Source organism: Streptomyces iconiensis (assembly GCF_028657195.3).
GTDB classification, from domain to species: domain Bacteria; phylum Actinomycetota; class Actinomycetes; order Streptomycetales; family Streptomycetaceae; genus Streptomyces; species Streptomyces iconiensis.
Map to the genome: position 1 here is coordinate 1 of NZ_JANCPR020000032.1, position 110,170 is coordinate 110,170.

The following is a 110,170-nucleotide window of genomic DNA, read 5'->3' on the forward strand; positions in this document are numbered from 1 at the left end:
GCTCCGGCAACAGCGGCTCGATCACCGCCCACAGCTCATCGCTGACCTCCCACGGCTTCGCGCGAGCCATCCTCACCCCCAACGAGCGCGATCACCTACCCCTCCACCGTGCCACACAAGATCACTCCGAAAGGACCTCTAAGGCCAGCGGCAAGGCTTCGGTGATCGAGCCGTACCTACAGCGGGTGACCTGCCAGCAGTTGTTCTTCGCGAACCCTCCAGCGGCCCAAGAACGGCGGGCCGCGAGTCGGCAAGGCCGGACGGCGGGTGCTGAAGCCCCCGCCGCTTCCCGAACCGCATCGCGGGACCGCGGCATCGACGCAGCTGACGCTGTTCACTGCCACTCGGGACTTCCGCCGGTTCGACCGGGAACTCCACGCCGACCTGGCCAATCCCTGGCTGATCCGGGCCCAGCAGGCCGCTCGGGTGTTGGGAGAAGCCCGCGGCTGGAGCCGCTGGATCACCAGCGACGTGAACCGAGCCCTGGTCATCGTGCTGTCCGGCTTCCGCGCAGGTGAGTCGATCCGATACTCCGAGCTCTTCCCGGCCCTGCGCGTCCGTGGGCTTCCCGTCGTGCGGACCGCCGAAGTCCTCGACCGTCTCGGTCTGTTCGTCGACGACCGGGCTCCCGCCGTCGACCGGTGGCTGGAGCGAAAACTCGACGGGATGCCTCCGGGCATTCATCGCGCCGTCGAAGCCTGGGTTCGCACTCTCCTCGACGGCGGTCCGCGGTCCGAGCCTCGCTCCCGGCATACGACATGGGCTTACCTGAGTGAGATCCATCCGGTGTTGCTGGAGTGGTCCAGCCGCTACGACCACCTGCGAGAGGTCACCCGGGAGGAGATCATCGCAGCCCGGGACGCTGTCACCGGCAAACAGCGCGAGCCGGATCGTCACCCTGCGGTCGCTGTTCCGGCACGCGAAGAAGGACGGCCAGGTCTTCCACAACCCCACGATCCGCATACGTGTCCCCCGGCAGAGCGGCAGTGTCCTCCAGGCCCTTGTCCAGGCGGACATCGGCGAGGCCATCGCCACCGCCGCCACCCCGGACATCCGGCTCATCGTCGCTCTGGCCGCCGTCCACGCGGCACGGCCGAAGATGATCCACACCATGCAGCTGAACGACGTCGACGTGGGCAACCGGCGCATCACCGTCGGCGGCCACGTCCGCCCGCTCGACGGCCTCACCCGCCACGCTGTTCTGGACTGGCTCGACCACCGCCGCAGCCGCTGGCCGAACACGGCCAACCCCCACCTGCTGATCACCCAGAAGACCGCCGTCGAACTCGGACCGGCCGGCAAGCTCTGGACCACCCGGGCCAACCGCAACCTCACCGCCACTCTCGAACGCCTCCGCGTCGACCGGCAGCTCGAAGAGGCCCTCACCCACGGCGCCGACCCGCTCCACCTCGCGCTCGTCTTCGGCATCGACGAGAAGACCTCCATCCGCTACGCGGACTCCGCCCGCCAGCTTCTCCAGGCCGACCTCGAAGCCGACCCCGCGAGTTCGCCAGGAACCCACGGGCCCACCCCCGACAATGGCAGCCCCGAGCCCTCGGGTTCCCGCTGAAGAACCTTCAGTTTCCACGAACTCGCGGGGATCCCGGCCCCGGTGTCCTATCTCTGACCCACGGTGCAAAGTAGCCGTCGCCCCTCTGCCCCTCCCCGTTGCTTCGCGCCCGGCCTCTTCGCTAGGCCGCACCAGTAGCCGACGAAGGGGTGGGAACGTTCATGCGCCGGGAGCGGCCCGCCCGAGGATGTGCTGGACGCCGGTGGGCGGCGACTGGGACCTGGTACCGGTGAAACAGTTCACCTTCGTCCGGCCAAGTACCGGGTGTAAGGGATCACCAACCACCTTGGAGGCACGGGTGCCCCTGATACCCGAACGGGCCGCAGCGGTCCGACCACCGGCGAGCCGGGCCGCCCCGCCACGGCCGGACGCCGCCGGCTTCGCGCTCTTCTACGAGGAGAACTTCGACGCCGTCCTCGGCTTCGTCACCCGGCGCACGGCCTGCCCGCAGGTGGCCGCCGACCTCACCGCCGACATCTTCGTCGCCGCGCTGGAGGCCGCTGGTCAGTACGACGCCAAGCGCGGGGCTCCCGCCGCCTGGCTGTACGGCATCGCCCGCAACGTCCTCTCCGCTCATTACCGCGGCAGCGTCCGTGAACAGCACGCGGTCGCCCGGCTCAACGGGCGGCGGCTGCTGGACGAGGAGGACATCGCCGCCCTCGACGAACGCATCGACGCCGAACGCGCCGCCCGCGAACTGACCGAGCGGCACGCGGAGCTGATCGAACCGCTGCGCGCGGTCCTCGATCTGGTGGCCGTCGACGGCCTCAGCCCGCGCGAGGCCGCACAGGCACTCGGCCTCAACACCACGACCGTACGGGTGCGTCTGCACCGTGCCAGGCGCGCACTGCGCACCGCACACCCACCCGTCGCCGACCGTACCGACCCGACCGCGCCCACGACGAGCGCGGTCCGCGCAGAACGCACCCTGGAGGTTGTCTCATGACCACGCCGACCGGATTCAAGAAGCAGCTCGCGGCGGAACTGTCGGCCATGGCCACCACCCTCTCCCCTGCCCCTGCCGCGCCCGTCCCTGCCCGCCGTCGGCGTACCCCGTTCGCCCTGGCCGCGGTGGCAGCCGCAGCCGCGGCGGTCGTCGTGCCGGCCATGAGCGGCTCCGGCGGCTCGCCCGCGTACGCCGTGGACAAGCAGGACGACGGCTCCCTGATCCTCGACCTGAACCGCGCCGAGGGTCTGCCCGGACTCCAGGAGCAGCTGAAGAAGCTGGGCGTCCCCGCAGTCGCCCTGAAGGCGGACAAGGGCTGCACCGAGGTTTCGCCCGCGGAGTACTGGGCCACCAAGTTCGAGTCCCTGTCCTCCGACCCCGGCAAGGCCCGCATCCGGACCGACATGATCCCGGACAACGCGACCCTGCTCGTCGTCGCGGAGTTCAAGGACGACGACTCGGTCAAGGCGATGTCCTACCGGCTGGTCAAGAAGGACAAGGCCCCCACATGCGCCGTCCCGGGCATCGGGAAGGGCGCCTTGGACCCGTCCGTCCGCGTCGGCTGACGCGCGCGCGGCGCCGCACGACGCTTCTCCTCCCGTACGGTGCTGAGCAGCGTGGGCGTCGCTCGCGGGGTACGAGGTGGTTGGTGCGGCGGTCCTGATGCTGCGGCGGCGCGGGCGGCGAAGGAGTACCCCTCGGCCCTGCGGGCGGCAGCCGGGCCGGTGCGGTACACGCTGTTGTCGACGCTGTGCCATGTGCGCCAGACGGAGATCACCGACTCGCTGGTGGAGCTGTTCATCCAGCTCGTGCAGAAAATCAACACGCGAGCGGATAAGAGCTCGCACAGATTGGCGGCGTGGGGAGCACCGGTCGTAACGCGGGCACAGGTTCCGGTGATCACGGAGGTGTGACGCTCAGTGATCACCGGGACCTGTGCTGCCATCATGGCGGCTGTACATGCATGACCTCGGATGGGTGCTGCCGGATGTGAGTGCTGGTCCGTCAGTCCTGTGACCGGTCGACGACGGGCACGGCGGTGACGGGGTTGTGGCCCGCGGCGACCAGCCGCATGACGAAACCTGCCACGTCTTCAAGCTGCCGGGCGTGCTCCAGTCCGCCTATCACGGCGGGCACGCCACCGAGGTCGCGGATCAGCTCGGCGGCGATGTCGAGCGCCGCGTCGTCGTCGCCGCACATTGCCACGGTCCGCTTCGGTTGCCCCGTCGGCGTCGGCGCCAGCCAGCTCGTCCCCGCGAACAGGTGCAGCGCCTTGACCACGCGGCTGCCTACGGCTCGCTCGGCGATGTGCTGTACCGCCGACCCGGTGGGCGGCTTGAGCAGGCCGGAGGCGTAGTCGACTGCGTTGGTGCAGTCGATCACGGCCTTGCCCGCCAATGACCCCTCGTCGGCCTCGGCGAGAGCGAGCACCTGGTCGAGCCCCTCCCACGCCACTGCCACGACCACGGCATCGCTCGCCCTGGCCACCTGCACGGGGCCGACCGCCTCGACCGCGTCGCCGAGCCGCTCGGCGATCGCCCGAGCCTTGTCCTGTGAACGGCCTCCGACGAGGACGTGGTGTCCACGTTGCGTCCACGCCTCCGCCAGTGCCGAGGCCATCACGCCGGTGCCCAGAATTCCAATACGCACGTCGCTCTCCCATTCCTCGAAGGCCTGATGCCTCGCTACGGTAGGAACCTCGGACCTACCAATCGGTAGGCCCGCATCCGGTAGGAAGAGACGCGTGAACGACCACTGCTCGCCCTTCGCCGCCGACTGTGCGGTGCGCCTGGCCGCCGACTTGATCGCTCACACCTGGGACCCAGTGGTGCTGATGGCGCTGCGAGCGGGCAGACGCCGCCGGATCGACCTTCTGAGTGGCATCGCGGGCGTCAGCGACAAGGTCCTGACCCAGACGCTTCGACGTCTGCACGCCAACGGCTTGATCATACGAATCACCACGCCGGCCGACCGCTCCGTGGCGTATGAGCTGTCCGAGTTGGGCGGCAGCCTCGCTGACGGACCGCTGGCTGCCCTCGGCCAGTGGGCGATCGATCACGCCGATCAGGTCCTTGCCGCTCAAGAGCACCACAGCACTGGCATCGGCAACCGAGTAGCGGTCAGATAAGAGGTCGTGCGGATGAGCGTGCGGTCATGGCCGGCGGTTCGGGCGTTCGTCCCAGCGGTGAGTCGTCCATGCCCGCCGGATCAGACTGCGCACGGTGATGATCGTGTCGGCGAGGTCGAAGAAGGCGTCGATGACGGTGGTGCGCCGCTCGTAGCAGCGGGCGAGCCGGTAGAAGGCGTTCTGCCAGGCGTGGGTGCGTTCGACATGCCAACGCTGACTGGCCCGGATGGGCGCCTTCTCGCCCTTGTGCGCGATGTGTCCGTGCGGGCCGCGTTCGTTGAGCAGAGTGCGGGTCTTGCCGGAGTCGTAGCCGGCGTCCAGATGCACGGTGATGTCGTCGGGCAACGGACCCAGGACGTCCAGGCGGTCCAGGGTCGGGGCAGGCAATGGGGAGTCGTGGCCGTTGGCGCCGGCCAGGACACGACCCAGTGGAATGCCGTACCCGTCCGTCATGCCCGAGCGTTTCAGACCCTGTTTGCCGCGGTCGACCGGTGAGCGACCGGCGACCTCGCCGCCTCCAGGCGCCTTGGTGATGGAGCCGTCCACGGCGATCTGATCGAGGACGAGGCCGACGATCCGGTCGTAGGAGTCCAGCGCGATCTGCTTGAGCCGGGCGAACACGCCGAGTTGTATCCACTCGTCGCGGCGGCTGCGGATCGTGGTGGCCGAGCAGGCCGTGTCGGCGATCGCTTCGTAAGAACAACGGAAGCGCAGCAGTTGCAGCATCTTGTCGAAGATGATCCGGTCGCTGATGCGCCGGCGATGGCAGCCGAGTGGATGGTCCGGGTGGAATTCCGACCGCTCGGGCAGCAGGGCCACGAATTGGTCCCAGAGCGGTTCTGTCAGCCATGACGGAAGCGCGGGCACAGTTCTCCCCAGTGATCACAGAGCATCGCCCGGGACCTGTGTCCGTTCTGCTGCCGGGGTCCCCAACCGCGCTTATCCGCGCGACCTCTTAGCCGCCTTGCAGAAGCTTGGCGAGTTCGTCGTCGCCGTCGACCTTCCCGGTGTCCACGGCCGTCTCGATCCAGTCGAGGGTCACCCTCACACGTGCGACGTTCTCGTGGACGATGACGCGCTCGTCCTCACCGAGCTGGCGGTCACGCAGGCCGGGGACGATCCGCCCGGACGACACGACGAACACGTGGAAGGCCGTGACGAGGTCGAGGAACTCCATCGAACGGTCGATCGCGCGGATCGCGGGGGTGACGGGGTGGTTCTCCCCGAAGTCCTCGCGGGCCTGCTGGCCGCGCTCGACCTGGTCCCGGTTGACCTGGTGGCGGGCGATGTCGTCGCTCATCGCCTTGAACGCGACGCCCGTCCTGCGAAGCAGCCCCGTGGACACTTCGGCGGCGACCGTCTCGTCCCGCGTCAGCTCCTCCACGACCCTTCACCTTGTCGGCCGGCGCGACCTTCTCCACGACGTCCGGACGGCGCAGGAACTCCGGGGCGACCGCCGCGGCCACGTGGTCCTCGCGGGACAGCTCGGTGACCGCCCGGATCTTGTCCTCGGGCTTGACCTGCGCGATCACGTCCGGGCGGCTTGTGCACGCCGTGTTTTCTGAGCGCTGGGCGCGCGTCCCCAGGGCGTGAGGGCCCCCGATCCATCCCTTGCACGGGTGAAACCAGTCCGTCGCTCTGGTCGCTCTTAGCCACGCATGCCTAACTGTGTGTGAGTGGCGGGAGTTCCGCTTCTCAAGTACCCGGAGGTGATCGCTGTGAAGGAATCACTGGCGAGTGTCGAGATCGTCGACGTCTACGAGCCGCCGCTCTTGGTCGAGGTCGGCGACTATGCCGAGGCCACGCAGGGTCCTGGCCACTACTACACCGAAGGCCCTATGGATCATTACGCAATGTAACTGAAACATGACCGACTGTCGGCCCATGGCTAAGTTGCCTGGGTCGGCGGTCCCAGCCTTCTTCGCCAGCCTCCAGAGTGGAGGCCCGTCATCCTGGAGAGGTTCATGGGCTCCGTCCCTGCCTGCTGGTTCGTCGTCTTGCCCGATCGGGACTTCTCCCCGGGCACTCTGACACGTCTGCGGGCGGAGGCTCGCCCAGCCGTGCTCCAGGTGGTGGCACACGCTTCGGGTCGGCCGTGGCTGGTCGGCTGCTGGTCTGACGAGGAGGTGAGCGTCTACGCCGCCGGTGCGGTACGGCTGGCTGTTGTCGGGACGTGTTCGGTGAGCGCCGCCCAGTTGGCTGGATGCACTCGGCGGGTGCGGGAGGTGGCTCAGGTCGAGGCGGCCCTGGCAGGAGCCCACGGCTGCTTTTACGTCATCGCCTCCGTCGCCGGACGCACCTACACTCGCGGCAGCCACTCCGGACAGCGCCAGATGTACCGGGCCGCCGTGGACGGCAGCACCGTGTGCGCCGACCGCTCCAGCGTGCTCGCCCGGCTGACCGGTGCCGGACTGGCCCCACGGAGCTGGGCCTGCGCCTGGCCGGTAGAACGGTGCCCCACCCTCTCGCGAGCGGCGCGCTCTGGCGCGACGTGCACGCGGTGCCGCCGGGCCACGCCGTGGAGATCAGCCCGGACGGGCGCGTGCTCACGAGGCGGTGGTGGCAGCCGCCCGCCCGCGAGCTGCCGTTGCGCGAGGCCGCCGCCGGCCTCAGGGATGCGCTGCGGCGAGCAGTCTCGTTGCGGGTGCGGCCGGGTGAGGTGGTGGGCGCGGATCTGTCCGGTGGCATGGACTCCACCTCCCTGTGCTTCCTTGCCGCCGAAGCCGGAGCACGGCTGGCCGCCGTGACCCTGGACTGGCGGGCCCCCACCAACCAGGACCGGACCTACGCGACCGACGCTGCCCGGCATCTGACCGGCGTCGAGCACATACTGTTCGCCTCGGCCGAAGTGCCCGCCCACTTCAGCGGGCTCGACGAACACCAAGATCTGACCGACGAACCGACGGTGGCCCTACGCGACTGGAAACAACAGCAGTACCTGGCCGATGCCATGCTGGCGCGCGGGGCCCGCTGGCGGATGTCGGGTCACGGCGGGGACCACGTCGTCCAACCACCGCCGGCGTACCTGCACCGTCTGCTGCGCCACGCTCCAGGATCCGGGATGCGGCACGCCGCCGCACTGCGTGCGCAGCACCGCTGGCCGCGAGGGGTGAGCGTGCGCACCCTGCTCGATACACGCTCCTACGCGTCCTGGCTCACCGACACCGCCACACAGCTGCCAAAGCCCTCTCCCCCCACAGGCCCCGGCTGGGGCATGCGCCCGCAACTTCCGCCATGGGCGAGCGAACAGACCATTCAACTGTGCCGCGATCGGCTGCACGCGGCGGCCCAGGACGCAGAGCCACTGCACCACGAGCGCGGCCGACACGCCTGGATTCACACCATTCAGCAGGCCGGGCAGGTCGCCGGGCACCTCAGCCACCACGCGGCGCTCGCTGGTCTGCCCGTGCATACCCCGTTCTGTGACGACGCCGTCATTGATGCCGCCCTCGCCGCCCGCCCGTACGAGGCTGCCACCCCCTGGTCCTACAAGCCCTTGCTCGCCACGGCCCTGCACGGCCTGGTGCCGGCCCCCGTCCTTGAGCGCACGACCAAGGACCACTGCGGCATCGAATGGCACGAGGGCCTGCGACTGCACCGGCCTGTCCTCGCCGCATGGGCCGGCGACTCCCGGCTGGTAGCAGCGGGCCTGGCCGACGAGGAGCAACTGCACCGGGCGCTGCTCTCACCCGAACTGCTCACCGGTGGCGCCGTCGAACTGGAAGCCACCCTGGGCGCAGAGGCCTGGCTGCGCGACCTGGAACACACGCACCAGCCGAAGGAGAAGGACGTTGCACCGACTACGCCGTGACGTCACCGCCTGCGCCACTGACGACGGCATGGTCCTGCTGGACGAACGCGGGGGCACCGGGTGAACCGCAAGCGCATCGCCTGCGTCATGCGTGAGCGCGGCATCCGCGGTGTCACCCGCCGCAAGCACCGCTCGCTGACCCGGCCGGATGCGAAGGCGAAGCCGGCCCCGGATCTGATCGGCCGCGACTTCCACGCCGAGCGTCCCGGGCACCCGGCTGGTCGGCGACATCACCTGTCTCCCGACGGCCGAGGGCCGACTCTGTCCCGCCTGCTGGCTGGACCTGGCCACCCGTGAGGTCATCGGTTACGCGATGGCCGGCCACCGCCGCGCCGAGCCCGTCGTGGATGCCCTGGTGGCCTGCGGCCGAGGCGGTCCGGAGCCCGGATGCGTGGTCCGCAGCGATCGCGGCAGCGAGTACGCCCCGGCGCAATTCCGGGACGGAATACGGGAGTTGGGGCTGCGGGCAGAGCTGCGGACGCACCGGATCGTGTTTCGACAACGCCGCGGCGGACAGTTTCTGGTCCCTGCTCAAAGAAGGGATCGGAACCCGGACCTGGCCCGGCCGGGCCACCGCCCGCCCCGAGGTCTTCAACTTCATCGAGACCTTCTACAACCGCCGCCGCCCGCGCAAGCGCAAGATCCTCGGCTACCTCACCCCGGCCGGGACCAGGCAGCGGCATCAACACGCCCTCACGGCACAACAAACGAGTGTCCGGGATCACGGGGAAACTTCACCGGCCATGTTGCGCCCGATTCGGCACTTACAGCGCCTGGCGCATACGCGCGAGAGCAGCGCGCAGTCGTGCTGCCGCGGACTGTTCTAGATTTACGTGCTTCGCCGGGCCATTCCGGTCCGTTGCGCCCCCAACGTTGTCTGCCGGCGACGAATCAACGCGTTCAGGCGTCACGTTCCACCCCACGGCAGGGAGTGCCGTGGCAGAGCTGCTCCGTTCCTCCTCGACGGCACGGAGCTGCCTGCGTTCGTCCCGGCTCCACCGCCAAGCGCAGTCTCACTGACGGTAGCCGCCGGTGTCATGGGGCGTTCCGGCTGGCAGCGGTGTTCCGGCCAGCGGACCGGACTCTGGCGGTCCGGATGTCTCGCGTGCACAGTGCGGAGCATGACCGACCAAGCAACGATCGACGCGCTCGTACGGCGTGTCGAAGTCCTTGAAGCGGAGGCGGACATCCGCCGCGTTCAGGCCCGTTACATGTTCCTCTGCGACACTCCTTGCCCCGAGTTCGGCGTGAAGAACGACAAGCAGCGCATCGAGCTGATCCTGGACCTCTACGCCGAGGACGCCATCTGGGAGGGTGTCGGGGAGTACTACGGCGACCAGTTCGGTCGGTGTGTGGGCAAGGACCAGCTCCGCGCCCACTTCCGTAACTTCTGGCCGGAGCAGCAGGATCCGAAGCTGATCATGAACGCTCACTGGCTGACGTCGGAGCAGATCCACGTGCACGGTGACGAGGCCGACGGGCAGTGGATCCACTTCCAGCCTTGGCTCTTCTCCGACGGTAAGTCCCTCGTCCGGGCCAGCCGGTTGAACAACGCCTTCCGCAGAATCGGCGGCCAGTGGAAGATCACTCGTACGCGTACGGAGAACGTGGCGATCGTCGACCTGCCCGACTTCTTCACCAGCAGCTACCCGTCGGAGTCGGTTCTCCTCAAGGCTCCGGGCACCAATCACACCAACGAGCACGTGCGGGACGCCTGACATCCGACGCGGGCGGCCGACCGGGAACCTCCGGATGCCGAGGGTGCCGGGAGCTGTCCGCTGTCACACTCGGCAGCCGAATCCGCTGGGCAACTGGGGCAGCGGTTCGTACCCCAGGCCGGGCGGCCTCCGCGTTCAGCGGGACGTCGAGCGTGGGATCGCGGTCGAAGAAGCCGAAGGGCCTGAGCTTGAAGCCTGTGTAGTCCACCGGCATGATCGGCCGGTCCTCCGGGTGCGGGGCGTGGGTGAGGCCGAAGGTGTGCCGGACGACGAGGGGCCGCCCGTCGATGGGACGGTCGGTCCGAGACCATCTGCGCGTAGGTCAGGGACACCACGGCGTCCCGGGCCGGTGCCCCGTGGGTGTCCTGGAGTTGCACCCGCACCCGGCCTTCGACTCGGTCCGCGTTCTCCGGCGTGTACAGGTTGTCCTTGGCCGGTTCGTCCAGGCCGAGACAGGCGAACCGAGTCGTGCCGGCGCCCAGGCCGAAGGAGCTGAGGAGGTCCCGCGTCGCCCGGATCCCTCATTGGTGACGGGGCCAGCGGGTCGTGTCGGCCGGTCATGGCGGCTCCAGCAGTCTTGGTTCTACGTCCCGTCCGTAGAACAGCAGCCGCGGGTGACGGCACGGCCCCGCGCGCGTCGCCGAGTGACTGAAGGGTGGCACTCGGCGCGGCAGTCGGCTCGTCGGGGTGGAACGCAGAGCGGCTTCGTCGGCCGTAGCCGGCCACAGGTGCACGGGCTGACTGCCATTGCGTGCATGCCGGCGTCCCAAGTCCGTGTCACGGGTGCCGTGTGCATGCCGTGGTGACTGACCGTGCGTCCAACGGCGGACCGGAAGGCCATGACTGCGCCAGGGTCTGACTCAATCCCGTCCCGACCGTGTCGATACGGGCCGCCTCATCGAATCGTCACCCCCCCCCAGCACCGAGGAGCGCCTGGAGCCTGTACCGGAGGCGGCGGAGGCAGACACGTGGACGCCGCGATCCGCGCAGCCCGCGAGGCGTTCGACGCGCCTGGCGGGAACGGGCCCCGGGAATCCGGACGGATACCTGCGGACCCAGTCCCTGTACCTGTGAGCGCCTCACAACGGGCGAAGGGCCCCTGGAATCCGCCAACGGCCAGGGCCCCTTCTCCGGGTCCTCCGGGGGTCGGGGGCGCATACACCCCGCAGGGACCGCACGCATCTCCCCGTCGCCTGGCGGTCAGCGCATGAAGAGGCCCCCGTTGGCGTCCCAGCACGCGCCGGTGACGACGTCGGCGTGCTCGGCCACCAGCAGGACGACCATGTCCGCGATGAACTCGGGCCGGCCGAGCCGGCCGACCGGGATCATCGCCTCTGTCTGGGCCAGCTTCTGCGGATCGACGGTCCGCCGCACCACCGGCAGGTCCTGCGGCCCCGGGGAGACGGCGTTCACCGTCACGCCGCGCGGGCCGAGATCGCGGGCGAAAACCTTGGTCAGGGTGGCGACACCGCCCTTGGCCGCCGCGTAGTGGGCTCCCGTCGCCGTGCCGCCGTTCTGTCCGGCGAGCGAGGCGATGTTGACGATGCGTCCGTCGCCGCGCTCCGCGAAGTACGCCCCGAAGACCTGGCATCCGTAGAACGTACCGTTGAGGTTGGTGTCGACCACCGCCGTGAAGCTCTCCGGGGTGATGTCCATCAGCGACTCGATCTTCGAGTGGCCCGCGTTGTTCACCAGGGCGTGAACGGCTCCCCACCGCGTCACCACATCATCGAGCGCTCGGCTGAAGGCGTCCTTGTCCCGCACGTCCAGGGCCAGGCCGACAGCGCTCTCGCCCGTCGGGTCGAGTTCGGCGGCGGCCTCGGCGGCGGCCTCGGCGTCCAGGTCGGTCAGGGCGACACGGTAGCCCTGGGCATGCAATCGGGCGGCGACGCAGCGGCCGAGGCCGCCGGCCGCGCCGGTCACCAGGGCGGCCCGGCGGGCACCATCAGAGGTGTGCGGGCTCATCGGGTCACGTCCGGCAGCGGACGGCCGACGCGGGCCTCGATCTTCATGTAGCGCCACAGGCCGCACTCGCCGACCTGGACGGTGCGGACCAGGTTGCAGGCCGCGGCGACGGTCGCCTGGTCGGTGACGTCGGCGAGCACGTAACAGGTCCAGGGCCAGCCGTCCGACGGGCCGACCATGTGCTGGTCGTCGTCGATGGTGCCGAGGACGTCGACGCCGGGCAGCTCGTGCATCTGCTTGAGCATGTCCACGGTGCCGGCCCAGACGTCCTTGTGCTGCCCGGTCGGCAGATCGAAGAAGTTCTGGTTGACGCCGATGCAGAACAGGACGCGCAGCGGGGTGTCGGAGGAGGTCACAGGTGGTGCCTTTCGTCGGGGTGCGGGCGGGGGTCAGAGGTAGCCGGGGAACGGCTGGGTGCCCATCAGGACGGCGCCTGCACCGTCGTACATGCCCTCCTGGAGGAAGGCGTGCTGCGGAACCACGGAGGCGTCCCGCAGGTAGCGCTGCATGGGGCTGCCGTCGACGATGGCGCGGATACCGGCCAGTTGGTAGGCGGACCGCACCACCTCGAAGGAGGTTTTGGCGAGGTGAGCTGAGGCCAGCCGCAGCAGGCTCGCCTGGTGCGGGGTGGCCGCGTCACCCCGTTCCACGGTCGCCCACACCTGCTCGGTGATGTCGTAGAAGAAGGCGCGCACCGACCGCAGGTCGGCCTCGGCGCGGCCCACGGTGATGCGGTAGGAGGCGCGGTCGGCGGCGACGGGCCCACCGGTGTGGCTGGCGCGCCCGCCCTCGGCGATGACCTGGTCCAGGGCCGCGCGGGCCACTCCGGCGCCGACGACGGCGAGGACCTGGGCGGCGTAGGGAATGACGGGGTAGCGGTACAGCGGTTCGTCGACGGTGGGTTCCCCGCCGCGGACGAAGGTCCACTTCTCCGGGACGACCTGACCGTCGACGATCAGGTCATGGCTGCCGGTGCCGCGCATGCCGATGACGTCCCAGTTGTCGGCGATGTCGATCTGGTCGGGGCGGAGCAGGGCCGTCCGGGGGCGGCCGGTCCGGTCCCCTTCCACCTTGACGCCGACGCCGAGGATGTCGGCGCCCTTGGAGCCACTGGCGAACTTCCAGCGACCTGCGATCCGGAGTCCGCCATCGACTCGCTCCGCGGGCTGGACGGGGAACAGGCCGCCCGCGAAGGCGATGTCGGGGCCGTCCGCGTACAACTCGGCCTGGGTCTCCAGGGGGAGCGCCGCGAGGTAGATGAGGGACGAGCCGAAGCTCGCGACCCAACCCGCCGAGCCGTCGACAGCGGAGATCCGCTCGATCAGCCGCAGGAAGTGGGCCGGCGGCAGCGGCTCGCCGCCGAAACGCCGGGGTGCACTGGCCCGGTAGATACCGGCCTTCTTGAACTCGGCGATGACGTCCCCGGGTACGTGCCGCTTCTCTTCGAATTCCTGCCGCCGTTCCGCGACCAGATCGAGGACGTGCTCGAAATGCTGCGAAGGTGAGTGCTCTTCGAACGTGCCGAGCGGCGAAGATGTATCCAGCGTATGTGTCATGCAATTATCCTCTGGCAACGGCCGGGAGATGTCCGATATCGCTTCGTCATCGAAACTAGGCCGACGCGCTGCTCACCGGCAATTGGGGATCGGACGGCGCGTGTAGGGGTTTTCCCTTACGGCGCAGCGGTAGCCGGAATCGGAAGACGGCGCCGCGCGGCTCGTTGGCGCCGGCCTCGATCTCGCCGCCGTGCCGGGTGATGATGCGGTGGCTGAGGGCCAGGCCGATGCCGTGGCCGTCGCCCTTGGAGCTGAATGCGCCGTCGAAGATCCGTCCGGCCCGCTGCGCGGGCAGCCCTTGCCCGGTGTCCCGCACCTCGACCTCGGCGTGGCCGCCGCGCCGACGGGTCGTCACCACCACGGTCCGCTGTCCCCCGGCCGACCGGGCCATCTCCTCGATGGCGTTGAACGCCAGGTTCATCACGACCTGGCCGATGAGCACCTTCTCGCACCGCACGGGGAGTTCCTCGGCTGCGTGCTCCCAGCGCACGGTCACCGACTGCTGCCGGGCACGGACGTCCACGAAGTAGCCGCAGTCGGTGACGATGTCGTCGAGGTCGGCCCACTGCTGGGACTCCTCAAGACGTACGACGTACTCGCGCAGGCTGCGCAGGATCAGGGCGGCGCGGTCCAGTTGCCGGGTAGCGTTCTCCAGCCCCCAGCGCAGGTGCCCGGGGTCGGGGTCGTCGGTGAGACGGCCACCGACCCCGGCAACGAAGTTGTGCGCGGCGGAGATCGGCTGGCTGACCTCGTGCGCGATGGCCATGGCCATGTCGCCCATGGCGTTGTAGCGGGCGAGGTGGTTGAGGTACTGGGCGTCGCGGCGGTGCTCCTCCTCGGTACGCACCAGGGCGGTGATGTCGTGGAAGAGCAGCAGGGTGCCGCACAGGTCGTTCTCGATGTGGATGTACTGGCAGCGGGTGGCGAACCAGCGATCCGGGCCGCCGTCGCCGTCCGGTACGGCCAGTCGGTAACGGGTGTCGGTGACCCCGCCGCCGGCGGCCGAGGTCAGCGCCACCCGCAGCAGGCGGGCGGAGTCCGGGGCCAGGAAGCCGGTGAAGTCGGCGCCGACGACGGTGTCGAGGCCGCGGCCGAGGAGGGTCCCGGCGGCGGCTCCGGCGAACAGGACCCGCCCGTCACCGTCCAGGACGACGATGCCGGCGTCGAGGCTGCGCAGAAACGCCTGGAGCCGCCCCTCGGTACGGAACAGGTCCCTCCGGGTGGCCTTCTCCTCGGCGATGTCCCGGAACTGCACCATGACGACCGGGCCCCGGGCGAGGTCCACGCGGACGGCTCTGGCCTCGCTGAGTATGTCCGTGCCGCCCTTGGCGCGGTAGCACCACTCGATGGTGCAGCTCCCCTCGTCGACGGCCCGTTGCAGCCAGGCACGGCCTTTCGCGCGGCCGTAGGGCCGGGCGTGGGAACTCATGTGGGGGGCCTTCAGCGGGCGCAGTTCCTCAAGCGTGAAGCCGAGGGCGGCGCAGGCGGCCGGGTTGGCCCACAGGATGTCCTTGGTACGCGCGTCGTGCACCAGAACGCAGTGCTCCAGCGCGGCGAACAGCGCGGCCAGGTCCGAGTCGGTGAAGCCGGACGGCGTGCGGGGAGGTGCGGACACGCGGCATCACACCCGGGACTGGTCGAGCCCGCAGCGCATCATGTCGCCGATGAGCGCGCCCAGGGTGTCGGCGCCGGTCTTCTCCCGGATACGGGCCCGGTGGGCGTCGACCGTCTTCAGACTGATCCCGAGCCGCTTGGCGATGGTTCTGCTGGGCACGCCGCCGATCACCTGGCGCAGGGTCTCGCGCTCGCGGGAGCTGAGCGCGACGAGCCGGTCCTCGACCGCCCGGCGGGCCGCGCGCCGCGCGTACCGTTCGCCGGCCGTCCGCAGTCCGGCCTGCACCACGTCGAGCATGCGTTGCGGGTCGTAGGGCTTCTCCAGGAAGTCGACGGCTCCCTGCCGCAACGCCCGTACGGACATGGGGATGTCGCCGTGGGCCGAGACGAAGACCACGGGCAGCACCGCGTCCTCGGCGTTGAGCAGTTCCTGCACGCGGAAGCCGCCGGTGCCCGGCATACGGACGTCCAGGACCAGGCAGGCGGGGCGGTCCGGGTCGAAGGCCGCGAGGAACGCGCCGGCGTCCGTGAAGCACTGGGTGCGGATGTGCACCGACTCCAGGAGCCAGGCCAGGGACAGGCACAGTTCGTGATCGTCGTCGAGGACGTAGACGAGGTCGGCCGCGCCGACGGGCGAAGTTCCCGAGCGGTGGGGCGGGGAGAGCGGAGTGACGTTCATCGTTCCTCGTTTCCGAACGGACCGTGTCCGGTCGCCACCGCACCCTCCAGGGCGGCGGCGCGACGCGGTGGTTCCGAAGACGTTAGGGGGGCTCGCCCGTGCGGCGTTCGCCGACGGGTGCACGGAAAACCGCCAACCTGTGCACCGTGTCGCCGCCTTCAGGCGGACGCGGACACGTTCGCCGCTGCCGTGGTCCGCTCAGCGGGCCAGGTCTTTACGTGCCGTGTCCCGGAATGAAACGTTGCCGAACAGGCCGGTGACACGAGGCGGATTACCGTCCTCGGAAGACATCCCGCAGGTGGAGCGCGCTATGACGTCCTTGGTGAGCACCGAAACCGTCACCCGCGCGAAGCGGTTCGAGCACGGGGTGCACGGGATGTCCCGGGTCTTCGGCGGCCTCGACAGCCGCCCGGTGGACCGGTCTTCCTTCCACGGCGTGGCCGTCAGCGGCTCGGTGGGCTCGCTCTGGCTCACCTCGATCGATGCGGGGCCGCTCTCCGTGCGGCCCTCGGAGCGCCGGACGGCTCCGGAGGAGCGGGACTGCTACAAGGTGGCGCTCCAGGTTTCGGGGACGTGCGTGGTGGAGCAGGACGGCGCCGTGGACACGCTGGCCCCGGGCGACATCGCCATCTGCGACACCTCCCGTCCTTACGCGTTCACCTACGGCTCCGATTTCCGCACCGTCCTGATGCTGCTGCCCCGTCCCCTGCTTCCGGTGCGTCCGGAGGTGATGCGCGGTATCACGGGGCGACGGCTCACCTCGGAGGGCGGCGTCGGCGCGGTGGTGAGATCCTTCCTGCGGTCGCTCGGCACGCAGAGCCGGGCGTGCTCCGGGCCGGCCGCGCTGAGCCTCATGGACGGCGCCGTGTCCCTGGTGACGGCGCTGGTGTCGGAGAGACTGGCCGAGACGGCCCCGCCTGCTCCGCAGGAGGCGATGATGACGCGCCTGCGCGGCTACATCGAGACCCGGCTGCCGAACCCCGACCTGACGCCGGACGCGATCGCGGAGGCCCACGGCATCTCGCGGCGGTACCTGTTCAAACTCTTCGCCGCCGAGGGCCTCACCGTCGCCGGATGGATCAGGACCCGCCGACTGGAGCGCTGCGCCCGGGACCTGGCCAGTCCCCTGTCGGCCGGGCACCCGATCAGCATGGTCGCCGCCCGCTGGGGCCTGCTCGACGGGCGGCACTTCAGCCGGGCGTTCAAGTCGGTCTACGGCGAGACGCCCCGGGACTTCCGGCGGCGCGCACTGGACGAGCACGCCATGGAGCGTTGACCTCGGGCAGGAGGTGCGACGCCCGTCCGGGGCCGGACGGCCGGTTCAGATGTCGATGCGGTGCAGGAGAACGTCCCTGACCAGGGTGCCCATGTTCCCGGCCCCCGTCTTGGCCTTGATCCGCGCCCGGTGGACGTCGATGGTCTTCACGCTGGTCCCCAGACGCTGCGCGATCGCCTGGCTCGGGTGACCGTCCACGACCAGCCGGAGCACCTCGCGTTCCCGGTGCGTCAGGTGTTCCAGCCGCTCCCGCACCTGCCGGTGACCGGCGTGCCGGGTGAATGCCTCCTCCGCGGCCCGCAGTTGGTTCTGGACGACCTCCAGCATGCGCTGCGGCTCGTAGGGCTTCTCCAGGAAGTCCACGGCGCCGCCCCGCATCGCGCGGACCGACATGGGGATGTCGCCGTGGGCGGAGCAGAAGATGACGGGGGCGGGGTAGTCGCGCCGGACCAGTTCCTCCTGCAACTGGAAGCCGCTCAGGCCCGGCATGCGGACATCCACGATGACGACGGCCAGCTCCCCCGGGTCGAACTCCTCCAGGAAGCTGGCCGCCGTCGGGTAGGTGAGCGCGACGATCTTCACGCTCCGCAGCAGGAAGACCAGCGACTGCCGTACGTCCTCGTCGTCGTCGATGACGTGGACCACGGGAGTGGTATCGGATTCCGTCATGGTGTGTCCCCTCGTGGCGTGAGGCACCAGGGCGGAGTCAGCCGGCCGCCTTCACCCGGTACCCGGAACGGCCCCGGGGCACGGCGGCTCCCCGGTACAGGCCCCGGCCGATGTCGGCGGCGGTGGCCCACAGGACGTGGATCAGGCGTTGCTCGTCCCGCCGTGCCATGGGAACGGTCGCGGAGACGGCCGCGATCACGCGGTCGCCGCCGGGGTGCATGACCGGGACGGCGAAGGTCTTGAAGCCCGGGACGCACCGCTCGCGTTCCTCCGCCCAGTGTCGGTTGCGGATCTGGTCGAACTCCGAGCGCAGCGCGGCGACGTCGGTCGGTCCGGGGGCCGCTCCGCACGCGTCCAGGACGGCCCCCTCGCCTTCACCGTGGGCGAGGAACAGCCGCCCCGAGGCCGTCAGCAGGCCGGGCATCCGGCTCCCCACCGACGAGAGGAGGGCCGCCTCCCTGCGGCCGGCGAGGCGCTCCAGGTAGACGCAGTCGGTGCCCTGCGGGACGGCGAGGTGGATCACCGCACGGGCGACCGCGCGCAGATCCAGGAGGGCCGGCTGCGCCACGGTGCGCAGACGGGCGGGGCCGGGCACGAGCTGGCCCAGTTCGAAGATGCGCCAGCCGAGTTGGTACCCCTCGGCGGTCCGTGCCAAGAAGCCGAGCCGGACGAGTTCGCTGCCGAGCCGGTGCACGGTGGTCTTGGGGACTCCCGACCGGCGGCTCAGCTCGGTAAGCCCCAGACAGGTCGAACCGGACGAGAAAGCCCCCAGCAGGAGATGGGCTTTGCCGAGAACGGAATCGGCGTGCAGCTCGGGAGTTGAGGTCTCGAATGCCGGAGTGGCCGTCTCCTGGCATTCAAGGTCCGCCTGCGCCCTCACGTGCATACCGCGTCCATACCGCGTCCCTTTGCTGTTTTCCCTTTGGCCAGCGGCAATTGTTGAACCCTCTTGTTTCTGTTGGCACTCCTCGAACCAGGACAACGCAAACCGCGCACCGTGCTACTCCTGTCATCTTCCGGAGGCCGAGGCGCATTCATCAAGGGAAACGGTCCGCTGGACGGACCCGCGCGCTGCCGTCCGTCGCGCGGCCTTCTCGACGGGAATCCCTGGCCCCGAGGACCGAGACGACGGCCCGGAAGCTGTGGCACCCCTCGGTACGGGCACGGCGGGCGTCCTCAGCCCAGCCTCTCCTCGATCCAGGCGCTCAGGGCCAGCAGTTCGCCCTCCCCGCGGGCCGGGCCGATCGCCTGGAGACCGAGCGGCAGTCCCGCCCCGTCCCGCAGGCCGGGGATCGTCACCACGGGAAGGCCGAGGGCTTGCCATGCCCTGCTGAGCAAGGGGTCACCGGTCGCCTCCGTACCCGCCGGCGCCGCACCCGGCGCGGCGGGTCCCACGACGGCGTCGTACGACGTGACCGACGTGAACAGAGCCCCGACGCGGGCGCGCGCTTCGGACACGGTACGGCGTGCGGCGAGACAGTCGGCGTCGGACGTGGCGGCGCCGGTGCGCAGCAGCCGGGCAAGCGGCTCGCTCAGCCGGTCGGCGAGGGCCAGTTCTCCGGCGCGCTCACGGGCGGCCTCGTACGCCATCACCACGGGGTGCGCCGAGGTGACGTCGGCGATGAGGCGCTCCTCGGGGAAGTCGTCCACGACTGCCCCGGCGGCGGTCAGCCGCTGCCGCAGCATGCCGAGGGCCTGGCCCATGCCGTCCTCGACCGCCCGGAGGGGTGCCGCGGTCCACCACAGGACGCGCGGCGGCCGGGCGTACGGCGCCGCGGGTCCGTCGCCGGTCAGGGCCGCCCAGGCGACGGCGAGGTCACCGGCGCCGGCGGCGTACACCCCGTGGCTGTCCAGGCTGGGGCTGAGGCCGACGACACCGTCGGTGGGGAAGCGCCCGTGCGTCATGACCAGGGAGGCGACGCCGCAGTAGGCCGCGGGGCGGGTGACCGATCCGGCGGTCTGGGAGCCGATGGCCAGCGGTACCTGGCCGGAGGCCACAGCGGCGGCCGAACCGCTCGACGACCCGCCCGGGGTGTGCCCCGGGGCTGCGGGGTTCCTCGTGGGGCCCGGTGCGAAGAAGGCGAACTCCGTGGTGACGGTCTTGCCGACCGGTATCGCGCCAGCGGTCCGCCAGGCCCGTACGATCGGCGCGTCGGTCCGCGCGGCCGGCGCGTCGGCCCGCAGCGCCGAGCCGCACCGGGTGGGGAGTCCCGCCACGTCGATGATGTCCTTGACCCCCAGCGGTACTCCGCCCAGCACGCCGAGCGCCGCTCTCACGTCCGGCGACGGGTTCCGCTCGACCCACGCGGCCAGCTCAGGTTCGGTCTCCGCGATGCGAGAGCGCGCCTGGTCAAGGGCCGCGGCCGGGGACATGACACCGGTGGCGAGATCCCTGACCAGCTCCCGCAGGGACCAGGGTGCGTACAGACCGCTCATGACTCCGCCCACGCCGCGTCGGCCTCCCAGTAGTCCATGCCGGCGGGACTGACCGCGTGGCGCCACTGCGAGGTGCGGCGCAGGGTGGGCTCCACCTTGCGCGTGACCTCGTCGGCCGCCCGGGGCCCGTCGGCCTCCACCGCCCAGTGCACCCAGTTCAGTTCGCGCCCTTCGGCGTCGCGGGTGAAGAGGTCCACGTGCCGCCAGCCGTAGCCGAAGGTGTCGTTGTAACAGGTCAGGGTCATCCGGGGCATGCCACTCACGTCAGGTGCTCCGCTTCTCACGCCGTCAGCGACGTCGGGATGGGATGGAACCCGCGGCGGAAGTACACCAACCCGCCGTCGCAGCCCTCGCCGACGATCACCCGATCCACCTCGACGAACATGACGGTGTGTGAGCCGCGCTCCGCCGCGCCGGTGATGCGGCCGAGGACCGAAGCCGCCGACCCGCGCAGCACCGGAGCGCTGTGGGAGTGGTCCCAGACGCTCTCGGTGGCGGTGAACCTCTCGCCGGAGGGCACCCGGCCGGCGAACGCCATCGCCACGTCCGCGTGTTCGGGACCGAGCACGTTGATGCAGACGTCCCGGTTCTCCCGGAAGATGTCATGACTGCGGCTGGAGCGGTTGACGCACACCAGCATGGTGGGTGGCGCGTCCGTGACGGAGCAGACGGCGCTCACGGTGATACCCGCTCGGCCGCCTGGGCCATCGGTGGTGACGATGTTGACGCCTGCGGAGAGATTCGACATCGCCTCGCGGAACATCCGCTGTGTCGGCGTCAGTTGGGTGAGGTTCTCAGCCACTGTTCCTCCTGCCGGGACCTGGGCACCCGGGCGAACCCCGAGCAGGTCGACCGTAGGGCGCAGTGCGAGGTCAGCGGTATCGAGAGTTCTTCCGCCCGCACTGAGGATTTCCCCTACACGGCCGGGGCGGTGGGGAACGCGAAGCCGCGTAACGGACCGCCGTCGGGCCCCGGTTCGGCCCGCGCCCCCGGTCGGACACCTCGACGGTACTGAAGAACAGGTTGAGCACCACCTGCCTGGTCAGGACGCGTTCGCACCGCACCAGGACCGCGAACGCGTCGGTGAGGACGCTCCGGCCAGGTCCCGGCATCGGGCGCCACTCGACGCGGTCGTACCGCTGAGCCGCGCCGCTGATGTGGTTGGCGCGTCATGGGCGCCATGAGCAGGCCGACAGCGTGCGCCTCCGCATCGGCGGCTTCCCGCTTCCCGCTTCCCGCTTCCCGCTGAAGAAATCCCCTACGCCCAGCGAGGCCATTCCCAATTGGCCGGGTTCCGCGGCTTGCCTAGCGTCTTGTGCACCGACCGACGAAGGAGCGACGTGAGGATGCCACAGACGCCTGCCCCGGTGACGTGGGAGCCGGCCCCTCGACGAGCTGACGCGGCGACGCGGCGACGACAGCGGCCTGCCCCGGGCCGCCGTGCCGCGCCGGGCTCAGGTGCGGGACGCCGACTGCCCGCACCGGCATCACCGGCGCTCCCCCTCCCCGCTCCCCCGACCCTCCCGGGCTTCCTGTGAGCCGCACGGACCTCTCCCCCGAACCTGGAGGACCTTTCCATGACTGTTGAGTTCACCGCGGACACCGTCCACGGTCTCGCACCGAGTGATCTGGTGCGGGAAGACCGGGTGGCCGGTCGGATGTACACCGATCCCCAGCTCTTCGAGCTGGAGATGACGAGGATCTACGAGCGGACCTGGGTGTGGGTCGCGCACGAGAGCGAACTGCCGAAGGCGGGCAGCTTCAAGTCGACCTATGTCGGCCGGCAGCCGGTCATCGTGGTCAAGGACCGCAAGGGCACCGTCAACACGCTGCTCAACCGCTGCCGCCACCGCGGCGCCAGCCTGTGCGAGCAGCGCACCGGGCACGCCAACGGCTTCACCTGCCCTTACCACGCGTGGTCCTACGGCCTGGACGGCAAGCTGCGCGGCATCCCCTACCCGGACGGGTACGAGGGTGTCCTGGAGAAGAGCGAGCTGTCCTTGCGCAAGCTGCGCACCGAGTCGTACGGCGGCATGGTCTTCGCCACCTTCGCCGACGGCATCGAGCCGCTGGCGGACTTCCTCGGTGACGTCAAGCTGTGGATCGACCGCTTCATGAAGCAGGGCGGCGGCTACCCGGTCAAGGTGCTGGGAACCCACCAGTTCAGGTTCCACGGCAACTGGAAGATCCAGTTGGAGAACACCACGGACGGGTACCACTTCCCGATCGTGCACCGCTCCTGGATGGCCTCCGTCGACGCGGAGACCGCCGACATGATGTCCTTCATGACCGACCCGGCGGCGATCACCCACGACCTCGGCAACGGCCACAGTGTCATGCAGATGGTGCCCGAGCACTCCGACCTGGACGTCGACGACGGCACCGAGCCGCTCCAGGCCCGCTTCGCCACCCTCGTCACCGAGCTGAAGTCGGCCGGACTGGACGACGCGGCCGTCCGCAAGCTGGTCCGCGCCGTGCACGGCACCGGCTTCAACCTGAACCTCTTCCCGAACGTGTCGATGTCGAACTCTTTCCTGCGCGTCCTGCGGCCGATCTCGGCCAACGAGACCCTCATCGAACACATCGCCGTCGGCCCCGAAGGACCGGCGGAGATCGTGGACCCCGTCAACCGCGAACGGCTGCGCATCCACGAGCACTTCCAGGGCCCCTTCGGCTTCGGCACCCCCGACGACGCCGAGGGCTGGGACCGCGTCCAGCGCGGCGCCCAGGCAGCCCCTGAGATGCCGGTCCTGGTCAACCGCGGCCTGGCCCGCGAGTCCGCCGGCCCCGAGGGGTGGCCGACCTCCCACGTCACCGACGAGACCGGCATGCGCGCGGCGTACAACCAGTGGAAGCAGATGATGAGCGATGGCTGAGACCCTCATGAACACCGCGGGCACCGAGCTGACCGACTCCCGGGTGATCCGAGCGGTCCAACTGGTCTGGCACGAGGCCGATTTGCTGGACCACAAGCGGTACGAGCCGTGGCAGGACCTCTACTCCGAGGACGCGTACTACGTCGTCCCGATCGACCCGGAGACCGAGGACTTCCCCAACACGCTCAACATGGTCTACGACGACGCCCGGATGCGGCAGATGCGGGTCGCCCGCATGACGGAGGGCTACGCGATCGCCGCCGTCGACTCGGCCCGCACGGTCCGTACCGTCTCCCGATTCGTGGTCGAGAACGTCACCGACGACGAGGTCACCCTGCGCTCGGCACAGGTACTGGTCGCCTACAAGCGCGGCCGGCACGACCTGTGGGCGGGCGAGGTCACCCACCGGATCAGGCTGTCGGACGACGGCGACCGGATCGCGCTGAAGGTCGTACGGCTGGTGGACAGCGAGGACGCGGTCCCGGCGGCGGGGTTCCTGCTGTGAGCGTGCCCGTCCGGGTCGCCGAAGTGATCGCGGAAGCCCCGCGGATCCGTGCCCTGCGGCTGGTCCGGGAGGACGGTGCGCCGTTCACCCCCTACCGGGCCGGCGCCCACGTGGACGTCACGGGACCGACCGGGGTGCTGCGGCCGTACTCGCTGTGCAGCCCGCCTGAGGACGCTTCGTCGCTGCTCATCGCGGTGAAGCGGGAGCCGGAGTCGCGCGGCGGTTCCGCCGCCCTGCACGAGGTGGGCGAGGGCGACCGGCTGAAGGTGGGTGAACCCCGCAACCTGCTGGCGGTCGCCGACGACGCCGACCGGCACCTCCTGGTGGCCGGCGGCATCGGCATCACGCCGCTGCTGAGCATGGCGTACGAACTGCACCGGCGCGGCGCGGAGTTCACGCTGTGGTACTTCGCCCGCTCCCGGGAGGAGGCGGCCTTCGCCGACCTGCTGGAACACCGTGTGGAGTTCGGTGACCGGGTGCGCCTGCGCTTCGGTGTGCCCCGCGCGGAGCAGCTCGCGGTGCTGGTGCGGGAGGCCGCCGGGCTCACTGCCGCCTCCCATGTGTACACGTGCGGCCCGCAGGGCTTCATGGCCCAGGTGACGGCGGCGTTCGAACCGGTGGTCGGCAGCGAGCACGTGCACGCCGAGAACTTCACAGCGACCGAGGTCGACACCAGCGGCGACCAGCCGTTCACCGTCGAACTCGACACCGGTGAGGTCTTCGAGATCCCCGCCGACCGGTCGATCCTGTCGGTCCTGGAGGAGCACGGCATCGACGTCTTCAAATCCTGCGAGGAAGGCATCTGCGGTTCCTGTGTCTCCGGCGTGTTGGAGGGGACTCCGGAGCACCGCGACAACTGCCTGTCAGCGGCCGACAAGGCGTCCGGCACTCAGATGGCCCTGTGCGTCTCACGGACCAGCAGCAGCAAGCTCGTCATCGAACTGTACTGAGCCGCACCGCTCTCCCCTGTTCCAGGAGACCCGTGGTCGCCTCTCGACGTTCCTCGGCCTGGCCACACCATCGGCCTTCTGACGGCGCCCCTCGGTGCGGGCCTGTTCGGTTCGGGCGGTGACCGGCGGGGCCGCGAGGTCGCCCTGCCCGCCGCGTTCGTCCTGATGGGGACGGCCACGCCGGGCATGCGCGGCCTGCTCGCCTGCCGGGGTTCGTAGCTGGGAACGGGTGACCGGCACGGTGCCGGTGGAGGCGATGACCGCCGTGCCCGCGAGTTTCGCCGTGCACTCTCCGTTGTGACATGGACCACCTGTTCCGTTGAGCAGACCACAGGTCCGCTTACGGGAACACACCTGCGTGATAGCAAGAGGCCATCGGTCAACACGCCGTCCCCGCGCGCCCGTGACCAGCACGGCGGCGGGAGCCTGGGCATGTCAGCCCCGAGATCTTCCGGTTCCTCGCGATCCATGAAGTACGGCCCGCTCTCGGCGGCAGTCCACGAGAACGGGCAGTGAACACGCAGAGGGGACGGACGAGGATGAGCGGCCGGACGGCTGGAGCGGGACGGCACCGCGGCGCGTCACACCTCGGACAGGTCTGGCGGGAACTGGTGACCGTGCACCCGCACGCCACAGCCCACTGGGGAGCGCTGCGGGCCGCGGTCGGTATCGCCGTCCCGTCCGCTTACGTGCTGGCGGTCGGCCGCCCCGAATGGCTCGGCTACGCGAGCTTCGGCTGCTTCGTCGCCGTCTACGGCCGGCACGCCACCTGGCGGGCTTCGGCCACCCGTCGTGGGCGGGAGTGGCGGCAACGATCCCCCTGGCCGGTGCCACCGCCGTCGTACAGGCCGCGCGGGCCACACTGCGTTTCGTGGGCACGCTGGCCGGCATCGCCGTGACCTATCTGCTGCTCGCGCCCGGCCCGCCGACGTGGGTGCTGTGGATCGCCGTCGTGGCCTCCATGCTGCTGGCCGAGCTGTTCATCGCCCGCCACTACGGCATCGCCGTCGTCGGCATCACCCCGACCGCCCTGCTGACCAGCCATCTCGCCTCCCCGGCCGCGCTGCGGTTCCTGCTCGTGGACCGCGTGGTGGAGACCGCGGTGGGCGTGCTCGTCTCGGTCGTGCTCCTGCGCGCGGTGCGCGCTGTCCGGCGGGGCGCGTCCCGACGTGCACGGGGTGCCGGGGGTGTGACGGGTGGCGTGGCGACGGCGGACGCCCAGGCCGACAGAGCACGTCAGACATGTGAGGAGTGAGGAGACCGGGTGGGACACGAAGTGAGCCCTCAGTCGGCGCGGAACAGTGTGCTGGGCAAGGTCCAACTGATCCTGGAGTGCTTCTCCCACGAAGACCAGCGCCTCAGCCTCTCGGAGATCGCCCGCCGCTCGGGCGTCGCCAAGGCGTCCGTCCACCGGCTGGCCCAGGAGCTGCTGGACTGGGGCGTCCTGGAACGCCATGGGCATGACTACCAACTCGGACTGCCCCTGTTCGAGCTGGGGCAGCGCGTCCCCCGCCAACACATCCTGCGCGACACCACCCGCCCGTACATGGAGGACCTGCACCAGGCGACCAGGGAGACGGTCCACCTCTCGATCCCCGACGGCCTCGACGTCCTCTACCTGGAGAAGGTGTACGGGCACGGGCAGGTGGCCTGGCCGTCACGGGTGGCCGGCCGGATGCCCCTGCACGGCCCGGCGACAGGGAAGGCGTTCCTCGCTTTCGGTCCCGCGTCCCTGCTGGAGGACGTCCTGGCCGCGCCCCTGAAGAGGATCACGCCGCGTACGGTGAGCACCCCCGGGGCCCTGTCGGCGGAGCTCAAGCGGGCGCGGAGCCTCGGTTATGTCGTGGAGAGCGAGCAGGCCCGCCTCGGGCACGTCAGCGTGGCGATCCCCTTGTACGGCACCACCGGCCTCGTCATCGCCGCCATGTCGGTGACCGCACCGCTGCACCGCACCGCTCCGGCGAGATACGCGGCGCTGCTGCGGGAGGTGAGCCACCGGTTCACCCGGTCGATCGGGGCGACGGACTTCACCTGAGCAGGACGGCGGTTCAACCGACCGCCGCGTGCATGGCATCCAGTACACCCCGGACCACAGCCGGGTCCTCCAGGGCCAGGTGAGCGCAGTCAGCGGTCCTCAGGATGGCGCCGGGGATGCCATCGGCGAGTTCACGAGCGTGCTCGACCGGTGTGGCCACGTCCCGTTCACCGCCGACGATCCAGGTGGGCGCCTGGACACGCCGCAATTCAGCACGCACGTCGAACGCCGCGAGGGCGTCGCAGCAGGCCGCGTAGCCGACCGGGTCCACCGTCGCGAGTCCACGCAGGAGCGCGCGCCCGGACTCGGACCCGGCCGTCCCGGCGTCCCCGAACCACCGGGCGGGGCTGCTCTGCACGAGGGGCCCCATCCCCTCGCGGCGCACCAGCTCGGCCCGGTCGAGCCATGGCTCCGGTCCACCGAAGTGGGCCGAGGTGCAGATCAGGGCCAGTGCGCTGATCCGGTCCTGATGCCTGGCAGCGAGCCAGGTGCCGATCGCTCCCCCCAGGGAGACGCCCGCGTAGCAGAAGGTCTCCCGGCCCTCCTCGTCCGCCAACGCGAGGACAAGGTCGGCGAGGGCCGCCACGGTCATGTGTCCGGGGCGCGGGTCCACCGTGTCCCGAGCCGGTGAACCGCCGTGCCCGGGCAGGTCGAAACGGAGTACGCGATACCGGCCGGCGAGGTCGCCGACGTACGGCTCCCACAGGGTTCGTGAGGTGCCCAGTGACGGGCCGAGCACCAGCAGGGGTGCGTCCTGCGGTCCGCAGACGTCGTGGTCGAGCCGGGGTCGGTCCATGGTCAAGCCAGCTCCTGATGTCGGGGGCGATCAGCGTTCGAGGACGAGGGCGAGGCCCTGGCCGACCCCGATGCAGAGGGTGGCGATTCCGGTGCCGCCGCCCTTGCGGGCGAGCTGGTGGGCGGCGGTCCCGGTGAGGCGGGCTCCGGAGGCGCCCAGGGGGTGGCCCAGGGCGATGGCCCCGCCCTGCGGGTTGAGGATCGTGAGGTCGAACTCGGGCCATTCGGCGACGCAGCCGAGGACCTGCGCGGCGAACGCCTCGTTCAGCTCCAGCACGTCCAGGTCGGCGAAGGTCCTACCGGCCTTGGCCAGCGCCCGGTTGGCCGCCTCGACGGGGGCCAGCCCGAAGTAGTGCGGGTCCAGGGCGTTGACGCCGGTGGCGGAGATCCGGGCCAGCGGCTCGCGGCCGGTGGCCTTCAACCCCTCCTCGTCGACGAGCAGCAGCGCGGCGGCGCCGTCGTTGAGCGGGGAGGCGTTCCCGGCGGTGACGGTGCCGTTCTCCTCGCGGAAGGACGGCTTGAGGCCGGCCATCGCCGCCAGGGAGGCGTCCGGGCGCACGCACTCGTCGGCGGTGTACTCGACGGGCTCGCCCTTGCGCCGCGGCACCGCGACGGCCGCGATCTCCGCGTCGAACAGGCCCTGTTCCTGGGCGCGGGCGGCCTTCTGGTGGGAGGCGAGGGCGAACTCGTCCTGCCGCTCCCGGCTGATCCCGTGCTTGTCGGCGACGAGTTCGGCGGACTCGCCCAGCGGGACGGTCCACCGCGGTTCCATCTTCGGGTTGACCATGCGCCAGCCCAGGGTGGTGGAGTACCACTCGACGTGTCCGGCGGGGAACGGCCTGTCGTTCTTGGGCAGCACATAGGGCGCGCGGGTCATCGACTCCACGCCGCCGGCCACGGCGATGGAGGCGTCCCCGGCGGCGATCGCGCGGGCCGCCTGGATGACGGCCTCCATGCCCGAGGCGCACAGCCGGTTCACGGTCACGCCGGGCACGGAGGTGGGCAGGCCCGCGAGGAGGGCGGCCATCCGCCCGACGTTGCGGTTCTCCTCGCCGGCGCCGTTGGCGTTGCCGAAGTAGACGTCCTCGATCCGGGCGGGGTCCAGGCCGGGGGTGCGGCCGAGGAGTTCCCTGATGGCGTGCGCGGCCAGGTCGTCGGGGCGGACGGAGGCCAGGGAGCCTTTGTAGCGGCCGATCGGGGTGCGGACGGCGTCGACGAGATAGACGGGCTTCACTTCAGGTCCTCCGCGAAGGTCAGTTCGGCGTCGGTCTTGGCGACGATCCCCTCGACGCCCACGCCCGGCGCGCACTCGACCAGGACGAGTCCGTCGTCGGTGACGTCCAGGACGGCGAGGTCGGTGATGATCCGGTCCACACTCGCCTTGCCGGTCAGCGGCAGCGCGCACTCCTCCAGGATCTTCGGCGAGCCGTCCTTGGCGGTGTGGGTCATGACGACGATGACGGTGCGGGCGCCGTGGATGAGGTCCATCGCCCCGCCGATCCCGGTGATCATCTTGCCCGGGACCGCCCAGTTCGCCAGATCCCCGCCGGCCGAGACCTGCATCGCGCCCAGAACGGCGACATCGATGTGCCCGCCGCGGATCATCCCGAAGGAGAGCGCCGAGTCGAAAAAGGAGGCACCGGGCAGGACCGTGACCGTCTCCTTGCCCGCGTTGATCAGGTCGGGGTCGACGGCGTCCTCGGTCGGGTAGGGGCCCGTCCCGAGGATGCCGTTCTCGGATTCGAGGGTGACCTCGACGCCGGGCGGGAGGTAGTTGGGGATCAGGGTCGGCAGGCCGATGCCCAGATTGACGTACTGCCCGTCCCGCAGCTCCCGTGCCGCGCGGGCGGCCATCTCCTCACGGGTCCAGGTCATCAGGAAGTCACCGTCCGCTTCTCGATCTTCTTGTCGGTGGCCTGCTCCGGGGTCAGGGCGAGGACCCGCCGTACGAAGATGCCGGGCAGGTGCACCGCGTCCGCCTCGATCTCGCCGGGTTCGACGAGTTCCTCGACCTCGGCGACGGTGACCTTGCCGGCCATCGCCGCGAGGGGGTTGAAGTTCCGCGAGGACTTGTTGAACACCAGATTCCCGTGCCGGTCGCCCTTCCAGGCCCGCACCAGCGCGAAGTCGGTACGGATGCCCCGCTCCAGCACGTACTCGGTGCCGTCGAACTCGCGGACCTCCTTGGGTGGCGAGGCCAGCGCGACGCCACCGGAGCCGTCGTAACGCCGGGGCAGACCGCCCTCGGCGACCTGCGTGCCCACACCCGCCGGGGTGTAGAACGCGGGGATGCCCGCCCCGCCGGCCCGCAGCCGTTCGGCGAGGGTGCCCTGCGGGGTCAGCTCGACCTCCAGCTCACCGCCCAGGTACTGCCGGGCGAACTCCTTGTTCGCCCCGATGTAGGAGCCCGTCACGCGGTCGATGCGGCCCGCGGCCAGCAGCACCGCGAGACCGGTGTCCATCGCCCCGCAGTTGTTGGAGACCACCGACAGCCCCGAAACCCCGCGCGCGTACAGCGCCTGGATCAGCACGTTCGGCACACCGCTCAGGCCGAAACCACCCACGGCCAACGACGCGCCCTCCGGCACATCAGCCACCGCCTCACCGGCCGTGGCCATCACCTTGTCCATCAGCCGGCCGCCAGATCCGAAGGGTGCTGCGCCAGCGGCGTCACCTCGACCGTCATGTACGGAAAGAGGGGCAGGCTCCAGAGGATGCGGTGCATCGCCTCGTTGCCGGCGACGTCGAAGACACTGATGTTGGCGTACTGGCCGACACAGCGCCAGATGTGCACCCACTCCCCGGACCTCTGGAGTTCCTGACAGTAAGCCTTCTCACGGGCCACCAGATCCGCGCGGACCTCCGGGTCGAAGTCACGCGGGATGTCAACGTTCATGCGTACGGCGAAGAGCATGGGCGATCACGCCCTGTCGAGAACGAAGTCGTAGGTGACCTCGTGGTGTTCGCCGTCGCCGGTCGGAGTCGGGTCCAGCATCAGCTCGGGCTTGACCGCGGAGGCGATGTCGTCGTCCACGTACGCGCCACCAGTGAAGTAGAGCTGTGTGGTGACCAGTTGGTACCCGGGCGCGGAAACCTTCAGGTGCAGGTGAGCGGGGCGCCACGGGTGCCAGCCCGCCGCCGAGACCAGACTGCCGCAGGCACCGTCGGTCGGGATCTGGTACGGCGCGGGCTGGATCGTGTATATCTTGAAGTGGCCCGTCCCGTCGGCGATCACGGTCCCCCGAAGGTTCCACTCGGGCAGATCCGGCGCGAACTGGGAGTAGAAACCGTCGTCGTCGGCCTGCCACATCTCCACCTTCGCGGCGGGCAGAGGGCCGTCGTCCACGCTCCTGACCTGGCCCTGGAAGAGCAGGGGTATGCCGGCCTCGTTCTCCCGCATGGGCAGCGTCGCCTCGGCGGGCAGGGCGGGCGCGTCCGGCACGTAATACGGGCCCTCGATGGTGCCCTTGCTGCCCTCGCGGCTCTCGCCGGCGACCTCCTCGACGACGTGCTCGACCCAGACGTCCAGGAAGAGCGGCCATTCGCCGTCTTCACCGACCTGGATCAGCCATGCCTTGAGGGCGTTGTACTCCTCGTAGGTCACCTTGTGGCGACGGATGATGTCGTGCGTCGCGGTGAGCAGTGCGGTGACGAGGGTGTCGACGCGCTCGGCGTCGGACCCGGCGGCTGCCGAAGCGATCCGGCTGCGGAACCGCTCGGTGGCGGCTGCTCCCGAAGCGGCGGCGCCGGCCTGCTCGGTGGTGGTATCGGTCATGGTGTCCGTCCCTCTTCTTCGTGGTGCGGCTCGTGCTTCTTCGTGGTGCGGCGCGTGCCGGGTCAGATGTCCTGGCGGTAGCGGGCCAGCTTGTCGGGGTCGATGTCGATGCCGAGTCCAGCGCCTTCGCGAACCCGCAGCGTGCCGTTCTCGATGGTCAGCGGCTCGGTGAGGAGGTCATCGGTCATGTCGAGGAAGTTCGACAGTTCCCCCGCGTAGCGGGCGCTGTGGCGGTGCGCTGATCCGAACGCGACCGAGCACAGGGTGCCCACCTGGCCGTCGATCTGGTTGCCCATGACCACCTCCACTCCGAGTCCCTCGCACTCGTGCAGCACCCGCTGGGAGGCGGTGAAGCCGGTGCGGGCCGTCTTGACGCTGATGGCGGTGGCGGAGCCGCCCAGCAGTTCCCGGGTCACCTCACCGGCGCGGGTCGCGCTCTCGTCGGCGATGAACGGCACCGGGCACCGCTCGACCAGCCACCGTCGGCCGAGCACGTCGTCGGCGGGGCACAGCTCCTCGGCGAACATCAGGTTGAGGTCGGCGAGTTCGCGCAGCACGCGCGCTGACTCCGGGGCGGTCCAGCCCCGGTTGCCGTCGATGTACAGCTCCACGTCGTCGCCCAGGGCCTCGCGCAGCGCACGGCAGGCGGCCACGTCCTCGGTGTACGGGCGGCGACCGACCTTCACCTTGAAGGTGGTGACGCCGTACGTGCCCCGAACACGCTCCGCCTCCGCGACCATCTTCTCCGCGGAGGCGAAACCGACCATGTGGCTCACCCGCATCCGGTCGGTGTATCCGCCGAGCAGCCCGGACACCGGCATACCAGCGGCCTGCCCGAGGGTGTCCCACAGCGCCATGTCGATCGCGGCCTTCGCGGTCGGATTGCCGACCGTGCGGTCCAGGCGCTCGTGGACCGACTCCCGTTCCAGGAGCGTCAGCCCCAGGATCTGCGGGGCGAAGATCTTGTCGACGACCGCGACGATCGACTCCTGTGTCTCGCCGTAGGTGTAGGGCCGGGGCGGGGCCTCGGCGGTGCCGACGAGGCCCTCGTCGGTGTGCACCCGGACCAGGACGTGGTCGGCGGTGTGCACCTCGCCGCTGGCGAACCGCAGCGGCTTGACGTACGGGATGGCGAACGGAATCGCCTCCACCTTGACGATCTTCATTCCACTCCTTCGACGAAGACGGCGTTTCGCTCCAGCACCTCAAGGAGGTTGCGCAGCACCGCTGAGTCGTCGTCCCTCCTCCAGGCCAGGTCCAGCCGCACGGAGTGGGCGTCCACCAGTTCCTTGCACACGACGCCTTCGCGAGGAGCGGAGCGGATGGAGTCCGGCAGGACGGCGATCCCCAGGCCGGCGCCGACCAGCGCCAGGGCCGCGGATGTCTCGGTGACCTCGTACGCGAGGTGCGGGTAGTAGCCCGCGCCCAGGCACGTACGGACAACGGCGTCGTTGAGAACCGACCCGAGCGAGGCGCCGTACATGATGAAGCTCTCGTGCTTGAGCTGATCCGCCCGTACTGATTCCACTTCTGCCAGCTCATGCTGCTCGGACATGGCAACGACCAACGGCTCGTCGGCGAGGGGACGGTGGAGGATTCCGTCCTGGCGTACCGGGGGACGCAGCATGCCTACATCGATACGACGCTCGATGAGCGCCTTCTCCTGGGCGGGAGTCAACATCTCGGTGTGCACCTCCAGCATCACGTGAGGCATCTCGCGCTTCAGCAGCCGTGCGAGTGCGGGTAGTTGTCGATACGAAGCGGAACCTGTCAAGCCGACCCTCAGTACCCCTTCCACGCCGGCCGCGAAGCGCGCCACCCGGGAGACCGCCTCGTCAACGGCCTTGAGAATGTGCTCCGCATCCGTGCGGAAGACGTCGCCCGCCCGGGTCAGTGCCACCTGCCGAGTCGTACGGCTGAACAGCTCCACACCCAGTTCGGCCTCCAGGCGCCGGATCGCCTGGGAAAGTGGCGGCTGGGCCATGTGCAGTTGCTCGGCGGCCCTGCCGAAGTGACGTGTCTCGGCGACGGTCACGAAGTATCGAAGGTTCCTCAGCTCCACCGAATGCCCTTTCGTCGATTGAGGCCCTCGATGTCGCCCCAGCGTAGAAAGCCCCGCCGATACAACACAAATACTTGATAACGACGGATTAAGACTTTTCAGATACTGATGCGGGCCCGACCTGTTCCGCATTACGCCAGTCCGCTGAGTGGACCGCGCTTGTGCGCGACAGGGACGCGATGCCGCATCCTGACAACAGCTTTCGAGGGCCCGCACCACGATGACGCCCGGCGGCAGAGCGGCCGGCCCGGGGTCGGTGACGTGCTTCTCCCGCCCAGGCGGTCGGGTCCACCGCGTAGGCGTAACGGAAGTGCTCCCACTCGCCGACGGCCCACATCACCATCTCGGGCCCCGTGACAGCTGAGGTCCTCCGGGCCGATGGACAGACAACTCTGCCGTACCGGCGATCCGCCACCGGCCGTTCACACTGGCCACCCCTGCACCTGGTGCCGGCCGACTTCGTGCACCCCGTTGTCCGCGAGGGCGCCCGTGGTGTCCGTCCAGCCCGGTGTCAGCGGCCAGGAAAGGCGCTTCGTCTTGCGGCCGGCGTCGGGCCTCCCCCGAAAGTCCCTGTTGTGGCGGATGGTTCCGTCCTCGGCCTGCGGCCCGGATACCGGAAGCTGCGCTCACGCTGCGGCAGCAACGGCTCAACACGAGCCCACAACTCATCCGACACAATCCACGGTGATCTCCCCACACCGAACCGAATGCCCAACTCCCGCCCTGGACACGGCACCACGGCCAGTGAAATCGGGCCGACGCATTACCGTTCATCAACCAGAAAAGGACAGTCATCATGACCAAAATGGTGACCGCCACGCTGCCACTCTCCCTGCCAGTGCCGACGGGTGAGTTCGGCGAGCCGTGGAACGGTGCGGTTGGGGTTGCGCGCCCCGATGTGGTTGAACACAGCAGCACGGGCGGGTGCGGCACGTCCCCGTACCGGCCCTCCGGGGCCGTCCAGCGGGTGCGCCACATCGGCCGCTCCATGCCGTCGGTGTCCTTCATCTTCCGCCGGAAGAACCGTGCGTACTTCTCCAGCTTGTCGGCGATCTCCTCTGCCGTCTCGTGGCAGTTGTCGATCTAGCTGTGACCGCATAGGTTCGCCGGGTTGGTGGTTGTGGCGGTTGGATGGGCGGTGACGTCCGTACCGATCGCTGGAGGCGCGGTGGCTGAGCCGGTCCGTGTGCGCAGACTGACCGACCAGGAGGGGCAGAAGCTGCAGCAGATCGTGCGCCGGGGCAGCACGAGTTCGGTGCGCTACCGGCGCGCGATGATGCTGCTGGCCTCGGCCGGCGGGAACCGGGTTCCGGTGATCGCCCAGCTGGTCCAGGCCGACGAGGACACCGTCCGGGACGTGATCCACCGGTTCAACGAGATCGGCCTGGCCTGCCTGGACCCTCGGTGGGCGGGAGGCCGTCCCCGCCGACTCAGCCCTGACGAGGAAGACTTCGTCATCCGGACGGCCACCACCCGCCCCACCAAGCTCGGCCAGCCCTTCACCCGCTGGTCTCTGCGTAAACTCGTCGCCTACCTGCGGAAAGTCCCCGGCCTCATGATCCTCATCGGCCGTGAGGCGTTACGCGGCCTGCTCGCCCGCCACGGCATCACCTTCCAGCGCACCAAGACCTGGAAGGAGTCCCCCGACCCCGAACGTGACGCGAAGCTGGACCGCATAGAGGAGGTCCTGGACCGCTTCCCCGACCGGGTCTTCGCCTTCGACGAGTTCGGACCGCTGGGGATCAGGCCCACCTCCGGCTCCGGCTGGGCCGCGCGCAGGCGCCCCGACCGACTGCCGACCACCTACCACCGCACCCATGGGGTGCGCTATTCCCACGGCTGCTACCCGGTCGGCGACGACCGCCTGTGGGGCGTCAACCGCCGCAGGAAAGGCGCCGTGAACAGCCTGGCCGCGCTCAAGTCGATCCGCGCCGCCCGGCCCGACGCCGCACCGGTCTACGTCATCCTGGACAACCTGTCCGCCCACAAGGGCACCGACATCCGCCGCTGGGCGAAGAAACACAAGGTCGAGCTGTGCTTCACCCCGACCTACGCCTCCTGGGCCAATCCGATCGAGGCGCACTTCGGACCGCTTCGGCAGTTCACCATCGCCAACTCCCACCACCCCAACCACACCGTCCAGACCCGGGCCCTGCACGCCTACCTGCGGTGGCGCAACGCCAACGCCCGCCACCGCGACGTCCTGACCGCAGAACGCAAAGAACGCGCCCGAATCCGGCACGAAAAGGGCATCCGCTGGGGCGGACGCCCCCTCCCCACCGCTGCCTGAACAACCCGGCAAACCTATGCGGTCAGAGCACTAGATGAACAGCAGCGGCACATCGTCCTGCGGCGCGGTCACCACGATGTCGGCCTGCGCGCCGCCCTTGCCGGGCGCCTTCCACGTGCCGGTGGCCGGCAGTGGCACCTCGGTCCAGTACGAGGCGATGGTGCCGATGCCCTCCGGTGCGTCGACGGCGGACCGGGCGGCGGACTGAGCTTCCGCCGGCTGCTCGGTGAGCTGGGCCAGGTCCGGCTTCGGCCGCAGCTTCGCGATGACGGTCTCGTTGACGGCCATGGGGTCGGAGGCGCCGCTGGAGCCCGCGCCGCGGGCGGTGGAGCCCAATTCCTTCACGTCCGGAGTGGTGTGCGCGGAGAGGTTGTCCAGAAGGACATGGATCGCCCCACACTTCACCGGTCGTGACGTTCAGCGCGGCGAACAGGTTCGTGGTGCCGTGCCGCACATGGCCGTGGGTGCGTTTCCCTGTGGCCGCGAAGGCCCACCGGCAGCACAGACTGGGTCCGGCCCAGGGCTTGCACCTGCGTCTTCTCGTCGACCGAAAGCACCACGGCGCCCCCGGGCGGGGCCAGGTACAACCCGACGATGTCGGCGACCATCTCCGCGAACGCCGGGTCTTTCGAGATGTTGAAGTGCCGCCGCGGTGCGGCTTCAAATTCTCCTCGCGCCAGATACGGGCAACATAGTGCCAGGACACCGAGATGCCCTCGCGCCGCTTCAAGTGGTCGGCCAGCGTCCGCGTCGACCAGTGCAAAAGGCCCGATTGCGCCGGCGGGGACATCCTCGTCAAAGCGATCACCCGAACCCGCACCCGCGGCGGCACCTGGGCCCGCGGCCGTCCGGTCACCTACCGCCCGCGACGTGAATCACCAGACAGGCCAGCGAAGCGACCAGGCACATATCACCCACAAATTCCCTGGAGAAGCGGACTGTTCCCGGTTCCGTGTCACTGGAGCCGCGTCGGCGTCGGACCTCATGTTCCGCGGTGTCGGTCGCCGTGTTCGTCGATCCGGCGAAGGCGTCAATGACGGAACCGCCGAAGCCGGTGGACGGAATCTCCATCCTTCCACTCGTCACGACGAGCAAGGTCCCTCCACTGGTAGCGGTCACCCGAACCACGTCCTGGTACGGAACCCGGTACACCCGCACCGGATTCACCACCATCAACGCCCCGGAGTCCAGAACGATCCTGGAGCACCATATGTGCCGGGCGAAAGGCACAAACGCCAGGCTGACCGCCATGACGAGAAAATTACCATGGTAAAAGTCGTTACCCAGCTCCAGTTGCGGCGATCACCGCGAATCCGAACCCAAGAATGGAGCCGAGCCAGGCGAGCACCACGAACGATTTCCGGCGCAGCATGATTTTCTGGGCCACCTCAACAACCTCCCCCATATGAGCCGAGGCTCGCATCACCGGCTGAACAGAAAGCCGCGTTGAACCCAGCGTTTCCCCATGTTGCCGTACGTGGTTCCCCAATCAATTGCCCCGTTGGGATTGCCTGTTACCGCCCAGGATCTTCTGCCGCCCCCGACCCCGCGTACGTCAGGAACCTTCATACGGTAGCTCCTGGGCACTCGCGAAATTGCATTCGTTCCATATGCGGCCCGCCAACTGGCAGCTCCTCCGAACCCCCTACTGAAGGCCCCACCAGCGCCGGTTGCCGTCCACGCCAGGTCTTTCGCGAACCCCGGCACGTCAGCGTGACCCGTCCTCTTCCAATCCACAAGGAATTTGGTCAGCGCGATACCAGCTCCTACACCAGCACAAGTACCCACGGACACTACAAGACAGGTTCCAAAAGCTACTCCCGGGAGGACTCGGTTCTTCCAGCCGTCCCAGGTGCCGAAGGTGGAGTGGAGGCCGCCGAGGATCTTGCTCTTGATGCTTTGCTGCTTCTGGCGTTGTTGGGCGGCTTTGCGTGCGGCGCGGCGTTTGGCGGCTGCCTTCGCGGCGTTGCGTTTGGCGGTTGCCGCGTAGCTGGCGCCGCGGGAGAGTTGGCGGGCGGTGGGGCGGGTGGTGCCGTGGCCGTAGCGGTAGACGTGGCGGTAGTTCTTGTTGGCGCGTTGGGCCCAGTACGGCCTCGGTACTGGTGAGCTCGCGTATTCAACTGTCGCCAATGCTCCCGCTGCACAAGGACGAATTTCACTCTCTGTGCCCCTCCCTGTAGCGGATCTCCCCACCCGAGCGTGCGAGGCCGCTGCGGCCAACAGTGAATCCGGGGAACCGGCTATGTCGGACGGTCACCTGCTCCAGTCACGGAGCGCAGCCCGATGGGCTTGGCTGGTCAACGTCAGCTCCGGTTCAAGGATGATTCGGAAGACTGCGGCTTTGTCGCGGCCACGACTTGTATGGTCCTGCTATGCAGGAAGCTCTGATCGGAGGACTGGGGACCATCGTTGGTGCGCTGATCGGCGCGTGGGCGGTAGCCAAGGCTCGAACGCCGACCAAGGCGCATGTCGCCCTCGTTGATGTCTCCTTGATCCTGCCGGAGATGCTTGAGCCGACCGAGCAAGCCAGCCTGAGCGGGCCGACCCCAGAAGTAGTCATTGATGTCAAGCTACTGAACAGTGGCGGACAGACCGCATATGTTCACGCACTTAGTCTGGAACTTTCAGAAATAGTCTACAATACAGGCACGGAGATGCCTCGAATCTGGGACCCAGAGGAGGACATCCTCAACCGGATGAACCTCCAAGTATGGTCAGCAAGATACGGGGTCTATACGCGTACTGAGCAAGTCCTGCAAGGGTTACCCAGAAAGGCTACGGTTGCGATTCCACTGTCCCAGGAGCTGAAATCTGGCAGTGTAGACAGGGTGTGTCTAGACTGGTCGCCACCTACAGTCAATGCTGAGAACTGGCCGCACGTCCAAGCATTCAAGGCGCGCGTGAGCGTCACCTATAACGCTACACAGGTGGCCAAGTTTGATGAGACGCTTCAATCTCCCGTATTGCATCACCCGCGTAGATCCACCCTTAGCCATGTACGATCTACACTTGAGGGCTTACTGGCTCAATGTCAGGAAGAGTGGACGCCGCGAGAGTTGCAGATTCTCAGCAGCAGGCAATTGCCCTCAGATACTCCGCGGCTCCTAAGGTGGCGCGGGTATGACATGGATCATCTTGAGGCGATTCGCAGGTGTCTCGATGCCCATGAGCAGCGCCTACGTGAGCTGATAGATGCCTATGCCGCTGCCGGCGGCAGTTATCCCGAGCAACTTGAACAGCTTCAGGAGGAAATCTCGGCACTTCCGAGCCTGCGTCGTGAACTTGGTGTGGCCGTTATCTGAGTCGACTCAAGCTTCAGGCCGGCTGTCGCAAACCTTCAGCGGGTAATCGGGAGTCGCGTGTTCCGGGCGTTACTGGTGGGCTCGCCTATTCAACTGTCGCCAGTTCCCCGCGGAACCCACCCCGCTGGTGACCGCGAGTGTAAGGGGTGTGACCAGGCTCTGTGCGTGCGCCGTCAGCGGGAGCGTACGGACAGCCAGACCGGCTCTTTGCTGCGGAAGGTGCTCTCCCCCACTGCCGGATGTGCGGGCAAAGACGCTCGCGAAGATGACCGTCACCTTCGCCCGCAAGCGGAACACCGGTGCCAACGCCAAGCGGCCGATGCACCTGTACCTGCATGACCACGCCTCGCTCTCGGGCGGGCAACTGAACCTCGCAGGCCCCCAAGAGCTGCTGTCGCTGTCGGCCGGCGCGACGGGCACGGCGACGCTCCCCCGCGTCGTGGCGCGACGCACTCGCATCCGGCGCGGCCCGGTCAGTCGGAACGCCCTGCCGAGGCTGATCGCTTCCTTCCGGATCCCGCTGCCACAGCACCCCGCGTGGTCGGCGTGGACGAGTACGCCCAGCGCAAGGGCCGTATCTACGGAACCGTGCTCGTCGACGTCGAAACACGTCGCCCGGTCGACCTCCTTCCCGACCGGGAGGCGGACACGCTCGCGGCCTGGCTCGCCGAGCAGCCCAGGCATCGAGATCATCTGCCGGACCGGGCCCGTTCTTCGCCGAGGGCGCCACTCGCAGCGCCCCGCAGGCTCTCCCGGTCGCCTACCGGTGGCACCCCTCTGGCACAACCTGGGCGAAGCCGCTGAGAGTGCGCCTACCGGCACCGCAGCTGCTTACGCTCCACGCCGGAACAGCCGGAGGAACCTCAGGAGGGCCGGAGCCGGCCGCGTCGTCGCCCTGGCCGACAGGGCACCGGTTCGCCGAACGCACCCGCGCCAAGCACGCCACCATCCACGCTCCCCTCGCCACCGGTCACAGCAAGCGGTCCGTCGCCCGGCAACTCGGGATGACCCTCAATCTGCAGCGGGACGATCCTGCGCTTCTCCCGCGCCACCACTGCGGAGGAGATGTTCACCGGTCAGTGACAAGGCCGTGCGACCAGGCTCGACGCCTATAGCCCTACCCCGATCAGCCTCGGCCGGAAGGCTGCACCAATGCCTGGAAACCATGGGAGGAGATCAAGGAACAGGGCGGTCCCCGCGGCTACGCCGGCGTCCGCGACTACATCAGCAGGAATCTTCGCGGCAAGCCCCAACCGGTCGGCCCCCGGCCGCCATCGGTCCGCGCCGTCACGCGCTGGCTCCTCACCCACCCCGACGCTCCACCCGAAGGCGATCGACTCCACCTCAAAGCCGCCCTGGCCAACTGCCCCGAACCGAGAGCACTCGCCGAGCACGTGCGCTCCTTCGCCCACATACTCACTCACCTGCAAGGCGACCGACTCCCCAAATGGACCGAAGCAGTCGGCGCCACCGCCGAACTGCCCAGCCCCCGCCACTTCGCTCAGCACCTCTGGCGCGACCTCGACGCCGTCACCGCCGGTCTCACCCGCCAGTGGAACTCCGACGTCGTGGAAGACCATGTCAACCGGATCAAGATGCTGGAGCGCCAGATGTTCGGCCGTGCGGGATTCGACCCCCTACGCAAACCAGCCCTATTGGCGTGACCGAGCGTGTGGCGCTTGAGAAACGGACGTTGGGCGCCTATACGAGGCCACCGTTGCTCATCAACAACTGACCGTTGATCCACTCGCCCTCCCTGGAGCACAGGAAGTCCACGAGGTGCGCGGTGTCCTGCGGAGTGCCCAGCCGGCCGAGCGGGGCACTGCGGATGCACCGCTCCCGGACTCCCTCCGGCATCCAACCGGTGTCGACCGGCCCGGGATTGATCGCGTTGGCGGTCACACCGAGGTGGGCGAGTTCGTGGGCGGCGGCCAAGGTGATGCGGTCCAGGGCTCCCTTGCTAGCCCCGTAGGGCAGGTTGCCGACGGTGTGATCACTGGTGAGGCTGACGATCCGTCCGGTTCCCCGTTCTGCTGCGAAGCGGCGTCCGAACTCGCGGATGAGCAGCCAGGTGGCGCGCGCATTGACAGCGAAGTGCCGGTCGAAACTCTCGACGGTGGTGTCAAGCAGCCCAGAGTCGACAGACTCGCAGTGACTCATCACCAGCGCGGTGACACTGCCCATCTGCTGTTCGACCATGTCGAAGACGCGTGCCGGGGTATCCGGGTCGGCGAGATCCGCCTCGATCGCGGTGGTGGACGCACCGTGTTCGGCCAGAGATTGGCTGATCACTTCGGTCGCGCCGGGCTCGCTGCCCCAGCTCATACGGTCGTCGTAGGGGGTCCAGCAGGTGAAGGCGATGTCCCAGCCCGATGCGGCTAGCCGACGGGCGATGCCCGCGCCGATACCGACGGTGCGGCCCACCCCGGTAATCAGGGCGAGCGGGCGGTCGGCCGAAGAGCCTTGCCCGTAGGCAGGCCGGTCATGATCGGTGTTCGTCGTCACGGGCCGGAATGGTTCACGAACGGCACCGCAGCGTCAATCGGTTTCCGCGAAACCGTGGCAAACAAGCAGGAGTTGGCGGCACACGTGCCTCGCCCTAAGGAACAGCGTCACGCTCCGTACGCAACCACGAGCAGTGGACCAGAGCCTCAGAATCGACAGCGTCAACGCACCCCGTCGCCACATAGCCGCCATTGGGGAAGTGGCGATGACATCCCAAGCAGCTGTGCGCGGGCTCTCCGTGGCATCCGGCCACGGAGACCCCGCAAAACCGTTTGGCGGACGAGGGCGATCACCACTACATTTCCGGAGGCCGTGCGAGAGATCGAGGAGGTGGTACCCGTGAACGCAGTATCGACATGGGTGCTCCCCTCCGGGGTCACGGTCGGGCGATAGGCAGGTCGTCCGGGAGCGCCGTTCCAGTGCACTCCCGAAAGGCATGACCATGCGTCTCACTTCCGAGCAGCGCCTCGACGAGGGCGTCCTCGAACGCGAATTCAGCCTCGGTGAGGTCCCCGGCATTCTGTGGACACCCGCATCCGCATCCGTACCGGCGCCGCTGATCCTGCTCGGCCATCCTCCCCTCGGGCTGCGCAAGATGTACCCCCGACTCGTGGACCGGGCCCGGCACTCCGCGGCAGCGGGCTTCGCCACGGCCACCATCGAGCTCCCCGGAAGCGGCGACCGGCCCCGTTGGCCCGCCGCCGAGCAGGCCCGCGCTGCCCTGCGCCGGGCGATGGAGGCCGGCGAGCCGGTCAGCGCCGAGATCATCGACGCCCTCATCCTTCCCCTGGTCGACAAGACGGTTCCGGAATGGCAGGCCGCTCTGGACACCCTCCTGTCGCTGCCGGAGATCGGCGGCCCGGTCGGGTACTCGGGTGGAGTGATCTCCATCGGAACCCGGCTGGCGGCGGTCGAGCCGCGCATCTCGGCCGCCGTTCTGTTCGCCGGGAGTTTCGTGCCTCGCGCCATGTTCGAGGAGGCCCGCCAGGTCACCATTCCGCTGCACGTCCTGCTGCAGTGGGACGACGAGGGGAACGACCGGCAGGCGGCCCTGGACCTGTTCGACGCCTTCGGCTCCAGGGAGAAGACTCTGCACGCCAATATGGGCGGTCACACCGGCGTCCCGCAGTTCGCGGGGGACGCTGCGGGCCAGTTCTTCACCCGACATCTGAAGTGAGCCGGTCCGTCAGACCGGCAGCAGACGGCAGCTGGTGCCGACCGGCCTGACACTCATCGCGGACGGGTCCCGGCCCGGCCCTCCACAGCCCTCTACACCCTGCGCCCCCGCTGAACTCTCGGCAGCGGCCCCGTGCTGCCCGAAGTCATGGGCTGTTCGATCTCTGCAGAGCTTCGAGTACTGGCCAACCTCGTGTACAGGTGGTGCTGTCGGCTCTCGTGAACCAAGCCAGACGGTGGACTGGCAGCGCCGCTACTCCGCGCTGCACGCCCTGGTCGAAGCCGGAGGGACGCTGGCCGAAGTGCTGCCCGGGGTCACGGTGCACGGCGAGGGCACCGGGCGCTGACTTCAGCAGCAGCGTGTCTGGGGCGAGCTGGCTGACGGGCAGCGAGAGCGTCCCGCCGCGCTCGGTGTGGGTCCGACCCGCCCGTCGAAGCGAACCAGGTGTATCCACGAAGCCGTCCGGGGGCCGCGCTGCGGGCTTCGAGCAGGGCCCGCAGGCTGCCGGCTCGCGGGCTGCCGAGCGATACGAGGCGCGCGAGGGGCATCTGACGGTGTCTCGTGGGCACATGGAGACCGTCGTGCACGAACGGCAGGAGTACGCGGTCAGGCTCGGGGGGGGGTGGCTGACCAACCAGCGCACCCGCCGTCCCAAACTCCGCGCCGACCGCGCCACCGCGCCCGAAGCACTCGACGCCTGGTGACTCCGTGCAGTTACAGACAGGTGCAGTCTCGCCCTCTACAGCGCCAACTTATGCAATGCGTACGGCAGTTGCTGCATTCTGGTGAAATGGTTGCTCTGCTGAACCACCCTCAGGACGACGTGTTCGAGGACGTGATTCCGCACGAACTGATACAGCGCCTCGAGGCCCTTCGGGACGAACCGGTCAGCTCCCAGGGCGTGGAGGCCGCGGTGGAGGCGCTGCGGGCCGCGCGGTCCGGCGCCCCCGTGAAGCCTGGCGCTCCGCGTGACGGCCCCGGCTGTCGCCCTCCTGCGGGCCGGGCCCCCTTCCGTACCGGGCTCGCGCTCGCGCTGACCGGTGCAGCCCTCGGCGGAGTCGCCGCCGCTGCGGGCACCGGAGTGCTCCCTGCCTACTCCCCGGCAGAAGGACCGGCGACGTGCCGTGTCCACGAGCAGAAGGAGGACTGCGCTCCGCCGCCGGCGCCGCCGGCCGATGACTCGTCGTTAGTGAAGGACAGTACCGATCTGATGCAGGGAGTGGGCGCCCTCTTCGCCGGGGTCGGCACGCTGCTGGGTGGAGCCGCGGCTGTGTACGTGGCCCGGAGGGAACGCCGCCCGGCTTCCGGTCCCCCGTCCAGCTCTCCTCCGCCCGCTCCCGGCCAGGAGTAGACCCACCATCTCCACGCCCGGCTCCCGACCTGCCGGCCGAGAGCAGCAGCGGCTGCCGGTGTACGGGCCGGACGTTGACGGCGCTGTCGGCGGGTATCCGTACGGCGTGCGGGCTACGGTGAGCGATCCCAGTCAGCCCCAGCTCAGCTGAGGGTCACGCGTGGTCGTGTCGGCACGGCGATGGCCCACCTTCCGGGATCCGGCGCAGAAGCCGGACCCGCGGCGGCAGGGCACGTGCCCCAAGTGCCGCGCCATACAGATTGACCACGAGCGTTGTTGACACGGGTGGGCGAGGTGTCGGAGTGAAGGCGGCCCCGTGCTCCGTGGTTCGTGCCGCTGGGCCTGTTCAGTGTGGACGGGTTTCGTCGGGGCGGTGGCTGGCTTTGATGTGGACGCGTTCACCTTGCGGGCCGAGGATGCTGAGGAACTCCACGGGATGTTCGTCTGTGTTGCCGAACCAGTGCGGGAGGTGGGTGTCGAATTCGGCAACCTCGCCCTCGGTGAGGACGAAGTCGTTGTCGCCGAGAACGACGCGTAGGCGGCCCCGCAGGACATAAAGCCAGTGGTAGCCCTCGTGGGAGCGGGGGTCGGGTTCGCGACCGTCGGTCAGGCCGGCGGGCAGGATGTGCTTGAACGCCTGCAGCCCGCCGGGGGTACGGGAGAGCGGGACGACGGTCATTCCGTTCCGTGTGAAGGGCTGCGGATACACCCGGGGATCCAGATCGGTGGGGGCTCCGATCAGCTCCTCGACCGGGATCTGGTAGGCCCGGGCCAGCGGCAGCAAGAGTTCCAGGCCCGGTTTGCGCTGCCCGGATTCGAGTCGGGACAGGATGCTGATCGGGATGCCGGTGGTCTCCGACAGGGCGGTCAGGGTGGCACCGCGGCGGCGGCGCATCTCGCGCAGCCGAGGGCCGACGGCAGCCAGCACCACCTCGAAGTCGTCGCTCATACGGTCCACCTTGCCCGCACTTTTCACTTTCCGCAAAGAGCTTTGCCCGATCGTCGAAGCGGGTGCACCGTGACGGTCGGAGGTGGTCACGATGACCGGAAACACCCAGGTCAGCAGCGCGAGCCAGTATGACGTCGTGGTGGTCGGCGCAGGCCCGGCAGGATTGAGCGCGGCGCTCATGCTCGGGCGTGCCCGAAGGTCGGTGCTGGTGATCGACGAAGGCCGGCCCCGCAATGCGCCCGCGGCGCACATGCACGGCTTTCTGTCCCGTGACGGAGTGACGCCCGGTGACCTGCTGCAGGCGGGGCGGCGCGAGGCGGAGGGCTACGGCGGCGCCGTGCAGGCGGGGCGGGCGGTGAGCGTAGTGCGTGACGGCGACGGGTTCGCGATCGAGCTCGACACCGGCCGCACGGTGCGGGCGCGGCGGCTGCTGGCCACCGCCGGCGTCGTCGACGAGCCGCCTGACGTGCCGGGGCTCGCCCCGCGGTGGGGGCGCGATGTGGTGCACTGCCCGTACTGCCACGGCTGGGAGTTCCGCGACCAGCCGATCGGGGTTTTGGCCACCGGCCCGCTCGGGGTGAAGCAGGCCCTGCAGTTCCGGCAGTGGACCGACCGGCTGACTCTGCTGCTGCACACCGCTCCCCGTCCTGCGGACGAGGAGGCGGAGCAGCTGGCTGCCCGCCGGATCACGGTGGTGGACGGCGAGGTCACCGGTGTGGAGGTCGCCGAGGACCGACTGACCGGGGTCCGCCTGGCGTCCGGCAAGCAGATCCCTCTCCGGGCCCTGGCCGTCGCACCGCAGCCATACCCGCGCGCGTACTTCCTGACCGGGCTCGGGCTCGTCCCGACGGCGCACCCGAGCGGGCTCGGCGCCTACATCGCTGCTGACGCGACCGGCCTCACCGCGGTTCCCGGTGTGTGGGTCGCGGGCAACCTCGCCGACCCGAACGCCAACGTTCTCGCCTCGGCCGCATCCGGCTCCACGGCCGCCGGAGCGATCAACGGAGACCTCGTCGCCGAGGACACCCGCTACGCGGTCCGGGCTCACCGCGATCCCTTCTCGCCCGCCATGGAGGCCCGCGTCTGCGAACAGGTCCTGGGTGACCGGCGCCACGGCCTGTGACCCGCGGCCCATTCCGGCATCGATGACCATTTTTCAGGCAGGACTGTCATGAGCGAACCAACCGCCACCGGCCCTCTCGTGAGTGCCGAAAGCGCACTTCCCTCCGGATCCCGTCACTGGTGGATCCTCGCCGTACTGAGCCTGGCCCAGCTGCTGCTGGTGCTCGACTCCACCGTCATGAACGTCGCCCTCCCGTCCGTACAGGCGGACCTGGGCTTCAGCAGCGCGGACCGGCAGTGGATCGTCACCGCCTACGCCCTCGTCTTCGGCGGCACGCTGCTGGCCGGAGGCCGGCTGAGCGACATGCTCGGCCGCAAGCGCATGCTGCTGACGGCCACGTCCGGGTTCATCCTCGCCTCCGTACTGGGCGGCCTCGCGAACGGCTTTGGCATGCTGGTCACCGCGCGCGGCCTGCAGGGCTTCTTCGGGGCCCTGCTGGCACCGGCGACCCTGTCGCTCATGGCCACCACCTTCACCGACCGGTCCCGCCGCGGAAAGGCATTCGGCGTCTTCGGTGCGGTTTCCAGCAGCGGCGCCGCGATCGGCCTGCTCCTGGGCGGGGCACTGACCCAGTACCTGGACTGGCGCTGGTGCCTGCTGGTCAACGTCGTGGCCGGCGCGGTGATCCTCGCGGCGGCAGCGGCCCTGATTCCCGCGCAGGCCCCGGTCTCGTCGCGCCCGCGCCTGGACCTGCCCGGCGTGATCACATCCGTGCTCGGTGTCCTCGCCCTGGTCTACGGCTGCTCGACGGCGGAGCGCGAGGGGTGGACCAGCCCGGTGACGCTGAGCTCCCTCGCCGCGGGCGTACTGCTCCTGGGACTGTTCGTCCTCATCCAGACCCGGGTCTCCCAGCCCTTGCTGCCGATGCGGGTCGTACGTGACCGCAACCGCGGGGCCGCCTACCTCATGGTCGCGATCGCGGGAATCGGCATGTTCGGCGTCTTCCTCTTCCTCGCCTACCACCTGCAGGAGGTGCTCGGCTTCTCCGCGCTGATGACTGGTATCGCGTTCCTGCCCATGGTCATCTCCATGGTGGTGATGGCCATCGTGACCGGAGGCGTCCTGCTGCCCCGTACCGGCCCGCGTCCCGTCGTCATCGGCGGCTTTGTGCTCACCGGGGTGGGCACCGCCCTGTTCACCGGGCTGAGCGTGCACAGCGGCTACGCCGCGGGCATCCTGCCGGGCCTGCTGATCACCGGCTCCGGCTTCGGCCTGATCTTCGGGCCGGCGATGAACCTCGCCACCGACCGGGTCGATGCCGCCGACGCAGGGGCCGCCTCCGCCCTGGTCAACGCCGGACAGCAGATCGGAGCGGCCATCGGCACCGCCCTGCTCAACACCATCGCGGTCAGCGCCACCACCAGCTACCTCACCACCCACCCCAAGGCCCCCGACGCTGCCGCGCAAGCATCCGTGCACGGCAACACCGTCGCCTTCTGGGTGACCGTGGCGGTGTTCGTCCTCGGCGCTCTCGCATGCGGCCTCCTTGTCCGCCCCGGACGACAGACCGGGGCAAAGGACGGGAACGCCACGGTGACGGCAGCGATCTGAAGCACCCCCAACAGCCGACCACCAACGAGAAACCAAGGAGAGGACGTAAGCGCCATGGACGCCCAGCACTGGGACGAGATGTACCGCAGTCGCGACCAGATATTCAGCGGCAACCCGAACCCCGTACTCGTCACCGAGATCACCGACCTGCCACCGGGCCAGGCGCTCGACGTCGGATGCGGCGAAGGAGCCGACGCACTCTGGCTGGCCCGGCGCGGCTGGCAGGTCACGGCGGTCGACATCTCCGAAATCGCCCTGCACCGTGCCGCCACCGCAACCACCAGCATCAACGGCCGCGTGGCGTGGGCACGGGCCGACCTCACCACCACGCCGCCCCCAGCAGACGCCTTCGACCTGGTGTCCATCCACTACTTCCCACTCCACCGCCAGCCCGGCCACACGGCGCTGAACGGCCTTCTCAACGCTGTCGGCCCCGGCGGCACGCTGCTCTTCGCCACCCACGCCCGCGCAGACCTCACATCGCGCAAGGACATCGACGCCGCCGACTACTACCAGCCCGACGACATCGCCCAACTCCTCGACCCCACCGCCTGGAACGTACTGACCAACGAGACCCGTCCCCGTGCCACCCCGACCCCCGCCGACACGCGCCACACCCAAGACGCCATCCTGCGAGCAGTACGCCTGTCCTAGGCCCGCCGGGCTCCGCCTCGCCCCGCCGAGGTGTTCACTTCCACACCATCGCAGAGGTCCTCGTGCCCCACCCCAATGCCCGGCGGCAGGCGGCTCCTCGTCCACCGGGTCAGAGCCGGCAGGGCCGTCGACCACGTGGCCGACGAGATGGGCATCTCCCGCACCACGGCCCACAAGTGGGGCCGCCGCGAGCCCAAGGCGATGCGGGCCTGTACGACCGCTCCAGCCGACCACGGACAACTCCGCACCGCACCCCCGCCGATGTCGAGTCCCGCATCCGCGACCTGCGCCGTGAGCGGAAACTCGGCCCGGCCAGGATCGGCCCGATTCTGGGACTGCCCGCCTCGACCGTCCACCGTGTCCTGACGCGCCACCAGTTGAACCGTCTGCGCTGGATGGACCGGCCCACCGGCCAGGTCATCCGCCGCTACGAACACGAGCGTCCCGGCGAACTCGTCCACGTCAACGTCAAGACACCCGGCCACCTCCCCTACGGCGGCGGGCATCGGATCATGCCCCGGCAACAGGCCGGCACCAACCGGCAAGCCAGACCAGCGCACGAAAAGGCGGCAGCCCTGTGATCGGCTACAGCTTCATCCACACTGCCATCGACGATCACTCCCGCATCGCCTACAGCGAGGTCCTCACCGATGAACGCAAGGAGACCGCTGCGGAGTTCTGGCAGCGAGCCAACACCTTCTTCGCCGGGCACGGCATCACCGTCGAGCGGGTCCTCACCGACATCGGCTCCTGCTACAGGTCCGGGCTGTTCGCGCAGACTCTGAGAGACGCCGACATCGTCCACAAGTGCACCCGGACCTACCGCCCGCAAACGAACGGCAAGGCGGAGCGCCTGAACCGCACCCTGCTCGATGAATGGGCCTACGTGCGCCCGTACTCCAGCAAAGCCGAACGCACCGATGCCTTGGCGGAATTCATCCACACCTACAACCATCACCGTGGCCACACCGCGCTCGGTGGTGAGCCACCCATCAGTCGAGTCAACAACCCTGCGGGTCAATACACGGCACCGCGCCCCATGACGTTCTGGTCCGGCAGGGTCAGCAGCCCCGCGAAGCCGAAGTCCCAGTCCCCGGCGGCGGGATCGGACGCGGGACCGGACGCGGGACCGGACGCGGCCAGCATCAGCACGCCGATGAACACCGCCGTGACGCCATCGGACAGGTCCAGGTCGTAGCTACCGCCGGAGAAGATGTTGCTCACCGACCTATGATGCGATCCCGCCCTCCACCTGCTTGGAGAAGACGCATGACGGATGCGAGCACCGGCAAAGTGGTCGTGAACAGGGTGATGTCCCTCGATGGGTTCATCGCCGGTCCCGGCCACACGATGGACTGGATCTTCGAGCACATGACGTCGGCGACGTTCCCGGAGGTCGCGGCGGCCACGGGCGCCATGCTCATCGGCCGGGGCACGTACGAGGTCGGCAAGCGCATGTCCGACGAGAACACCGACTACGACGGCGGGGCGCAGTTCGTCCTCACCCACCGCCCGCCCGACGAGCCGGACCCCAACGTCACCTTCCTCACCTGCGACATCGAGAAAGCCGTCGCCACGGCACGCCACGCCGCCGACGGCAAGAACCTGGAGATCCTCGGCGCCGACGTGGCCGCCCAGTGCCTGCAGCGCGGCCTGGTCGACGAGATCCTGGTTTACGTGCTGCCGGTGCTGCTCGGCGACGGCGTCCGCTTCGCGCCGCCGGGCCTCGACCGGATCGACCTGGAACCGTTCAGCAACCTCCAGTCGGGCGGGGTCACCATGCTGCGCTTCCACGTGCGCAAGTAGGCACGGTCGCAACTACCGGCCTGCTGTCATGACCCCCACCCCTGGGGCCAGTTCCCTACTCTCGTTGGACATCAACTGGCCCGACGGTGGCTGCAGTTCATGACGAACATCGGTCGGGCTTCCCACACGATCAACGCGTACGTACGGGCGGGTGGTCGGTCGATCGGTCGAGGACCACCTGCGGTTCTGTGCAGTCGAAGGCACAGAACCCGTACTGGCCGGTGCGGACACGGTTGCCGCCTGGACCGGGGACGCGCTCGACCGTCCCCGCCAGCGACCCGCGAAGGCACCGCGCTTCTTATGACCTGTGCTCCCATGAACGACCACGGAGGATCCAGGCGCGCCCGGCGACCGCGTCGGCCCTGCTGATGACAGCAGCCCTTTCCCTCACAGCCTCCACCGCACTACAGAGGACAAGGAAGTCACCGAAGACGCCACCGCGTCAACGCTCCCTGACGATGTTCATATCCGAGGTCAAGCTCTCGGTGCCACTCAGCGGCGGTGCGCCGACGCCGCCCCCTCCTCGGCCACCCCAGCCGCCAGCAGCAGAACGGCTGATACAGGAAGTGTGCCGTGCCGGGAGACCGCCGCGGAGAGCGTGGGGCCCTGTACGAAAGCGGTGGCGAGCCACAGCGGGGTGGTGTCGATCTCGCTGTCGATCACGGGCGCGGTGTGCAGGCCGTGCACCCGCCGCGCCGCTTCCACCTCCCGGCGGCAGCGGCGCCGGAAGCCCGCGTCGCCCGCCAGCTCCGGACGGATCGCCTTGATGGCCACCGGCCGCCCCGCCAGGGTGTGGGAGAGATAGACCGTGCCCATACCGCCCACACCGAGCCGCGCGGCCAGCGTGTAGCCGCCCAACTGCGGCCGATCATCGGCCTCCAGCGCCTGGAAGACCGAGACCTGCGCACCAGTACCCCGGTCCGCTCCCTCTCCGGCCATACCGATGGGTCCCCCCACGTCGTCAACTCCGTTGCGCTGCCCTGCGCGTGATCCTGACGGCCGACCTTGATGGCCCCGGCCGCGCGCCCTGCAAAGTGGTGCCCCCGGGAACGGTGAGGGGGGCGCACCCCGCACCCCGTCGAGCCCCGGCGGCATCCGTCATCACGGGCCCGGGTGCGGCGGTTCCGGCAGCGGGATGGCGCGGAAGACCGCGTCAGGGTCGTACCGGCGCTTGACACCGAGCAAGCGAGCACCGTTGGCGCCGTAGGCGTGTGTGATCTGGTCGGTTGCGTCGGGCGGGAGGAGGTTGGCGTAGCCGCCCGGGAGGGCGTGGGGTGCCAGTGCTCGGGATGTTTCGTGGGCCCAGGTGCGGTGTGTGGCGGGGGTGGGGTCGTCCGGTTCCCAGGTGGCGATGATCTCGGTCATGAGGTGTGGGGTGCGGTTGCCGAATGCTGTGTCGGCGGCGGGGACGCGGGTGGCGGCGCCGTGCAGGCTGTGCAGGCTGAGCGCTGATAGCGGTGAGGTCAGCGTGTTCCCGCCGGCGGTGAGTGCGCCCCGGACTGCGGGTGTCAGGCCGGTGAGGGTACGGGTGGTGATCTCCACGTGCCGTCCGGAGGGGAACGCGGCGTCGATCCCGGCCAGCATGCCGGCGAGCGTAACGGGTCCGGTCTGTGTGGCCAGCGGGTCGCCGAGGCGGGTGAGCGGTGCTATGGCGCGTTCACCCGCCTCGGCCTCGCCGCACCATGTCGGCGCGGCGAAGAGCACCGGCGTTCCGTCCGGCCCCGCGGTGAATCCGGTCTGTACGGTCAGCTCGTCCGGGCCGCCGGCCGGTAGGTGGTCGGCGAGCGCGGCCAGTACCGGATCGGCCTGCGCGGCCGGGTAGATGACCATGCCGGACAGCAGGGCCGGGATCTGGTGGAGCCGCAGGCGCATGCCGGTAACCGCGCCGAAGTTGCCGCCCGCGCCGCGTACCGCCCAGAACAGGTCGCTTTCGTGCCCGGCGTCGGCGGTGACCAGCGAGCCGTCGGCCAGCACGATATCGACGGACAGCACGCTGTCCACCGCGAGCCCGAACCGGCCCGAGAGCGGGCCGTAGCCACCGCCGAGTGCCAGTCCCGCCATCCCGACGGCGCCGGCGGTGCCGGTCACCGCGACCAGTCCGTACGCCTGCGCGGCGCCGGCGACGTCGGCGGCGCTCGCCCCGCCGGCCACCCGCGCTGTGCGCGTTCGCGGGTCCACCTCCACCTGGCGCATGCCGGTCAGGTCCAGGGTCAGACCCCCCTCGGCCAGGGCGTTCCCGCTCCAGCCGTGACCGCCGCCGCGCACCGACAGCGGGACACCGGCCTCGCGTGCGGCGCGTACCCCGGCCTGTACGTCGGCCGGGCTGGAGCAGCACGCGATCACGCTGGGCCGGGCCGTCACCGCCCCGTTCCACAGCGCGCGGGCGGATTCGTAACCGGGCCCGGTCGTCCGGATCCGTTCGTCGGGGAAGGTGCGCCGCAGGGCTGCGGTCAGTGCGGTGGTCGGGCCGGCGGTCGATGCGGTCAACGGGCACCTCGATGCGGATCTCGGCCGCCAGGGAGGCGGCATCATGGCGGGCAGAGCAGTCACCCGTTCACCAGAGCCTACCTCTGATGAACGGGTGGAGGCTCGGCCGACCGTCGAGCGGCTACGATGAAGGGATATGAGCGAACCTCCCAGGACCCGCAGGGCCGAGTACGCCGAGGCGACCCGGAACGCGATCGTCACCGCCGCCCGCGAGCTGTACGCACGGCAGGGCTACTTCGCGACCACGGTCGAGGACATCGCCAGGCAGGCGCGGGTGGCACCCGCGACCGTCTACGCCGTCGGCGGCGGCAAACAGGGACTGCTGCGCACGCTGACGGACCTGTGGAGCCAGGCGCCCATCGTCGCCGAGGCGATGGAGCGGCAATCCCAGCTGACCGACCCCGGTGAGATCCTGCGGTACACCGCCGGGGTGGTCCGCTCGATGCGGCAGGACTACGGCGACATCATGCGCGTCGTCCTGGCCACCGCCCCCAACAGCCCCGAAGCCGGCGAGGCACTGCGCCTCGCCACGGACCGCTACCGGGCCGCGGTCGCCACCGTCGCCGCACACCTGCACGAGACCGGCGGCCTGCACCCGGACATGACCACCCGCCAGGCCACCGACATCCTGTGGTTCTTCTTCGGCTACACCGGCCTCGCCACACTCACCGACGACAACGCCTGGACCTACGAACAAGCCGAACACTGGCTCGTCCAACAAGCCACCACCGCACTCCGCACACCCCCCTGACGCGAGCGCCACACCGTAAGGGCTCCTCCGCCCCTCGGCCGGCCTGGTCCAAAAGGCGGCCGGCGCGGGTGAACTCCCTGTACGTATCCTGGCGTTGGCAGGATGCAGGGTTGCGGTCCGCTCAACGGGGCGGCGGAAATGCCCGAGTCCCCGCTTGTCGCTCAGAAGTGCACCCGCTCCCGGTAAACGCCCAGGTCAACAAGACGGCTCCCCGCCCACGCGGGGATGGACCCTTCTGCCAGAGGAGCTTGAGGACGGCTACGAACTGCTCCCCGCGCACGCGGGGACGGACCCATCTCGCGGTCTCTGGAACCGAACCGGGAACCGCACTTGACGAACACCGAGCGAGGGTCGTGCGACAGCCTCGGCAGGTTCGGGCGGAGGTGTCCGAAACCCCCGGCGAACCCGGGCGGGGGTGAGCCGGTCGGGCTCGGCGGGACGTTCCCAGGGACGCCGGAGATCAGCGGCCAACGGCCGGGTCAGGCGGAGTTGGGTGTGGGCGGCGATGACCCGCCAGATCCGCCGGTCCGCCGCCTGCGGGGTTCGCAGCTTTGGGCGGGTCCAGCCGAGGGTCTGCTTGATCATTCTGAAGGAGGCGCATCAACGTGCCCTCGGTGACGCGGAGTTCGTTGGCGTGGTCGATCCAGGCCGAGCGGGTGGTCAGCCTCGGGTGGATGCGGTCCCATGCCATGACGCGAGCGGTGCCATAGCGGTCAGTGACCTGCACCGTCGCCGCGCCGGGCTCGCCCCAGGTGTCGGGCTTGGCGAAACGGAACTCCTCGCCGTGCTCCGGCGGTCGCCCGCCCTGGGGACAGGACAGGGCGTACTCCTTGAGCGAGGGCGCCGGCCGTCGCATGACCCTCTCCGTACGCATCCGTCCCAGGACTCAACGGGCAGGCCGTCGAGGAGACAGGCCATGCGCGGGGCGTCGTATCCGGCGTCGAAGGCGATCAGGATGTCCCGGTCACCGGCGTTCGAACGCCCCATGTCGATGAAGTCCTCGACCATGCGGCGGACCTGGGCGGCGGTGACCTCGGCGACGTCGTCGGCCGGCCCAGCCGGAGCACGTCCAGGATCTGGCACCACGAGGTCCGGCCCGCTTCCAGCGCGGCGACGAACGAAGGCGCAGGACGCAGCGGCTAGGTTCCGGAGGCGCGGTCGCCCGCGGGGGTGGGTGCTGTGCGGTGTGCCGACACTGCCTGCGGAAGAGAGACAGCGGATGAAGATCGACCGGGAGACCTGGACCGATACCGAGGTGATCTCCCAACTGCTCGGGGAGATCGCGGCGTACTACGGCAGTGAACCCACACCCGGTGATCCGGAGCAGGTGCGGAGGGCGCTGTTCAGTAACCAGCCTGCGGCGACGGTTCTCCTCGCCCGCGATGACGATGGCGCCGCCCTCGGCATGGCCTCGCACACGAGGCTGTGGCGCCGGCTGCCGGGGCGGACACGCGCCTGCGCCTGAAGGTGCTGTACGTCCGCGAGGGGCGCGTCGGCAGGGTGTGGCGGCTGCGTTCATGGAGCGGCTGATGGAAGAGGCTGCTGCCAACCGGTGCTCGTGGGTGGAGTGGACCGCTGACGACGACAACCCGGCGGCGCTGCGCTTCTACGAATCACTCGGTGTGCAGCCGCGTGAGGGGAAGGTTTTCTACCGGACGAGCGTGTAACAGCGCCTGGTGCTCCTGGCGAATAGGCGGTGTTCCCTATCTGCCCTGTTCCTCCGCTGGGGCACACGGTGCGACAGGGCCGTGTCGTCGTCGTTCGTCGGGCTGCTGGCGACGCGGTTCCTGGCCGCCGGCGCGCGGGTGACCGCCGCGACGCGGGCCCGGCGCTGTGGTCCGCGCTGTGCGAAGCGGCGTGCAGCCGCCTCGTCCTCGCCCGCGCCCGGGGATTCGGCCGCCCCGCACGGCCGAATCCCCGGGCGTGGGCGAGGGACCGCAAGCGCTGGTCTCCGACGTGCGCCGCCCACCCGCCTCACTCCCGGACGGTGGCCACAGGTGCACCACCGTGCACGTGCGGCGCCAAGTGCCCCGACACGGCTCGTTCTGGCACCACCTGGACGCCGTACTCACCCTGGGCGCGGACATCGCCGACGCGGTCGACCCGGAGTGCGGCCCGGAAGCGGCACGCAGCACCGCAGCCCTCGCACCCGGCGAAATCGCCCTGTTCCGGGGCACGTTCACTCACGTCCTCCGCCCGGACACCGCCCCGGCGGAGAGGTCCCTGCTGACCCACCCCTGATGTGACGACCGCTGCTGCGCCGGGGATCGGCCCGATCGCCACCCCAGGGATCGTCGCCGACCTCATCGCCCTCGTCGGTACCCGACCGGAATCACCGCACCGGAGGCCACTGCTGGTTACGGGCCTCGATCGCTTCCCAGGTGGGCGGGTTGACCCGGTCCCGCGCCTCCGGAACGCCTTTCTGAGCGCGGTGCACCCGCGGTCGCATCGCCTCCTCGTAGCGTGCGAACGCCAGGTCGAGGTCTCCGTCGCAGGTGGCCCATTCAGTGGCCAGGACGTCGGCGCCGATCATGGCCAGCGGCGTTCCCTGGCCGGAGTAGAAGGACGGCGCGAACGCGGCGTCGCCGAGCAGCACCACGCGTCCGCGCGACCATCGGTCCATGTGCACCTGGCTGGTCGAGTCGAGGTAGAAGTCCTCGGACTGCTTGAGCGCGTCCAGCATCTCGGCGACCTTCCAGCCCCGCACGGAGGAGTACGCGTCGAACACGAGCTGCCGCTGTTGCTCAATGTCGTGGTAGTCGTACGTGATTTCCGGGGACAGGAAGGTGAAGCCCCCGTTTGTCCGCTCCCCGTAGCCGCTGAGGATGACCGACCGGCCGGGCACGCTGTAGAGGTAGGCCTCCCCGTCGACGTCGAGTTCGGCCGGAAGGGAGAGGATGCCGTAGTACACGCCGAGGTGTCGCCGGTACCGCTCCTCCGGCCCGAAGACGAGGCGCCGGGTGTGGGAGTGGATCCCGTCCGCTCCCACCACCAGCTCATAGCGGCCGGCCCGACCACTGGTGAATCCGACCTCCACCGCTTCACCGGTGTCGGTCAGCTCCTGGATGGAGTCTCCGTACACGAAGGTGACATCCGGGCCGACCGACCCGTGCAGGATGTCGATGAGGTCGTTGCGGAAGATTTCCAGGTCGTCCGCGCTGTCCTGGGGAAGCTCGGTGGGCAGTGCGCCGACCTTCTCGCCGTTCTCGTCCACGATGTGCGTGAAAGCGCTCCGCTGAGCGGCGCCGGTCTCGTGGGCGGCGAGCGTGTCCCGGATGCCCATGTCGGCTGCCACGTCGAGTGCCTCGCCGCGTACGTCGATCGGTGCTCCGTTGCGCCGCAGCCCTGGCGCCCGTTCCACCACGGTGACCTCCGCGCCTCGTGCGCTGAGCCGCTGCGCCGCGGCCAGTCCCGCGATGCTGGCCCCGCTGATCAGGATGGACATAAGGACAACTCCCTCTCTAGATTGCATGCAATTACATCTACAGTGCATGAAAATCGCCGGTGTGGTCAACTGTCGAGGCTGTGGCGGGGCCCGGACACCGCCGATACTCAAGTGGCGACCGATGGGAGGACGAGGGTGGCGGACACCGGCCGCACGCGGCAGAGCGGACAGGTCGTCGAAGACCTGACGACGTCACTGGCCGAGCGGATCGCGAACGGAGAGTTCCCGCTCGGCACCTGGATGCGCCAGGCGAAGGTGGCGGAGGACTACGGCGTGAGCCGGACACCGGCGAGCCTGGCGCTGAGCAGGCTTGAGGCGATGGGCGTCCTGGAACGGGTGCCCAACCGCGGGTTCCGGGTCCGCTACCCGTCGCCCCGGGAGATCATGGAGGTCTTCGAGGTACGCGCGGTGCTGGAGGGACACGCCGCCTACCTCGCGGCCGGCCGGATCACCGAGGTGCAGCTCCAGCAGCTCTGGGAGCAGGTCGCCGGTTTCCGCAGGGTCGTGGAGATGATCCGGGAGGGCGCGGACTCCGAGGCCGTCGGCGCGCCGTGGCGGCACTCGTACAGCACCTTCCACCAGACACTCTTCGAGGCGGCGGGCAACAGCCAGCTGCACGAAGCGGCAGAAGCCTTGTACCGCAAGCTACCGCGCAAGATCTCTTGGCGGGTGCTGCGGGGCGATCCGAGGTCGCTCACGCAACACGCCGATGAGCACGAGGACATCACCACGGCCATCGAAATGCGCGACGGGGCGAAGGCCCGGCAGTCGACCATCGCGCACATCGAGGCGGCACGCGAGCTCATCATCGCCCACCTGCCGACTCCGGAGCCTGGCCGGACGCGGGGCTGAAGGGGATCGACTGCTCAGGGCACACAGGCGGTCCCACGATGCGGGACGTGTCCTGAAGACGATTGCACGGTTCGGCGGGAACGGTCGGTGACCTCACGCCGGGTGCGCGAATTGGCCGCTTGCGGGGAATCGAAGCGGCCACGGTGGGAAGCTGAAGCGGCCACGAGCGGGAGAATCCAACTGGCCGCTGACATCCGACCGGCTACCCGCGGCCTGCTTTGCGGCCGGTGTCCGGGCCAGGGCTTCGGGGCCTCGTAGCGCCTGAAGTCCCGAACGGCCCCGCAGCCGCTCCAGCTCGGCTCTCCGCTCGTCCTCCTGCGTTCCCCTGCCCACGCCGTACCCACTGAGCTTCTTCCAACCTCAGGTTGAGGCGTGATGAAGGGCGGGGGACGGTCTTCATGCTGACGGTGACCCGGTTGGTGCTACAGCGGAGTTTCCGCGAGAGGGGCCAGTCCTTCAGGGCGACCATGGCTTACTCGCCGAGGCAACGGATCCTGGTGCGGGTGTTGTTGTGCCGACGTTGCCGCGGCTTGAGACGCAGGCCGCGGAAGGGCATCGGGATGATGCCGTCGGCACCGTGATACGCCTTGTCCGCCCAGCACTTCACCTCCGCGCGTCGCGGGGGTGTAAGGGCTGTCCCCGTGTCGTGGCGAGTGCCCGGAACGGTGGGTGAGGCCGACAGCAGCCGGCCTGCCGCATCGGCGATGACCTACCACACCGAGCCGGGCTCGTCGGACATGGCGGCGCCGACCCGGCTGAGGGCTACCGCGGAGCTGCGCACCGACCGGTGACCGGTCGGTGCGGACCCGGTCTACCGGTTCACGGTTTCGCGAGAGGTGATCCGGTTCGTGCGACCGACCGCGCGGCCCACCGCGTTGCGCACCGCGAGGCCCGGCCGGGTGCGGGGCACCATGAGCCTGGAGAGCAGACCGACGCGTCGCTGCCGCGGACCTACCTCACCGCGGAGCCGCGACTCGTAGGCTGCGAAGGCGCGGGTGTGGTCACCGGGATGGGCGGCGAGTTCTTCTGCGAGGGCGTACGCGCCCGCCATCGCCATGCTGGACCCGTCGCCCAGCAGGGCTGTCGCCGCCGCCGCGTCCCCGAGCAGTACGACCCGTCCGCGGGACCACGAGGGCACCCGGACGGTGGTCAGGGGGTCGAAGAACGGAGCCGGGTGGTCGAGGAACGCCGCCACGAGTTCCGGTGCCCGCCATCGCACGTCGGCGTAGGCGTCGGCCACGGTCTGCTTGTGAAGGGCGGTGTTCTTGCGGTCGTGGGGCGCCAGCGGTGCGGCCCGGAAGGTGAAGATCGCGAGCGGGGTGGTCCGCGAGGGGTGGACGACCAGCATCCGGTTCGGCACGGTCAGCATCGTCATCTCGCTCGGGTCCTCGATGGCGTCGGGTTCCAACGGGACGGTCGCGCCGTACAGGCCCAGGTCGCCCGCGAACTGCCGCTCGGGGCCGAACACCATGCGCCGTACGGTGGAGTGCATCCCGTCGGCACCGACTACCAAGTCGAAGCGCCGTGGCGCGGACCGCCGGAAGGTGACGTCCACCCCGCCTTCATCCTGGTCGAGAGCGGTGACCGTGTCGTCGAACAAGAACTCGGCCTCGGTCTGCGCCGACCGGTGGAGCACCTCGGACAGGTCGGCTCGGGTCACCTCGACCGTCGGCGCCTTGTCCGAGGTGAGCGGGAGCTGCAGGATTCGCCTGCCGCCGGGGTCGAGCAGGGTCAGTGACCGATTGCGGGTGGCGAGCTCGCGGAGCTGCGGGAGGATGCCCATGCGCTCGGCGACCGGGATCGCGGGCCCCTTCACGACGATCGCGCTACCACCGGAGCGCAGCTGCCGGGCGTGTTCGACGACCGTCGGCCGGTAGCCATTCCGGGACAGCCAGTACGCGAGTGCGGGCCCTGCGATTCCAGCACCGACTATCAGCACCTCGGGCTTCTTCATGACGATGACCTCTCGGAGTGTCGATGACCAGGTCCCCGGCGAGTGCCGGGCCGGGTCCCAGGGAGCGGCGGCACGGGGCAGCGCAACCGGACCAAGGTACGAATGATTTCGTACCTCAGTGGAGCACACCCTTCAGGTACGATGCAAGCCATACCTAAAGGGGGTGCCGCGTGACCGGGAAGAACCTGGACGGCCCGGAGGCCGATGCGCTCGATCTGGGTGCGGTGTTCCGCGCCCTCGCCGACGAGCACCGTCGTTCGGTGATGACGGAGTTGGCCGCCGACCACAGCGACAACGAGCGGGGCTGCAACTCGTTCGATCTGCCGATCTCGAAGCAGACCCAGACCCACCACTTCCGCGTCCTGCGCGAGGCAGGTCTCGTTGACGAGTTCGACTACGGCAACCGCAAGGGCATCCGACTACGACGCGCGGACATCGAGAAGAGATTCCCCGGGCTGCTCGCGCTCCTGGGAGCAGGGCCCCCGGGCGGTACCGCACCTCGCTGAGCACAGCTGAGCACGCCGGAGGGGAGTCCGGGTCGGCCCTGAGCCGCGAGCTCGACCGAATCCAGCTCGCGCCCGGCTCGCAGGTAGCCGAGCACGACGCGGGCACGAAGGGGATCGGTGTCGCTTCGACCACCGTCCCGCGCTCGTGACCGGCGCCGAGCACTTCCGCGCGCGCTCCCTCACGCCCAACACCCACTGAGGTGTCCCCAACCTGCGTGCGGAACGGGGCCACTGGGGTGAGGACGGGGTCCGGGCGTAGAGAAGCTCCTGGTGGACGGGTGCGTGCCGAGTCCAAGCCGTCCGGCCAGGAGCTTCCGCATGCTCGTCCACCCAGCCTGGGCCGATCCGTCCACCTGCGCTCTGCGCCTCCTCGCCCGTGAGCTGACCGCACGTCGTCTTCGGACATCGTCGCCAGCGCACATGCCGTGGAGAAGATCCTCGACCGGGTCCTGCCCGGCTGGCGAGGAAGCGTCCCCTCCGAGCGCGACAAGAGCGTCAACCGGTGGTACCAGCACCGGGAGGCCGCCCAGCGCGCGGACGCCGCCCTACAGCGGGACGCCGAGATCCGCGAGCGGCTCGGCGACGACGCTCCGGTGCTCAGCGCGGGCACGATGCACCCGTGGGCATGGGAGGGCGCGCGGGGCCCGTGGCAAAGCGGCCACTACCGGGAAGCCGTCACCGCAGCCGCCCGGAAAGTCAACGCCAAGACCCAGGACAAGGCAGGCCGCCGGGAAGTGAGCGAGACCGCCCTGTTCCAGAGCCTCTTCTCCAAAGACGCGCCCAAACCCGGACAGCCCCGGCTGCGCCTGATGTCCGACGACGACGGCGATACATGCCGCAGCGTCCACCGAGACGCCGCAGCCTCCGCCGAGGGCTGCTACGCCGGTATCCGCAACCCCAACAGCCACGAAGAGGGCCTCTCCGAACTGCCCGAGCACGAAGCCCTGGAGCAGCTGGCCGCCTTCAGCGTCCTGGCCCGCTGGGTGGACCCAGCACAGGTCGACCGCTGAAACCCACGCTTTCTTCCATCGTCCGCGAGCCCGGTTCAGCCGCCGCTGAGAGGTCGTTTTCTCCCGCATCTTCACAGCCCCTTGACAGAGGTTCTTGCGCACAGCGCGGCCGGGGCCGGTGTTGCCGCAGTGGTTCACCGGGCTCGTGGTCGGCACTTTGCCGCTGCTCCCGGCGAAGGTTCGAGTCAGCGTGCACTGTCTGGCCGACGGCTGCGGCACTCGACAGCGCCCGGCAGGTGTTGGCCGCCCTGCGGCCGGCCGTGGAAGGGCGGACTCAGCTCCCTCTGGCGGCGGCCTTCCAGAATGGGCCGCCGAGAGGGACGGCGGCGAGGACGCGGGCAGGTCTGTAACCGGGCGCGGCGAGCGGACGGTGGTCGTCGTGAAGCGGCGGCCCGCCACCGTCGCGCGGTATCCCAGCGACTGAAGCGACGGGAGCACGTATGGAGCTGCAGGGGCTTGAGCGCCCCGCAGCGCGGGCGTTTCGGCGGACAGCGACCGGAGCGACTCAAGCCGAGGACGGGCGGAGGGCGGCGTCCCTGTTCGGTCCTAGACCCGCGGGAGCTCTGTGCCCATCTCGCGCATGGCGTCGGAGGCGGGGCCGCCCTCGCAGCGTTCGGTCTTGTAGCCCTTGACGGTCGGTTCCAGGGTGCGGGGGTCGACGGCTTCGGAGGGGGCCGCCGGTGGCGTACAGGCCCTCGGGGGCCTGGTCGCGGTCGTGGGGGGGCGAGCCGGAAGACGCGGCGTAGCCAGGTGCCGGAGGCGCGGGAGGGTTTGGCGTCCTTGGTGAGGGTGGCGTAGCCGACGAGGCGGGCGTCGCGGTGGTAGGGGGGCCGGCGGCGGCGGGGGGAGACGCGGTCGAGGGGCTGGCGGACGTAGTCGAGGCCGTCGGTGTCTGCGAGCCGGACGAGTGCCTCCTCGTGGGCGAGGTCTTCGGGGCCGATGAGCGCGCCCACGGGGTCTCCTCGCCGGGGGTGTCGGCGATCAGGCCGATGCCGGGTAGAACTTCTCCTGCTTCGAGGCGGCCATCTCCTTGGGGGAACGCATACCCAGCGTGTCGCGAACGCGTGCGGCGCACGCGCGGCTGGATACGGGAGTTGCTCCCCCACTCTCGCACCAGCGGCGCCGGCAGGTCCCGCGGTACTCGCCGTTGCCGTCCGCGATCAGCGCGGCGGCTCCCGGGTACTTGGCCGCGGCCGTGGCGCACTCCTCGGCCCTGTTCCCGTATAGCTACGGCCGACGGACATGCGCTGTGTGACGAAGTGCCGGTAAGAACCGCGTCACCAGTCGCAAACGGCGGTGATCGGTCCTTGGACGGTGATTTTCCTGGGCTGGGCGGCTCGTACACTGACGAAAATGGAGGACCATACGGCCACCGGGATCGGTGCACGACCGGCGCCCGTCTTGCGGCAGTACGTCGACTCGTATGTCGGCTTCGACCTCCGCGGGCTCCCGACGGGGGTGCACTGCGGCCCGCCGAGCCGCGCGCTCACTGCGGTGATCAGCCTGTCAGATCCTTTGGAGGTGGCGGCGGGCGTTGACGACGGGTCACCGGTCACCCGATTCGGCAGCGTGGCCGGCGGTCTGATGTGCCGGTCCGTCGCGATTCACCACGACGGACGCCAGCAAGGTGTTCAGGTATCGCTGACACCGCTCGGGGCCCGGGCCATCTACGGCATGCCGGCCGCCGAGCTCGCCCACCGACTGGTCCCACTTGACGAGCTTCTCGGAACGCTTGCCGTCGAGCTGGTCGACCGGCTCCGATCGGCGACAACATGGGCGGCGCGGTTCGCCGCGCTGGACGAATTGCTGCTCCGAGCTGTCGGCCGTGGCGCCCGCGGTGACCATGTGCGCTGGGCGCGCCCCGAGGTAGCCGAGGCGTGGCGCCGCCTCGTCGCCGCGCGGGGTTGCGTCCAGGTTGGTGCGGTCGCCGCGGAACTCGGCTGGAGCCGCCGGTACCTCACCGAGCGGTTTCGCGGTGAGGTGGGCCTGTCGCCGAAGACCTTGGCCCGAGTCCTGCGCTTCGAGCACGCGCACGAACTGGCGGCGGCGCGGGACCCGCTCCCGTGGGGCGATGTGGCAACCGTCTCCGGCTACGCCGACCAGGCCCATCTCGTTCGGGACTGGCGCGAGTTCACGGGCCGATCGCCGACGGCCTGGCGTCGCAGCGAAGTCCTCCTCGGAGCCGGGTAGCCGCCAACCGTCTGCCCGTCGCGTCGGCTTCTCTTCCCTTTTCTTCAAGACCGCCCGATCGCCGGCGTGGACGATCGTCGGCATGAGACTCGTCAACCACGAACGCAATGCCATGGACCTGCGGACCACCCCCGTGCACCTCGGACTGGGATCGAGAGCGAAACCCGTCGAGGGCTTCGCCTGGGACCCGGAGGTGCTCCATGCCTACAGCGCCGCGGTCGCGGCAGACGGTGCCGAAGGCCGGATGGTGATGATCTTCGACGGCGACGGGCCCGGCGAGCATTGGGAGAGCCACCCCGCAGGCGACGAACTGGTCGTTTGCCTCAGCGGGTCCATGACGGTCACCCGCGACGTGGACGGGGTCCCCGACCGTGTGCTGCTCGGGCCGGGCGAGGCCATCATCAACCCGGCCGGGGTATGGCACGTGGTCGACATGGAGGGGCCGACGTCCATCCTGACCATCACTGCGACCCTCGGCACCGACCACCGTCCCCGGACCGACACCCGCCCGACCGAACGCGCCGGCACGCCCAGCCCGGAAGAAGCGCCGTGACGACACGCATCGCGTGCCTCGGCGACAGCCTCACCCGCGCGCAGTTCAGCGTCGACTACCTGGATCTTCTCGGACGACGCCGCCCTCCCGGTGACGTGCAGCTTGCCCGTTTCGGCACCAACGGCGACTTCGCCTGCAACCTCTTGCAGCGCCTCGACGCCGTCGTCACGGACCCACCCGATGTGATCACCGTGTTGATCGGGACCAACGACGCCCGAGCGAGCCTTGCCGGCTACCCCGTCGAGCAGGCCATGAAGCGCAAACAGCTCCCCGAACGCCCGTCGGCCGGCTGGTTCCAACAGTGCCTGGGTGCCGTCGTCGCACGGCTGCGAGCGGAGACCGACGCGACGATCGGTCTGCTGTCGCTACCGGTGCTCGGCCAACAACTCGACGGAGCAGCGGCACAGGCATCGCAGGCGTACAGCCGGATGATCGCCGAGGTCGCCGCCACCAACGAAGTGGCCTACCTTCCGCTCCACGAACGCCAGATCGAGGAACTGCGCCAAGCGGACCCGCCGCCGATTTCCTACCGGGAGGTGACGCCCGCTGCGGTCGTCGGCATCCTCGTCCAGCACGCAGTGCTGCGCCGCAGCCTCGACACGATCTCGCGGCGGCGAGCTCTCGTGCTCACGACCGACCACATCCACCAGAACAGCCGCGGCGCCACCCTTGTCGCTGAGGTCATCGACGCCGGTCTGCTGACCCAGAGCGCGTAGCTGGTTCCGGCGCCCGGCCGCGCTCGACGTAGTCGGCGTGGAGGACGGCGAGGGGGTATTCGCGGCCGGGGCCGGGGAGTTGGCGGGCGGTGCGGGTGGCGTGCTCACGATCGGCGCGGGCCTGTGCCTGGCGCCGGCGGAGTGTGCGGATGTGGCAGCAGGCCGGACACAGCGGCCCCTCCTCGCTCGGTACGGGGACGCCGTTCAGGGCGGGCGCCGCAGTCGGCGCACACGCGGGCGGCCGGGCCGGAGCGGCGGCGGACGGCGGCATCGACGCATGCGCTCGCCTGCGGCTGGCTGCCCCGGTCACCGCCATAGGCCCGTCCGCCGTCGACCCGGCCACAGGACGCCGTCCCCTGCGGCTGCTGGCCCCCCTCTGCAAGCTGCGGGCCTACTGAGGTGGGGCGAACAGGGAGGCCAGCAGGCGGAGTTGGCCGCCTCCATCGCCCGGCGGCGGTGGGGTATCCCCCTGGCGGCACCATCCCCCACCACTGAACTGCCCGCCGCGGGAGGCCAGTCGGGAGGTCAGTGGTGACGGACCGGCACCGGCCCACCGCCGACGTCGGACTCGTGCACTTGGTCTCCGACGCCTGGGTCGACCACCCCGGGCTTTACGAAGGGTTCCTGGATGGGTACGACCGGGCCCTGACCGGCACCGAGGAGGAGCATGTCACCGGCGCCGCCCTCGACGTGGTGAGCGGACACCGAGCACGCCGTCACCGAGCACGCCGTCACCGCGACAGGCTGAGACACGCGAGGGCTCGCCCCTCCCCCCGCAGCCCGGACCGGCCACCCCCGTCCCGTTTCCGCGGGATGGGGGCGGCCGGTTTCCGTGACGTGGATGCGGTCGTCGGCAGGCAGGCGTAACACAGGCCGTCCGTACCGGACTTGACCCCGCCGTCGGCCGACCGCCGCGCCCCTCGGAGTGTGCCCGCTACCTCCCGGCCGCCGCGGCGTCATCGCCCCGTACGGAGACCTGCTGCCCTTGCCCGGTGGTCTTCGATGTCGTGCTCAGACAGCTGCCCGACGCCGGGTCGGTGACGGTGGGGAGGCTGCCGACATGGTCCTCCCCCGCCTCCGTACCGACCGGCTTCCCGTAGGTGACGGTGACCTGCTGGCCACAGCCGGCGGTGAGATACGGCTCGATGAAGCCCTGGTCGGAGCCCTTGAAGCGGCCCGACCCCGACGGAAGGCTGAAACTCCCGATGTGTGCCACGGAGGCGCCGGTCGCGGTCTCGACGACCTCTCCGGACATCAGTTGCGTGTCCCCGCCGGCCTCGGCGCGCTTGAGGACGAGCGAGTACATCGTTCCCGGCGTGTAGGCGAATCGGACCGCGCAGCTGACTCCCTCGCCGCCGTCGGCGCCGTCGCTGCAGTGAGCGTCCGTCGTGGTGGCGTCCGCGTTGAAGGAGCTGAAGACCGCCTGGAGCGAGCGGTGACCGTTCGCGTCCACGGGCTTCGGCTGGAATCCGGCGTACGGCCGGGTGCCGCTCTCCAGCGTCGTGTAGTAGGCGAAGTAGATGCCGGAGGCGTCAGGAGCCGAGTCCACCGACATCGGCAACTTCAGCGTGCTCACCGGGGTCGGGGCACCGGTGGCCCAGCGCACGGTGGGTGTGGACGCCCATGACTGTCCGGCCGCACCGATGGCGAGGAGCGCCGTAGCTGCGAGAACGGTGCCGGCCCGGACGAGCCGGCGTCCGGGCCCTCTGCTGGATGTACGCGCGGTTAATGGCGTGCGCATGTCATCTCCTGATGGCTGGTGTTCGGTTGCGCGTCAGGATGTAAGCGATTGCTGCCACACGGCAAGAGGGCGCCCCGTGTTTCTATCTTTTACTATGGCGAGAGCGTGGAAGAGCAGTAGTAACCGCTCACCGCCCAGAGGCAATTGAGCCCGCGTTGATCTCGCGCCAGTACGGCTCGACCAGGACGGTCATGGGCATCATCAGGATGCCGCCGGTGTGGCCGAGTACCCGGCGGGCGCTCTCGACGACGAGAGCCGGCCCGGCGGCCAGTCCTGGAAGTTGCCCGTCCGGGGCAGTCCCGGTGTGATGCCGATGAGCGCCTCGCCGACCTTCTCGGCGTCCAACACCCGTGAATCCGGATTGAGCTGCTGCACGAGCGCACTGGTCGTCGTCTTGCCCGCACCGTGCGTGCCGTTGAGCCATACGATCATGGGACCAGACGCCGGCGCCCTGCGGGCCGCGGGAACTGCGCACCGCCGCTTCCCGCAGGCCCCATGTCCCGCACTACGTGGGCCCTACGCCGGGGCGGCCCGCACTGCGTCCGTGCGCCGGCGCAGCTTCGCGGCCGGCAGCGTCGGCCGAGACGGACCAGGCGGCACCAGCAGGGTCTTGCGGGTGATGCGGACGCCCTCGGCGGCCCGGTCGAACTCCTCGGATTCCGCGGCGGGTTGCGCGGTGCGCAGCCCGCGTGGCCTCGGCCCGTGCGGTGGTCTCGCGCTCTTTCTCCCCGTGCGCCATCGGTCCGGCCCCGGCGGCGGGCGCGCCGGACGACATCCCGGCGCGCTCGCCCCTCACGACTCAATCCCCTGGAAAGGCTGGTTCGTTCGGGCCGCACCTGCTAGCTTCCCCAACCACCAATCATACATTCACTCGGAATGTGTATGAATGGAGGGTTCATGCGAGGAAAGACGGCCGTGGTTCTCGGCGGCAGCGTGGCGGGGTTGTGCGCCGCGGGAGTGCTCGCCAGGCATTTCGACGAGGTCATCGTCCTGGAGCGGGACCGGCTTCCGCCGGACGCGCAGCACCGGCGGGGCGTGCCGCAGAGCAAGCACCCGCACTTCCTCCTCAACTCCGGGCGCCGCGCGATCGGCGAGATCTTCCCCGGCTGCGAGAAGGCGCTGATCGCCGCGGGCGGTATGCACCTGATGCCGTCGATGGACGCGGCGTACTGCGAGAACGCCGGCTGGTCCCCACGCCAATCCGGGTCGATGACGATGGTCTACAGCTCCCGCGTGCTCATCGAGCGAGTTCTGCGCGACAAGGTCCGCGAGCTCCCGGCCATCGAGATCCGCGAGGGCGTGACCGTCACCGGGCTGCGCTGCACCGGGGGCGGCACGGAAGGCGGGCGCGTCGAGGGAGTCGAGTACCGCACGGGCGACGAATCGGGCCACCTCGCCGCCGACTTGGTCGTGGACGCGCTGGGCCGCGGCTCCTCCGTCGCCGCCTGGCTGAGCACAGCGGGATGGCCGGCGGTGCCGGAGAAGACCCTCGACGCCAAGGTCACCTACACCTCGCGGTGGTACGACCTGCCGCCAGCGGAGCGGCGCCCGCAGTCGTGGTGGTGGAAGCACCTGGTCGTCACTCCGACCCAGGACACCGGCGACCACCCCGAGGAGCACGAATACCTCAGCAACTTCTTCCCGATCGAGGGCGACCGCGCCATCGTGTGCATGGGGGCGTGGGGCCTGCGGATGCCGCGCGAGGTCGAGACCTTCGAGGCCGCGGCGGACCGCGTACGGGCCACGGCCTTCGGGAAGGCGGCGCGCGCCTGCACACCGACCTCCGAGGTGCACCTCACCCGTTCGACCGACAACAAGTGGCGCCGCTTCGACCTGATCGGCCAGCCACCGCTCGGGCTCGTCTGCATCGGTGACTCGATCTGCGCGTTCAATCCGTTCTACGCCCAGGGAATGAGCTCGGCGGCCCGCTCCGCGCTCATCCTCGCCGAGCTGCTGCATGGCCGCGACGTCCTCGACCTCGCCTTCTTCCGCGAGTTCCTCGCCCTGCAGAAGAAGTCACTCGACGTGCCCTGGATGCTCGCAATGGCCCGTGACCAGGCATACGACTTCGCGACCGGAAGCGAGGTCGTCGCCCGTTGGCGCCGCACACTCGCCGCGCGCCTGAGCTGGCCGGTCTTCAACGCCATCAACGCCGCGAGCCGCGAAGACCCCTACGTGGAGCGGACGTTCGCGCAGGTCTTCAACCTCGACAAGTCGCTCAGGCAGATGGCCACCGATCCGCGGTTCTGGTTCGGCATCGCACGCTACAAGGTGCGGCAGCGACTCGGACGCACGGTCGTGCCCAGCGGCTTCGACGACCAACAGGACCCGCCCGGAACCGACTACACCGGATACACCCGCGCCGCCGGCAACGCGCCGTCCGCCAAGGCCGACCTCGTCAAAGACTGACCCGAGGAGCACGAAATGAGCTATTCATGCGACTCGGCTGCCGAACGTCTGGCTGAAGGGCTCGGCTTCTCCTGCCGTGGCGCCGCTCCCGTCGTGGACTTCCGCAACCCGCTCTCCCCCGAGAACGCCACCATGCCGGTCCTCGAACTGCTCATCGTCGGCGGCGCGGTGTTCGCCCTCGTCCATGCGTGGCGGCGGTGGCGGCGCGATGGCGACCCGGTCAACCTCTCGCTGTGGTTCGCCTCGGTCGTCTACCTGGCGGTGATCGAGCCGCCGCTCTACTTCCCGGGCTGGTTCGGCCTTGAGGAGCACGTGGGGCTCATCTTCTCCCACAACGTGTTCACCGCACAGTTCATGTACGACCGCCTGCCGCTCTACATCGTGGCCTTCTACCCGGCGCTGTCCCAGCTCGCCTACGAACTGGTCCGCGCCCTCGGTGTCTTCGCACGGCGCGGGGCCCTGCTCGGTTCGCTGGCGGTCGCTTTCGCCTGCCAGGCGTTCTACGAGATCTTCGATCAACTCGGCCCCCAGCTGAAGTGGTGGGCGTGGAACCCCGACAACAAGATGATCAACGAGCCGGCGCTCGCCTCGGTCCCGATGAACAGCATGTTCCTGTTCGCCTCGGTGTCCTTCGGCACGATGACCTACCTCGTCATCCGCCTCGTCGGCGACAAGGAGGGCCGGGGCACGCTCAACGGACGGCAGATCGCCCTGCGCACCGTCGCCGCCGGCGCCCTGACACCGTTGGGAATGACGGTCGCCGGCATCCCCAGCAACGTCTTCCGCGGTGGAGCCGACATCGGGATCCAGCAGGCCATCCTCGGCGTCGAGCTCGCCCTGGTGTGGATCGCCGGCCTCTACCTCCTCGCGGACGCCTGGCGCACGCGTCGGACAGACCCGGCGCCGATGGCATCGCCGCTGTTCGCGCGCACCTACCCGGCGCTGTACCTCGGCGTCCACATCGTCCTGTGGCTGACCGCATTGCCGGCCTACATCTCCGCGACCGACGGCCTCACCGAGCAGGGCACACCGATCGGCAGCCTTTGGTACACCGCGCTGTGCACCGCCGCCGCCACCGGGCTCATCGTGGCCGCACTACGAGCGTCCTCACCCCAACGGACCGCGGAGCCTGTGCGATCCTGAAGGCATGGGGCACCACGGCTGGGGAGGTCGGCCTCCCGCATCGGACGCGGAGGCCCGGCAGCGCATCATCGACGCGACCGCCCGCTGCGTCGACAGGCACGGCGTCACCAAGACGACCCTGTCCGACGTCGCCGGCGAACTCGGCGTCACCCGCCAGACCGTCTACCGCCACTTCGGCCGCATCAGCGACATCGTCGCCGAAGTGGCGGCCCAGGGCGCCGAGTCGTTCGTCGACCTGATGCTCGCGCACCTGCGGGGAATCACCGACCCGGCCGAAGCCGTTGTCGAAGGCATGGTCTTCTGCGTACGGACCATCCCCACCGAGCCACGCCTGAGCCTGCTGCTGCAACTCGGGGACACCAGCGCCTTCGGCCGCGGCGCCACCACCCAGGGCACCATCGCCTACGGCGCCAAGATGCTGAGGCGCTTCCCCGTCGACTGGGCCGCCGCCGACATCGGTGAGGACGACCTGCGCGGCCTCGCCGAGATCATCATGCGACTTCTGACCTCGCTGCTCCAGCACCCGAGCGAAGCAGCGCAGGACGAAGCCCACCTCCGCGCCCTCCTCAACCGCTGGCTGGCCCCCTCCCTGTCCCGGACAACAGCCTCCGCGCATCGGCGACCCTGAACGCTCAGCGGACGTCAAGTCCGGTCTTCCTCGGTTCGTGATCGCTCGACCGTGGTATCGATCGTCGTGTCCGGCGCCCCAATGAGCATGTCCGTGCTGAAGAAGACTCCGAACCGCCCGAGCCGAACGCCGCCTACCAGGCCATCGTGAACGCCTTCAACCAGCACCCCGACCAGGAGTTCCGAGCCCGTGAGCTCCACGAGCTCTGGGCCCACCGACGAGGCATCGGTCAACGTCACCCGTGCCCGTCCCGGACGCCTCACCCGCCAAGGCTTCCTCACCCAAACCGGACGAGGCCGCTACCAGAACCGGAATCACCGTCCACTCACGGATACCGGCTGCACGGATCACGGCCTGCCCCCTGGGCCGTTCACCCGGACCGGTGCGAGCTGCGCCCGCCGTGACGTCCGAGGTCTTCGGGCGCTGAGTCTTCAGCCGCTGAGCGACACGCCGTACGCTGACGGCTCGTCAGAAACAGTGCGACGAAGGGGCGGCGGACGGTGATCGACACCACGAGCACGGACATCCCGGCGGGTGAGGAGCGCCTGCGCCTCGACATCGAGGACGGCGGCCTGGGCGTGCTCACCCTCTGCCGCCCCGAGAAGCTCAACGGCTGGAGCTGGGAGTCCACCCGGCAACTCGGCGTACTCGCCGACCGGATCCGCTTCGACGACTCGATCAGGGTGGTGCTCCTGCGCGCCGAGGGGCGAGCGTTCTGCGCGGGCATCGACGTCACGGCGCCCGGAGGCGCGATCACCGGGCGCTCGCCCGCCGAGCGGACCCGCAACTACTACGAGGGCATCCGCTGGGTGCACGAGCGGTTCGCGGTGTTCGCCGGGCTTCCGCAGCCCGTCGTGGCCGCCGTGCAGGGCTACTGCCTGGGCTTCGGCTTCGAGCTGGCCCTGATGGCTGACCTCCGGATCGCCGCGGACGACGCGGTGTTCGCGCTGCCGGAGGCTCAGTTGGGGGTCGCCGTGGACGCGGGCGGCGATCTGCGGATCGCCCGCGAGGCCGGGGCGGGCCTGGCCAAGCTGCTCGCCCTGACCGGGCGGCGCATCGACGCGGCCACCGCCGAGCGCCACGGGCTGCTTCAACGCGTCACGACGGTCGGTGAGTTGGAGGGGGCGGCGCGTGAGGTCGCGGCCGAGATCGCGGCCAACGCGCCGCTCGCCGTACAGGGCATCAAGCGGAACATCGACGCCTACGCGGACGCCGGGCTCGCCGCTGCCCTCGACCGCACGGCCCGCACGGCCGCCCTCACGCTCACCTCCGAGGACGTGCGCGAGGGGTACGCAGCGAAGGCCGCCCGCCGGACCCCGAGGTTCCGCGGCACCTGAGCCTCACTCCGGGCCCGCCCCGCCGAGCTGCTCCCGCACCGGCACCACCGAGGGCTGCACCAGCGCCCGGCGCTGCCAGTTGGCGCCGTCGACCACCAGGGTGTGACCGGTGATGAAGCGCGCGTAGGGGGAGGCCAGGAAGGTCGCCGCCCAGCCCAGCTCGCGCGGCGCGCCGACGCGCAGGGCGGGCTGCCGGGCGCCCAGGCCGGACTGTGCGTCCTGTGCGTCCTGCCGTTCCTGCGCGTCGAGGTTGCCACGGATGGCGCCGGGCAGGTCCTCGTGCGGCATCAGGCCCGGCACCAGGCCGTTGACCTGGATGCCGTACGGGCCCCACTCCACGGCCAGGGTCTCCACCAGGTTCTTGACGCCCGCCTTCGCCGCCGCGCTGTGCGCGAAGCCCGGGCCGCCGGTCCAGGCGTACGAGGCGCCGACGTTGACGATCGATCCTGGCGTACCGGCGGCGAGATGGCGGCGGCCGAACTCGCGGCACATGAAGAACGTTCCGGTGAGCGTCGTGTCGACGACGGCACGCCAGGCGTTCGGGGACATCTCATCGGCCGGGACCGGGAAGTTGGCAGCCGCGTTGTTGATCAGCACATCCGGCAGGCCCGCCGCCTCGGTGGCCCTGTCGAAGAGCGCGGCGACCCGCTCGGGATCCCGGATGTCGCACTCGGCCGTCGTCACGCGGGCGCCGAGCCCGGCCAGCTCCTGCCGGGCCCGCTCCAGATGCTCCGGCTTGCGGCTTGCGATCACCAACTCGGCGTCCAGGCACGCGAATTCGGCGGCCATGGCCCGGCCGAGCCCGGTGCCGCCGCCGGTCACCAGGACCACGGTGCCGTTGTACGTGCCGGGCGGCAGGGCGCTGCTGCCCGGCGGGGGAGGCGCGGGCAGGCCGCGCGGTACGGGAGGCGTGGGGTGGTCGTCGTAGGCCATGGAAGGAATCGGTATCGCGTGGCCGCACAAAGGTCCATGCCCATGGAAAAGGACATTGACAGGGCGTCAGGCGCGCCGGGAATCCTGGTGGACGGCCCGGTACGGGAACCGTCGGGCGGGTAACTCGGAAGTGATGAGGAATCGCTGGTGGTGGCGCCCCGACTGGGAGGCCGGCCGCCGCTTCTCCACCTGGCACGCCACATTCGCGCAGCAGCCCGGCGTGTGCCGGTTCATCGACGCCTACCGGCGGGTGCTGCGCCACGTGGGCAGCCTGGATCCGGTACCGGACCAGTGGCTGCACCTGACGATGCAGGGCCCCGGCTTCACCGACGAGGTGGACGAGAACGAGATCGCGGAGATCGTGGAGGCGGCCCAGCGGCGGCTCGCGGCACTCCCCTCCTTCGGGGTGACGTTCTCGTCCTTCGACGTGATGTTCTCGGCGCTGCGGATCACCCCCGAGGCGGTGGAGTGCTTCGCCCAGCCCGCCGGACCCGTGTGCCGTCAGTCAGCCCTCCCGGAGGTCGGGTGAGCTGGTGACGCCGGGGTCCTGGCCGGGGTCCGCGGCGGGGGCCGGGCCGGGGTCCGCGGCCCGGCCCGGGTCCCCTTGGTACAGCTCCTCGATCCGCGACGCGTAGCGCTTCGCCACGTGTGGTCTGCGCACCTTCAGGGTCGGGGTGAGCGTGCCCCGTTCCACGGAGAAGTCCTCGTCCAGGACGGCGAACGCGCGGATGCGCGCGGGCCGCGCCACCCGCGCGTTGGCCGCAGCGACGGCCGCCCCGACGCGGGCCCGGATTCCGGCCGTGTCCAGGCCGTCCGTGCTGTCCGGATCGACGGTCACGAGCGCGACCGGATAGGGGCGGTTGTCGCCGACCATCACCGCGTGCGAGACGCACTCGGACTCCTCGATCAGCCCCTCGACCTCGGCGGGGCTGAGGTTCTTGCCGGACGAGGTGATCACCAGGTCCTTCTTCCGGCCGGTCAGGACCAGGTAGCCGTCCTCGTCCAGCCGCCCCAGGTCCCCGGTGTGCAGCCAGCCGTCCTCGTCCAGCGTCTCGCGGGTGGCCGCCGCGTTGCCGTGGTAGCCGGGGAAGACGCCCTCGCTGCGCGCCAGGATCTCGCCGTCCTCCGCGATCCTGACCTCGCAGCCCGGAATGGGCCTGCCGACCGTGCCGGGCCGGTGGGCGCCGGGGTGGTTGAGGGAGATGACGCCTCCGGACTCGGTCATGCCGTACCCCTCGTAGACCGTCACGCCGCAGGCCCGCAGGAAGCGCCGGGTGGCGTCGGAGAGCGGGGCCGCGCCCGACAGCGCCCACGACAGACGGCCGCCGAAGATGCCGCGCACGGGGGCGTACAGCCGCTCCTCCGCCGCCTCGTACCGCTCCAGCAGTTCGCCCTCGGGGCTCTCGCCGCGCTCGCGCAGATCGGCGACCTCGTTCCCCGTGCTGATCGCCGCCTCGAAGCGCTCGCGTCCCTCGGAGCCACCGGATTCGGCCATCCGCCGCACCGTCGCGTACACCTTCTCGAACAGCCGGGGCACCGACGGCAGATGCGTGGGGCGGGCCTCGGCCAGCTCCGGGACGATGTCCTCGATACGCCCGCCGAAGAACCACAGCTCGCCGCCCTGCACCACCGAGCGGAACTCCACGAGCTGCGCGAGCAGATGGGCGAGCGGGAGGTAGAGGTACGTACGGGCGCCGGAGCCGCTCGCGACGAGCTGCCCCGTGGAGTCGTGGAGGTACGAGATGTTGCCGTGGGTCAGCAGGCAGCCCTTGGGCGGGCCGGTCGTTCCCGAGGTGTAGACGATCGCGCACAGGTCCTCGTCGGTGACGGAGGCGGCACGCTCCAGCAGTTCCTCCTCCGTGCAGGAGCGTTCCGGCACGGCCGTTCCAGCCGTCGCGGACGTTTCAGCCGTCGCCGCTGTTCCAGCCGTCGCGGCCGTCCCAGCCGTCGCCGCCGTCCCAGCCGCCGCGGCCGTTGCGGCCGTCGCCGCCATCGCGGCCATGAGCAGGACGTGCCGCAGCGACGGCAGCCGCCCGGCTGCGCGCAGCGCCTCGACGCGCGCAGCCTGCGCCTCGTTCTCGCAGATCACGACGGTGGTCCCGGAGTCGGACAGCACCCAGGCCGTCTCCTCCTCGCCCGCCGTCGGGTAGACCGGCACCACCACGCCGCCCGCCGCGAAGACCGCGAACTGCGCGATCGTCCACTCCGGGCGGGTCTCCGACAGGATCGCGACGCGGTCGCCCCGGGCCACGCCGAGCCCGCCGACCAGGCGCCGGGCCACCGTCCGTACGGCCGTGCGGAGCTTTTCGTACGTCATCACGCCGTCCCGGCCGTGGAGCGCGGGCGCCGGGCCGTGCCGGTCGGCCGCCCATTCGGCGATCAGGGCGAGGGTGGCGGGGCGGTCGGACATGCGGGGCCTCCCGGGGTGCGGTCACGTCATGGGGACGGTCGTGCTTCCGGACACTGGCCCGGCGCACGCTAGCCAGCGGGGCGCCGGAGGGGGATGACGGGAAACGTCACCACGGCTGACCTCTGTGCTCAGCCGCAGTACCGTGCCCGACCATGGGGAGTGGTCACACGATCACCGTGCGCCGGGTCCGTGCCGTGCTGCGCGGCGCCGAGCGCCTCGGCATCGACACCCGTCCGCTGCTCCAGCGCGCCGGCATCCCGCCGCTGCTGCTCGGCGACGACGCGGAGGGGGTGACGCCCGCGCGGTTCGCGCGGCTGATCCAGGATCTGTACCGCGCGACGGGCGACGAGTTCCTGGGCCTGGGCGCCGCGCCGAGCAGGCGCGGCACCTTCGCGATGATGTGCTACGCCGCGCTCGGCTGCGCCGACCTCGGCGGCGCGCTGGACCGCGCGGTCCGCTTCTACGGCCTGTTCCCCGGCGGTCCCCGCCTCCGCCTGGAGTCCGAGGCCACGGGCCGTACGGCGCGCTACGCCGTGCTGAGCCCTCTCCCCCACGACCCCGACCACTTCCTCGCCGAGTCCCTCCTCGTCATCTGGCACCGCACGTCGAGCTGGCTGGTCGGACGCCGGATTCCGCTGCTGAGCACGGAGTTCGCCTATGTGCGCCCGCCGCACCACGCCGAGTACGAGGTGATGTTCGGCTGCCGTCCCCGCTTCGGCGCCGAGGTGACCTCGGCCGTCTTCGAAGCGCACTGGCTGCGGGCACCCGTGGTCCGCGACCAGGCCGCGCTGGACGCGCTGCTGCGCCGCTCGCCCGAGGACCTGCTCGTCCGGCACACCTGGGACGTGACCGTCTCCGAGCGCGTACGCCACACACTGCGGCAGGCCCTCCGTGAGGGGACCGCGCTGCCGGAGCTGGGCGCGGTCGCGGCGCGGCTCGCGGTCAGCCCGGCCACGCTGCGGCGGCGGCTGGACGCCGAGGGCACCTCCTTCCAGCGGCTGAAGGACGCCGTGCGCCGCGACTCCGCGCTGGAGTCCCTCGCCCGCGGGGACGAGCCGATCGCACTGCTGGCCCGGCGGCTCGGCTTCTCCGAGGACACCGCCTTCCACCGCGCGTTCCGCCGCTGGACGGGCCGGACGCCGGGGGACGTTCGCGGTCAGTCAAGCTGAGCGTTCCGGTCAGCGCCTTCCTTACCCGTGGGTCACTACGGTCCTCCCGTCCGCCCCTGTGTGTACGTGGAGGTGAGCCCTTATGCGCGTCCGTCCCGTGGCCCTGGGCGCCTGCGTGGCGTCGGCCCTCTCGGTCCTGATGGCACCGACGACGAGCGCGGCGCCGTCGGCGCAGTCCCCCGGCGATGTCCTCGACTCCCAAGAACAGCGCTTCCTGCCCAACCCCGTGCTGCCGTCGAAGTCCAAGTCCTGGAAGATCCACTACCGTTCCACGGACGCGCGCGGCGCGGGCAACACCGTCTCCGGCACGGTCATCGTCCCCGACGACGGAAAGACCGGCACCCGCCCCCTGGTCACCTACGCGGTCGGCACCGTCGGACTCGCCGACAAGTGCGCCCCCTCGGCGACGTTCCCGTACGGACTCACCAAGGAGGGCACCCTCATCCAGCAGGCCATAGCCCGCGGCTGGGCCGTCGCCGTGACCGACTACGAGGGCATCGGCACACCCGGCACGCACACCTACACCGTCGGCCGCGCCGAGGGCACCGCCGTCCTCGACGCCGCCCGTGCGGCGCAACGCCTGCCGCAGGCACGGGAGAGAGGGGTGAACGCGAAGTCCCCGGTCGGCATCATGGGCTACTCCCAGGGCGGCCAGGCCAGTTCCTGGGCCGCCGAGCTGCACGGCTCGTACGCGCCGGAACTGGACGTGAAGGGCACGGCCACCGGCGGTGTGCCCGCTGACCTGAACAAGGTCGCGGACTTCAACGACGGAAACATCGGCTCGGGCCTCATCGCGATGGCCGCCGTCGGCCAGGACGCGGCCTTCCCCGAGCTGCGGCTCGACACCTACCTCAACGCGCGCGGCAAGCTCCAGAAGAAGATCGCGGAGAACAGCTGCGTCGAGATAGGGGCCGCGTCCTGGCCGCTGGGCCGCATCGAGGACATCACGGTGAAGAATCCCCTCGACGAGCCGGACTGGCAGCGCCGCCTCGCAGAGTCCCGCCTCGGCGGTACGGCCCCCGACGCGCCGGTCTTCCTCTACCACGGCGCGGTCGACGAGCTGATTCCCTACGGCGTCGGCACGGCTCTCCGCGACGAGTGGCGCGGGAAGGGTGCTTCGGTGACATGGAAGAGCCTGCCCCTCGGGCACGTCACGGGGGCTGTGGCCGGTTCGCCGCTGGCGATGAAGTGGCTCGCGGCCCGTTTCACGGACTAGCCGGGCGTGGAGGGGGCTGCGCTTGCCTGGCCTTGCCCGTGCGCAGCCCCCGAGGGATGGCCGATGGACCAGCGCGCCACGACCGTGTCGTGGCGGGTGGTGGCCATGACGTGGGAGACATCGGCCTGCTCCGGTTCGGACCGCCCGCCCGTGCTGAAGCCATAGGCGGCGTCCGCCGTCCCCCAGCCGAACGGAATGTTGTCGGCGAGCACGCGTCGGACGCGAGGTCACGCGGGCGCTGAGCTGCCTGGCGTGGGGCCCGGCTACTCGCTCCCGGTGCCCTGGGGCGGTGTGACGCTCGTGGCCGGTACGACGGCCGCGGTCGCCTGGGCGACGGTCTTGCCGTCGGCGTTGACGATGCGGCCGTTGACGAGCATCCGGTGCCTGCCCGCGTGCACCAACTCACCGCGCACCTCGTGGAGTTGCCCCGTGTGCGGAGGCCGGGTGAAGTCGATGTTCAGGCTCAGGGTCACCATCGGGCAGGCGCGCGCGGTGCGGGTGGCGCCCGCCGAACAGCAGACCTGGTCCAGCACCGTGGCGATGGCTCCGCCGTCCACACCTCCGGCGAAGTTGTGCGTCGCCGGGGTCGGCCGCCAGGACAGGGTGACGTGGTCCGGCTCGGCAGCGGTCAGCCGCAGCCCGATCTCGTCGTACTTCGACTTGTTCCAGTGCTCAAGCCGCCCGTCGGCCATCGCCTTGAGCACGTCGAGGCCGCTCAGTCCGTCCCACTCCCCGGCCTTCGTCTCGGGGTCCTGTCCCATCGTCAATCGCCCCTCGTCGCTCGTCGCTCGTCAGTCGATCGGCAGCGCTCTGCAATCGCCTCCGATGATGGGGGAACGGATTCCGCGTGTCGACACCCGCAAGACGGTGAGCCGCGGGCGCGGGCCGGGACCGGCGACGGCGTCGGGACCGGGACCGGGACGGCGTCAGCCTGTCTCCCTCGCGCGGAGCGGCGCGGCCACCTCGTTCAGGAACGACGCCACCTCGGCGTACGAGCGGAGGAGACCCACCTCGCGGTAGGGGATGCCCAGTTCGGCGCAGTACGCCAGTGTCAGCTCGCGGACCCGCGGGAGGTTCTTCTGCGGCATGGCCGGGAAGAGGTGGTGCTCGATCTGGTAGTTCAGGCCGCCGTAGAGGAAGTCCACCAGTGGTGAGGGCCGGATGTTGCGCGAGGTGAGAACCTGGCGTTCCAGCCAGCTCAGCGACTCCGCCTCGCCGTCCCGCAGCTCCATGCCCTTGTGGTTGGGCGCGAAGATCATTCCGAAGTACACGCCCTGACACGCCTGTTGGACGAGCACGAACGTGACAGCCTGCCACGGGGTGAGCACCCAGAAGACCAGCCCCAGATACAGCGCCGCGCGTGAGGCGATGAGGGATGCCTCCAGAACCGGTCGCCGTAGCTCACGGCGGGCGATGGTGCGGTAGGCCGTCATCTGCATCTTGAACAGCTCGCACACGAGCAGCAGGAAGAACAGGACACCCTGGTGCCGGACGATGAACCGCTGCCTGCGTGTCCGGGCGGCGTACTGCTTGCGGTCGAAGATCGCCGTCCGGCGGCCGATGTCCGGGTCACGGTCCAGGTGGTTGGGGTGGGAGTGGTGCCGGTTGTGGTGGTTGACCCACCAGCCGAAGCTGGCGCCGTTGATGAGGTTGGCGTGTACGAGCCCCACGGCGGTCGCGAGCCGCTTGCTGCGGAACATCGCCTTGTGCCCGGCGTCGTGCCACATGAACGCTGACTGGCCGCCGCAGAAGCCCATCCACACGGCCACGGCGAGCGTCCACCATGTGGCGCCCAGGGCGAAGAACGCGGTGAGCCCCGCGCCCAGCAACGCGGTGTTCAGGGCCAGCTTCGCCAGGTAGTAGCGCGGGCACAGGTCCAGCAGCCCCTCCTCCCTGACGCGCCGTGACAGCTCCGCGAAGGTCGCGGACTGCCCGGCCTCTGGTGACGCCGCGTCGCGTGGAACGGTGGCGCTGTCGACGTACTGCATCACTGATCCCCTCGGTATCCGCTCGGTGTCCGCTCGGCAACGGTGCGGGACATCGCTGAGAGGGCCAGGGTGCGAACGGGAACTGATGCACGGCTGACCGTGCCCTGACCCCGCGCGGGCACCGGCCGGTGTCAGCCGCATGTCAGTGACGGCGTGCTTCATGGTGTTCTGCCCCGCCCCGCCGGCTGCCCCACGCCCCGGCGGTCCTTCCGACAGCGACGCGAGGGAGAGGAGAGGCACCATGACGCATGCCCTTTCGACCCGTGAGCATCTGGATTCCCTTCCTGCCGTCGAGCGGGTCGAGGAGCTGGAGGGTCTCGTCGTCGACCAGTTCAAGCGCCCGCTCTTCCTGACCGGCTGCGACGAGCTGGACCTGAGCACGAGCTTCTTCGATCTCGGGCTGACCTCGCTGCGGCTGATGGAGATCCAGCGGAGCCTGGAGGCCGAGCTGGAACTCACGTTGGACACCACGGCGCTGTTCAACCGGCCGACCATCGAAGAGCTGGTGCTGCACCTCGACGCGCTCCTGGGAGAACGGGCATGACGGCGCGGGACTCCACCACAGCGGACGAGCGGCACCTGGACGCCTATCTGCGCGAACTCCTCGACCCCGCCCGGGCGCGGCACGGCGGGGAGGACGCGATGCTGCTCGGCAGGTACGAGCCCGTCGCTATCGTGGGCGCCGGAGTCCGCTTTCCCGGCGGCTGCGACTCGCTGGACGACTTCGACGCCTTTCTCCGCGACGGCAGGTCAGGCATCGTCCCCCTGCCGGAGGACCGCTGGGACCCGGCCGCCTTCACGGCGGACGACCCGGCCGATCCGGAGACCAAGGGAAAGATCCGCACGGCAGGCGGCGGTTACCTGGACCGGATCGACCTCTTCGACGCGCCGTTCTTCAACATCTCGGCCAAGGAAGCGCAGTACGTCGATCCCCAGCAGCGCATGGTTCTGGAAACCGCGTGGCAGGCGCTGGAGCACGCCGGCATCGACGCGGCCGGCACCCGTCGGGGCAACGGCGGCGTCTACATCGGGGCCAGCTCCATCGACTACGCCATGGAGCTGGACGCGCTGCCGTACGAAGAACTCGACGGCCACCTCGCGGCGGGTATCACCATGTTCCCGCTCTCCGGCCGCCTCTCGTACTTCCTCGGCTGGCGCGGACCGAGCGTCAGCGTGGACACCGCCTGTTCCTCGTCGCTGGCCGCGCTGCACATGGCGGTGCAGGGACTGCGCGCCCGGGAGACGGACATCGCGCTGTGCGGTGGCGTCAACGCCCTGCACCATCCGCGCATCTCCGTGATGTTCTCGCACGCGAACATGCTGTCCCCCGACGGGCTGTGCAAGACCTTCGACGAGGCTGCCGACGGCTATGTCCGCGCTGAGGGGTGCGGCATCGTCGTCCTCAAACGGCTCACCGACGCCGTCCGCGACGGTGACACGGTGCTCGCGCTGGTGCGCGGAACCGCGGTCGGACAGGACGGCGACAGCGCGGGACTGACCGTGCCGAACGGCGCCGCGCAGGAGACGGTCATGCGGAACGCGCTGGAGGCGGCCCTGCTGGCGCCGGCCGACATCCAGTACGTGGAGGCACACGGCACCGGTACGCCGCTGGGCGACCCCATCGAACTCGGTGCCATCAACGACGCCTGCGCGCAGGGGCACGACGCCGGGAACCCGCTCCTGGTCGGCTCCGTCAAGACGAACCTCGGGCACATGGAACCCGCCTCGGGCGTGGTCGGGCTCCTCAAGGCCGCGCTCCAGATCCGCTCGGGCACCGTCTATCCGCATCTGCATCTGGCGAAGCCGTCCGGGCGCATTCCCTGGGACGTCTACCCGGTACGCGTCCCCACCCGGTGCACCCCGTACCCGCCCGGCACCCGGCGCGCGCTGGTGAACAGTTTCGGCTTCGCCGGGACCATCGGCGCCGTGGTACTGGAGGAGCCTCCCTGGGCCTGTCGTACGGACAACGCGCCTGCCGCGCCCCGGGTGTTCACCCTGTCAGCGAAAAGCGCCCCGGCCCTGCGGGGCCAACTGGAGTCCTACCGCGCGTTCCTGGACGGGAAGGGCCGGCGGGACGGCAACGGAGACCGAGACGGAGACGGGATCGACCTCGACTCCCTGTGCTACACCACGCACCTCGGCCGGTCCCATTTCCCCCACCGGCTGGCGGCTCCGGTCGAGGACGCCGACGCGCTCCGCGCGCTCCTCGACGGAGCGCTCGCCCGCGAGGACAGCGCCGCGCCGCCAGGAATCCGCAAGACCGCGTTCATGTTCACCGGACAGGGCTCGCAGTACCCGGGCATGGGCGCGGCGCTCTTCGCGCGGTTCCCCGCTTTCCGTGCGGCGGTGGAGGAGTGCGACCGCCTGTTCGCCCCGCGGCTCGGACGTTCCGTACGGGATCTCGTCGTCGACAGGGAGACCCCAGAGGACGACCTCGGACGTACGGAGTTCACGCAGCCCGCCCTGTTCACCCTGGAGTTCGCACTGGCGCGGCTGTGGCGCAGCTGGGGCGCGCGGCCCAACGCGCTGATCGGGCACAGCGTCGGCGAGGTGACCGCCGCAGCGGACGCGGGCCTCCTGTCCCTGCCCGACGCCGTCACCCTGGTCGCGGCGCGGGCCCGGCTGATGCAGTCGGTGAGCGCGGCGGGAGGGATGGCCGCGGTGGCCGCCTCCGAGGAGCGGGTCGGGCCGCTCGTCGCCGACCTCCCCGGCCTCGCCCTGGCCGCGGTCAACGCTCCCGACCAGTGCGTGATCTCGGGTGACGTCCATGTCCTCGACAAGGTCGCGGACGAGCTGGGGCGCAGCGGCGTACGGGTGGACCGGCTCGCGGTGTCGCACGCCTTCCACTCGCCCCTGATGGCCGGGGCGTCCGACGAGTTGCGGGACGTGCTCGCCGGGATGGCCTTCCACGATCCGCACACCACCGTGATCTCCAACCTCTCCGGTCGCCCGGCACGCAAGGGCGAGATGGCGACGGCCGACTACTGGGCGCGGCACATCAGCGAGCCCGTACGGTTCATGGACGGAGTCCGCTCCATCGCCAGGCGGGGCCGTCACGCGTTCGTGGAGATCGGCCCCTCCGGGGCGCTGACCGCGCTGGCCCGGCGGTGCGTACCCGCCGCCGAGCACCGGTGGCTGCCGTCTCTGCGGGGGCGTGCCGGGGACGGCGGCGCCCTGGTCAGCGCACTGGCCGGCTACTACGAGGCGGGGCTCACGGTCGACTGGGCTGGCTTCCACGGCACCCGGAGCGCCCGGAAGACGGCGCTTCCCACCTATGCCTTCCAGCGTGCGAGGCACTGGCTCCCGGTGCCCCGGCCCGGGAGCGCTGCCGCGCGGACGGGCACGGACCCGGCGTGCCACCCGCTGCTCGGCGCCGAGCGCGCCTCGGACGGTACGGAGGAAACCGCCGACCGGGTACGGGAGTTCGCCACCTCGTGCACGCCGGGGAGCGTCCCCGCCCTGGAAGCGCTGCGCACTCCGAGCGGGCCGGCGCTGCCCCTTGCCGCCACCGTCGACCTGCTGCTGGCGCTCCAGGACACGGTGTACGGCCACACCCGGGCCACCGTCAGCCAGCTCCGGGCACACGGGCGAGAGGCGGCACTGTCCGGCGGCCCCGACGGCACGTTTGAGTTCCGTACGCGCCTCACGCCCGTGCCCGGCACGGGGAACGGAGCCGGTGGGGCCAGGGTGGAGGTTCTCAGCGCGCGGGACGGCACGGAGACGGCACACGTCACAGCCCTTCTTCAGGAGGACGGCCCCTACCCCGCCGCCACCGCTGCGGCCCGGAAGCTCCGCTCGGTGGCCGGACAACTGGGCACGCCTGTCGAGACGGTGTCCCACGAGGACATCTACCGGGACATGGAGTCCGCAGGCCGTGCCTACGAGCCACGGTTCCGCACGCTGCTGCGTGCCGAACGCCACCCGGACGGGATGCTCAGCGGCGAGGTCACGGTGGACGGGCCAGGCCGCCCGCTGGAGCAGCTTCCCCCCGAGGTGCTGGAAGGCGCGCTGCACACGCTGAGCGTCGCGGACCACGACGCTCCGGCCCTCGCCCCTGCCCGTATCGGCGCCCTGCGGCTGTGCAGGAAACCGCGCGCCAGCCGCCTGCGCGTACTCGCCCGTACGGCCCCCGCGTCCGACGACGCCGCCGCGTGCAGGCGTACCGCCGACATGCTGCTGCTCGACGACGGGCAGGTGGTCGCCGAACTGGCCGGGGTCGAGCTGGAGCGGATGCAGGACCCGGCGTCCGCACGGCACTTCCTCCACCGGCCGTGCTGGGTGCGCCGCTCCGGCCGCCCGCGCGGCACGCCGCACCCGGCACGCCATGTCGCGGCGCTGTGCCGCACCGAGGAGCGGGCCAAGGCGCTGGAGAGCCTGGCGGAAGCGGGATCCGCTGCGGATGCCGTGGATACGGCGGACGCAGGGGACGCAGGGGACGCAGCGGGCGGGGGCATCGGGATCACGGCGGTCTCCAGCCCGGACGCGCTGCGCGACCTGCTCCAGGACGCACCGGTGACCGACGTGTGCTGGTTCTGGCAGTCCGCCGGGGCGCCCGTCACCGCGGCGTCGTTGCGCGCGGAGTGCGAGGCCAACTACCGGCATCTGCTCGGCGTCCTCCCCGCGATGACGGACGGCGGGGCCCGGACGCCGAGGCTGTGGCTCGTCACCGAACGGGCCCAGCGGGTGCCGGGCGACGAGGCGGAACCCGGCCGGGGGCTGGCCGCCACGACCCTGTGGGGCTTCGGGCACACGCTGCTGAACGAGTATCCGCAACTGCGTGCCACCCTCGTCGACGTGCCGGACGACGGCGGTCTCCCGGATCTCGTATCCGAGTTGCGGACGGCCGACGACGGTGACTTCCAGGTGGCCCGCAGGGCCGGACAGCGCTATGTGCGCAGGCTCCTGCCGGGCGACCCGTACCCGCCCGACGGCCCGTTCGAGCTGCGCGCGTACCCGGAAGGACCGGCGGCCGGAGACGGGGAGGCGGGCCCGCCGTCACAGGACCCGGGCTCGCCGTCAGGGGACCCGGCCTTCCAGGTCTCCGCCGTCCCCTGCGAAGCCCCTCCGGCGCCAGGACCCGGCGAGGTGACGGTGCGGGTGCACGCGGTCGGGCTCTCCGCCGACGACGTACGGCGCGGCGCCGAGGCCGAGGGCGCAGCCCTGGGCAGCGCGGCGAGCGGCACGGTCGTCGCGGCGGGCGCGGAGGCCGGATTCGCCCCCGGGGCCCGGGTGGTGACGCGGGATCAGGGCCTGGCGCGCCGCACCGTCACCCTGCCCGCCTCCACCTGCACCCCGGCACCCCCTGACGTGCCGCCGGCCACGGCGGCGGCGCGCCAGGCCGAACCTGCCGGCGGGAGCACGGCTCCGTCCGCGCTCCACCCGCCCGTATACGCGCCCGAAGAGGCCGGCGAGGCACTGTCCCTGCTGGCCCGGGGCGCCCTTGCCGGGGCCCCGGCCGTACGGGTCGCCGACGAACGCGACCGTCAGGAGCCGGGAGACGCCCGCGCGCCCGTGCCCGTCCGGCCGGACCGCGTCTACCTGGTGACCGGAGGGCTCGGCGGTCTTGGCCTCGTCACCGCGCGGAAGCTCGTGGAGTGGGGCGCGCGGCGGCTCGCGCTGCTCAGCCGCAGCGGTGAACCCAGCCCCGAAGCGGCATCCGTCCTCAGTGAACTGTCCGGCCGCGCCGACGTACGGCTGCTGCGCGGTGACGTGAGCAGCCCGGAGGACGTCGCACGCGTCACGGCCGAACTGCTGGAGGACGAGCGTCCCGTGGGCGGGATCGTGCACGCTGCCGGGTCCGTCGGCAAGAGCCTGATCTCGCGCATGCGCTGGGAGGACATCGACGAACAGTTCCAGGCCAAGGTGTACGGGGGGTGGCTGCTGCACGAGGCGGCGGCCTCTTTCACCCAGCTCGACTTCTTCGTCGCCTACTCGTCCATCGCCTCGGTGGTCGGCGGTGCCACGCAGGCGCACTACGCGGGCGCGAGCGCCTTCCTGGACGCGCTTGTCGAATGGCGCGCGGCCCAGGGGCTTCCGGCCCGCGCCGCCAACTGGGGTGCCTGGGCGGGCGTCGGCATGTCCGCGCGGCTCGACAGCGAGCTGAGCGCGGAGATCCAACGCGGCGGTATCACCTTCTTCTCGCCCTCGCGCGGGCTGCGGGCGCTGGAGCACCTGTGGCGTAGCTCCGCGCCACGGCTGGTGGTCGGTGACGTCGACTGGCCCCGGTTCACCGCCGCGGCACCCGTGGAGGACGCGCTCTACGCACGGCTCCCCCGGCGCGCTGAGACGGCGGTTGAGCAGTCGCACGACGTGGACGTGGAGTCCCTGCTGGCGCTTCCGGGGCCGGAGCGCTCCGCCGCCATCGAGGGCCTCGTCGCCGAGACGGTGTCCGCCGCGCTGCACATGCCGAGGGGGGAGGAGCTGGACCACGGCGCCGAGTTCACCTCTCTCGGCCTGGACTCGATGACCGGTATGGAGGTCAAGTCCGCCATGGAGAAGACATTCCGGCTCACGCTCCCCGCCTCGCTGATCTTCGATCATCCGTCGGTGCGGCGGCTTGGCCGGTTCCTGGAGGAACAGGTCGCGTCCCGGGAGGCGGCGTGAGGGTGATCAGCCATGAGTGAGACACCGGTGACAGCCACTCCCGCCGTCCCAGCCGCCCCCGGCCAGGGCGCCCCGCAGCGGGGCACGCCCTGGCGACTCGCCGCAAGCTGCGCGGCGCTCGCCCGCGACCGCGCCGATCACCCGGCGGTCCGCTGCGAGGACCGCTGCCTCAGCTACGCGGAGCTGCACCGCTACAGCAACCGCCTGGCGCACGCGCTCCGTTCGGCGGGAGTGAGGCGCGGCGACCGCGTCGCCTTCTACGGCCGCGAGTCGGAGCACTACTACGCGCTCGTACTCGCCTGCGCCAAGCTCGGCTGCGTCATCGTGCCGGTCAACTGGCGGCTCACGGCGCACGAGACGGGGCACATCCTGAGCGACTCCGGCGCCGGGCTGCTCTTCGTCGCCGACGAGTTCGCCACGACCGCCGAGCGGGCACGGGCTGCGGCTCCCGGCCGCACCGTGCGGCTTGGCGACCATGGCGCCGGACTGCGCGACTGGTGCGCCGACGAGCCCGAGGACGACGTGGAAGCGGAGGGCCCGGGCCCCGACGACGCCGTGGCCCAGATCTACACCAGCGGAACGACAGGTCTTCCCAAGGGCGTCATGCTGGCGCAGCGGAGCTTCTTCAGCCTGCCGGCGGCGCTGGGTGACAGCGGGGGTGAATGGATCGACTGGCTGCCGGACGACGTCAGCCTCGTCTCACTGCCGGGCTTCGGCATCGGGGGCCTGGCATGGTTCCTGCACGGCTTCAACGCCGGGGCGACGAATGTCGTGATGCCCGCCTTCCATCCCCAGGAGGCGCTGCGGCTGGTCCGCGAACACCGTGTGACCACCACCTTCGCGGCGCCCGCCATGCTGGAGATGCTGCTGGACGAGAGGGGCGCCGGCCCGGAGGCGTTCGCTTCGCTGCGCAAGGTCGCCTACGGCGCGGCGCCGGTCACCGAGAAGCTGCTGCTGCGCTTCATGGACGAACTGGGCTGTGCGCTGGCGCAGATCTACGCCAGTACGGAGACCGGCAGCGTCGCCGTGTGCCTGCCCCCGGCGGCGCACCGTCCCGGCAGCCCGCTGCTGGCCTCGGTCGGCCGTGCCTGCCCCGGCAACGAGATCCGGATCACCGACGACGAGGGCCGGACGCTGCCGCCGGGGCGGACGGGACAGATACGGATCAGGACGCACGCGCGCATGCTCGGCTACTGGAACAACCCCGGGGAGACCGCGCGGGCCGTCGCCGGGGAGTGGGTGCGCATGGGCGACGTGGGCCGCCTCGACCCGGACGGCTATCTGTACCTGACGGGGCGGCAGCACGACACCATCATCTGCGCGGGCCAGAACATCTATCCGGCCGAGATCGAGAGGGAGCTGGTCGCCCATCCCGAGGTGGCCGACGCGGCCGTCGTCGGGCTGCCGCATCCGCGCTGGGGCGAGAGCGTCGGCGCGTGCGTCGTGCCGCGGCCCGGCTCCGGCGTCAGCGCCGGGGAGCTGGTGGCGCGTCTGCGCGGGCGGCTCGCCAACTACAAGCTCCCGACCAGCCTCCACATGGCGGATGCCCTTCCCCGCAACCCCTCGGGCAAGGTGCTGCGCCGCGACGTCCGGGAGTGGCTGCTCGCGGCTGACGGTGACCGGTGACCGGCCCTCACCCCCGGCCCGGAGCGGAAGGAAGCGGAAAGGGAACGGAAAAGGAGCGGAGAGAGAAGGGGAAGGAAGCGGACACGATGGACACTCCATTGCGGCTCGGCGTCCTGATGCCCACCAGGGAGCAGGCGATCACGGGCGACCACGCGGCCGGGCAGCTCCTCGCGTTCGCCCGGGACGCACAACAGTGGGGATTCGACTCCCTCTGGGCAGGTGACTCCCTCACCGCGCGGCCACGGCTGGACCCGCTGGTCGTGCTCTCCGCAGCGGGGGCCGTCACCAGCGGCATCACGCTCGGCACCGCGGCCCTCACCGCGGCCCTGCGGCACCCTCTGATCAGCGCCAACATGCTCGCCTCCCTCGACCACGTCTGCGCGTCCCGGCTGATTCTCGGCCTCGGCTCCGGCTTTCCCGTACCCGAGACCGAGGCGGAGTTCGCCGCAGTGGGGGCCTCCTACGCGGGCCGGGCCTGGCGGCTCGACGAGACGGTCCGGCTGTGGCGTACGGCCTGGAGGGCCACCGAGGAGAACGCACCCACCCACTTCGAGGGGCGGCACCAGCGCGCCACGGATCTGGACGCGCTGCCCCGCCCCCACCGCCCGGGCGGCCCGCCCCTGTGGCTGGCGGCCAGTGACACACCTGGCGTGCTGCGCCGGACGGCCCGGTACTACGACGGCTGGCTCCCCTTCCTGCCCTCGGCCGAGGCGTACGGCAGGGCACGCCGCCGGATCGCGTCGCTCTGCGTGGACGAGGGCCGCCCTGCGGACGCGGTCGTCCCCGGTCTGTACGCCACCCTCACCGTGGGCCAGGACAGCGCCCGCGCCAAGGAGGAGCTGGAGCACTACGTGGAGCACTACTACGGTCGCCCGCTCAGCGCGATGTCCACCATCCAGGCGTACGCCTGGGGCAGCCCCGCCCAGTGCGCCGACCGGCTGTTGGGCTATGTGCGTGAGGGTGCGCGGCACATCGTCGTCCGGATCGGTTCCCTGGAACCCGCCCTGCACCTCAAGCAGATCGCGGAAGAGGTGCTTCCGGCAGTACGCGCGGGAGCGGACCGATCCGCCGGCGCCGAACCCCGCTTCCCGTCCACGAAGGAGTGACGACATGCTGGATGACCTCGCGAAGGGCATGTCGGCCGCGGGCCACTGGTTCCACCCGCCCGAGCCCCCCGACGACGCGCACTTCCGGCTGTTCCTCTTCCCGCACGCGGGCAGCGGCGCGATCATCTACCGGGAGTGGCCCGAACTGCTGCCGCCGTCGGTCGCACCGCAGGCCGTCACCCTGCCCGGCAGGCACAACCGCCGCGAGGAGCCGCCCCATACGGACTGGGAACCGCTGCTCGACGCGCTCTACGACGCGGTGCTGGCCGAGCTGGACGACCGGCCGTTCGCTTTCTTCGGCCACTGCCTGGGCGCGCAGCTCGCCTACCGCCTGACGGTGCGGCTGGAGAGCGAGGAGGAGCGGCGACCGGCCCTGCTGGGCACGTCGGGCTGGTCCCCTGTCGGCTTCTTCCAGCCGACGGAGGAACAGAGCCGGATGCCGGAGCCCGAACTGGTCTCCTGGATCGAGAAGTTGGGCTCGTTCCCCGCGGAGATCTACAAAGATCCGGAGATGCTCGCCCTCGTCGTACCGGCGCTCCGCGCCGACCTGCTGGTCGCGGCACAGTACGCCGACGACGGCGCCCGGGTGTCCTGCCCGCTGGTCTCCTACGGCGGGAACGCCGACCCGCTGCAGGAGGCACCGGACGCCATGTCGCACTGGGAGGAGCGCAGCCCGCGCTACCTGGGCCACCGGGAGTTCTCCGGCGGGCACTTCTACATCGACCGCCACGCGCTGGCTGTGACCTCGGACCTGGCCGGCCACCTGGACCGGCTGGACGGGCAGGCGGTCTGACGAGGCGCCACCGCCCTGCGCGCCCTCCCCGGTACGCGCCCTGCTCCGGAACACGTCCTGTTCGGTACGCGTCTCCGGTACGCGTCCTGTCCGGTACGCGTCCTCGGTACGCGTCCTGTCCGGTACGCGTCCTACTCGGTGAGGTGCCCGCCGTCCCGTGCCGCCTCCTGCATGGCGCGGCGCTCGTCGAGCACCGTCGACCAGGGGCGGCCGGCGGTGAGGGCCCCGTCGACGGTGAGGTTCTGCCCGTTGACGAACCGCGCGCCGTCACCGGCGAGGAACACCGCCGCTTCCGCGACGTCCTCGGCCCTGCCGACCTCAGGGCAGGGCTGCCACCGCGGCAGGAACCGCGCGAACAGCGGCTCGGCCTCGTCAGCGCCGTCCTCCGCCACCGGTGTCCCGTGGCCGGTGGCCTTGCGGTGGATGCCCGTGGCCACCGGCCCGGGCGAGACGGTATTGACCCGTATCCCCGACTCCCCCAGCTCGACGGCCGCACAGCGGGTGAGGTGGAGCAGGCCCGCCTTGGCGACGGAGTAGTCATGGCCGGAGAACCCGGCCCGCAGCCCCGAGACGCTCGCCACGTTGATGATGCTGCCGGAGCGGTGCGGCACCATGTGCCGGGACACCTCCTGCAGCAGGAGCAGCGGTGCCCGTACGTGCACGGCGTGTGCGTGGTCGAAGTCGGCGACCGGGAGGTCCGTTATCGACACGGCGTGGCCCGGCGTCCCCGCGTTGTTGACCAGGCAGTCGATCCGGCCGAACCTTCCGGCCGCACCGGCTACCAGCTCCCGCAGCTCGCCGTCGTCGGTGAGGTCGGCGCGGACGAAGGTGGCGCGGGGGCCGATACGGGCCGCCACGGCCTGTCCCTCGGCCGTCCGCCTGCCCGTGACGACGACCCGCGCGCCCTCCCGTGCGAAGGCGGCAGCGATCGCCGCTCCGATGCCGCTCGTCGATCCCGTCACGATCGCGGTCTTCCCCTGGAGCGCGCCCAGGGGCTGCGGTTGTCCCATGCCTGTTCTCCTCGGCTCCTCAGCGGTCGCGGTTCCGGTTCAGGACCTCACGGCATGGCGGGGCCCTGGTACTGCGGCGTGGCCGGCGCCCCTGCCCGCCGGCGCACCATCGTGGCGGCGTGCGCGACCGAGGCGAGCGTGGTGTGCCGGTGCCAGCCCGGGTAGGTCCGGCCCTCGAAGTCGCGTATCCCGACGGCGTCGGTGACTTCCGAGAAGTCCCGGTGGACCCGCCGGACGACCTTGGTGAGACGAACGAGCGTCTCGGCGGACGTATCGCCCAGGTTGGTCAGCCAGAAAGCCGTCGGGCGGGTCTGCAGGGGCTCCTGCTCGCTCAGCAGGAACAGGTACCGCAGCAGCAGCGTGCCCCGTGGCGTGCCGCTGTCGGCGGCGGGCAGGACCACCGGCACCACACCGGCGAGGCTTCGCCGCCGCAGTCCAAGGGCCGGGTCCACCCATTCGACGACGCGGTGCTGCCGGGCCGCACCCTCGCTCAGGTGCTCCGCCGACTGCGGTCCGCGCACGCTGCCGCGTACGCCCGTGCCGTCTCTCGGGATGACGGCGGTGGCGCCGCCGATCCGGGCGAGGAACGGCAGCCGCGCGGCGAGGAGAGCCGCGACGCCGACACCTTCCGTGTCCTCCCCGCAGTCGAGCACCACGGGGCGCTGGCTCAGGCCCCACTCGGGACCCGATATCTCGATCGCCGAGCAGGCGGCGCTGTGCGGGGGAGGCTCGGCCCGCGCTGTGTCCGGGATGCCCACCGCCCGGCGGCGCTCGGGGGCCTCCAGCCACTCCGACGGCAGGTGCAGCCGCCAGTGGACCGGCACGCTGCTCGTCTCGGAGGTGAGCCAGACGCCGTACGCCTCCTGGCAGTTGACGGGCCGGCGCTGGTGCGGGAAGCGCCGCTGCGTCACCCCCACCGAGTGGGAGCCGAACTTGGGGATCACCATGGGGCGTACCACCCAGATATCGGGGCGGACCAGGTCCTCGGCGTATCGCGCCAGGGCGACGCGGGGGTCGTTCCAGTGCCAGGGCGAGGAGCTGACGAAGTGCTGGAGGCTCTGCACGGCGGTCCGGTCCCCCGTGAGCGCGGCGATGTTGCGGATCGACTTGCGTCCCGGCGCCTCCAGCAGTCCGTAGACGTACTGCTGCGCTTTTCTGAGCTGGTCCCTGCGCCGCAGCTTCGCGAACACCGTGGAAATCAGCTCGCCGGTCTCGCTCCCCCGGGAGCTGTACACGGACCGCGCGTCTGTTGCTGTCATCCGCCCTCCCTCGCGTTATCCCCCTATTCGAATGATCGAGCAGCGGAACCGGTGAAACGCGTGCCAGCCCCGCGAGGGGACAGGAACCACAAGGACACAATTGTGCGATGCGGGTGGTGCACGCGGTACAGCGCATTCCGGCCTCGTTCGGGGGCACTGTCCGGCCCGGAACCCGGCCGTTCAGCCGGCGACCGGCACCCACACGGGCAGGAGGCCGGCGCAGGCCAGGAAGGTCGCCCGGCCGCCTATGCTCTCCTGGTACTCGCCGTCGTGCTCCAGCGGCAGTGGCTTGCCGTCCAGCCGTTCGACCACGATGTGCTCGCCCCTCCCGTACGTGGTGGCCGGATGGCCGAGATGCGCGCCGGTGCGGGTGAGTTCGGGCAGTTCGCGCACCGGCAGTCCGGCGCCCACGACGCAGATGTCGAGCAGCCCGTCGTCGAGGCGCGAGTGCGGGAGGACGAGGTACTGCCCGCCCCGGTACCGGCCTCCCCCGACGTTCGCCAACGTGGTGGGCCCCTCGTGGAGCACGTGGCCGTCCACGGTGACGCGACCGGGATACGGGGTGTAGGTCCCCGCGGTCTCGGCGTAGGCGCGCGCGTAGCGGCTCCGCCCGTGCAGCGGGAGGCGCCGTGCGGTGAGCAGCGCTTCGGCGATGACGCCCGCACACGCGCCGAGGAATACGAAGTTGCCGGACTCCCGCAGCTCGGCCAGATCGAGGCGGCGCCGCTCGGCGCCGCCCCGCGCGCCCTGGAGGACGGCGGAGAGCGCCGCTTCCCAGGGGCGGTCCTCCCACAGCATGCGGTAGCTCGAATTGCCCGTGCCCGACGGCACGATGGCGAGAGCGGCCCCGCCGCCTCCCGCGACGAGACCCTGCGCCACCTCGCGCACGGTGCCGTCACCGCCCACCGCGACGACGAGGTCGAACGGCGCCCGCGCGGTCCCGTCGCCGTGCACGGGCCGGCGCAGCGCCCGGCGTACGGCGGCCTCGGCGTCGTGCGGCCCTGTGGTGAGGTGCACCGCCACCCGTTCCAGGTGAGAGGCGCAGATTCTCTCGACGTCCCGCACCAGTTCGGAACTGTGGCTTCCGGACACCGGGTTCGCAACGATCAGGGCCCGCGTGGGCCCGGACGTCGTGGTACCGGCCATGGCTCGGACTCCTCGTGGTCGCGGTGGCGCCGGTCCGGCGCCACCCGGCGACGGCGGCGCCGACCCGGTGGTCGGGGAGAGCAGCGGAGAGGGCAGGATTCGAACCTGCGCGGGCCGAGACCCGACCGGCGGCGCAGCCACCAGGTCCCCGTTGGGCCACTTCGGGTACCTCTCCTCGCGGTGGGTGCGCCGGTCAGGGCTCCCGCTCGCGACATCAACCACGGTGCGGCCACCGGCTGACGCCGGTCTTACATACCGCTGACAGACCAGGACGGCGCTCTCCTGCCGCGCCGGGCCCAGCCGGTGCGGCAGGGGCGATTGACGGGACTATGTCAAGTTCGCATGCCCCGGGAACAGCCGCGCCAACTGCGCAGAACGCTGTCCGCACCAACGAACCTGACCAAGTTCCCGCGGTCGCGTAGGGCGCCCGTTCCCGCTGCCCCACGCTGGGGTGAGTCTCTAAGGGCTGTCCCGCGACCCCCGGCGGGCTCCCGACGCCAGCTACGGCCACTCACGGCGTTGGCGAAACATCCGAACAGACCCACTATGAGGACGCTTCGCTGCCTTGCGATTGACCGCATCTGACGCCGCTCGCTGATCCACCGGGGATTACGGGACAGCCCTTGGCGGGAGGCCAACGTGATCCGTTTCGAAATACTCGGAGACCTGCGAGTACGGACTTCTGGAGGTGTGCATGAGATCAACGGCACGGCAAAACGCCTCGTTCTGCAGGCTCTTCTGGTGAGCGAGGGCAACGCGGTGCCGCACGGCGCGCTGATCGAGGAGATATGGGGTGAGGGAATTCCCGATGGCGTAGCCAACGCTCTGCAGGCACATATCAGCAGAATCCGCAGGTGGCTCCGCGAGATATCGGGCAACAGCAGCGGCACCCAGCTGGTGAGCAGTCCGCACGGATACCAACTGGTGCTGGGCGAGGCCGAGCTGGATGCGAGCGTGTTCCAGGAGACGGTGGGCGCGGCCACGGCGCTGCGGGGCGAGGACCCGTCGAAGGCGGCACTGCTGCGTTCGGCGCTGTCGATGTGGCGCGGACCGCCCTTCGGCGGAAGCGACGGCGGGCCGCTGAGCGACGCCTCCGCCATCCGCTACGACGAGGTACGCCTGCGGGCACAGGAAGAACTCTTCGATACCGAGCTGAAGCTCGGCAGGCACGCGCAGGTGCTCAGCGAAATCCGTCAGGCCCAGGTGGAGAACCCCACCCGCGAGCACTTCTGCGCCCAGTTGATGTTCGCCCTCTACAGATCGGGGCGGCAGGCGGAGGCGCTGGGCGCCTATCACGCGACGCGCGAGTGCCTCAACGAAGACCTCGGTATCGACCCGACCCCGGAACTGCGCAAGCTCGAACAGTGCATTCTCCGGCAGTCACCCGAACTGGCCCCCACAGAACCCGAGTTGCCGCTGCCGCTGCCGCTGCGGGCCCAGCGGTAGCGCGGACCTCCGCGTACGGCCCGCGTACGGCCGCGTACGAGCCCACAGACGAACCATCCCGAGGGGAGCGCACATGCCCTGCATGAAAACCACGGACGGGACCTTCCTCTTCTACGAGGACTGGGGAGCGGGCGCCCCGGTCGTCCTCCTGCACGGCTGGGGAGTCTCCTGCGACATGTGGGAGTACCAGGTCCCGGCGCTGACAGAAGGCGGGCTCCGCTGCCTCGCCTACGACAGGCGGGGGTCCGGGCGCTCGGACCGGCCGGGCACCGGATACGACTACGACAGTCTCGCCGAGGACCTTTCCGAGCTGCTGCGCCATCTCGACCTGCGCGAGGTGACGCTGGTGTCCCACTCCATGGGCGGCGGAGAGGTGGTGCGGTACCTCGCCAAGCACGGGCAGGACCGCGTCGCCAGGGTGGCTCTGATCAGCCCCACGCTGCCCTTCCTGCTGCGGACCGGTGACAATCCCGACGGCGTGGACGGCGGCACCCTGGAGCACATCGTCGACGCGCTGCGTGCCGACAGGCCCGGGTTCCTCGCCGGCATGGCCGCCGGCGCTCTCGGCACGGAACTGCCGGGCACCTCGGTCTCGGACGCCATGGTCCAGTGGGCCATGGGGCTGTTCCACTCGGGCTCGGCCCAGGCGGCGCACGCGTGCCTGCGTACGCACTGGGAGTCGGACCTCCGTGCCGACCTGGCGGCCCTGTCCGTACCCACGCTGATCGTGCACGGCACCCACGACGCGCTGGTACCGGCGGAGCACACGTCACTGCGGCTGCCGGGGGCCATCCCCGACGCCGAACTGAGGATGTACGAGAACGCGTCGCACTGGCTGTTCGTGACGCACAAGGAGCGGCTCAACGCGGACCTGCTGGCCTTCTGCGGCGCCTCATCCGGCTCATCCGGCGCCTGACGCCGCGCGGTCGGCAGCGCGCCGGCCACCGGGGCCCGCGGCGTGGGTACGCCGCGGGCCCCGGTGTCCCCGCTCCCCTTCGCCGATGCTTCAGGGGGTGCTCTACGCGGCATCCAGCTCCGCCAGCACCCGCACGCCCGCTGACAGCGCCTCCGTGTCGTCGGGGCTTTCGAGTATCCCGAAGAACGCCTCGACGACCGCCGAGCGCAGGGCCTCGATGTCCGGGGTTTCCGGGGCAACCGGCCGCGCCGGAGTTCCGGTGACGGTCGTCAGCGTGTCAGCGGTGGATTCGGACATGGCATGACCTCCCTGTCGTGAGCTGTCGGACCTCTCCCCTGAGCTGCCGGACCTCAAAGGGCCTCCCGGGGCTCCAGAAGGCAGCGGGCCTCAGAAGGCGTTGGCGGCCCGGAAGATATGCGCGAAAGCACCGAGATCGGCGGGCCCCTGGAAGCCCGCGTACTCGGGGAGCACCACCTGCGGCGCCCACTTCTCCTTGTAGGACAGCTGTGTCCGCGCGGGGTAGACGGCCTCTCCGTGCTCCCACAGGTAGCGCATGAACCACCGGAACGCGGGGCTGTGCCCGGGGAGTTCGTACTCCTCCGACAGGCCGGTGAACGGCGTGAAGCCGAAGTGCAGCCAGCCCACGCCCTCGTCCTGGAAGACGCTGATCGCTGTCGCGTTGACGGCCTCCATGACGCCGGGAAACCCCTCGGGCACCCGGCGGCTGAGGTCGTGCATCCATCCGGACCGTGTGCCGTAGACAGGCGAGTAGGAGATGTAGCCCACCGGCTCCCCCTCGACGCTGCCGACGAACAGCCGCCGGGTGCGCCTGCGCAGGGCCGCCGGTCTGGCCCACCAGGAATTCCAGCGGGCGCGCGTGCTCGCCCTTGGACCCGAGCCACGCGGTGTCGATGCGGCGCACCGCCGCGGCGCACTCCTCCAGCGGCGCCTCCCGTACGGTCAGCCCGGCACGGAAGGCCCGCGAGATCTTGTTGCGCAACCGCATGAAGCGGGTGCCACGCATGCTGTGCGCGTTCAGCCCGACGGCGTACGAGGCGCCGATCTGGTTGACCGTGAACCCACTGCGTGCGTAGAACGCCGCGTCGTGGGGCGCGAGTTGGACGCTCACCACCGTGCGGCCCTGCTCCCGCGCATGGGCGAGGAACCGCCTCAGCAGCTCCGTCCGGTGCCCGGCAGGCGCGAACGGGCCGCCGAACTGCACCAGGAAGCGCCCCGAGCGGCGGTACACGATCACTCCCTCAAGTCCCGGTGCCGTGAATGCGGAACTCTCCTCATTCATCGCCAGAAAGGAACTCGGGTTGTCCGCCTGATGGTAACTGCTGATCGCTCGCAGAACATTCGCGGAGTCGGCCATCATTTCCTCCAGCGATTCCTCTCGGCATCGGAAGGACGGGCGATTCGCATTAGAGCATCCAACTGCCGGGCCGGCAAGCGCAACAGCGGAATCCGCACGCGTCCAGTCATTTGTCAGGGGTCGGTAAGTGCGCGGTCAGCAAAGGGGCCGAGAATTGCTGACCGCTACCGTGCCTGTGATTTCGGGAGGAGCGGTTCCGGCATGCATGGAGAGGGCTTTGAGGATTCGGCTCCTGAGCACACGCGCGTGCCGGAACCCGCGCTGGGCGAGCTGGCCGGCTGGGCGTCCCAGGTGCGCCCCGAGGCCGTCCCGGAGCGCGTGCTGTCCCTGGCGGCGAGCCAGGTGCTGTCCCAGGCGGCGGCCATCAGGACCGGCGCCGGCCACGAGCTGGGCAGGCGGATGACGCGTGCTTTCGGACCGCCGCTGCAGAGCGACACGTGCCGTTCCGCCGCGGTGCTGGCCGGGCTCGGCTCCTGGCTCAACCTCGACGACACGGCGTACGCCGGGCATCTGTCCAACTCCACCGTCGCGGTGCCCCTGGCGTACGCGTACGCCCACCGGCTCGACGGCCTGAGCCTGCTGACGGCGGTGGTCGTCGCCAACGAGTGCGCCGCCAGGGTCACCGCGTCCGCGACCCTGGGGCCGCTGCGCGGGCAGAGCGCCGTGCACACGCACCTGGTGGGCGCGACGGCCGCCCGGCTGCACTGCGAACAGGCGTCGGGCACGGTGTGGCGGGACGCGCTGGGCCTGGCGCTCGGCATGCCCAACTGGCCGCTGATGCGGGCCTTTCTGGCCAGCGACGCCCGCCTGCTCAACGCCCTGACTCCGGTCCGTACGGCGATGGACGCCTGCGACGCCGCGTACGCCGGGCTCCACGGCGCCCCCGACCTCGTCGAGCACCCGGACGGCTTCCTCGCGCGGTTCGCCGACGTACCCCTCCCGGAGGCGGTGACCGCCGGCCTGGGGAGGCGCTGGCACACGGAGACCCTGTCCTTCAAGATGCACCCGGGCGGGCCCGGCGTCGACGCGGCCGTCGACTGCGCCGCCCGCATCCACGACGAGGTGCTGGCGCGCCCGGACGCCGGGCAGCCGGAGGAGGTCGTCGTCGAGGCGTCGCTCTACACGCTCTTCGCCGGCCAGAAGGCGGCACCCTATGTGACCGGCCCCGGATCGCCCCAGGGCGCGCTCGTGCTGGACACCCCGTACGCGGTGGCGGTCACCCTGCTCAACGGGCGGTTCACCCCGGACGACCTCGCCTCCCCGGCCCTCGACGAGCCCCGGCGCTGGGACCTCGCCAAACGCGTACGCCTGACGCACGACCCGGCGATGACCCGCGATCTGCTGTGCTCCGAGGCGCCGTTCGGGGAGGCACTGCGGCAGGCGGGCAGCGCCGCTGAGCCGTGGCTGCGCTCCTTCGGCGGTGACGCGCTCGTCCGGCAGGCCGCCGCCCAGGAGCGGTCCGTACGCGGGGACTTCCGCCGGGCCGAGAAGGCCACAGGGGCCAGGGTCACCGTGCTGATGGCCGACGGCCGCACCGTGGTCAGGGAACAGCGGGTGCCCGAGGGCGGCGCGGGACCCGACACCCGCATGCGGCACGCGCGGCTGGTCCGGCAGAAGTTCCGGGCTCTCGGTGGTCCGGCGTGGGTGGCCGGCCAGGCGCCGCGTATGCACCGGATGTCAGCGCGTGAACTGCGTCAGTGGATCGAAGCAGCGCTCGGGAACGACCCGTACGGAGCGGCCCCGTGACCGTCCTTCCGGTCAGATGGGTGTCAGCGGCGGGTCAGATACCCGCAGCACGGTATTGCGTGTCAACGCAGCAGCGGCACAGGCGAATCAGCAGGCGAACACGAGGGGTATCGATGGAATATCCACGAGAAACCGCGAGGGACGCCGCACCGTCCGCCGGAGAACCGCGCCCGGACGGCGGCAACGGCGAAGTCCCGGAATCCGGGAAGCCGCCGCGCAGTTACCAGTCGTACGTCGGCGGCCAGGATCTGCCGAATGACGCCTGGGTCTATACGGTCGACTCCCACGCGCTTCTTGAGGATGTTTTCACGGGCGTGCAGCTCAAACGGAAACTGGAGCGTGACCCGGATTCGGAGGCCGCCGGCCATCCGTATGTCGCGGGGCGCGTCGCGGTCGCCAGTGACGAGGAGAACCGGCGGGCTCTGGAGGCCGCGGCGAAGGCGGCCCCCGAGTGGGCCGCGACCCCCCTGGACGAACGGATGCGGCTGGGCGGCCTGTTCCGGGAGACGCTTGAGGCCCACCGTCAGGAACTCCTCGATCTGCTCGTCGCCGAGGCACACCCCGTCAGGCTCGCCCGCTGGGAACTGAGCTGCCTGGCACAGGTGTTCAGCCGCGAGAGCTGCCGCTGGTACCGCGACTGCATGCGCACGGAGTTCGCGCACGCGGGGCGGGACCTCATCGTGCGCAGGCAGCCCGACGGGGTCGTCTGCCTCAACCCGCCGCAGAACGCCCCCGCGCCGAGCGCGGCGCTGGCCGTCCTCGCCCTGATGGCGGGCAACTCCGTGGTCGTCAGGGCGCCCCGCAGCATCGCTCTGAGCACCATGTACGTACTGCGCGACCTGGTCGCGCCGCTGCTGGAGGAACTGGCCGCGCCCCCGGGCACCCTGAACGCGGTGTGCGGCGGCGCCGGCCGCACCCTGGACCACTGGGTGCGCAGCCCGCTCGTGGACGACATCTTCTACATCGGCGGCAGCGAGGAAGGACTCCGGCTTCAGGAGCGGTGCGTCGTCGCGGGCAAGAAGCCCATCCTCGAACTCGCGGGCAACGACACCATCGTCGTCTGGGAGGACGCCGACCTGCCGCTCGCCGCGGAAGCCCTCACCGAGGCGTTCTACGGCTCCGGGCAGATCTGCATGGTGCCGAACACGGTGCTCGCGCACCCCGCCGTCGCCGACCCCCTCATCTCCCTGGTGCGCGAGAAGGCGCGGCGGATCCGCCCCGGCCTCCCCTCCGACGAAGGGGTGCTGCTCTCCCCCGTGCGGCGCAGCGAGCGGTTCTTCCGGCTGCTGGAGCAGGCGCTCGGGGAGGGCGCGCAGCTGGCCTGCGGGGGCCGCCGCACGGAGGCGGACGGTACGCCGTCGGAGACCGGCGTCTTCCTGGAGCCGACGGTGCTGCGGATCGACGGCCTGGCGCGGGCACGCCGCACGGACGCGGTGAAGCGGGAGACCTTCTTCCCGCTGCTGCCCGTCGTCGTGGTCGAGTCGGCGGAGTCGGCCGAACTGCTGGCCACGTGCCTCGACTTCGTCAACTCCAACGCCTACGGGCTGCGCAACTCGCTGTGGGCGCGCTCCCCCGACGTGATCGGCCAGTTCGTGCACCGGACCACCAACGGCGGCCTGCTGAAGGTCAACGATTCCCACATCGGATTCCTGCCGTATCTGCCCAGCCACGGCGGAACCGGCCTGACCGGCGGAGTCTTCGGCGAGGCCAACTACCCGATGCTCAAGACCTCCCACTTGCAGGGCGTGAGCATCAGCGGCGGGACCAGCCCGTACCGCGAGGTCTTCGGCGACTGACCCCGACTCCCCCGCCCCTTCCGCTTCCGCGCGACCCGGAGGAAACCCACCATGCGCTCCCTCGAATCCGCCCGAGCCACCTGCGACCGCGTCCTGCCCGGCCTCTGCAAGGCGCTGGCCGACATCCCCTTCGCCGACCGCGAGGCCCCCGGCAGCCCCGTCATCGGCCTGTTCCGCGAGCACGGGGGCCCCGGACTGCTGATCCCCACCGGGTACGGCGGCCACGGCGCCGACCCGGTCGAGGCGGTGCGGGTGACGCGGGCCCTCGGCTCGTACTCTCCGTCCCTGGCGGTGGGCACCGCGATGCACCACTTCACCGCGGCCATGCTCTTCTCGCTCGCCGCGACGGCGGACCGGCTCACCGGGGCGCAGCGCGAGGTGCTCGCGGGCATCGCGCCCCGCAAGCAACTGATGGCCTCCGGATGGGCCGAGGGCCGCACCGGGCAGAACATCCTGCGCCCCGCCGTGACCGCCGTACCGGCGCCCGACGGCGGATTTCTGCTCAGCGGCGCCAAGAAGCCCTGCAGCCTGTCCCGTTCCATGGACCTGCTGACCGCCAGCACCGCGGTACCGGATGCCGACGGCGCCCCGTCGCTCGCCCTCGCGCTGGTCCCCGCCGACTCGCCCGGCATCACCGTGCACCCGTTCTGGGCCAACGACGTGCTGACCGGCACGGAGAGCAACGAGGTGCGGCTCACGGACGTACACGTCGACGCCGATCTGGTCGTCCGCACCACCCAGGACGACCCCACCCGGCTCGACGATCTGCAGACGGGCGGGTTCGTCTGGTTCGAAATGATCATCTCGGCGTGCTACGCGGGAGCCGCGGCTGCCCTGGTCGACGAGGTCCTCTCGCGCGAGCGCGGCAGCGTCACCGACCGCGCGGCGCTCGCGGTCAGCTCCGAGTCCGCCTACGCGCTGCTGGAGGGCACGGCACGGGCCGTACGCGACGGGCTGGACGGCGACGAGGCGGTGGCCGCCGTGCTGGTCGCCCGGTTCGCCGCACAGGACACCATGGCCGCCGCTGCCGACCAGGCGCTGGAGCTGCTGGGCGGCATCGACTTCATCAGCTCGCCCGACAACGCCCGGCTCGCCCGTTCCGTACGGCCGCTGGCGTTCCACCCTCCGTCCCGTACGTCCACGGCCGAGCCGCTGCTCGGCTATTTCACCGGCGGCCCGCTGCACCTGTCCTGAAGGGCCCGACGAGGGAGACACCATGACCACCATCACCGAGTCGGGGCCCGGCACGGAGGAGGCAGTACTCTCCCGCTACCGCGCCCACCTCAGCAAGGGACGTGCGACGCTCGCCGAACTCTTCGGCTGCCATATGGAGGTGGCCTCCCAGGGGTCCTGGCTGGAGACCAGCGACGGGGAGCGCTTCCTCAACGCGGGCGGGTACGGGGCACTGCTCATGGGCGCCCGCCATCCGACGGTGATGGCCGAGGTACGGCGGCAGCTCGACCTCCACCCCACCTCCACCCGCATCCTGCTGGAGCCCACCGTCGCCGAGGCCGCCGAGGCCCTGGTCGCCACTCTCCCCGCCGGGCTGGACCGCGTGCACTTCGCGCTCTCCGGCGCCGAGGCCGTCGAGACCGGGCTCAAGCTGGCCCGCGCCAACGGCAGGGACCGCGTCGTCTCGATGACAGGCGGCTACCACGGAAAGACGCTGGGCGCGCTCTCCGCCACCGTCAAGGAGGTCTACCAGCGGCCCTTCCGCCCACTCCTCCCCGACGTCACGCACCTGCCGTACGGGGACGCGGAAGCGCTGGAAAGCGAACTGGCTGAACACCCCGGCCGGTGCGCGGTCATCCTGGAGCCGGTGCAGGGCGAGGGCGGCGTCGTCATCCCGCCCCGCGGCTATCTGCCACGCGTGCGCGAGCTGGTCTCGGCGTACGGCGGTCTGCTGATCCTCGACGAGGTGCAGACCGGCATGGGGCGGCTCGGCGAATGGTGGGGCGCCGACCTCGCGGGCATCACCCCCGACATCATGCTCGCCGGGAAGTCCCTGGGCGGCGGCGTCCTCCCGGTGTCCGCCGCCGTCGCCTCCGGGCAGGTCTTCAAGCCGTTCGACCGGGACCCGTACGTGCACACCGGGACGTTCTCCGGGCAGCCGCTGCTGATGGCCGCCGTCCGGGGCGCGGTGCGCGCCGTCCAGGAGGAGCGGCTCACCACCCGCGCCATGGAACTGGGCGGCCTGCTGCTGCCCCGCATACGCGAGATCGCCGAACGCACCATCCCCGACCTGCTGGTGGGCGTGCGCGGCCAGGGGCTGCTCATCGGCGTCGAGCTGACCGAAGGCGGGCTGGCGGGCGAACTGCTCATCGAACTCTTCAACCACGGAGTCGTGGCGAACCACTCGATGAACGGCAACACCGTGGTCAGGTTCACACCTGCTGCGGTGCTCACCGACACCGAGGCTGAGCACCTCCTCGACTCCTTCAGCAGGGCCTGCCGCGACCTGGTCGCCAAGCGGGCCACGATGCCGCACGACCTGGGATGAGGACGCATGCGCCACCTGGAACTGGAAGCCCTGATACACGGCGAACGCGCCGAGCGCGTCTTCGAGAACGTGCTGAGGTGGGACCGCTATCCCGGCCTCGCCCCGCACGTGAGGAGCACGACGGTGCACCGCACGCTCCCTGACACCCGCGGAAGTTCGAGCTGGGAGCTGTACTTCCGCAGCGGCCTGCTGCGATGGACGGAGGACGAGGTCTTCGACCGCGAGGCGCTGACGATCTCCTACGAGCAGTCCGAGGGCGACTTCGAGGAGTTCTCCGGCGGATGGCTGCTCCAGCGGCCCGGGGAGACCGGCCGCGGTGACGACGCCGTGGCGCTGAACTTCACCTGCCGATTCGACTTCGGCGTCGACAGCCTGGCCGGGATCCTCGACCCGATCGCCGAGCGAGTGATCAAGGAGACCGTGGCCTGGGCCGTCACCGGCATGTTCGAGAACGTCACACTGCGCACGGAAACCGGCACCCGGCTGACCGCAGCGGATGCCGTCGGCACCGGGGAGGGCTGAGCCGCATGGACCAGCACAATTTCTTCGAGACACCCACCACCGCGAAACTGCACCGCGCCGAGTACGTCGTGGCGTTCGCGCTCACCACCGGCCTCGCCGTCGCGCACTACGACGAGATCCGCTGGCTGCCCGCGCTCGGCCTCTTCCTCTACATCGACGTGGTCGGCTACCTGCCCGGTGCCCTCGCGTACCGGCGCAGCCGCACCAAGCAGCTCCCGAAGGTGTACTACGTCCTGTACAACACCATGCACAGCCTCATCACGCAGGGCGCCGTCGTAGCGCTGTGGTGCTGGCTGATCGGGCCGGAGTGGGCGCTGCTGGCGGTTCCGTGGCATCTGTTCGGCGACCGCGGGCTGTTCGGGAACTTCCTCAAGCCGTACGGACAGCCCTTCGAGCCCGTCAGGGACCCCCGCTTCAGTCAGCTCCTGCGGGAGACCGAAGCGCGCGCACACGGACGCCTCGCCCCCGACCCGCTGCCCCCCACGGAGCTTCCGGACGAGAAGGACGGAACCGAGGGGGGCGAGGGAGACGAGGGGAACGAGGGGAACGAGAAAGACGCAGCCACGTACGGCACGCACGGCGTACGGCTCGGCGATGCGGAACTGACCGCCGCTGACCCGGGGGCCGGGCGGTGAGCGCTTCCACGGCGGTCGGCCACCCGCCGGGCCGCACCGCACACCGGGACCGGGACCGGGAGAGGACCGTCCTGCGCTCCCTCGCGTCCGGGGTGGCGGTGCTGACCGCCGCGCACGGGGAGCAGGTGCACGGCACCACGGTCTCGACCCTCACCGCCGTGTCGCGCAGCCCGCTCATGGTCGGCGCCTGTCTGCGCCCCGGCTCGGTCCTGGCCGACCTGGCCAGGGCCGGGGGCCGCTTCGCCGTGAACGTCCTCAGCGCGGACCAGTCGGAGCTGGCCCGGCGCTTCGCCGACCCCACGCGGACCACGGGCGCCGGGCAGTTCGACGGCTGCGACTGGTTCTGCGGCCCCGCGCCAGCCGTGGGCGGCGCCCCGCTGTTCGCCGGAGCGATCGCGCATCTGTCGTGCCGGCTGAGCAGTTGGGTGCCGGTGGGCGACCACGAGGTGCTGCTCGGCCTGGTCACAGGCGCTTCCGGCAACGGGGGCGCGCCACTGCTCAGTTACGAGGGAGAACTGCACGTGCCGGTGCTCAGGGCACCGCAGGAAGAGGAGGAACCGGCCCGATGACACCCCAGACCCCAGCCGTATCCGTCTCCCCCGAAGCCGGCTTCGACACCGCGCCGGGACTGCTGGACGGAGCCAAGGCCCTGGACCTCTCGGTCGACCGGTGCGATCTGGCGTACTGGTTCACCGAGGTGGCACAGGGCACCCTGCGCGGCCGTGCCGTCAGCGGGCACACCCCCGACGCGCAAGTCCCGGACTTCATGCGGGAGCCAGGACCGCTGCGCGAGGCGCTCGTGCTGGAGCTCGGCTACCGTTCGGTCGCCGAGGAACTCGCCACCCGGTTGCTCGCACACTACGTGGACCGGGCCCCCGGGGTGCCGGAGATGGAGTTCTACGCGACGCAGTTGGTCGACGAGGCCCGGCACGCACGGGTCTTCCGCCGGCACCTGGCCGAACTGGGCATGCCCGAGCGGACCTTGGTCTCCGACATCGCCCGGATGTCCGCCGACTACCGCAGGCGGGTGCTGGAGCCGGTCGCGCGCTTCACCCTCGACATCATCCGTGACCAGGGCGACTTCGCCGGCGGTGTCGCCGTGTTCACGATCGTCATCGAGGGGGTGCTGGCGCCGGCGGCCGAACTCAGCGAACGCAAGTGGGACCGGCTCGACCCGGCCGCCGGGGAGCTGTCCCGCACCGCCGCCATCGACGAGATCCGGCACCTGGCCGTAGGCAGCTCCCTCCTCCGCGATCACCTCGTCGCCCACCCCGGGTACCGGCCCCGGCTGCTGGAGATCCTGCGGGCCGGGCGGAAGCTGTGGGATGAGGTCCCCGACCGCGAGTTCGTCCTCCACCGCGAGGAGCTGTTCCAGCGCGGCATGGAGCAGCACGCCGACGCCGTCGGCGACTACGAGGTGTGGCCCGGCCGGAGGATGCTGGACACCACACCCGAGGAGCGCTACGACACCGCCGAGCGCTGGACGGACGAGATGGCTGAGGTACGGCTGGCCCAGATGGGCCTGGAGGAGGCCGTCGGTCTGGTCTCGGGGAAGAGCTGAGAGGCGGCCGGATGAGCAGCGCAGGCCCGGGCGCACGGGAAGCACTGGAGACACGGGAGAGCCACCGCACCGGCTGCGGCCACACCGCGGTGGTCGCCGGCGTGGGCGGCTGGGTCCCTCCCCGCGTCGTCACCAACCACGACCTCAGCGCCCGGCTCGACACCTCGGACGAATGGATCCGCAGCCGTACGGGCATCGCGCGGCGGCACGTCATCGCGCGCGACGGCGCTACCTCGGACCTCGCGGTGGAGGCCGGACGCCTCGCACTGAAGTCCTCGGGTACGGCCGAGGCGGACGCCGTGGTGCTGGCCACCACCACACCGGACCACCCCTGCCCCGCCACGGCGCCGGAGGTGGCGCACAGGCTGGGCCTCGGCGGCGCGGCGGCGTTCGACGTCGCCGCCGTGTGCACGGGCTTCCTCTACGCGCTCGCCACGGGACAGGGGCTCATCGCGGCGGGCTCGGCCGAACGCGTCCTGGTCATCGGGGCCGATGCGTTCACCACCCTCGTCGATCCCCAGGACCGGAGCACCGCCGTGATCTTCGCGGACGGCGCGGGCGCCGTCGTCCTGCGGACCGGCGACCCGGCCGGGGACGGCGCGCTGGGCCGGGTGTTCCTGGGCAGCGACGGCAGCAGGTCCGGACTCATCCAGGTGCCCGGCGGCGGCTCGCGGCAGCGCGCGAAGGACCGGAGCGCCGTGGGCGGGGACTGCTATTTCCGGATGCACGGGCAGGAGACGTTCCGCCAGGCGGTCGACCGGATGGCCACCGCCTCCAGGGACGCCGTCGGCTCGGCGGGCTGGCGGCTGCGCGACGTGGACCGCGTCGTCGCACACCAGGCCAACGCCCGCATCCTCGGCGCTCTCGCCGACGAGTTGGACGTACCGCCCGGGCGGATGCTGTCCAACATCGAGCATGTGGGGAACACGGGCGCTGCCAGCGTCCCCCTGCTGTTGCACGAAGCGCATGCCCAGGGCCGCCTTGAGGCCGGGAACCGGCTGCTGCTCACCGCCTTCGGCGGCGGTCTGGCCTGGGGCGCGACCACCTTGGTATGGCCCCGGCTCGGCCACTGACCCGCCGCCGGGGCCACCACGCAAGGCCCGGAGACCACGCGGAACGGAAGGACGGCTCGTGTTCGACACTCTGAAAGACCTGCTTGTCAGCAAGCTCAAGGTGGCTCCCGAACAGATCACGCGGGACGCCACGGCGGAGGACATCGATCTGGACTCGCTCGCCCTCGTCGAGCTGTCCCTGGTGCTGCAGAAGGAGTTGGGCATCGAGATCACCGAGGACGAGCTGACCGAGACGGAAACCGTAGGCGACATCGTGCGGCTGATGAACGTCCGCGCCGCGTCGGCGCGATGACCGGCCGCGCGGTGGCCGTGACCGGCCTGGGCCTGGTCACCCCGGCCGGTGTGGGCGTCGCGGAGAACTGGGAGGCCGTGCTCGCCGGCCGCCCCACAGCCGCCGACGATCCCGCGCTGGCCGGGAACCCGGTGCGCATCTCCTGCCGCGTGCCGGACTTCGACGCCGGGGAACTGCTCGGGCCCCGGCGGGCCCACCGCCTGGACCCCTTCGTACAGTTCGCGCTCGTCGCGGCACGGGAGGCGCTCGCGGACTCCGGGCTCGACCCGGCCACCTGGAACGGCGCGCGCGTCGGCACGGTGTTCGGCACCGCCGACGGAGGCCCCGGCACCGTGGAGGCACAGCACCGCGTCCAGATCGAGGAGGGCGGAAGCCGGGTCTCACCCCTCCTGCTCCCCATGCAACTGCCCAACATGCTCGCGGGGCAGGTGGCGATCGAGTACGGGGCCACCGGCCCGAACCTCGTCACCGCCACCGCGTGCGCCTCGGGGACCACGGCGCTCGGGGTCGCCGCCGACCTGCTGGCCCTCGACCGCTGCGACACCGTACTGGCGGGCGGCGCCGAGGCCATGATCACCCCGCTGGTGATGTCGGGCTTCGCGCAAATGGGCGCGCTCTCCCTGCGCGAGGACGCTCCCGAGTCGGCCTCGCGCCCGTTCGACCGCGACCGGGACGGATTCGTCGCGGGGGAAGGCGCCGGCGTGCTGATACTGGAGCGCGCCGCCGACGCCCGTGCCCGGGGAGCCGTGCCGTACGGAACGATCCTGGGCCACGGCGCCTCAGCCGACGCCCACCACATCACCAAGCCTCCGCCAGGCGCCGACGGCACGGAGGCCGCCGTACGCGCCGCGCTCGCCGACGCCGACCTGGCACCCCGCGAGATCGCGCACGTCAACGCGCACGGAACCGCCACGCCGCTGAACGACCTGGCGGAGGGCCGGATGCTGGAACGCGTACTGCCGCACCGGCCGCCCGTCACCTCGACCAAGGGGGTCACGGGGCACCTGCTCGGCGCCGCGGGCGCGGTCGAGGCGGCATACACGCTGCTCGCCCTGAAAGCCCGTCAGGCACCGCCGACGGCGAACCTCTCGCGGCTCGATCCGGAGCTGGACATCGAGGTCCCAGCGGCACCCGTGCCCCTGCCCGACGGCCCCGCACTGAGCAATTCCTTCGGCTTCGGCGGCCAGAACGCGGTCCTCGTACTCTCCCCACCGTGACCGGATACGACCGGTTCCGTTCCCCGGCACCCGCTGGCAGGCTGGTGCCCCTGTTGTCCATGCCCCCGGCCCCTGAGGAGCCGTCATATGCCGGACACGACGGGCAGTTCCGAAGCGCCGACCCCGGCCGACCTGCTGTCCCAGATGCCGTTCGCCGTACGCCTGGGCGTGCAGCTGCAGACGGCCCAGCCCCAAGAGACCGTCGCCACCCTCACCTGGACGGAGGACCTGTGCACCGCCGGCGGCGCGCTGCACGGCGGCGCGCTGATGTCGCTGGGCGACACGGCCGGCGCCGTCTGCGCCTTCCTGAACCTCCCGCCGGGCGCCGGGACCACCACGGTCGAGTCAAAGACGAACTTCCTGCGCGCCGTACGCTCCGGCTCCGTACGGGCGATCTCCCGGCCGCTTCACGCGGGCTCGACCCTCGTCGTCGTGCAGACCAGCCTCTCCGACGACAAGGACCGCCTCGTGGGCCAGATGACCCAGAGCCAACTGGTCCTTCCAGCCCCCACCCCCGACTGACCGATCCCGTTACCCCCACCAACCGCAGCCCCGGACACGGACCGACACCACCCACCCCGCTCGACCTCGCAGTGAGGGTGACTCGTTCAATACGCAACCCATCGAGAAGGCACGCGTGGAGGCCGAGACCGACACACCACAGCGGCGCCAAAGCTCGCGTACCGCCAACTCGATGATCACGAACGTGCGGGTGCCGTCTTGCAACCTGATCCTCACCCGTGCCCGGGCAGGGATCAGCACTGCATTCCCACATTCTCACGCGGTTCCCCGACGATGCCGATGCCGTCCAGGGCGTCGCCGAGCGCGGCCCGCGCGGCGGCTGCCGGGTGGTCGGTGGGGACGGTCCAGCGGTAGCCCACGATGCCGCGCCCAACGCGATCCGCCCACGCAACATGCGTTCGCCATGTCCGGCGCGGGCCGGTGGCCAAGGGCGTTGGCGACGAACATCGGCCTCCGCTTCCGTGAACGAGCCCGGAGAGAATGCCTCTCAGCCTTCGGCTACACGCTTGGGAACGCCGTCTTTGTTGGTGCGGTAAACGCGGCGACCGTTCTCATCGATCTTCTCGTTGACTTCGTGGTCGAGGCCGATTCGGTTCATCTCGGCGGGTGCCGTCAAGCAAAGGAATACGTCGGCGAGTTCGTCGCCGACGTCGGGCAGGTCCTTGCGCCTCCTCGCGGTTGTCGAGTTGCCCGGTGACAGCAGCGAGCCGACGCCCTCGCCACCCTCGATCGGCACCTCGGCGAAACCGACGACGCGTAGCCCCCGGACACGACAACGCCCTGCCAACTGGCGGGGCATCGTCGTGCTGTGCGTACTGACCGTCGCCCCACGCCCCGCAGAGCCCGCGCCGCCTTCCGGCCCTCCACCACCGGGACCCGCCCGTGCGCCCTCCCGCTCAACCCCCCAGCGCCGTAGCGTCAGAAGACCGGACTGAGAGCAGCAGGAGGACGACATGGGCGGCAAGCACGCGGGCGACACGGATGACCAGCCATGGGAGCCTCCGCCAGAACCGCCAAGCCCCGACGGGTCCCGGCCTGAAGGGGACGGCGACCAGTGACCCTCACCCAGCGGCCTGACCCTGCCGCCAGAACCTGGACCGACACGCTCACCGCCCTGCCCCGAGCTGCGTTCCTGCCCGACCGGATGTGGCCGTGGGACATGACCACCCGCACCAGCATCCACGTCGACCGGCGCACCGATCCCGACCTGTGGCAGCAGTGGGCCGAAGCGGACGCGCCGATCGTCACCCAGTGGGACGACGGACACCACGCGGGCCCGGAGCCCGGCACCGTGCCGACATCGTCGTCGTCGATGCCCCACGTCGTCGCCGGCATGCTCGCCGACCTCGACGCCCAACCCGGCATGCGCGTGCTGGAGATCGGCACCGGCGTGCGACACGAGGTCGCACATTGCAAGTAGACACGATAAGGAGGTTGGCTCTCTGAAGTAGCCAATATCGCTGTCTCAGGTCAGTGCTCAAGACCTGTCCCCACCTCGGCGTGCGTCGTGAGTA

The 110,170-nt window shown here is 70.5% G+C and carries 106 protein-coding genes, 1 tRNA gene and 12 pseudogenes; 66 read left to right on the forward strand and 53 right to left on the reverse strand.

All coding sequences use genetic code 11. The features are described from left to right. Positions 1 to 772: 772 nt before the first annotated feature. The 4 genes from NMN56_RS27925 to NMN56_RS27940 all read left to right on the forward strand — a co-directional run bounded on the left by NMN56_RS27925 (position 773) and on the right by NMN56_RS27940 (position 3,430). Positions 773 to 1,570, forward strand: a complete 798-nt coding sequence (locus tag NMN56_RS27925; RefSeq protein WP_274046407.1) for a hypothetical protein — start codon at positions 773 to 775, stop codon at positions 1,568 to 1,570. Between the two features lie 298 nt (positions 1,571 to 1,868). Continuing rightward, a complete protein-coding gene (locus NMN56_RS27930) occupies positions 1,869 to 2,516 on the forward strand; it encodes an RNA polymerase sigma factor (protein ID WP_274046408.1) in 648 nt (215 codons plus the stop codon). Continuing rightward, complete coding sequence (locus NMN56_RS27935; RefSeq protein ID WP_274046409.1) at positions 2,513 to 3,082, forward strand: hypothetical protein; 570 nt, start codon at positions 2,513 to 2,515, stop codon at positions 3,080 to 3,082. The genes NMN56_RS27930 and NMN56_RS27935 overlap by 4 nt, the downstream gene beginning before the upstream one ends. Before the next feature lie 39 nt (positions 3,083 to 3,121). Further along, entirely contained in the window at positions 3,122 to 3,430 is a 309-nt protein-coding gene (locus NMN56_RS27940) for a hypothetical protein (protein ID WP_280842902.1), read from the forward strand. Positions 3,431 to 3,521: 91 nt separating this feature from the next. Here the strand turns inward: NMN56_RS27940 and NMN56_RS27945 are convergent, their stop codons facing one another. Continuing rightward, complete coding sequence (locus tag NMN56_RS27945) at positions 3,522 to 4,166, reverse strand: NADPH-dependent F420 reductase (protein WP_274046411.1); 645 nt, start codon at positions 4,164 to 4,166, stop codon at positions 3,522 to 3,524. Between the two features lie 94 nt (positions 4,167 to 4,260). On the opposite strand from NMN56_RS27945, the gene NMN56_RS27950 reads away from it, so the two are divergent. Beyond that, the gene (locus NMN56_RS27950; RefSeq protein ID WP_274046412.1) at positions 4,261 to 4,644 is read left to right on the forward strand and encodes a winged helix-turn-helix transcriptional regulator; all 384 of its coding nucleotides are present in this window, start codon (positions 4,261 to 4,263) and stop codon (positions 4,642 to 4,644) included. Positions 4,645 to 4,668: 24 nt separating this feature from the next. Here NMN56_RS27950 and NMN56_RS27955 read toward each other — a convergent pair whose 3' ends face one another. The 3 genes and pseudogenes from NMN56_RS27955 to NMN56_RS43090 all read right to left on the reverse strand — a co-directional run. After that, complete coding sequence (locus tag NMN56_RS27955; protein WP_274046413.1) at positions 4,669 to 5,511, reverse strand: IS5 family transposase; 843 nt, start codon at positions 5,509 to 5,511, stop codon at positions 4,669 to 4,671. Positions 5,512 to 5,599: 88 nt separating this feature from the next. Next, positions 5,600 to 6,028: a DUF6192 family protein gene (locus NMN56_RS27960; protein ID WP_347178675.1), complete on the reverse strand. Its 429-nt coding sequence runs from the start codon at positions 6,026 to 6,028 to the stop codon at positions 5,600 to 5,602. A gap of 70 nt (positions 6,029 to 6,098) precedes the next feature. Further along, a pseudogene (locus NMN56_RS43090) lies at positions 6,099 to 6,176 on the reverse strand (hypothetical protein); the annotation flags it as partial. A 186-nt stretch (positions 6,177 to 6,362) separates the two neighbouring features. On the opposite strand from NMN56_RS43090, the gene NMN56_RS43370 reads away from it, so the two are divergent. The 4 genes from NMN56_RS43370 to NMN56_RS27970 all read left to right on the forward strand — a co-directional run bounded on the left by NMN56_RS43370 (position 6,363) and on the right by NMN56_RS27970 (position 10,173). Next, positions 6,363 to 6,503 carry a lasso RiPP family leader peptide-containing protein gene (locus tag NMN56_RS43370; RefSeq protein ID WP_274046414.1) on the forward strand — a complete coding sequence of 47 codons (141 nt, stop codon included), beginning with the start codon at positions 6,363 to 6,365 and terminating at the stop codon, positions 6,501 to 6,503. 593 nt (positions 6,504 to 7,096) lie between these two features. Beyond that, a complete protein-coding gene (locus tag NMN56_RS27965; protein WP_274046415.1) occupies positions 7,097 to 8,455 on the forward strand; it encodes an asparagine synthase-related protein in 1,359 nt (452 codons plus the stop codon). A 217-nt stretch (positions 8,456 to 8,672) separates the two neighbouring features. Then, complete coding sequence (locus tag NMN56_RS43375; protein ID WP_430542728.1) at positions 8,673 to 9,629, forward strand: DDE-type integrase/transposase/recombinase; 957 nt, start codon at positions 8,673 to 8,675, stop codon at positions 9,627 to 9,629. Beyond that, positions 9,577 to 10,173 (forward strand): nuclear transport factor 2 family protein, encoded by a 597-nt coding sequence (locus NMN56_RS27970; protein WP_274046416.1) that lies wholly within the window; start codon positions 9,577 to 9,579, stop codon positions 10,171 to 10,173. Before NMN56_RS43375 ends, NMN56_RS27970 begins: the two co-directional genes overlap by 53 nt. Here NMN56_RS27970 and NMN56_RS43095 read toward each other — a convergent pair. The 7 genes and pseudogenes from NMN56_RS43095 to NMN56_RS28000 form a co-directional block, all read right to left on the reverse strand. Continuing rightward, positions 10,124 to 10,474: pseudogene (locus NMN56_RS43095) on the reverse strand (copper amine oxidase); the annotation flags it as partial. The gene NMN56_RS27970 and the pseudogene NMN56_RS43095 overlap by 50 nt on opposite strands. Positions 10,475 to 10,535: 61 nt before the next feature. Beyond that, positions 10,536 to 10,691 (reverse strand): annotated as a pseudogene (locus NMN56_RS43380) (hypothetical protein); the annotation flags it as partial. Positions 10,692 to 11,373: 682 nt separating this feature from the next. After that, positions 11,374 to 12,138, reverse strand: a complete 765-nt coding sequence (locus tag NMN56_RS27980; protein WP_274046417.1) for an SDR family NAD(P)-dependent oxidoreductase — start codon at positions 12,136 to 12,138, stop codon at positions 11,374 to 11,376. Beyond that, on the reverse strand, positions 12,135 to 12,494 hold the full coding sequence (locus tag NMN56_RS27985) for a hypothetical protein (RefSeq protein ID WP_274046418.1): 360 nt from the start codon (positions 12,492 to 12,494) through the stop codon (positions 12,135 to 12,137). The genes NMN56_RS27980 and NMN56_RS27985 overlap by 4 nt, the downstream gene beginning before the upstream one ends. Positions 12,495 to 12,527: 33 nt before the next feature. After that, complete coding sequence (locus NMN56_RS27990) at positions 12,528 to 13,694, reverse strand: acyl-CoA dehydrogenase family protein (protein WP_274046419.1); 1,167 nt, start codon at positions 13,692 to 13,694, stop codon at positions 12,528 to 12,530. 55 nt (positions 13,695 to 13,749) lie between these two features. Then, positions 13,750 to 15,309: a PAS domain-containing sensor histidine kinase gene (locus tag NMN56_RS27995; RefSeq protein WP_274046420.1), complete on the reverse strand. Its 1,560-nt coding sequence runs from the start codon at positions 15,307 to 15,309 to the stop codon at positions 13,750 to 13,752. Between the two features lie 6 nt (positions 15,310 to 15,315). After that, positions 15,316 to 15,987: a response regulator transcription factor gene (locus NMN56_RS28000; RefSeq protein ID WP_274046421.1), complete on the reverse strand. Its 672-nt coding sequence runs from the start codon at positions 15,985 to 15,987 to the stop codon at positions 15,316 to 15,318. 322 nt (positions 15,988 to 16,309) lie between these two features. On the opposite strand from NMN56_RS28000, the gene NMN56_RS28005 reads away from it, so the two are divergent. Continuing rightward, positions 16,310 to 17,263, forward strand: a complete 954-nt coding sequence (locus NMN56_RS28005; RefSeq protein ID WP_274046422.1) for an AraC-like ligand-binding domain-containing protein — start codon at positions 16,310 to 16,312, stop codon at positions 17,261 to 17,263. Positions 17,264 to 17,308: 45 nt separating this feature from the next. Here NMN56_RS28005 and NMN56_RS28010 read toward each other — a convergent pair whose 3' ends face one another. From NMN56_RS28010 to NMN56_RS28030, 5 genes are all read right to left on the reverse strand, one after another. Continuing rightward, positions 17,309 to 17,932: a response regulator transcription factor gene (locus tag NMN56_RS28010; RefSeq protein ID WP_274046423.1), complete on the reverse strand. Its 624-nt coding sequence runs from the start codon at positions 17,930 to 17,932 to the stop codon at positions 17,309 to 17,311. 37 nt (positions 17,933 to 17,969) lie between these two features. Next, the gene (locus tag NMN56_RS28015; RefSeq protein WP_274046424.1) at positions 17,970 to 18,818 is read right to left on the reverse strand and encodes an IclR family transcriptional regulator; all 849 of its coding nucleotides are present in this window, start codon (positions 18,816 to 18,818) and stop codon (positions 17,970 to 17,972) included. Between the two features lie 290 nt (positions 18,819 to 19,108). Then, positions 19,109 to 20,368 (reverse strand): amidase, encoded by a 1,260-nt coding sequence (locus NMN56_RS28020; protein WP_274046425.1) that lies wholly within the window; start codon positions 20,366 to 20,368, stop codon positions 19,109 to 19,111. Next, positions 20,365 to 20,622, reverse strand: a complete 258-nt coding sequence (locus NMN56_RS28025; RefSeq protein WP_274046510.1) for a hypothetical protein — start codon at positions 20,620 to 20,622, stop codon at positions 20,365 to 20,367. Before NMN56_RS28025 ends, NMN56_RS28020 begins: the two co-directional genes overlap by 4 nt. Positions 20,623 to 20,648: 26 nt before the next feature. Then, positions 20,649 to 21,170 carry a flavin reductase gene (locus NMN56_RS28030; protein WP_274046426.1) on the reverse strand — a complete coding sequence of 174 codons (522 nt, stop codon included), beginning with the start codon at positions 21,168 to 21,170 and terminating at the stop codon, positions 20,649 to 20,651. A gap of 775 nt (positions 21,171 to 21,945) precedes the next feature. Between NMN56_RS28030 and NMN56_RS28035 the strand changes: the two genes are divergently transcribed. The 5 genes from NMN56_RS28035 to NMN56_RS28055 all read left to right on the forward strand — a co-directional run bounded on the left by NMN56_RS28035 (position 21,946) and on the right by NMN56_RS28055 (position 26,734). Continuing rightward, complete coding sequence (locus NMN56_RS28035; protein ID WP_274046427.1) at positions 21,946 to 23,244, forward strand: aromatic ring-hydroxylating oxygenase subunit alpha; 1,299 nt, start codon at positions 21,946 to 21,948, stop codon at positions 23,242 to 23,244. Next, positions 23,237 to 23,749, forward strand: coding sequence for an aromatic-ring-hydroxylating dioxygenase subunit beta (locus NMN56_RS28040; RefSeq protein ID WP_274046428.1), 513 nt, complete (start codon positions 23,237 to 23,239; stop codon positions 23,747 to 23,749). Before NMN56_RS28035 ends, NMN56_RS28040 begins: the two co-directional genes overlap by 8 nt. Beyond that, entirely contained in the window at positions 23,746 to 24,699 is a 954-nt protein-coding gene (locus NMN56_RS28045) for a PDR/VanB family oxidoreductase (protein ID WP_274046429.1), read from the forward strand. The genes NMN56_RS28040 and NMN56_RS28045 overlap by 4 nt, the downstream gene beginning before the upstream one ends. 712 nt (positions 24,700 to 25,411) lie before the next feature. Continuing rightward, positions 25,412 to 25,954: an FUSC family protein gene (locus tag NMN56_RS28050; RefSeq protein ID WP_274046430.1), complete on the forward strand. Its 543-nt coding sequence runs from the start codon at positions 25,412 to 25,414 to the stop codon at positions 25,952 to 25,954. Between the two features lie 9 nt (positions 25,955 to 25,963). Further along, positions 25,964 to 26,734, forward strand: a complete 771-nt coding sequence (locus tag NMN56_RS28055) for an IclR family transcriptional regulator (RefSeq protein ID WP_274046431.1) — start codon at positions 25,964 to 25,966, stop codon at positions 26,732 to 26,734. 13 nt (positions 26,735 to 26,747) lie between these two features. Here NMN56_RS28055 and NMN56_RS28060 read toward each other — a convergent pair whose 3' ends face one another. From NMN56_RS28060 to NMN56_RS28100, 9 genes and pseudogenes are all read right to left on the reverse strand, one after another. Next, on the reverse strand, positions 26,748 to 27,530 hold the full coding sequence (locus tag NMN56_RS28060; protein WP_274046511.1) for an alpha/beta fold hydrolase: 783 nt from the start codon (positions 27,528 to 27,530) through the stop codon (positions 26,748 to 26,750). Between the two features lie 30 nt (positions 27,531 to 27,560). Continuing rightward, a complete protein-coding gene (locus NMN56_RS28065; protein WP_274046432.1) occupies positions 27,561 to 28,763 on the reverse strand; it encodes a thiolase family protein in 1,203 nt (400 codons plus the stop codon). Continuing rightward, positions 28,760 to 29,404, reverse strand: a complete 645-nt coding sequence (locus NMN56_RS28070; protein ID WP_274046433.1) for a CoA transferase subunit B — start codon at positions 29,402 to 29,404, stop codon at positions 28,760 to 28,762. The genes NMN56_RS28065 and NMN56_RS28070 overlap by 4 nt, the downstream gene beginning before the upstream one ends. Beyond that, positions 29,404 to 30,159: a CoA transferase subunit A gene (locus tag NMN56_RS28075; protein WP_274046434.1), complete on the reverse strand. Its 756-nt coding sequence runs from the start codon at positions 30,157 to 30,159 to the stop codon at positions 29,404 to 29,406. Before NMN56_RS28075 ends, NMN56_RS28070 begins: the two co-directional genes overlap by 1 nt. Continuing rightward, positions 30,159 to 30,443, reverse strand: a complete 285-nt coding sequence (catC, locus tag NMN56_RS28080) for a muconolactone Delta-isomerase (RefSeq protein WP_274046435.1) — start codon at positions 30,441 to 30,443, stop codon at positions 30,159 to 30,161. Before catC ends, NMN56_RS28075 begins: the two co-directional genes overlap by 1 nt. Positions 30,444 to 30,449: 6 nt before the next feature. Next, positions 30,450 to 31,304, reverse strand: a complete 855-nt coding sequence (gene catA / locus NMN56_RS28085) for a catechol 1,2-dioxygenase (RefSeq protein WP_274046436.1) — start codon at positions 31,302 to 31,304, stop codon at positions 30,450 to 30,452. A 62-nt stretch (positions 31,305 to 31,366) separates the two neighbouring features. Beyond that, complete coding sequence (locus tag NMN56_RS28090; protein WP_274046437.1) at positions 31,367 to 32,470, reverse strand: mandelate racemase/muconate lactonizing enzyme family protein; 1,104 nt, start codon at positions 32,468 to 32,470, stop codon at positions 31,367 to 31,369. Continuing rightward, the gene (locus NMN56_RS28095) at positions 32,467 to 33,366 is read right to left on the reverse strand and encodes a LysR substrate-binding domain-containing protein (RefSeq protein WP_274046438.1); all 900 of its coding nucleotides are present in this window, start codon (positions 33,364 to 33,366) and stop codon (positions 32,467 to 32,469) included. Before NMN56_RS28095 ends, NMN56_RS28090 begins: the two co-directional genes overlap by 4 nt. Positions 33,367 to 33,964: 598 nt before the next feature. Next, positions 33,965 to 34,102 (reverse strand): annotated as a pseudogene (locus NMN56_RS28100) (IS5/IS1182 family transposase); the annotation flags it as partial. 60 nt (positions 34,103 to 34,162) lie between these two features. Between NMN56_RS28100 and NMN56_RS28105 the strand changes: the two are divergent. After that, positions 34,163 to 34,453, forward strand: coding sequence for a hypothetical protein (locus NMN56_RS28105; RefSeq protein WP_274046439.1), 291 nt, complete (start codon positions 34,163 to 34,165; stop codon positions 34,451 to 34,453). An 81-nt stretch (positions 34,454 to 34,534) separates the two neighbouring features. Further along, the gene (locus tag NMN56_RS28110) at positions 34,535 to 35,656 is read left to right on the forward strand and encodes an IS630 family transposase (protein WP_274046440.1); all 1,122 of its coding nucleotides are present in this window, start codon (positions 34,535 to 34,537) and stop codon (positions 35,654 to 35,656) included. 30 nt (positions 35,657 to 35,686) lie between these two features. On the opposite strand, the gene NMN56_RS28115 is transcribed toward NMN56_RS28110, so the two are convergent. The 3 genes and pseudogenes from NMN56_RS28115 to NMN56_RS28125 form a co-directional block, all read right to left on the reverse strand. Beyond that, entirely contained in the window at positions 35,687 to 36,061 is a 375-nt protein-coding gene (locus NMN56_RS28115; protein WP_274046513.1) for a hypothetical protein, read from the reverse strand. A gap of 283 nt (positions 36,062 to 36,344) precedes the next feature. Beyond that, positions 36,345 to 36,512, reverse strand: a pseudogene (locus NMN56_RS43385) (helix-turn-helix domain-containing protein); the annotation flags it as partial. Further along, positions 36,509 to 36,907 (reverse strand): hypothetical protein, encoded by a 399-nt coding sequence (locus NMN56_RS28125; protein WP_274046441.1) that lies wholly within the window; start codon positions 36,905 to 36,907, stop codon positions 36,509 to 36,511. The pseudogene NMN56_RS43385 and the gene NMN56_RS28125, both read right to left, overlap by 4 nt. A gap of 1,121 nt (positions 36,908 to 38,028) precedes the next feature. Here NMN56_RS28125 and NMN56_RS28130 point away from each other — a divergent pair. The 3 genes from NMN56_RS28130 to NMN56_RS28140 all read left to right on the forward strand — a co-directional run bounded on the left by NMN56_RS28130 (position 38,029) and on the right by NMN56_RS28140 (position 40,622). Continuing rightward, entirely contained in the window at positions 38,029 to 38,958 is a 930-nt protein-coding gene (locus NMN56_RS28130) for a hypothetical protein (RefSeq protein ID WP_274046444.1), read from the forward strand. A gap of 546 nt (positions 38,959 to 39,504) precedes the next feature. After that, positions 39,505 to 39,762, forward strand: coding sequence for a transposase (locus NMN56_RS28135; RefSeq protein ID WP_430542729.1), 258 nt, complete (start codon positions 39,505 to 39,507; stop codon positions 39,760 to 39,762). Between the two features lie 590 nt (positions 39,763 to 40,352). Then, the gene (locus NMN56_RS28140) at positions 40,353 to 40,622 is read left to right on the forward strand and encodes a hypothetical protein (RefSeq protein ID WP_274046445.1); all 270 of its coding nucleotides are present in this window, start codon (positions 40,353 to 40,355) and stop codon (positions 40,620 to 40,622) included. Between the two features lie 37 nt (positions 40,623 to 40,659). Here the strand turns inward: NMN56_RS28140 and NMN56_RS28145 are convergent, their stop codons facing one another. After that, positions 40,660 to 41,463 carry an SDR family oxidoreductase gene (locus NMN56_RS28145; protein WP_274046446.1) on the reverse strand — a complete coding sequence of 268 codons (804 nt, stop codon included), beginning with the start codon at positions 41,461 to 41,463 and terminating at the stop codon, positions 40,660 to 40,662. A gap of 442 nt (positions 41,464 to 41,905) precedes the next feature. Between NMN56_RS28145 and NMN56_RS28150 the strand changes: the two genes are divergently transcribed. The 3 genes from NMN56_RS28150 (at position 41,906) to NMN56_RS28160 (ending at position 43,991) form a co-directional block, all read left to right on the forward strand. Continuing rightward, positions 41,906 to 42,640 carry a dienelactone hydrolase family protein gene (locus NMN56_RS28150; protein WP_274046447.1) on the forward strand — a complete coding sequence of 245 codons (735 nt, stop codon included), beginning with the start codon at positions 41,906 to 41,908 and terminating at the stop codon, positions 42,638 to 42,640. A 569-nt stretch (positions 42,641 to 43,209) separates the two neighbouring features. Continuing rightward, positions 43,210 to 43,344, forward strand: coding sequence for a hypothetical protein (locus tag NMN56_RS28155; protein WP_280842904.1), 135 nt, complete (start codon positions 43,210 to 43,212; stop codon positions 43,342 to 43,344). An 86-nt stretch (positions 43,345 to 43,430) separates the two neighbouring features. Further along, positions 43,431 to 43,991: a hypothetical protein gene (locus NMN56_RS28160; protein ID WP_274046449.1), complete on the forward strand. Its 561-nt coding sequence runs from the start codon at positions 43,431 to 43,433 to the stop codon at positions 43,989 to 43,991. A gap of 346 nt (positions 43,992 to 44,337) precedes the next feature. Here the strand turns inward: NMN56_RS28160 and NMN56_RS28165 are convergent, their stop codons facing one another. Next, a complete protein-coding gene (locus NMN56_RS28165) occupies positions 44,338 to 44,940 on the reverse strand; it encodes a helix-turn-helix domain-containing protein (RefSeq protein ID WP_274046450.1) in 603 nt (200 codons plus the stop codon). 91 nt (positions 44,941 to 45,031) lie between these two features. Between NMN56_RS28165 and NMN56_RS28170 the strand changes: the two genes are divergently transcribed. The 5 genes and pseudogenes from NMN56_RS28170 to NMN56_RS28190 all read left to right on the forward strand — a co-directional run bounded on the left by NMN56_RS28170 (position 45,032) and on the right by NMN56_RS28190 (position 50,074). Continuing rightward, entirely contained in the window at positions 45,032 to 46,063 is a 1,032-nt protein-coding gene (locus tag NMN56_RS28170) for an NAD(P)/FAD-dependent oxidoreductase (protein ID WP_274046451.1), read from the forward strand. Positions 46,064 to 46,111: 48 nt separating this feature from the next. Next, positions 46,112 to 47,614: an MFS transporter gene (locus NMN56_RS28175; RefSeq protein WP_274046452.1), complete on the forward strand. Its 1,503-nt coding sequence runs from the start codon at positions 46,112 to 46,114 to the stop codon at positions 47,612 to 47,614. Between the two features lie 54 nt (positions 47,615 to 47,668). Then, positions 47,669 to 48,268, forward strand: coding sequence for a class I SAM-dependent methyltransferase (locus tag NMN56_RS28180; protein ID WP_274046453.1), 600 nt, complete (start codon positions 47,669 to 47,671; stop codon positions 48,266 to 48,268). Positions 48,269 to 48,343: 75 nt separating this feature from the next. After that, positions 48,344 to 49,286 (forward strand): annotated as a pseudogene (locus NMN56_RS28185) (IS481 family transposase); the annotation flags it as partial. A gap of 251 nt (positions 49,287 to 49,537) precedes the next feature. Continuing rightward, positions 49,538 to 50,074: a dihydrofolate reductase family protein gene (locus NMN56_RS28190; RefSeq protein ID WP_274046454.1), complete on the forward strand. Its 537-nt coding sequence runs from the start codon at positions 49,538 to 49,540 to the stop codon at positions 50,072 to 50,074. A 522-nt stretch (positions 50,075 to 50,596) separates the two neighbouring features. Here NMN56_RS28190 and NMN56_RS28195 read toward each other — a convergent pair. Together NMN56_RS28195 and NMN56_RS28200 are read right to left on the reverse strand one after the other, a co-directional pair. Then, positions 50,597 to 51,013, reverse strand: a pseudogene (locus NMN56_RS28195) (protein kinase family protein); the annotation flags it as partial. A gap of 162 nt (positions 51,014 to 51,175) precedes the next feature. Beyond that, entirely contained in the window at positions 51,176 to 52,561 is a 1,386-nt protein-coding gene (locus NMN56_RS28200; protein WP_274046456.1) for an FAD-binding oxidoreductase, read from the reverse strand. Between the two features lie 136 nt (positions 52,562 to 52,697). On the opposite strand from NMN56_RS28200, the gene NMN56_RS28205 reads away from it, so the two are divergent. After that, positions 52,698 to 53,312 carry a TetR/AcrR family transcriptional regulator gene (locus NMN56_RS28205; protein ID WP_274046457.1) on the forward strand — a complete coding sequence of 205 codons (615 nt, stop codon included), beginning with the start codon at positions 52,698 to 52,700 and terminating at the stop codon, positions 53,310 to 53,312. A gap of 258 nt (positions 53,313 to 53,570) precedes the next feature. On the opposite strand, the pseudogene NMN56_RS28210 reads toward NMN56_RS28205, so the two are convergent. Then, positions 53,571 to 54,433 (reverse strand): annotated as a pseudogene (locus NMN56_RS28210) (transposase); the annotation flags it as partial. A gap of 98 nt (positions 54,434 to 54,531) precedes the next feature. On the opposite strand from NMN56_RS28210, the gene NMN56_RS28215 reads away from it, so the two are divergent. The 3 genes from NMN56_RS28215 to NMN56_RS28225 all read left to right on the forward strand — a co-directional run bounded on the left by NMN56_RS28215 (position 54,532) and on the right by NMN56_RS28225 (position 55,553). Beyond that, positions 54,532 to 54,777 (forward strand): hypothetical protein, encoded by a 246-nt coding sequence (locus NMN56_RS28215; protein ID WP_274046458.1) that lies wholly within the window; start codon positions 54,532 to 54,534, stop codon positions 54,775 to 54,777. A 64-nt stretch (positions 54,778 to 54,841) separates the two neighbouring features. Next, on the forward strand, positions 54,842 to 54,979 hold the full coding sequence (locus tag NMN56_RS28220; protein WP_274046459.1) for an N-acetyltransferase: 138 nt from the start codon (positions 54,842 to 54,844) through the stop codon (positions 54,977 to 54,979). Between the two features lie 340 nt (positions 54,980 to 55,319). Beyond that, complete coding sequence (locus NMN56_RS28225; protein ID WP_283742515.1) at positions 55,320 to 55,553, forward strand: hypothetical protein; 234 nt, start codon at positions 55,320 to 55,322, stop codon at positions 55,551 to 55,553. Between the two features lie 91 nt (positions 55,554 to 55,644). On the opposite strand, the gene NMN56_RS28230 is transcribed toward NMN56_RS28225, so the two are convergent. Then, entirely contained in the window at positions 55,645 to 56,757 is a 1,113-nt protein-coding gene (locus NMN56_RS28230) for an FAD-dependent monooxygenase (RefSeq protein ID WP_274046461.1), read from the reverse strand. Between the two features lie 135 nt (positions 56,758 to 56,892). Between NMN56_RS28230 and NMN56_RS28235 the strand changes: the two genes are divergently transcribed. Then, positions 56,893 to 57,609: a GntR family transcriptional regulator gene (locus NMN56_RS28235; protein WP_274046462.1), complete on the forward strand. Its 717-nt coding sequence runs from the start codon at positions 56,893 to 56,895 to the stop codon at positions 57,607 to 57,609. Between the two features lie 811 nt (positions 57,610 to 58,420). Here the strand turns inward: NMN56_RS28235 and NMN56_RS28240 are convergent. Next, positions 58,421 to 59,563: an FAD-dependent monooxygenase gene (locus NMN56_RS28240; protein WP_274046463.1), complete on the reverse strand. Its 1,143-nt coding sequence runs from the start codon at positions 59,561 to 59,563 to the stop codon at positions 58,421 to 58,423. A gap of 170 nt (positions 59,564 to 59,733) precedes the next feature. Between NMN56_RS28240 and NMN56_RS28245 the strand changes: the two genes are divergently transcribed. Both NMN56_RS28245 and NMN56_RS28250 read left to right on the forward strand, forming a co-directional pair. After that, entirely contained in the window at positions 59,734 to 60,069 is a 336-nt protein-coding gene (locus NMN56_RS28245) for an ArsR/SmtB family transcription factor (RefSeq protein WP_274046464.1), read from the forward strand. Positions 60,070 to 60,494: 425 nt separating this feature from the next. Beyond that, positions 60,495 to 61,079 (forward strand): TIGR02391 family protein, encoded by a 585-nt coding sequence (locus NMN56_RS28250; RefSeq protein WP_274046465.1) that lies wholly within the window; start codon positions 60,495 to 60,497, stop codon positions 61,077 to 61,079. Between the two features lie 546 nt (positions 61,080 to 61,625). Here NMN56_RS28250 and NMN56_RS28255 read toward each other — a convergent pair. After that, positions 61,626 to 62,032, reverse strand: a pseudogene (locus NMN56_RS28255) (DUF6009 family protein). Between the two features lie 400 nt (positions 62,033 to 62,432). Between NMN56_RS28255 and NMN56_RS28260 the strand changes: the two are divergent. From NMN56_RS28260 to NMN56_RS28275, 4 genes are all read left to right on the forward strand, one after another. After that, positions 62,433 to 63,269: a helix-turn-helix domain-containing protein gene (locus NMN56_RS28260; RefSeq protein WP_274046466.1), complete on the forward strand. Its 837-nt coding sequence runs from the start codon at positions 62,433 to 62,435 to the stop codon at positions 63,267 to 63,269. 82 nt (positions 63,270 to 63,351) lie between these two features. Beyond that, complete coding sequence (locus NMN56_RS28265; protein WP_274046467.1) at positions 63,352 to 63,822, forward strand: cupin domain-containing protein; 471 nt, start codon at positions 63,352 to 63,354, stop codon at positions 63,820 to 63,822. Next, the gene (locus NMN56_RS28270) at positions 63,819 to 64,538 is read left to right on the forward strand and encodes an SGNH/GDSL hydrolase family protein (RefSeq protein WP_274046468.1); all 720 of its coding nucleotides are present in this window, start codon (positions 63,819 to 63,821) and stop codon (positions 64,536 to 64,538) included. The genes NMN56_RS28265 and NMN56_RS28270 overlap by 4 nt, the downstream gene beginning before the upstream one ends. Before the next feature lie 149 nt (positions 64,539 to 64,687). Further along, positions 64,688 to 64,936 carry a hypothetical protein gene (locus tag NMN56_RS28275; protein ID WP_274046469.1) on the forward strand — a complete coding sequence of 83 codons (249 nt, stop codon included), beginning with the start codon at positions 64,688 to 64,690 and terminating at the stop codon, positions 64,934 to 64,936. A gap of 536 nt (positions 64,937 to 65,472) precedes the next feature. Here the strand turns inward: NMN56_RS28275 and NMN56_RS28280 are convergent. Further along, positions 65,473 to 66,279, reverse strand: coding sequence for a DUF3472 domain-containing protein (locus NMN56_RS28280; protein ID WP_274046471.1), 807 nt, complete (start codon positions 66,277 to 66,279; stop codon positions 65,473 to 65,475). 148 nt (positions 66,280 to 66,427) lie between these two features. Further along, positions 66,428 to 66,711: pseudogene (locus NMN56_RS28285) on the reverse strand (ATP-binding protein); the annotation flags it as partial. Positions 66,712 to 67,176: 465 nt separating this feature from the next. Here NMN56_RS28285 and NMN56_RS28290 point away from each other — a divergent pair. Genes NMN56_RS28290 through NMN56_RS28300 form a run of 3 tightly spaced genes read left to right on the forward strand, consistent with a single transcriptional unit; the run spans position 67,177 to position 70,459 of the window. Next, complete coding sequence (locus NMN56_RS28290) at positions 67,177 to 68,688, forward strand: FAD-dependent oxidoreductase (protein ID WP_274046472.1); 1,512 nt, start codon at positions 67,177 to 67,179, stop codon at positions 68,686 to 68,688. 15 nt (positions 68,689 to 68,703) lie between these two features. Further along, a complete protein-coding gene (locus tag NMN56_RS28295; protein ID WP_274046473.1) occupies positions 68,704 to 69,831 on the forward strand; it encodes a hypothetical protein in 1,128 nt (375 codons plus the stop codon). A 4-nt stretch (positions 69,832 to 69,835) separates the two neighbouring features. Next, complete coding sequence (locus NMN56_RS28300; RefSeq protein WP_274046474.1) at positions 69,836 to 70,459, forward strand: TetR/AcrR family transcriptional regulator; 624 nt, start codon at positions 69,836 to 69,838, stop codon at positions 70,457 to 70,459. Between the two features lie 14 nt (positions 70,460 to 70,473). On the opposite strand, the gene NMN56_RS28305 is transcribed toward NMN56_RS28300, so the two are convergent. Next, positions 70,474 to 70,698: a hypothetical protein gene (locus NMN56_RS28305; protein WP_274046475.1), complete on the reverse strand. Its 225-nt coding sequence runs from the start codon at positions 70,696 to 70,698 to the stop codon at positions 70,474 to 70,476. A 261-nt stretch (positions 70,699 to 70,959) separates the two neighbouring features. Here NMN56_RS28305 and NMN56_RS28310 point away from each other — a divergent pair, with 261 nt between their 5' ends. Next, positions 70,960 to 71,796 carry an enoyl-CoA hydratase/isomerase family protein gene (locus tag NMN56_RS28310; RefSeq protein WP_274046476.1) on the forward strand — a complete coding sequence of 279 codons (837 nt, stop codon included), beginning with the start codon at positions 70,960 to 70,962 and terminating at the stop codon, positions 71,794 to 71,796. Between the two features lie 3 nt (positions 71,797 to 71,799). Here the strand turns inward: NMN56_RS28310 and NMN56_RS28315 are convergent, their stop codons facing one another. Then, complete coding sequence (locus NMN56_RS28315) at positions 71,800 to 72,729, reverse strand: SDR family oxidoreductase (RefSeq protein ID WP_274046477.1); 930 nt, start codon at positions 72,727 to 72,729, stop codon at positions 71,800 to 71,802. Between the two features lie 133 nt (positions 72,730 to 72,862). Between NMN56_RS28315 and NMN56_RS28320 the strand changes: the two genes are divergently transcribed. Next, positions 72,863 to 73,258 (forward strand): 2'-5' RNA ligase family protein, encoded by a 396-nt coding sequence (locus tag NMN56_RS28320; protein ID WP_274046478.1) that lies wholly within the window; start codon positions 72,863 to 72,865, stop codon positions 73,256 to 73,258. Here NMN56_RS28320 and NMN56_RS28325 read toward each other — a convergent pair. Continuing rightward, positions 73,235 to 75,139 (reverse strand): AMP-dependent synthetase/ligase, encoded by a 1,905-nt coding sequence (locus tag NMN56_RS28325; protein ID WP_274046479.1) that lies wholly within the window; start codon positions 75,137 to 75,139, stop codon positions 73,235 to 73,237. The genes NMN56_RS28320 and NMN56_RS28325 overlap by 24 nt on opposite strands. Positions 75,140 to 75,291: 152 nt before the next feature. Here NMN56_RS28325 and NMN56_RS28330 point away from each other — a divergent pair, with 152 nt between their 5' ends. Together NMN56_RS28330 and NMN56_RS28335 are read left to right on the forward strand one after the other, a co-directional pair. Continuing rightward, positions 75,292 to 76,308 (forward strand): AraC family transcriptional regulator, encoded by a 1,017-nt coding sequence (locus NMN56_RS28330; RefSeq protein WP_274046480.1) that lies wholly within the window; start codon positions 75,292 to 75,294, stop codon positions 76,306 to 76,308. 82 nt (positions 76,309 to 76,390) lie between these two features. Further along, a complete protein-coding gene (locus NMN56_RS28335; protein ID WP_274046481.1) occupies positions 76,391 to 77,524 on the forward strand; it encodes a lipase family protein in 1,134 nt (377 codons plus the stop codon). A gap of 53 nt (positions 77,525 to 77,577) precedes the next feature. Here NMN56_RS28335 and NMN56_RS28340 read toward each other — a convergent pair. From NMN56_RS28340 to NMN56_RS28350, 3 genes and pseudogenes are all read right to left on the reverse strand, one after another. Further along, positions 77,578 to 77,745 (reverse strand): annotated as a pseudogene (locus NMN56_RS28340) (IS701 family transposase); the annotation flags it as partial. A 42-nt stretch (positions 77,746 to 77,787) separates the two neighbouring features. Continuing rightward, positions 77,788 to 78,285 carry a PaaI family thioesterase gene (locus NMN56_RS28345; protein WP_274046482.1) on the reverse strand — a complete coding sequence of 166 codons (498 nt, stop codon included), beginning with the start codon at positions 78,283 to 78,285 and terminating at the stop codon, positions 77,788 to 77,790. 165 nt (positions 78,286 to 78,450) lie between these two features. Continuing rightward, positions 78,451 to 79,512 carry a fatty acid desaturase family protein gene (locus NMN56_RS28350; protein ID WP_274046483.1) on the reverse strand — a complete coding sequence of 354 codons (1,062 nt, stop codon included), beginning with the start codon at positions 79,510 to 79,512 and terminating at the stop codon, positions 78,451 to 78,453. A gap of 241 nt (positions 79,513 to 79,753) precedes the next feature. On the opposite strand from NMN56_RS28350, the gene NMN56_RS28355 reads away from it, so the two are divergent. From NMN56_RS28355 to NMN56_RS28375, 5 genes are all read left to right on the forward strand, one after another. After that, on the forward strand, positions 79,754 to 80,056 hold the full coding sequence (locus tag NMN56_RS28355; protein WP_274046484.1) for an acyl carrier protein: 303 nt from the start codon (positions 79,754 to 79,756) through the stop codon (positions 80,054 to 80,056). Then, complete coding sequence (locus NMN56_RS28360) at positions 80,053 to 86,115, forward strand: type I polyketide synthase (RefSeq protein ID WP_274046485.1); 6,063 nt, start codon at positions 80,053 to 80,055, stop codon at positions 86,113 to 86,115. The genes NMN56_RS28355 and NMN56_RS28360 overlap by 4 nt, the downstream gene beginning before the upstream one ends. A gap of 12 nt (positions 86,116 to 86,127) precedes the next feature. Then, the gene (locus NMN56_RS28365) at positions 86,128 to 87,741 is read left to right on the forward strand and encodes a long-chain-fatty-acid--CoA ligase (protein ID WP_274046486.1); all 1,614 of its coding nucleotides are present in this window, start codon (positions 86,128 to 86,130) and stop codon (positions 87,739 to 87,741) included. Positions 87,742 to 87,827: 86 nt separating this feature from the next. Next, a complete protein-coding gene (locus NMN56_RS28370) occupies positions 87,828 to 88,847 on the forward strand; it encodes an LLM class flavin-dependent oxidoreductase (protein WP_274046487.1) in 1,020 nt (339 codons plus the stop codon). A 4-nt stretch (positions 88,848 to 88,851) separates the two neighbouring features. Then, positions 88,852 to 89,640: a thioesterase II family protein gene (locus NMN56_RS28375; protein WP_274046488.1), complete on the forward strand. Its 789-nt coding sequence runs from the start codon at positions 88,852 to 88,854 to the stop codon at positions 89,638 to 89,640. A gap of 131 nt (positions 89,641 to 89,771) precedes the next feature. Here NMN56_RS28375 and NMN56_RS28380 read toward each other — a convergent pair whose 3' ends face one another. The 4 genes from NMN56_RS28380 to NMN56_RS28395 all read right to left on the reverse strand — a co-directional run bounded on the left by NMN56_RS28380 (position 89,772) and on the right by NMN56_RS28395 (position 93,230). After that, positions 89,772 to 90,650 (reverse strand): SDR family NAD(P)-dependent oxidoreductase, encoded by an 879-nt coding sequence (locus tag NMN56_RS28380; RefSeq protein ID WP_274046489.1) that lies wholly within the window; start codon positions 90,648 to 90,650, stop codon positions 89,772 to 89,774. 47 nt (positions 90,651 to 90,697) lie between these two features. Continuing rightward, positions 90,698 to 91,909, reverse strand: a complete 1,212-nt coding sequence (locus NMN56_RS28385; protein WP_274046490.1) for an IS701 family transposase — start codon at positions 91,907 to 91,909, stop codon at positions 90,698 to 90,700. 180 nt (positions 91,910 to 92,089) lie between these two features. Continuing rightward, a complete protein-coding gene (locus NMN56_RS28390; RefSeq protein WP_274046491.1) occupies positions 92,090 to 93,055 on the reverse strand; it encodes a diacylglycerol/lipid kinase family protein in 966 nt (321 codons plus the stop codon). A gap of 84 nt (positions 93,056 to 93,139) precedes the next feature. Continuing rightward, a tRNA-Arg gene (locus tag NMN56_RS28395) sits at positions 93,140 to 93,230 on the reverse strand. 515 nt (positions 93,231 to 93,745) lie between these two features. On the opposite strand from NMN56_RS28395, the gene NMN56_RS28400 reads away from it, so the two are divergent. Then, complete coding sequence (locus NMN56_RS28400; protein WP_274046492.1) at positions 93,746 to 94,501, forward strand: AfsR/SARP family transcriptional regulator; 756 nt, start codon at positions 93,746 to 93,748, stop codon at positions 94,499 to 94,501. Positions 94,502 to 94,574: 73 nt separating this feature from the next. Next, complete coding sequence (locus NMN56_RS28405) at positions 94,575 to 95,417, forward strand: alpha/beta fold hydrolase (RefSeq protein ID WP_274046493.1); 843 nt, start codon at positions 94,575 to 94,577, stop codon at positions 95,415 to 95,417. 102 nt (positions 95,418 to 95,519) lie between these two features. On the opposite strand, the gene NMN56_RS28410 is transcribed toward NMN56_RS28405, so the two are convergent. From NMN56_RS28410 to NMN56_RS43105, 3 genes and pseudogenes are all read right to left on the reverse strand, one after another. Next, positions 95,520 to 95,714 (reverse strand): hypothetical protein, encoded by a 195-nt coding sequence (locus NMN56_RS28410; protein WP_274046494.1) that lies wholly within the window; start codon positions 95,712 to 95,714, stop codon positions 95,520 to 95,522. Positions 95,715 to 95,804: 90 nt separating this feature from the next. Beyond that, a complete protein-coding gene (locus tag NMN56_RS43100) occupies positions 95,805 to 96,203 on the reverse strand; it encodes a phosphatidylglycerol lysyltransferase domain-containing protein (RefSeq protein WP_347178676.1) in 399 nt (132 codons plus the stop codon). A gap of 124 nt (positions 96,204 to 96,327) precedes the next feature. Further along, positions 96,328 to 96,795, reverse strand: a pseudogene (locus tag NMN56_RS43105) (phosphatidylglycerol lysyltransferase domain-containing protein); the annotation flags it as partial. Positions 96,796 to 96,993: 198 nt separating this feature from the next. On the opposite strand from NMN56_RS43105, the gene NMN56_RS28420 reads away from it, so the two are divergent. The 12 genes from NMN56_RS28420 to NMN56_RS28475 all read left to right on the forward strand — a co-directional run bounded on the left by NMN56_RS28420 (position 96,994) and on the right by NMN56_RS28475 (position 108,656). Then, positions 96,994 to 98,538, forward strand: a complete 1,545-nt coding sequence (locus NMN56_RS28420; RefSeq protein WP_274046496.1) for an MmgE/PrpD family protein — start codon at positions 96,994 to 96,996, stop codon at positions 98,536 to 98,538. Positions 98,539 to 98,651: 113 nt separating this feature from the next. Next, entirely contained in the window at positions 98,652 to 100,334 is a 1,683-nt protein-coding gene (locus NMN56_RS28425; protein WP_274046497.1) for an aldehyde dehydrogenase family protein, read from the forward strand. Between the two features lie 51 nt (positions 100,335 to 100,385). Then, complete coding sequence (locus NMN56_RS28430) at positions 100,386 to 101,528, forward strand: acyl-CoA dehydrogenase family protein (RefSeq protein WP_274046498.1); 1,143 nt, start codon at positions 100,386 to 100,388, stop codon at positions 101,526 to 101,528. Between the two features lie 22 nt (positions 101,529 to 101,550). Next, the gene (locus NMN56_RS28435) at positions 101,551 to 102,834 is read left to right on the forward strand and encodes an aspartate aminotransferase family protein (RefSeq protein ID WP_274046499.1); all 1,284 of its coding nucleotides are present in this window, start codon (positions 101,551 to 101,553) and stop codon (positions 102,832 to 102,834) included. Positions 102,835 to 102,840: 6 nt separating this feature from the next. Next, a complete protein-coding gene (locus NMN56_RS28440; RefSeq protein WP_274046500.1) occupies positions 102,841 to 103,356 on the forward strand; it encodes a type II toxin-antitoxin system RatA family toxin in 516 nt (171 codons plus the stop codon). Between the two features lie 5 nt (positions 103,357 to 103,361). Next, complete coding sequence (locus NMN56_RS28445; protein WP_274046501.1) at positions 103,362 to 103,991, forward strand: hypothetical protein; 630 nt, start codon at positions 103,362 to 103,364, stop codon at positions 103,989 to 103,991. Beyond that, positions 103,988 to 104,560, forward strand: a complete 573-nt coding sequence (locus NMN56_RS28450; RefSeq protein WP_274046502.1) for a flavin reductase family protein — start codon at positions 103,988 to 103,990, stop codon at positions 104,558 to 104,560. Before NMN56_RS28445 ends, NMN56_RS28450 begins: the two co-directional genes overlap by 4 nt. Next, positions 104,557 to 105,552 (forward strand): ferritin family protein, encoded by a 996-nt coding sequence (locus NMN56_RS28455; protein WP_274046503.1) that lies wholly within the window; start codon positions 104,557 to 104,559, stop codon positions 105,550 to 105,552. Before NMN56_RS28450 ends, NMN56_RS28455 begins: the two co-directional genes overlap by 4 nt. A gap of 11 nt (positions 105,553 to 105,563) precedes the next feature. Then, complete coding sequence (locus tag NMN56_RS28460) at positions 105,564 to 106,625, forward strand: beta-ketoacyl-ACP synthase III (RefSeq protein WP_274046504.1); 1,062 nt, start codon at positions 105,564 to 105,566, stop codon at positions 106,623 to 106,625. Positions 106,626 to 106,683: 58 nt separating this feature from the next. Beyond that, complete coding sequence (locus NMN56_RS28465; RefSeq protein ID WP_274046505.1) at positions 106,684 to 106,917, forward strand: acyl carrier protein; 234 nt, start codon at positions 106,684 to 106,686, stop codon at positions 106,915 to 106,917. Beyond that, the gene (locus NMN56_RS28470) at positions 106,914 to 108,134 is read left to right on the forward strand and encodes a beta-ketoacyl-[acyl-carrier-protein] synthase family protein (RefSeq protein WP_274046506.1); all 1,221 of its coding nucleotides are present in this window, start codon (positions 106,914 to 106,916) and stop codon (positions 108,132 to 108,134) included. Before NMN56_RS28465 ends, NMN56_RS28470 begins: the two co-directional genes overlap by 4 nt. Before the next feature lie 87 nt (positions 108,135 to 108,221). Next, positions 108,222 to 108,656, forward strand: a complete 435-nt coding sequence (locus tag NMN56_RS28475) for a PaaI family thioesterase (protein ID WP_274046507.1) — start codon at positions 108,222 to 108,224, stop codon at positions 108,654 to 108,656. Between the two features lie 233 nt (positions 108,657 to 108,889). Here NMN56_RS28475 and NMN56_RS28480 read toward each other — a convergent pair whose 3' ends face one another. Together NMN56_RS28480 and NMN56_RS28485 are read right to left on the reverse strand one after the other, a co-directional pair. Next, the gene (locus NMN56_RS28480; protein ID WP_274046508.1) at positions 108,890 to 109,015 is read right to left on the reverse strand and encodes a hypothetical protein; all 126 of its coding nucleotides are present in this window, start codon (positions 109,013 to 109,015) and stop codon (positions 108,890 to 108,892) included. A gap of 128 nt (positions 109,016 to 109,143) precedes the next feature. Next, positions 109,144 to 109,455 (reverse strand): nucleoside triphosphate pyrophosphohydrolase family protein, encoded by a 312-nt coding sequence (locus tag NMN56_RS28485; RefSeq protein ID WP_274046509.1) that lies wholly within the window; start codon positions 109,453 to 109,455, stop codon positions 109,144 to 109,146. Positions 109,456 to 109,710: 255 nt separating this feature from the next. On the opposite strand from NMN56_RS28485, the gene NMN56_RS28490 reads away from it, so the two are divergent. Then, positions 109,711 to 110,076: a methyltransferase domain-containing protein gene (locus NMN56_RS28490; protein WP_347178677.1), complete on the forward strand. Its 366-nt coding sequence runs from the start codon at positions 109,711 to 109,713 to the stop codon at positions 110,074 to 110,076. Positions 110,077 to 110,170 lie beyond the last annotated feature (94 nt).

Excerpts from the sequence above, each read along its gene's own strand:
- NMN56_RS28370 (WP_274046487.1), top strand. The coding sequence starts at position 87,828 with ATGGACACTCCATTGCGGCTCGGCGTCCTGATGCCCACCAGGGAGCAG.
- NMN56_RS28015 (WP_274046424.1), bottom strand. The coding sequence starts at position 18,818 with ATGCACGTGAGGGCGCAGGCGGACCTTGAATGCCAGGAGACGGCCACT.
- NMN56_RS28180 (WP_274046453.1), top strand. The coding sequence starts at position 47,669 with ATGGACGCCCAGCACTGGGACGAGATGTACCGCAGTCGCGACCAGATA.
- NMN56_RS28375 (WP_274046488.1), top strand. The coding sequence starts at position 88,852 with ATGCTGGATGACCTCGCGAAGGGCATGTCGGCCGCGGGCCACTGGTTC.
- NMN56_RS28440 (WP_274046500.1), top strand. The coding sequence starts at position 102,841 with ATGCGCCACCTGGAACTGGAAGCCCTGATACACGGCGAACGCGCCGAG.
- NMN56_RS28165 (WP_274046450.1), bottom strand. The coding sequence starts at position 44,940 with ATGAGCGACGACTTCGAGGTGGTGCTGGCTGCCGTCGGCCCTCGGCTG.
- NMN56_RS28435 (WP_274046499.1), top strand. The coding sequence starts at position 101,551 with ATGACCACCATCACCGAGTCGGGGCCCGGCACGGAGGAGGCAGTACTC.
- NMN56_RS28410 (WP_274046494.1), bottom strand. The coding sequence starts at position 95,714 with ATGTCCGAATCCACCGCTGACACGCTGACGACCGTCACCGGAACTCCG.
- NMN56_RS28365 (WP_274046486.1), top strand. The coding sequence starts at position 86,128 with ATGAGTGAGACACCGGTGACAGCCACTCCCGCCGTCCCAGCCGCCCCC.
- NMN56_RS28230 (WP_274046461.1), bottom strand. The coding sequence starts at position 56,757 with ATGTCCATCCTGATCAGCGGGGCCAGCATCGCGGGACTGGCCGCGGCG.
- NMN56_RS28090 (WP_274046437.1), bottom strand. The coding sequence starts at position 32,470 with ATGAAGATCGTCAAGGTGGAGGCGATTCCGTTCGCCATCCCGTACGTC.
- NMN56_RS28190 (WP_274046454.1), top strand. The coding sequence starts at position 49,538 with ATGACGGATGCGAGCACCGGCAAAGTGGTCGTGAACAGGGTGATGTCC.
- NMN56_RS28275 (WP_274046469.1), top strand. The coding sequence starts at position 64,688 with ATGTGGCAGCAGGCCGGACACAGCGGCCCCTCCTCGCTCGGTACGGGG.
- NMN56_RS28280 (WP_274046471.1), bottom strand. The coding sequence starts at position 66,279 with ATGCGCACGCCATTAACCGCGCGTACATCCAGCAGAGGGCCCGGACGC.
- NMN56_RS28160 (WP_274046449.1), top strand. The coding sequence starts at position 43,431 with ATGGTTGCTCTGCTGAACCACCCTCAGGACGACGTGTTCGAGGACGTG.
- NMN56_RS28295 (WP_274046473.1), top strand. The coding sequence starts at position 68,704 with ATGAGCTATTCATGCGACTCGGCTGCCGAACGTCTGGCTGAAGGGCTC.
- NMN56_RS28020 (WP_274046425.1), bottom strand. The coding sequence starts at position 20,368 with ATGAGCGGTCTGTACGCACCCTGGTCCCTGCGGGAGCTGGTCAGGGAT.
- NMN56_RS28320 (WP_274046478.1), top strand. The coding sequence starts at position 72,863 with ATGAGGAATCGCTGGTGGTGGCGCCCCGACTGGGAGGCCGGCCGCCGC.
- NMN56_RS28405 (WP_274046493.1), top strand. The coding sequence starts at position 94,575 with ATGCCCTGCATGAAAACCACGGACGGGACCTTCCTCTTCTACGAGGAC.
- NMN56_RS28420 (WP_274046496.1), top strand. The coding sequence starts at position 96,994 with ATGCATGGAGAGGGCTTTGAGGATTCGGCTCCTGAGCACACGCGCGTG.
- NMN56_RS28300 (WP_274046474.1), top strand. The coding sequence starts at position 69,836 with ATGGGGCACCACGGCTGGGGAGGTCGGCCTCCCGCATCGGACGCGGAG.
- NMN56_RS28070 (WP_274046433.1), bottom strand. The coding sequence starts at position 29,404 with ATGACCTGGACCCGTGAGGAGATGGCCGCCCGCGCGGCACGGGAGCTG.
- NMN56_RS28155 (WP_280842904.1), top strand. The coding sequence starts at position 43,210 with ATGGAGACCGTCGTGCACGAACGGCAGGAGTACGCGGTCAGGCTCGGG.
- NMN56_RS28125 (WP_274046441.1), bottom strand. The coding sequence starts at position 36,907 with ATGGCGGTCAGCCTGGCGTTTGTGCCTTTCGCCCGGCACATATGGTGC.
- NMN56_RS27980 (WP_274046417.1), bottom strand. The coding sequence starts at position 12,138 with ATGAGCCCGCACACCTCTGATGGTGCCCGCCGGGCCGCCCTGGTGACC.
- NMN56_RS28380 (WP_274046489.1), bottom strand. The coding sequence starts at position 90,650 with ATGGGACAACCGCAGCCCCTGGGCGCGCTCCAGGGGAAGACCGCGATC.
- NMN56_RS28485 (WP_274046509.1), bottom strand. The coding sequence starts at position 109,455 with ATGCCCCGCCAGTTGGCAGGGCGTTGTCGTGTCCGGGGGCTACGCGTC.
- NMN56_RS28350 (WP_274046483.1), bottom strand. The coding sequence starts at position 79,512 with ATGCAGTACGTCGACAGCGCCACCGTTCCACGCGACGCGGCGTCACCA.
- NMN56_RS28390 (WP_274046491.1), bottom strand. The coding sequence starts at position 93,055 with ATGGCCGGTACCACGACGTCCGGGCCCACGCGGGCCCTGATCGTTGCG.
- NMN56_RS28130 (WP_274046444.1), top strand. The coding sequence starts at position 38,029 with ATGCAGGAAGCTCTGATCGGAGGACTGGGGACCATCGTTGGTGCGCTG.
- catC (WP_274046435.1), bottom strand. The coding sequence starts at position 30,443 with ATGCTCTTCGCCGTACGCATGAACGTTGACATCCCGCGTGACTTCGAC.
- NMN56_RS28205 (WP_274046457.1), top strand. The coding sequence starts at position 52,698 with ATGAGCGAACCTCCCAGGACCCGCAGGGCCGAGTACGCCGAGGCGACC.
- NMN56_RS28425 (WP_274046497.1), top strand. The coding sequence starts at position 98,652 with ATGGAATATCCACGAGAAACCGCGAGGGACGCCGCACCGTCCGCCGGA.
- NMN56_RS28050 (WP_274046430.1), top strand. The coding sequence starts at position 25,412 with ATGGCTCGGCTACGCGAGCTTCGGCTGCTTCGTCGCCGTCTACGGCCG.
- catA (WP_274046436.1), bottom strand. The coding sequence starts at position 31,304 with ATGACCGATACCACCACCGAGCAGGCCGGCGCCGCCGCTTCGGGAGCA.
- NMN56_RS28150 (WP_274046447.1), top strand. The coding sequence starts at position 41,906 with ATGCGTCTCACTTCCGAGCAGCGCCTCGACGAGGGCGTCCTCGAACGC.
- NMN56_RS28290 (WP_274046472.1), top strand. The coding sequence starts at position 67,177 with ATGCGAGGAAAGACGGCCGTGGTTCTCGGCGGCAGCGTGGCGGGGTTG.
- NMN56_RS28335 (WP_274046481.1), top strand. The coding sequence starts at position 76,391 with ATGCGCGTCCGTCCCGTGGCCCTGGGCGCCTGCGTGGCGTCGGCCCTC.
- NMN56_RS28105 (WP_274046439.1), top strand. The coding sequence starts at position 34,163 with ATGACCAAAATGGTGACCGCCACGCTGCCACTCTCCCTGCCAGTGCCG.
- NMN56_RS28040 (WP_274046428.1), top strand. The coding sequence starts at position 23,237 with ATGGCTGAGACCCTCATGAACACCGCGGGCACCGAGCTGACCGACTCC.
- NMN56_RS28455 (WP_274046503.1), top strand. The coding sequence starts at position 104,557 with ATGACACCCCAGACCCCAGCCGTATCCGTCTCCCCCGAAGCCGGCTTC.
- NMN56_RS28170 (WP_274046451.1), top strand. The coding sequence starts at position 45,032 with ATGACCGGAAACACCCAGGTCAGCAGCGCGAGCCAGTATGACGTCGTG.
- NMN56_RS28060 (WP_274046511.1), bottom strand. The coding sequence starts at position 27,530 with ATGGACCGACCCCGGCTCGACCACGACGTCTGCGGACCGCAGGACGCA.
- NMN56_RS28240 (WP_274046463.1), bottom strand. The coding sequence starts at position 59,563 with ATGAAGAAGCCCGAGGTGCTGATAGTCGGTGCTGGAATCGCAGGGCCC.
- NMN56_RS28035 (WP_274046427.1), top strand. The coding sequence starts at position 21,946 with ATGACTGTTGAGTTCACCGCGGACACCGTCCACGGTCTCGCACCGAGT.
- NMN56_RS28260 (WP_274046466.1), top strand. The coding sequence starts at position 62,433 with ATGGAGGACCATACGGCCACCGGGATCGGTGCACGACCGGCGCCCGTC.
- NMN56_RS28385 (WP_274046490.1), bottom strand. The coding sequence starts at position 91,909 with ATGACAGCAACAGACGCGCGGTCCGTGTACAGCTCCCGGGGGAGCGAG.
- NMN56_RS28215 (WP_274046458.1), top strand. The coding sequence starts at position 54,532 with ATGAAGATCGACCGGGAGACCTGGACCGATACCGAGGTGATCTCCCAA.
- NMN56_RS28460 (WP_274046504.1), top strand. The coding sequence starts at position 105,564 with ATGAGCAGCGCAGGCCCGGGCGCACGGGAAGCACTGGAGACACGGGAG.
- NMN56_RS28345 (WP_274046482.1), bottom strand. The coding sequence starts at position 78,285 with ATGGGACAGGACCCCGAGACGAAGGCCGGGGAGTGGGACGGACTGAGC.
- NMN56_RS28475 (WP_274046507.1), top strand. The coding sequence starts at position 108,222 with ATGCCGGACACGACGGGCAGTTCCGAAGCGCCGACCCCGGCCGACCTG.
- NMN56_RS28000 (WP_274046421.1), bottom strand. The coding sequence starts at position 15,987 with ATGAACGTCACTCCGCTCTCCCCGCCCCACCGCTCGGGAACTTCGCCC.
- NMN56_RS28360 (WP_274046485.1), top strand. The coding sequence starts at position 80,053 with ATGACGGCGCGGGACTCCACCACAGCGGACGAGCGGCACCTGGACGCC.
- NMN56_RS28330 (WP_274046480.1), top strand. The coding sequence starts at position 75,292 with ATGGGGAGTGGTCACACGATCACCGTGCGCCGGGTCCGTGCCGTGCTG.
- NMN56_RS28470 (WP_274046506.1), top strand. The coding sequence starts at position 106,914 with ATGACCGGCCGCGCGGTGGCCGTGACCGGCCTGGGCCTGGTCACCCCG.
- NMN56_RS28325 (WP_274046479.1), bottom strand. The coding sequence starts at position 75,139 with ATGTCCGACCGCCCCGCCACCCTCGCCCTGATCGCCGAATGGGCGGCC.
- NMN56_RS28430 (WP_274046498.1), top strand. The coding sequence starts at position 100,386 with ATGCGCTCCCTCGAATCCGCCCGAGCCACCTGCGACCGCGTCCTGCCC.
- NMN56_RS28075 (WP_274046434.1), bottom strand. The coding sequence starts at position 30,159 with ATGGACAAGGTGATGGCCACGGCCGGTGAGGCGGTGGCTGATGTGCCG.
- NMN56_RS28445 (WP_274046501.1), top strand. The coding sequence starts at position 103,362 with ATGGACCAGCACAATTTCTTCGAGACACCCACCACCGCGAAACTGCAC.
- NMN56_RS28220 (WP_274046459.1), top strand. The coding sequence starts at position 54,842 with ATGGAAGAGGCTGCTGCCAACCGGTGCTCGTGGGTGGAGTGGACCGCT.
- NMN56_RS28010 (WP_274046423.1), bottom strand. The coding sequence starts at position 17,932 with ATGACGGAATCCGATACCACTCCCGTGGTCCACGTCATCGACGACGAC.
- NMN56_RS27970 (WP_274046416.1), top strand. The coding sequence starts at position 9,577 with ATGACCGACCAAGCAACGATCGACGCGCTCGTACGGCGTGTCGAAGTC.
- NMN56_RS28175 (WP_274046452.1), top strand. The coding sequence starts at position 46,112 with ATGAGCGAACCAACCGCCACCGGCCCTCTCGTGAGTGCCGAAAGCGCA.
- NMN56_RS28355 (WP_274046484.1), top strand. The coding sequence starts at position 79,754 with ATGACGCATGCCCTTTCGACCCGTGAGCATCTGGATTCCCTTCCTGCC.
- NMN56_RS27935 (WP_274046409.1), top strand. The coding sequence starts at position 2,513 with ATGACCACGCCGACCGGATTCAAGAAGCAGCTCGCGGCGGAACTGTCG.
- NMN56_RS28315 (WP_274046477.1), bottom strand. The coding sequence starts at position 72,729 with ATGGCCTACGACGACCACCCCACGCCTCCCGTACCGCGCGGCCTGCCC.
- NMN56_RS27990 (WP_274046419.1), bottom strand. The coding sequence starts at position 13,694 with ATGACACATACGCTGGATACATCTTCGCCGCTCGGCACGTTCGAAGAG.
- NMN56_RS28025 (WP_274046510.1), bottom strand. The coding sequence starts at position 20,622 with ATGCCCCGGATGACCCTGACCTGTTACAACGACACCTTCGGCTACGGC.
- NMN56_RS28265 (WP_274046467.1), top strand. The coding sequence starts at position 63,352 with ATGAGACTCGTCAACCACGAACGCAATGCCATGGACCTGCGGACCACC.